This window comes from Cronobacter dublinensis subsp. dublinensis LMG 23823 (genome assembly GCF_001277235.1).
GTDB lineage: Bacteria > Pseudomonadota > Gammaproteobacteria > Enterobacterales > Enterobacteriaceae > Cronobacter > Cronobacter dublinensis.
The window spans coordinates 2,580,662-2,689,863 of sequence record NZ_CP012266.1 but is presented as its reverse complement, the minus strand read 5'-3'; the positions used below and the strand labels follow the sequence as shown (position 1 = coordinate 2,689,863).

The window sequence follows — 109,202 nt, the reverse complement described above, 5'->3', positions numbered from 1 at the left end:
CGCGTCTGCGCGCGGCTATCGATAAAGCGCTCTCCAACAACATGACGCGTGACACCTTAAACCGCGCTATCGCGCGCGGCGTGGGCGGTGACGAAGACGCGAACATGGAAACCATCATTTATGAAGGTTACGGCCCTGGCGGCACCGCGGTAATGGTCGAGTGCCTCTCTGACAACCGCAACCGTACCGTTGCCGAAGTGCGTCACGCGTTCAGCAAGTGCGGCGGCAACCTCGGCACCGACGGCTCCGTCGCTTACCTGTTCAGCAAGAAAGGGGTTATCTCTTTTGAAGCCGGTGACGAAGACACCATCATGGAAGCGGCGCTGGAAGCGGGCGCGGAAGATGTGGTGACCTATGACGATGGTGCAATCGACGTCTACACCGCCTGGGAAGAGATGGGCGCCGTGCGCGACGCGCTGGAAGCCGCTGGCCTGAAAGCAGATAACGCCGAAGTGTCCATGATCCCGTCCACCAAAGCGGACATGGACGCGGAAACCGCGCCGAAACTGCTGCGTCTTATCGACATGCTCGAAGACTGCGACGATGTGCAGGAGGTTTACCACAACGGCGAGATCTCTGACGAGGTGGCGGCGACGCTCTGATGAGCGTGGCTACATCATCCACGGGAGGCGCGTGATGTCGATTATCCTCGGGATTGACCCCGGCTCACGCGTCACCGGTTATGGCGTCATCCGCCAGACCGGGCGGCAGCTTACCTATCTCGGCAGCGGCTGTATTCGCACCAGCGTCACCGATCTGCCTTCGCGGCTCAAGCTTATCTACGCGGGCGTCAGTGAAATCATCACCCAGTTTCATCCTGACTATTTCGCCATTGAACAGGTGTTCATGGCGAAAAACGCCGATTCGGCCCTGAAACTCGGGCAGGCGCGCGGCGCGGCGATTGTCGCGGCGGTAAACCACGACCTGCCGGTGTTTGAGTACGCGGCGCGTCAGGTGAAGCAAACGGTGGTCGGCATCGGCAGCGCCGAGAAAAGCCAGGTGCAGCACATGGTGCGCACGCTGCTGAAACTCTCCGCGAACCCCCAGGCGGACGCGGCGGATGCGCTGGCTATCGCCATCACCCATTGCCACGTCAGCCAGAATGCGGCGCAGGTCAGCGAATCGCGTCTCAATCTGGCGCGCGGTCGTCTGCGTTAACGGTAAACGGATTTACCGTTCCTTTGCGAGGCGTCTCGCAACACGCACATCCTCTTCGCTGCGGCGATTTCTTGACTGGATATCTGTCCAGCTTTTTTTATATTATAACCAGCAACTTTCTTAAGCCCCACGCAGGAGCGCAACGTGATAGGCAGACTCAGAGGCATCGTACTGGAAAAACAGCCCCCGCTGGTGTTACTGGAGGCGGGCGGCGTCGGTTATGAAATCCATATGCCGATGACCTGCTTTTATGAATTGCCGGAAACCGGCAAAGAAGCGGTGGTGTTCACCCATTTTGTGGTGCGTGAAGACGCGCAGTTGCTGTTTGGCTTTAACAATAAACAAGAGCGCACGCTGTTTCGCGAGCTGATTAAAGTCAACGGCGTCGGGCCGAAGCTGGCGCTGGCTATCCTTTCCGGTATGTCGGCGCAGCAGTTTGTTAACGCCGTGGAGCGTGAAGAGCCCGCGGCGCTGGTGAAGCTACCCGGTATCGGTAAAAAAACCGCCGAGCGTCTGGTGGTCGAGATGAAAGACCGCTTTAAAGGTCTGCATGGCGATCTCTTCACGCCAGCGGCGGATCTGGTGCTGACGTCGCCGGCAAGCTCGGTGGTGGACGATGCCGAGGCGGAAGCCGTTGCCGCGCTGGTGTCGCTGGGTTATAAACCTCAGGAAGCCAGCCGTATGGTCAGTAAAGTCGCGAAGGCGGATGCGAGCAGCGAAATGCTGATTCGCGAAGCGCTGCGCGCGGCATTGTGAGGTAGAGGATGATTGAAGCAGACCGCCTGGTGGCGCCGGGCAGTATCGTGGCGGAAGAGGTGGCCGATCGCGCCATTCGCCCAAAATTACTCGAAGAGTATATCGGCCAGCCGCAGGTGCGTTCCCAGATGGAAATCTTTATCCAGGCGGCGAAGCTGCGTGGTGACGCGCTCGATCATCTGCTGATTTTCGGCCCGCCTGGGCTTGGGAAAACCACGCTTGCCAATATCGTCGCCAATGAGATGGGCGTAAACCTGCGCACCACTTCCGGGCCGGTGCTGGAAAAGGCGGGCGATCTGGCGGCGATGCTCACCAACCTTGAGCCGCACGACGTCCTGTTTATCGATGAAATTCACCGTCTCTCGCCGGTTGTGGAAGAAGTTCTCTATCCGGCGATGGAAGATTATCAGCTCGATATCATGATCGGCGAAGGCCCGGCGGCGCGCTCAATCAAAATCGATTTGCCGCCATTTACCCTGATTGGCGCCACCACGCGCGCGGGCTCGCTCACTTCGCCGCTGCGCGACCGCTTCGGTATCGTGCAGCGCCTGGAGTTTTATCAGGTGGCGGATCTGCAGCATATCGTCAGCCGCAGCGCGCGCCATATGGGCCTTGAGATGGATGATGAGGCGTCGTTTGAAGTGGCGAAGCGCTCGCGCGGCACGCCGCGTATCGCCAACCGCCTGCTGCGCCGGGTGCGCGATTTCGCCGAGGTGCGTCACGACGGCATCATCAATCAGCATGTGGCCTCCCAGGCGCTGGATATGCTGAATGTCGATACCGAAGGCTTTGACTATATGGACCGCAAACTGCTGCTGGCGGTTATCGATAAATTCTTCGGCGGCCCGGTGGGGCTCGACAACCTGGCCGCGGCCATCGGCGAAGAGCGTGAAACCATCGAAGACGTGCTGGAGCCGTTTCTCATCCAGCAGGGTTTTTTGCAGCGCACGCCGCGAGGACGTATGGCGACCACGCGCGCCTGGAGCCATTTCGGCATCACGCCGCCGCAGATGCCCTGAACCTGCTCAACAAAAAAGCGCCCGCGGGCGCTTTTTTTGTTGTCTGACGCCAGGCGGCGCAGGAAGGGTTACGCGGGTGGGCGTTTCGTCATGCTGAGAATAAACAGCAGCGCCGCGCACAGCACCACCGACGGCCCGGCGGGCGTGTCGTAAAAGGCAGAGAAGGTCAGGCCGCCAGTCACCGCCACCATGCCAAGCGCCACCGCGACACCGGCCATCTGCTCCGGGGTGCGGGCAAAGCGGCGGGCGGTTGCCGCCGGAATTATCAGCAGCGAGGTAATAATCAGCGCGCCGACGAATTTCATCGCCACGCCGATAGTCAGCGCCGTCACCATCATCAGCAGGATCTTGACGCGCTGTAAGCGCACGCCGTCGACAAAGGCGAGGTCCGGGCTGATGGTCATCGACAATAAATTGCGCCATTGCCAGAACAGCACGCCGAGCACCACCACCACGCCAAGCCCCACCGAGAGCAGGTCGACAGGCGTGACCGCCAGCAGATCGCCAAACAGATACGCCATCAGATCGACGCGGATATTGCCCATCAGGCTCACCACCACCAGACCCAGCGACAGCGCGCTGTGCGCCATAATGCCGAGCAGCGTGTCGATAGCGAGATGCGGGCGTTTCTCAAGCCATACCAGCCCGCCCGCCAGCAGCAGCGTCACGACGATCACCGCATAAAACGGGTTAACGTCCAGCAGCAGCCCAAACGCGACGCCCAGCAGCGAAGCGTGCGCCAGCGTATCGCCAAAATAGGACATCCGACGCCAGACCACGAACGAGCCCAGCGGGCCTGCGGCGCAGGCCAGCAGCATACCGGCCAGCCAGCCGGGAAGCAGAAGTTCAATCATAACGAGCCATTTCCCTTGCGCAGAATAATCCGTCCCTGCAAATCGTGACGGTGGTTATGGTGATGACGGTAAATCCCGAGCTGTTCTGCGCCACGCGGGCCAAACATAGAGATAAATTCCGGGTGGGTGGAGACCACTTCCGGCGCGCCGGAGCAGCAGATGTGATGATTCAGGCACAGCACTTCATCGGTTTTTGCCATCACCAGATGCAGATCGTGCGACACCATCAGCACGCCGCAGTTGAGCTCATGGCGCAGCTGGTTGATTAAGTCATACAGCGCCACCTGGCCGTTCACATCCACGCCCTGGGTCGGCTCGTCGAGCACCAATAGCTGCGGCTGGTTGAGCAGGGCGCGCGCCAGTAAAACGCGCTGGGTTTCACCGCCGGAGAGCTTCTGCATCGGCGCTTCAATAAGATGGCCGGCCTGTACGCGTTTCAGCGCGGGCAGAATATCTGCCTTACGGGTGCCGGGACGCAAGCGCAGAAAGCGGCTCACCGTCAGCGGCAGCGTGGCGTCGAGGTGCAGTTTTTGCGGCACATAGCCGATGCGCAGGCTGCGTTCACGCTTGATAACCCCTTCATCGGGTGCTACCAGCCCAAGAACCACCCTGACGAGCGTCGATTTTCCGGCGCCGTTCGGGCCGAGCAGCGTCAGGATCCGTCCACCCGTGAGCGTTAAAGAAATGTCAGATAAAACGCGGCGTTGCCCGAAGGAGACGCTGACGTTCTGAAGCGATACAAGATTAGTCATGGCAATTTTGTTATTGCAGAAGTTATCGAATGTTATAATATCACACTTCCAACATTCATAACGATGATAAGTCGCATTATGTTACATAAAAATACGCTTCTTTGCGCGGCACTTGGTGCCGCAATCCTGGGTGGCGCAACCACCTCCGCACAGGCCGCCGTGGTCGCTTCGCTTAAGCCAGTAGGCTTTATCGCTGCCGCTATCGCTGATGGCGTCACGCCAACCGAAGTACTGCTGCCGGACGGCGCGTCGGAACACGACTACGCGCTGCGTCCCTCCGATGTTAAACGCTTACAGAAAGCGGATTTAGTGGTCTGGATAGGCCCGGATATGGAAGCCTTCATGGATAAGTCCGTCAACGCGCTGCCGCCGCAAAAAAATCTGGCGCTGGCCGGGCTCGCTTCCGTGAAACCGCTGCTCATGAAAGGCGTCGATGATGACGACGACGATCATGACGAACACGCGCATCACGGTGCAGAAAGTGACGAACATCACCATCATGGCGATTATAACATGCACATCTGGCTGTCGCCGGAAATCGCCCGGGCCTCGGCGGTTGCAATCCACGAAAAATTAGTGGAACTTATGCCGCAAAGCAAAGCCAAACTGGACGCCAACCTCCAGCGCTTCGAGGCCGAACTGGCCCGGACAGACAAACAGGTGGCGAACGAGCTGGCACCGCTGAAAGGGAAAGGATACTTCGTTTTTCATGACGCCTACGGCTATTACGAAAAACATTACGGCCTGACATCGCTCGGCCATTTTACCGTGAATCCCGAAATCCAGCCCGGTGCGCAGCGTTTACATGAAATAAGAACACAGTTGGTTGAGCATAAAGCCGAGTGCGTTTTTGCTGAACCACAGTTCAGGCCAGCGGTGATTGAAGCCGTTGCCAGGGGTACGAAAGTTCGAATGGGAACACTCGACCCGCTGGGAACGGCCATCAGCCTGGGTAAGGACAGCTACATGCAGTTCCTGACTCAGTTATCTAACCAATATGCCAGCTGCCTGAAAGGAGATTAACGAGGAAGTGGATACGTGCAACAGATAGCCCGCTCTGTCGCCCTGGCATTTAACAACCTGCCACGACCCCATCGCGTTATGCTGGGGTCTCTTACAGTTCTCACACTCGCGGTCGCCGTCTGGCGGCCGTACATTTACCACCCCGACGCTGAATCAGCCCCTATCGTTAAAAACATCGAACTGCGCAAGAGCGAAATCCGTTCTCTGCTGCCTGAGGCGAGCGAGCCTATCGATCAGGCCGCGCCGGAAGATGACGAAGAAATCCCGCAGGATGAGCTTGACGATAAAACCGCTGGCGAAGCCGGGGTGCATGAATATGTAGTCTCAACCGGCGATACCTTAAGCAGCGTGCTGAATCAGTACGGTATCGACATGGGGGATATCAGCCAGCTCGCATCGGTCGATAAAGACCTGCGTAACCTGAAAATCGGCCAGCAGATCTCCTGGACGCTCACCGACAGCGGCGAATTACAGCGCCTGACCTGGGAGATGTCCCGCCGCGAAACCCGCACCTACGACCGCACGCCTGCCGGCGGCTTTAAAATGAGCAGCGAAGTACAGCAGGGCGACTGGGTCAATAATGTGATTAAAGGCACCGTCGGCGGAAGCTTTGTTGCAAGCGCCAAAGATGCCGGGCTCACCAGCTCCGAAATCAGCGCGGTCATTAAAGCGATGCAGTGGCAGATGGACTTCCGTAAGCTGAAAAAAGGCGATGCGTTTTCCGTGCTGATGTCGCGTGAAATGCTCGATGGTAAACGTGAACAGAGTCAGTTGCTGGGCGTGCGCCTGCGCTCCGCCGGTAAAGACTATTTCGCGATTCGTGCAGAAGACGGCAAATTCTACGACCGTAACGGCTCAGGGCTTGCGAAGGGGTTCCTGCGCTTCCCGACGTCGCGTCAGTTCCGCGTATCTTCTAACTTTAACCCGCGTCGCCTGAATCCGGTGACCGGGCGTGTCGCGCCGCATAAAGGCGTCGATTTCGCTATGCCGCAAGGTACGCCAGTACTGGCGGTGGGGGACGGCGAAGTGGTGATGGCGAAGCGTAGCGGGGCGGCGGGCTATTATGTCGCTATCCGCCACGGACGCACCTATACCACCCGCTACATGCACCTGAAAAAACTGCTGGTCAAACCGGGTCAGAAAGTGAAACGCGGCGATCGTATCGCACTTTCCGGCAACACCGGGCGCTCCACCGGCCCGCACCTGCACTATGAGATCTGGATTAACCAGCAGGCCGTTAACCCGCTGACCGCCAAACTGCCGCGCTCCGAGGGCCTGGCCGGTTCGGATCGCCGCGATTACCTCGCGCAGGTTAAAGAAGTGGTTCCGCAGCTGACGCTTGATTAAAAGCGCGGCAATTAACAGCCGGTGCCTTCGCGCGCCGGCTTTTTATTTTGTCTGGCGGCCTTCCCGCCGCTAAACTCCTTCATTATTTTCTCTTTTGAAAACCTGGCTCTGGCCCGAGAACCGTCATGGAAACTAAAAAAACAAACAGCGAATACATTCCTGAATTCGAGCGCGCTTTTCTGCATCCCCGCTACTGGGGATCCTGGCTGGGGATTGGCGCCTGCGCCGCGCTGGCGCTGACGCCGCCATCCTTTCGCGATCCGCTGCTCGGTAAAATCGGCCGTCTGGCGGGGCGGTTTGGCAAAAGCGCCCGCCGCCGCGCGCGCATCAACCTGTTCTACTGCTTCCCGGAACTCTCCGAGGCGCAGCGCGAAACCATTATCGACAACATGTTCGCGACCGCGCCGCAGTCGATGGTGTTTATGGCAGAGCTCGCGCTGCGCGGGCCGGAAAAAGTGCTGGGCCGCGTCGACTGGCACGGCGAGTCCATCATTAATGAGATGCTGGAAAGCAAAGAGAGCGTGATCCTGCTGGTGCCGCACGGCTGGGGTGTGGATATCCCGGCGATGCTGCTGGCCTCGCGCGGTGTTCACGTCGCGGCGATGTTCCACCATCAAGGCAACCGGCTGCTCGATTATGTCTGGAATAAAGTGCGTCTGCGCTTCGGCGGCCGCCTGCATGCCCGCCAGGACGGCATTAAGCCGTTTATTAAGTCGGTACGCGACGGCCACTGGGGCTACTACCTGCCGGATGAAGATCACGGCCCGGAGCAGAGCGAGTTTGTCGATTTCTTCGCGACCTATAAAGCGACGCTGCCGGCAGTTGGGCGTCTGATGAAAGTCTGTCGCGCGCGCGTGATCCCGCTTTTCCCGGTCTACGACGGCAAAACGCATCGTCTCGATGTGCTGGTCCGCCCGCCGATGGATGATCTGATGGACGCCGATGACGTGACGCTGGCGCGCCGCATGAACGAAGAAGTGGAGCATTTTGTCGGTCCGCATCCGGAGCAATACGCCTGGATCCTGAAGCTTCTGAAAACGCGCAAAGAGGGCGAAACCGAGCCGTATCGCCGCAAAGATATTTACCCCAAATAAAAAGCCGCTCGTGGCGAGCGGCTTATCTTTTCACATAAAGGGGCGCTGGCCCCTTTTTTATGCGCTTAGTCGACGGTCAGCACGCGGGTGGTGTTGGTGCTGCCGGTGGTGCCCATCATGTCGCCCTGGGTGACGATAACCAGATCGCCGGTCACCAGATAGCCTTTATCGCGCAGCAGATTAACCGCATCCTGCGCCGCCGCCACGCCGTCGTTGGCGCTGTCGAAATAGACCGGCGTCACGCCGCGATAGAGCGCGGTGAGGTTCAGGGTGCGCTCGTGGCGGGACATCGCGAAAATCGGCAGACCGGAGCTGATACGGGACGTCATCAGCGCGGTACGGCCTGATTCGGTCATGGTGATAATCGCGCTGACGCCTTTCAGGTGGTTGGCGGCATACATTGCGGACATCGCAATGGCTTCTTCGACGTTATCAAACTCGACGTCCAGACGGTGTTTGGAGACGTTAATGCTCGGGATCTTCTCCGCGCCGAGGCAGACGCGCGCCATCGCAGAAACGGTTTCCGCCGGGTACTGGCCCGCCGCCGTTTCAGCGGAAAGCATCACGGCGTCGGTGCCGTCCAGCACGGCGTTCGCCACGTCCATGACTTCCGCACGGGTCGGCATCGGGTTGGTAATCATCGACTCCATCATCTGGGTCGCGGTGATGACGGCACGATTCAGCTTACGGGCACGACGAATCAGGGTTTTCTGGATGCCTACCAGTTCCGGATCGCCGATTTCAACGCCCAGATCGCCGCGCGCCACCATCACGACGTCAGACGCCAGAATGATGTCATCCATCGCTTCATTGCTGCATACCGCTTCGGCGCGCTCGACTTTGGCGCAGATTTTCGCGTCGCAGCCCGCGTCGCGCGCCAGGCGGCGAGCGTAGTTGAGATCTTCGCCGCAGCGCGGGAAGGAGACGGCCAGATAATCCACGCCGATTTTCGCCGCGGTGATGATGTCCGCTTTGTCTTTTTCGGTCAGCGCTTCCGCAGAGAGACCGCCGCCCAGCTTGTTAATGCCTTTGTTGTTGGAAAGCGGGCCGCCCACGGTCACTTCGGTGAACACTTTCATGCCCTGAACGTCCAGCACTTTCAGCTGCACGCGGCCATCATCCAGCAGCAGGATGTCGCCTGGCACTACGTCCGCCGGCAGGCCTTTATAGTCGATACCGACTTTTTCTTTATCGCCTTCGCCTTTGCCGAGATTGGCGTCCAGCAGGAATTTATCGCCGATGTTTAAGAAAACTTTGCCTTCTTTAAAGGTAGAGACGCGGATCTTCGGCCCCTGAAGGTCGCCAAGGATAGCGACGTGACGTCCCAGTCTGGCCGCTATCTCGCGAACTTTATCCGCGCGAAGCTGGTGATCTTCCGGCGTCCCGTGCGAGAAGTTCATGCGTACAACGTTCGCGCCGGCGGCGATGATTTTTTCCAGGTTATTATCGCGGTCGGTAGCCGGGCCTAACGTGGTAACGATTTTGGTTCTGCGAAGCCGTCTGGACATGTATTACTCCGTTGACTGAAACAACTTTGGTGTTGCGTGAACAAAAATTCGGCGCGGTGGCCTGTTTCGAAAGAGACACAAACCATAACCGAATGGCTTTATAAGTTACAACTTTGTTATCAATATGCTTACTGGTCGTCAGAGATCAGCAAGCTCTTATCAAAACGCGATTCCTTGAGCGCTTCTTTGACTCGCTTCAAGTTATCCCGGAATTTTGCGCCGCGGCGCAGCGTAAAGCCGGTCGCCAGCACGTCGATGACGGTCAGCTGGGCGAGCCGCGACACCATCGGCATATAGATGTCGGTATCTTCCGGCACGTCCAGCAGAAGCGCGAGACTCGCCTCGCGGGCGAGCGGCGACCCGCGCGAGGTGATGGCGAGTACCAGCGCATCGTTGTCACGGGCGAGCCGCGCCAGCTCAACGAGGCTTTTGGTGCGCCCGGTATGGGAAATCAGTACCACCACGTCATCAGGGCCGCCGTTCATGCAGCTCATGCGCTGTACCACGATATCTTCGGAATAGACCACCGGCACGTTAAAGCGAAAAAACTTATTCATCGCGTCATGCGCCACGGCCGCCGACGAGCCCAGGCCGAAAAAGGCGATTTTCTTCGCCTGGGTAAGCATATCCACCGCGCGGTTCACCGTCGCCATATCAAGCGACTGACGTACGTGATCGAGGCTCGCCATCGCCGACTCGAAAATTTTGCTGGTGTAGGCTTCGACGCTGTCATCTTCATCGACATTGCGATTCACATATGGCGTGCCGTTGGCGAGACTCTGGGCGAGATGCAGTTTAAAATCAGGAAAGCCTTTGGTATCGAGGCTGCGGCAGAAACGATTGACGGTCGGCTCGCTCACGCCCGCCTCGCTTGCGAGCGTCGCGATACTGGAGTGAATCGCCTGTGAAGGCGATTCAAGGATCACTTCGGCGACTTTACGTTCAGATTTACTCAGATGTTCCAGTTGCGACTGGATCTTTTCCAGCATGTTCATTGCTAACATGTAACCTGCAGAGAAAGTCATTTCACACGATTGGGAAACAACGATTAGTTTTATCAAGAATATACTCCTGATAGTCACGGCACGTGCCCGCGCTGACAGACAATGTTGTTGTTTTTTTTCATAACATGATCGCTGTCTGATTTTGTTATGAGAGCTGTGGCGGAAAAAGCGCCAGTCGCGCGCAACCGCCCGGTTTGTCAGCGATAAACGCGGCAAATGGCGCGTTAGTAACCGGTGCCAGATGCACAGGAGTATCCTGAAAGACGTAAAAGCAGTAGAGTGCAGTGTAAGAAAATTACAATGATGACCTGTCCCTGAAGGGATTGCGAAACGAGGAGAAAGACATGGCGGTAACGCAAACAGCGCAGGCGTGCGACCTGGTAATTTTCGGCGCCAAAGGCGATCTGGCGCGCCGAAAACTGTTGCCTTCCCTTTATCAGCTCGAAAAAGCGGGGCAAATCCACCCTGACACCCGTATTCTGGGGGTGGGCCGTGCGGACTGGGATAAAAAAGCCTATACCAGCGTCGTCCGTGAAGCGCTTGAAACCTTCATGAAAGAGAAGATCGACGAAACCCTGTGGGAAACCTTAAGCGGCCGTCTCGATTTCTGTAATCTCGACGTGAACGATACTTCGGCGTTTACGCGTCTTGGCAAAATGCTTGACCAGAAAAACCGCGTCACCATCAATTATTTCGCGATGCCGCCAAGCACCTTCGGCGCCATCTGCGACGGGCTGGGTGCGGCGAAGCTCAACGCCAAACCGGCGCGTGTAGTGATGGAAAAACCGCTCGGCACGTCGCTTGAAACCTCCCGCGAAATCAACGACCAGGTCGGTAAATATTTCGAAGAGTGCCAGGTTTATCGTATCGACCACTATCTCGGTAAAGAGACGGTGCTGAACCTGCTGGCGCTGCGCTTTGCCAACTCCCTGTTCGTCAATAACTGGGACAACCGCACTATCGATCACGTGGAAATCACCGTGGCCGAAGAGGTGGGCATCGAAGGCCGCTGGGGGTATTTCGATCAGGCGGGCCAGATGCGCGACATGATCCAGAACCACCTGCTGCAAGTCCTCTGCATGATAGCGATGTCGCCGCCGTCTGATCTGACCGCCGACAGCATCCGCGATGAAAAAGTAAAAGTGCTGAAATCCCTGCGCCGCATCGATCGCACCAACGTGCGTGAGAAGACGGTGCGCGGCCAGTACACTGCCGGTTTCGCCCAGGGCAAAAAAGTGCCGGGCTACCTGGAAGAAGAGGGCGCGAACAAAACCAGCCATACCGAAACGTTTGTCGCTATCCGTGTTGATATCGATAACTGGCGCTGGGCGGGCGTGCCGTTCTACCTGCGTACCGGTAAACGTCTGCCGGCCAAGTGCTCTGAAGTCGTGGTCTATTTCAAAACCCCGGAACTCAACCTGTTTAAAGAGTCCTGGCAGGAGCTGCCGCAGAACAAGCTGACCATCCGCCTGCAGCCGGACGAGGGCGTGGATATCCAGGTGCTGAACAAAGTGCCGGGCCTTGATCACAAGCATAATCTGCAAACCACCAAGCTGGATCTGAGCTACTCGGAAACCTTCAACGAAAGCCATCTGGCGGACGCTTACGAGCGCCTGCTGCTGGAAACTATGCGCGGCATTCAGGCGCTGTTTGTACGTCGCGATGAAGTGGAAGAAGCCTGGAAATGGGTCGATTCCATCACCGAAGCGTGGGCGGCGGATAACGATGCGCCGAAGCCGTATCAGGCGGGCACCTGGGGGCCTGTCGCGTCCGTGGCGATGATCACCCGCGATGGCCGTTCCTGGAGCGAATTCGAGTAATCAACCACAACGGAGTGCTGTTACTTTACCGGTAACATGATCCGGAACAGTTGTTGTGTAAAAAATTCCATTTTCAAGCCCCGTCTGGATTCACCAGCGGGGCTTTTTTCATTACACTGCCTGAAGCGATTTTGCTCCTGAGAGGCGCGGCTGGCGCGTGTACGTGAAAACCCTGCGGTATTGCGCAACGCAAAACGGGCGGCCTCAGCAGATACCAGAGAGGAATTTTTATGCATCCAAAATTGTTACGGGTAACACAGCGCATCACCGAACGCTCCCGCGCCACGCGTGAAGCCTACGTGGCGCGCATCGGGCAGGCGAAAAGCCAGACCGTCCATCGCGCAAGCCTCGCCTGCGGCAACCTGGCCCACGGTTTCGCCGCCTGTCAGCCGGATGACAAAGCGGCGCTGAAAAGCCTGCTGCGTAACAATATCGGCATTATTACTTCCTATAACGACATGCTCTCCGCGCACCAGCCTTACGAAAACTACCCGCAGCAGATCCGCGAGGCGCTGCACAGCGTCGGTGCCGTGGCGCAGGTGGCGGGCGGCGTACCGGCGATGTGCGACGGCGTAACGCAGGGGCAGGACGGCATGGAGCTGTCGCTGCTGAGCCGCGAAGTTATCGCGATGTCGGCGGCAGTGGGGCTCTCGCACAATATGTTCGACGGCGCGCTCTATCTCGGCGTGTGCGATAAAATCGTGCCAGGGCTGGTGATGGCGGCGCTCTCGTTCGGGCATCTGCCCGCCGTGTTTATCCCGTCCGGCCCGATGTCGAGCGGCCTGCCGAATAAAGAGAAAGTGCGCATTCGCCAGCTCTACGCCGAAGGCAAGGTGGATCGCACGGCGCTGCTGGAATCCGAGGCGGCCTCTTATCATGAACCGGGCACCTGTACCTTCTATGGCACCGCCAACACCAACCAGATGGTGATTGAATTTATGGGGATGCAGCTGCCGGGCTCCTCGTTTGTCCACCCGGACGCGCCGCTGCGTCAGGCGCTGACCGCCGCCGCCGCGCGTCAGGTGACGCGCCTGACCGGCAACGGCAACGAGTGGATGCCGCTTGGCAAACTGGTAGATGAAAAAGTGGTGGTTAACGGCATCGTGGCGCTGCTCGCGACCGGCGGCTCCACGAACCACACCATGCATCTGGTGGCGATGGCGCGCGCGGCGGGCATTATCATTAACTGGGACGACTTCTCCGAGCTCTCCGAGGCGGTGCCGCTGCTGGCGCGTCTCTACCCGAACGGCCCGGCGGATATCAACCACTTCCAGGCCGCTGGCGGCGTGCCGGTGCTGATGCGCGAGCTGCTGAAAGGCGGCCTGCTGCATGAGGATGTCAACACTGTGGCGGGCTTTGGCCTTGCGCGCTATACCCAGGAGCCGTGGCTCGACAATGGCGAACTCGCCTGGCGCGACGGGGCGCAGGCCTCGCTTGATGACGCGATTATCGCCACGCTTGATAAACCGTTCTCGCAGCACGGCGGCACCAAAGTGCTGAGCGGCAACCTCGGCCGCGCGGTGATGAAAACCTCCGCCGTGCCGGTGGAAAACCAGGTGGTGGAAGCGCCTGCCGTGGTGTTTGAGAGCCAGCATGACGTCCTGCCTGCCTTTGAAGCCGGGCAGCTGGATCGCGACTGCGTCGTGGTGGTGCGCCATCAGGGGCCAAAAGCGAACGGGATGCCAGAATTACATAAACTTATGCCGCCGCTTGGTGTATTATTGGACCGCTGTTTCAAAATTGCATTGGTCACGGACGGTCGCCTTTCCGGCGCGTCGGGGAAAGTGCCTTCGGCCATCCACGTGACGCCTGAGGCTTACGACGGCGGTCTGCTCGCGAAAGTGCGCGACGGCGATATCATCCGCGTCAACGGCCAGACCGGCGAACTGACGCTGCTGGTGGATGACGCCGAGCTGGCGCGCCGCGAGCCGTACCACCCGGATCTCAGCGCCCAGCGCGTGGGAACGGGGCGCGAGCTGTTCGGCGCGCTGCGTGAAAAACTGTCCGGGGCGGAGCAGGGCGCGACCTGCATCGATTTTTAACTATCAGGTGCGCAGGCGCGCACCATACCCTCTTTAAAATGGCGGGAGAGATCCACAGATGAAAAACTGGAAAACGAGTGCCGAGCAGATCCTGAAAAGCGGTCCGGTCGTGCCGGTGATTGTGATTAACAAGCTGGAGCACGCGGTCCCGATGGCGAAGGCGCTGCTGGCAGGCGGTGTTCGCGTGCTGGAAGTGACGCTGCGCACCGCGTGTGCGATGGACGCTATCCGCGCGATTGCCAAAGAAGTGCCGGAAGCCATTATCGGCGCAGGCACCGTGCTGAACGCGCAGCAGCTTAAAGAGGTTACCGACGCGGGCGCGCAGTTCGCCATCAGTCCTGGCCTTACCGAGCCGCTGCTGAAAGCCGCGACCGAAGGCACTATCCCGCTGATCCCGGGCATCAGCACCGTGTCTGAGCTAATGCTGGGCATGGATTACGGCCTGAAAGAATTCAAATTTTTCCCGGCGGAAGCCAACGGCGGCACCAAAGCGTTGCAGGCCATCGCAGGCCCGTTCTCCCAGGTGCGTTTCTGCCCGACCGGCGGCATTTCGCCTGCCAACTACCGTGATTACCTGGCGCTGAAAAGCGTGCTGTGCATCGGCGGCTCCTGGCTGGTGCCGGCAGATGCGATGGAAGCGGGCGACTGGGATCGCATCACAAAACTGGCGCGCGAAGCCGTAGAAGGCGCGCAGTAAGTTTTCGCGCAAGCGAATACAAGCGCGCCGCCTGAGAGGGCGGCGCGTTTTTTTTAGCCTTTCACCGTCACACTCGCGGCAGAGGCGGTAGCGCGCGCGACGGCGTCGTCAATCGTCTCGCCGGTGGCGAGCGCCACGCCGAGGCGGCGTGAGCCGTCAATCTCCGGCTTCCCGAACAGACGCAGCTGCAACCCCGCGCCGAGCGCGCCGGACAGCGCGCCAAATTTCACGTCATCGCTTGTAAGCGTCGGCAGGATCACCGCTGACGCCGCCGGACCATACTGGCGAATGCCGCCTACCGGCAGACCGAGAAACGCGCGCACGTGTAGCGCGAATTCAGAGAGATCCTGCGAGATAAGCGTCACCATGCCGGTATCGTGCGGGCGCGGCGACACTTCGCTGAATACCACTTCGTCGCCGCAGACAAACAGCTCCACGCCGAACAGACCGTAGCCGCCGAGCGCCTCGACCACCTTCTGCGCAATCTCATGAGCGCGCGCGAGCGCCACGTCGCTCATCTGCTGCGGCTGCCAGGACTCGCGGTAGTCGCCATCTTCCTGACGATGACCGATGGGCGCGCAAAAATGGACGCCGTCCACGGCGCTGACGGTAAGCAGCGTGATTTCAAAATCAAACTTCACAACACCTTCGACAATGACTTCGCCCGCGCCTGCGCGGCCGCCCTGCTGGGCGTACTGCCAGGCGGCATCCAGCGCATCGGCGCTGCGGATATAGCTCTGGCCTTTGCCGGAGGAGCTCATCACCGGTTTGACGATGCAGGGCAGGCCAATCTGCGCCACCGCCTCGCGAAACTGCGTTTCGTTATCGGCGAAGCGGTAGGCGGAGGTCGGCAGGCCGAGTTCTTCTGCCGCGAGCCGACGAATGCCCTCGCGGTTCATGGTCAGACGCGCGGCGCGGGCAGTTGGCACCACGCGCTGGCCCTGCTGCTCAAGCTCGACCAGCATGTCGGTGGCGATCGCTTCGATTTCCGGCACGATAAAATCTGGCATCTCCTGCGCCACTAAATTTTTCAGCGCCGTGCCGTCGAGCATGTTGATAACGTGACTGCGGTGCGCCACCTGCATGGCGGGCGCATCGGCGTAGCGGTCAACCGCAATCACTTCAATGCCCAGACGCTGGCACTCAATAGCGACTTCTTTTCCCAGTTCCCCTGAACCGAGCAGCATCACGCGGGTTGCTGACGGGCGCAGAGCGGTTCCTAACATAGCCATGGCTGCTTTCCTGCTGTGTGAAATTCTCGCCGCAGTATATACGAAAACGTTTGCTTTGCGCAGCGCGCGCCGTTTGCATTTTATTTCCGACAGGGTTATACTGTATATAAATACAGTAACGGGAGTTGCATCATGGCGGTAGAAATCAAATACGTCGTAATCCGTGAGGGTGTGGAAAAAATGTCATTTGCCAGTAAAAAGGAAGCCGACGCCTGGGACAAAATGCTCGATTTAGCCGAAGCTCTGGAAGGCTGGCTGGGGCAGGCACCTGTCGGTTTTGCGGAAGGTCAGGTTGAACAGCTGGCGCTGTGGATGGCGGAACAGAAAGACAACCTCAGCACTATCGTGCGCACCGGTCGTCTGCCGCAGGAAACCAGCGAGCAGACCGACGATGCGCCACCGCCTGCTCAGGAAGACGCGGCTGAAGGCGAAGAGGGCGCCGTCGCGCTGCACAGCGCGCGCAAACGCACCAAAGCGGCCTGATTTTCCCCTGTGCTGTGCCGCTGCCCTTCACTGAGGCAGCGGTGCGGTGTCTGGCGCACGGGTACTGGCGTCAGTGCGGCGCATTCCTTAGCAGGGGGAGCGCGCCAGCGTTGCTGGTAAATCGGCGGAATATCCTGTGCTGTCTGCTGTCTGCTGTCTGCTGTCTGCTGTCTGCGGTCTGCTGCCCTCAACCTTTATCTTACTCACGCTAAAATCTCCCCACCTTTATCCCTTGATTTTGTAGGGTCCCCTTGCGCTTCGCTGTTTTTGTACCAGACTTTTTTCATCACCCGTCTTCGGAGAAGCACGATGAAAAAAACAGCAGGAGCCCTGATTTCTTTTGCCTTACTTGCCGCCGCGACGACGGCGCAGGCGGACGATCCGCGCAAAGTCCCGTTCCCGAAATGCGAAGGTATGACGGCGGAAGGCATTGCCGCGAGCGTCAAGCGCGACTATCTGCAAAACCGCATCGTCAAGTGGGCCGACGACCAGAAAACGCTGGGCCAGGCCGATCCGGTCGCCTGGATCAACACCAAAGACATCACCGGTAAAGACGACAAATGGACCGTACCGCTTACCGTGCGCGGTAAAAACGCCGATATCCATTATCAGGTGAGGGTCGACTGCGCCGCCGGTGAAGCGCACTACCAGCATTAAGCCTCTGCGGCCCGCGATGAGCGGGCCGCGTCTTTTCCCTTCCTTGCCGTTCCCGACACATCTTGACGTCCACTCGCTTACGCTTGGGTGATCACTCATCAGCGCAGAGGAATATTATGAGCAACTGGTTAACACAGCTTCAGTCAATGCTGGGGCAAAGCGGCGCGGGAACGTCATCCGGCACGTCGGGGATTCAGGACGCGCTGCGCTCGAAAGGGCTAAGCAAACTCCTTTCTCCCGGCGCGCTCGGCGGCCTGGCCGGGCTGCTGGTCGCGAGCAAATCATCGCGCAAGCTGCTGGCGAAATATGGCGGCGGCGCGCTGCTGGTGGGCGGCGGTGCCGTCGCCGGCACGGTGCTGTGGAATAAGTACAAGGACAAGATTCGCGCGGCGCACCAGGATGAGCCGCAGTATGGCCAGCAGCAGACCCCGCTCGACAGGCGCGCGGAGCGGTTAGTTCTCGCGCTGGTGTTCGCCGCGAAAAGCGACGGGCATATCGACGATCGCGAGCGCGCGGCGATTGAAAGCCAGCTGCGCGACGCGGGTATTGAGGAGCAAGGCCGCGTGCTGGTGGAGCAGGCTATTAACCAGCCGCTCGACCCGATGCGTCTCGCCGCCGACGTGAAAAATGAAGAAGAGGCGCTGGAGCTCTATTTCCTGAGCTGTGCGGCCATTGATGTCGACCATTTTATGGAGCGCAGCTATCTGCAGGCGCTTGGCGACGCACTTAAAATCCCGCAGGAGGTGCGAGAAGAGATCGAGCGCGACATCCAGCAGGAGAAAAAAGCGCTGCCGGGATAAGCAGATAATGCGATAAAACGGCATGTTTCGCTTGCAACGCGCGCGGGTTTTGCCACCCTTACAGTGTGTTAAACAAAAAGAACAGCGACATGCCACCGAAAGCGAAACCGATCCCTTACGCCATCACACAGCATGGCGATACCCGCATCGACAACTACTACTGGCTGCGTGACGATACGCGCTCGCAGCCGGAAGTACTGGATTATCTGCACCAGGAAAATGACTACGGGCGACGCGTGATGTCTACGCAAAGCGCGCTGGAAGAGCGGCTGCTCTCGGAGATGGTCAGCCGCATTCCGCCGCGCGACGTCTCGGCGCCGTACATCAAAAACGGGTATCGTTACCGGCAGATCTATGAAACTGGCTGCGAATATGCCATCTACCAGCGCCAGTCGGTGATCCACAGCGAATGGGAAGAATGGGATGTGCTGCTCGATGGCAACAAACGCGCCGCCCACAGCGAATTCTATACGCTCGGCGGGATGGACATTGCGCCGGACAACCGCGTGATGGCGGTGGCGGAAGACTTTCTGTCACGCCGCCAGTACGGGCTGCGCTTTTGCAATCTCGAAACCGGCCAGTGGTACCCGGAGGTACTGGAGAACGTCTCGGCGAGTTTTGTCTGGGCGAACGACTCCCGCACGCTCTATTACGTGCGCAAACATCCGGTGACGCTGCTGCCGTATCAGATCTGGCGTCACACGCTCGATACCGCCGCAGACCAGGATGAGCTGGTGTATGAAGAAAAAGACGAGACGTTCTACGTCAGCCTCTATAAAACTACCTCGCAGAATTTTATTCTGATTTTCCTCGGCAGCGCCACGACCACGGAAGTGCTGCTGGTGGACGCCGACCTGCCCGATGCGCCGCCGCTGAGCTTCTTGCCGCGCCGTAAGGATCACGAGTACAGCGTTGATCACTTCCAGCACATGTTTTATATCCGCTCCAACCGCGCCGGTAAAAACTTCGGGCTCTATCGCAGCCGGGTGCGCGATGAGGCGCGCTGGGAAGAGATTATTCCGGCGCGCGAGCACATCATGCTGGAGGGCTTTACGCTCTTCGCCGACTGGCTGGTAGTGGAGGAGCGCCAGCGCGGCCTCACCAGCCTGCGGCAAATCAACCGCAGCACCCACGAATCGCTCGGCATCGCCTTTGACGATCCGGCGTATGTCACCTGGGTTGCCTATAACCCGGAGCCGGAAACGTGCAAACTGCGCTACGGCTATTCGTCAATGACTATGCCGGATACGCTGTTTGAGCTGAACATGGAGACCGGCGAGCGCCGGGTACTGAAGCAGACTGAAGTAGCGGGCTTTGATGCCAGCAATTATCAAAGCGAACATGTGTGGATCACGGCGCGCGACGGCGTCGAGGTGCCGGTGTCGCTCGTCTGGCATAAAGATCATTTCCGTAAAGGGAAAAATCCGCTGCTGGTCTACGGCTATGGCTCCTACGGCACCTGTATCGACGCCGATTTCAGCGCCAGCCGCTTAAGCCTGCTCGATCGCGGTTTTGTCTACGCTATCGCCCACGTGCGCGGCGGCGGCGAACTCGGCCAGCAGTGGTACGAAGAAGGGAAGTTCCTCAAGAAGAAAAACACGTTTAACGATTATCTGGACGTCTGCGATGCGCTGCTGGCGCAGGGTTACGGCGACCCGGATTATCTCTTCGGCATGGGCGGCAGCGCGGGCGGCATGCTCATGGGCACGGCGATTAACGAGCGTCCTGAGCTGTTTCGCGGCGTCATCGCCCAGGTGCCGTTTGTCGATGTCGTCACCACAATGCTCGATGAATCGATCCCGCTCACGACGGGTGAGTTCGAAGAGTGGGGCAACCCGGCGGATGAGATTTACTATCACTATATGAAAAGCTATAGCCCCTACGACCAGGTGAGCGCGCAGCGTTATCCGCATCTGCTGGTGACGACCGGTCTGCACGATTCCCAGGTGCAGTACTGGGAGCCTGCGAAATGGGTGGCGAAGCTGCGCGAGCTGAAAACTGATAATAACCTGCTGTTGCTCTGTACCGATATGGATTCGGGGCACGGCGGGAAGTCTGGGCGCTTCAAGTCGTATGAAGGGGTGGCGATGGAGTACGCCTTTCTGATTGGGCTGGCCCAGGGCACGCTGCCGCCGGACCAGCTGGCGGATTAATCGTTATCCAGATAGTGCTTTAACGTCAGGCGTAGATCCGGGTTGAGTTGCTTGACGTTATTGAGCATCCAGCGCAGATAGCCCGGATCGCGCCCGGCGATGTCCGCCACCGGCTCGCCGCGGTATTTACCGAACGGTAGCGTGGCGATAAGCTGCGGGCGACCGGTAATGTTGACCATCTCTTCGGGCGTCCAGCCGGACACTTTCATTATCTCCAACAGCAGCGCCGCGGTGATGTAGCAGTCAAACAGCGCGCGGTGGTGGTGCAGCCCCGGCGGCGTCTCCACCTGCAACTTCAGCGACTTATAGAGCCCCATATTGCTGTAGCGGATACCCGGCCACAGGCGGCGCGCCAGCTTGACGGTGCAAATCCACTCGCCTGGCATTTCGGGCAGCACTTTGCGATCGAAGCTCGCGTTGTGCGCCACATACCATGGGCTGCCGTGGTAGCGCGGGATTACGTCCTCGATATAAGGCTTATCCGCGACCATTGCCTCGGTAATTTTGTGTATCGCCATTGCCTGATGGCTGATAGGGCGGTCCGGGCGCACCAGATCGCTCATCGGGTTCACGATGGCGCCGTCGATAATATCGACCGACGCCACTTCGACCACGCCGCCCTGCAGTCCGCAGGTTTCGGTATCAATAATTCGTAGCATAGACGCTCCGCCGGAAGGGAAAACGGACGCCCGCCGTGCGACTGCGCAGGCGCGGCGGGCGAGGCAGAAAGGGAATTATTTCACTTTCGGCTCGTAGGGCAGGCGAGAGAGGTTCACCGACGCGAGGCGATGCGCTATCAGGCGCTCGCGAAACCAGTCGCGCAAATGGGCAGGCTGTTCGCGCTCAACGGCTTCGGCGATGACCGGCATGTTGTAGCGCTCTTTAAAAGCCACGCCGGAGGCCGCCAGATCGACGTTCACTTTATCCATCTCTTCCTGCGGAAGTTGGGCAAGGTTCTGGTTCATGGTGTGCTCCTGTTAATCGCCGTGAAGGTACTGCGCTGCGCGCCGGATGACAAGTCTTATGTGGCGGGAAGTGCCCTCGCGGCTCGACTTGCCATCAGCGCAAGGGTATTCTTGCGCCTGATTTATAGTAAAAAGGAATGATTCATATGGCACTGTTCCCCGCACGTTTTTGTCGTGCGCTGGCGCTTGTCGCCGCCGTCATGACCGCGCCTGGCGTCTGGGCGCATGCTCACCTTAAACAGCAACAGCCCGCCGCGAACGCGACCGTCGCCACGTCGCCCGAGGCGCTGACGTTAACCTTTTCCGAAGGCATCGAACCGGCATTCAGCGGCGTGACGCTGACCGGCCCTGGGGGCAAAACGCTGAAAACCGGCGCGGTCAAACGCGCGCCGAACGACGATAAACAGCTGGTCGCGCCGCTTGCCGCACCGCTGGCGAGTGGTGAATACCAGGTCCAGTGGCATGTGGTGTCGGTGGACGGCCATAAAACCAAAGGCAGCTACCGCTTTAGCGTGAAGTAACGCCGTGCTGGAATGGAGTTATGTGGCGCTGCGCTTTACGCATGTCGCGGCGCTGATGCTCGGCGCGGGCGGGGCGCTCTACACCGCGTTGTTGACGCCGGGTGCGCTCGGGCAAGCGTTAGCGCCGCGCCTGCGCGGCCTGTGGCGGGTTACGGCGGTCATGGCGGCGTTCAGCGCCATCGCGATTTTCGCAGTGCAGGCGGGGCTGATGGGCGATGGCCCGGCGGATAGCCTGCGCCCGGCCATCTGGCAGGCGATGTTATCGACCCGCTTTGGCGCCGTCTGGCTGTGGCAGATTGTCCTCGCGCTGGTAACGCTGCCGTGCGCGTTTTTGCTGCCGCGGCGCGGTGGGCTGCTGCTCGCGGCGTTCTGCGCGCAGCTGGCGCTGCTTGCAGGCGTCGGGCACGGCGCGATGCACGAAGGGCTGACCGGCGCGCTCCAGCGGCTCTGCTACGCGCTGCATGTGCTGTGCGCGGCCTGGTGGTTCGGCGGTCTCTGGCCGCTGTTGCGGCTGATGCATATGGCGAAAGATGCCGCATGGCGCGCCGACGCCATTACCGCCATGATGCGCTTTTCGCGCTACGGGCATCTCGCGGTGGCGGGCGTTATCGCGACGGGCGTCGTGAACAGTGTGCTTATCCTCGGCACCGCGTGGCCTGCGGGCAGCGGCTATGTCCGGATGCTGGCGTTTAAAATCGCGCTGGTGGCGGTGATGGTGGCGATAGCCCTGGTTAACCGCTATGTGCTGGTGCCGAAATTTTCACGTCAGGCGATGGCGCAACGCCGTTTTATCCTGATGACAAAACTGGAGGTGGCGCTCGGAGCGCTGGTGCTGATAAGCGTCAGCCTGTTCGCCACCTGGGAACCTTTTTAACTGGTGAGAAAAAAATGAAGAAATCGCTGCTTGCGCTGCTGATGCTCTCCTGTTCCGGCATGGCCCTCGCCGCGCCGCAGATTATTACGGTCAGCCGCTATGAAATCGGCAAAGACAAATGGGCATTCAACCGTGAAGAAGTGATGCTTGCCTGCCGTCCGGGCGACGCGCTGTTTGCCATTAACCCGAGCACGCTGATGCAATATCCGCTGAATGATATTGCGGAAAAACAGCTGGCGCAGGGCAAAGTGACGGGGCAGCCGATTTCGGTTATCCAGATTGACGACCCGGCGCATCCGGGCCAGAAGATGAGCCTCGCGCCGTTTATCGAGCGTGCGCAAAAACTCTGCTGATTTCCCGCCTGGCATAAAAAAACCGCAGCGCTTCTTACCGAATGCTGCGGTTTTTCTTTTTTATTGACGTGTCAGGCGCTTTTTACCGCGACTTTCGGCGTGGACTGGAAAAGCTGCTGTCGTCATCTATTCTTAAATGGCAAGGCGACTGAGCCTGCATTAATGCCAACTTTTAGCGCACGGCTCTATCCCAAGAGCCATTTCCCTGGACCGAATACAGGAATCGTATTCGGTCTTTTTTTATATCATTATTTTATAAGGTTTTTTTCGCCACTAACACGAAAAACCCCGAAAATCACTCGAACATTCCATATCCTGTCTAAACCATAACATACTCTGCACCGCGTGCGTCCAGGTATTTTTTGGTCATTGATAAATTCTTATGGCCGAGCAATCGCTGTGCAAATTCCTCTCCATACTCTACCTCATATAGCCTGCCAGAGAGGCTCCTTATCTCATGGAAAGAAGGAGGGTTGGGGCCAAACCTCAGGCTGGTAGAATCGCGAGTGTCAGCAAATGCCTGCGTGAGTGCGTCAGGAGTTAGTTGTCCTGGCTTTCTTCCTCCCCGTCTCACCGGCGAATAGAGCATGAAAACAGAAGGGTTATTAACACGGCAGCGCTCGATCACCTCCTGTAACACCAGCCCGGCTGCGTTCAGTTTCAAATCAAGCGGGATAGCCAGTTTATGACCAGTTTTCTCCTGCGTTACAAATAGCCGTCCTTCTTTTACATCGCAGAACCGTAAAAGAGAAATGTCCTCTCGCCGTTGTCCGGTAACAAGCGCGAGATCACAGGCATTGGCTGCCCATTCGGAATGGGATGAAGCCGCCTGGCGGATTACGTTGAAGTGTTCAAGAAGAAGTCGCTCACGCTTAACCTTCGGGGTTGGCGTTCTTGTTGGCTCTGCCGGGTTCCTGTCAATATGACCTTCAACAATAGCCTCCCTGAAAATGTCCATCAAAACAGATCTGAAACCTGACGCCATGCTCTTTTTATGGCAGACAATGTAGGATTCCAGAAATGATGCGATGTCTTTTGTTGTGACAGAGGCGAGGGCGATTTTTCCAAACTCTGCCTTTATGGTGGCAATCTGGTTACGCCTGACCTTCATCGTGTTTGGTTTCAGTTCGCGCCGCGCCAAAATTACCGCGTAACGCTCCAGCCATGCAGTCACTGTGAATGTGGGCACGTCTTTGATGCGATCCAATAGAGATGAAGACAGATAATTCTGGTCGATGTAATTATTGGCTTCGATGGCTTGGGCGACGGCGTCCTTGCGGTCAATTCGCCCAAGGGAAATCTCTTGGCCCGTCATCGGATTGCGCCAGCTGAAAAGTCTGTCTCTTTTACGATAGGTCAGGTTACGGGGCAGGTTAGCGTCGTAACGAACTGGCCTTTTCGCCATGAGTAAGTCTCTCCAGTAAAGTACCGCCGCAAGGCAGATTTGGGGTTTTTGGTTTTATGCGGAGGTTCTTCTTGCGCGGGTCCACATAGATAGCGTCAGGCTGAACTTTGTATTCCTTCCCGTGCAGCTCCGGCGCCGGGTAAATGCGTCCTTCCCGTGTCCATCGACGCAGGGTAGAAAGCGAAGGGGGAGTCGTGTAGACCTCAGCAGCCCATTCCTGCAGGTTGAGAAGTTTTGCCATGAGAACTCCTTAGCCGCCAGGCATTATAAGCGTGGCCGCGTTTACGTGTTGATTATTCAGAATCAGGTAAAAATAAGCCCGACGCGAGGCCGGGCAAAAGGGATAACGGAGCGGTGTGTTTGCACCTAATAGACAGTCCATAAATGGCTTTCAGGTGTGTTATTCATAATGCTTAAGAGTGTTATTCCTGTGTGGTTCTACGCTCACTGTGAAAAACTGCTGATAGATCAATATTACTCCCCGCGTATCGAATGTTCTCTTTCCGGGCTTCTTGTCCATGATGAAAGTAAGTAAGAAAGTAATGGCCGAATCGAGGATTTCATTTCACTAATGTTAAGTTACTAACATGTTGCCATTGAGTTTGGTTACGATTTACAGTTTCACTTAAAACTGCATGACGGCATGAATTACTACCATATATGACAGTTGATTCAAAAAAATCAGTCATGCTATGCTTTAGTCGCGGTCATTAAGGAATGATAGAAAAATAAGAATAACGCAATAAGCATTAAAACGGTTTTCATAGCTCTAAGGGTTTTATCATGTCTCAAGAACCAACTGCTGGCCAAGTATTCTGTGGAATTCTTCTTTTCTTTATTGCAGCTCTTCCACTTGCAGGTATTGGCATTGCAATGCTAATAATGGCCCAAGGTATTGAAAGATGGTCAGGATTAGTATTCATAGCTTTTGCTTTTGGTATTTGCCAAAGCATTTGGGGTAAGTTATCTGCTAAATAGTAGATCATAATAAAAAGCAGGATAATAATCCTGCTTTTTACTACTTTAAATTCCCCCAGAGATTACGTCCGACTCCTTTTGCATCTTCTTTATTCAATGCTTCCTTGACAAGTGTTGCACGCTTTCTTTCCATAATCATTCGTTCCTCGTTCTTTTAAAGCATCCTCTTATACTTATTCCTCAGTTCGATAACACTGACAATCCACTCACGTCTGACAGCCTGAAACGGCAGCACGCCGCGGCGCCGGGATATCCTCGCCGCATTCCGCGCAATGCTCAGCTGATACGGCGTTGCGGTTGATGCGTACGTTCGCCAGCGCCACCTGCATATTTTGCTCTACTAGATCGTTGGCTTGATCAATGAGTTCTGCAATAACGTTCTTTCTCTTCTTTGGTCGCGTAGCGCCAGGTATAGCCACGATGGCTTTTAGCCCGTCCACTGATCGCTTCTTTGTTTAAAACCCGGAGCGTAATATGCCGATCTGAAGTAAATTTGGTGGCCTGTTTCAAGGCTGGTACCGATGACTGCCATCTGTTTCTTAGGGTTCTCGCACATGGCTAACGCTCCGTGAAAACGCCATTTATTACTCCGATCGCCCAGATAAAGACGCTGAACGAAACGGAAAGTGGCTTAACCTTGCCTTCAAAGTGCTTTAGCAGAACCTGCCGGCTGATCTCATCACGCTTGCCCTTAGGGCATTTTGCTATTTCAGCCTTGAGCTCTGAGTTGGCCTGTCTGGCGATAGCGCGCAGAGAGTTTCTTGTTTCAGGTGTCATGCGGCCTCCGTTCTCACAACGTCAATGACGCATTCCGGCAGAAGCTCTACCGCTGACGTAGCGCACTGGTTGCCCCAATGGTGCCAGCCAGGCGCAGCACTACGGCTAAACAGCTCAATGCGCGGAACGTCGCCGTAAAGCAATTCGAGACGGTGGCGAACTTCCCACGGCTTTTCGCTGTGCGCGCCGAGCGGGCTGTAGACGACCTGCTTAATCCCGGCGTTTTGGCGTTCAAGCCCGGCGCCGCAGGTAGCGATCAACAGGCCTTCGGTATTGGCCCGGGTGTGGTTGCCGCCGTTCATGCGCGTTTCCGCGTTGAGGAGGTCGAGGAAGTCGTAGAAGTCTGCGATTTCACCTTCAGCCAGCGCCTTGTTGATGCGCAGCTCGGCATTCTGATTCAGCTTCACCCAGGTAAAGCCTTTCATCGTGCGAACAGTAAAGCCCTAGGCCTCGGCCAGCTCGATCGCCTCCTGATTGTGGGTGCCGGTGTACCACATCGCCAGCACCGCGTTTTCGGTGGCAAGTTCCCACACAGGCAGCCGCTTGATGTCGATGAGCTTCATGGTGGGATAATGACCGGAAGCGGCGCCATTGCTGATTGTGTTGCCGTAAGACCAGGGCGGATCGACGTAAATTAGAGAATATTTTCCGGTCATGGTGTTACACCTCAAAAGCAAGTTGTGGCGTGAATCGATCGCGTTCTGCGTCGTAATTTAGCGAGCTTGCAGAGTTGAAAGCTTCAATCCGTTCTACCAGCACCGCAGCGCGGGTTTCTTTGCTTGCTGGCGCGTAGGGAGAACCATTCCACACTTTGTCTATACCGATATTGCGAGCTACGTTTGTGCTGTCAGCTGACGAGAGCGGAACGTGGGAGAAGATGTCTTTATTCAGCATGCGTAGGCCGTGAAGCTTCGTAATTGGATAGCCGTTTTTATCAACTACGTGACGTATCAGGTCGCGCAGTTTCGCCCGGCATGCTCTTGGTCGTTTGGCGTCATACTCACCCATGCTACCGATACAAACGCGCGGGAATTCATGACACAAACGAATAAAGCGCTCGTCTGGCTCATTAAAGTGATACACCGGCGCGCCTACGACTTTCCCGTGAGGCCATTCAGCAATAAGCTCGTCATTCTCTTCGCTGGTGCCGCCGATAACGTCAGGAATAACAGCGAACGCGAAACGAGGATGGTTACCCCAGCGTTCAACGAAGCGGTAATACTCGTTCCAGTCAACAACACGATTCTTTGTCCAGAAACTAAATGCGCCGTTATCCAGCGCGAAAGACTGGGTGACTTCACTGGCAAGGGATAATTGCCCGGGGTTAGCGAAGGAGATGAAAGCGTGCCTGCCTTTCCATGCCTTCAGCGCGCATGTGTCCGGCGTAATAGGGCCTCCATGAAAATGAATCATGCACCCTCCCGTTCAGGATCATTAAAATCCCATCCATTGCGCTCAATATTCGCCTGCAGCCGACGCTCACCGACTTCCTCTACGGTGCACCCGGTCAGTTCGGCTACCTGCTGGTTGTTGTGTCGCCATAACAGCGCTAGTTCTTCGGATGTCCAGTTAGTTGTCTTCATTGCTCGGCATTCCCCGCTTGGTGGGTCGCCGTATCGCTCTGGTAGTCGTCGATAACCGAATATTCGCCAGTGATGACCGAAGCATTGTCCTGAGGGATGTCCGATTCTGCTTTCTCGTCTATGTTCACTGCGCGCTGTAGCTCAATGCTAACCGGCAGATACTTGAACAGTCGGCGGATGGCGGTCTTCTTAGCCATCTCTTCGTAATGGTCAACCCATGGGCCTTTATCGCCGGATTTGCTGAGCGCGCGGACCTTATCGACTGCGGCCTTGCTCATTACTTCGAACTGAACACCACCATCTTTCAGGCGCGCCACGGCGTAAACGTGGGTGAGGGCGCCGGGGTTGCCGTCTTCGCATGGTACATGCTCCAGCTTTTCTTCAAGCCCGTAGGCGTAGCTGAACGTGTCGTTTTCATGCACGGCGCGCGCCGAAAGGCTGACTATTTGCCCGGATCGGCGGGCGAGGTCGATCATGCCGCGGTAGCCGATAATCAGTTGCGCTTCTGTGGCCACTGTCACCCACTGGTTGCCCTGTTTCTGACGGCGGTCAAAAGGAAGGAGGTAGGCATGGCCAAGCGCGCCGCCCGGTTCCAGTCCGAGCTGTGCGCACTGCATAATTGCACCGAGAAAAGACATCTGGTCGCACTGCATGAGCTTTGGCGTCTTACGAAGCTCGGTCATTGCAATGCGCGCCAGGCGGTCAGCGGTCATGTGTTTTGGCAGCGCCAGAGCGATCTGTGCTTTGGTGCGCGGATCGGCCATGAGCTGGGTAAGCGTGGTAGGCTTTTTGTCTTTTGCGTCCGCAACTTCGCCTCCGGTCGCTGCGGATTTAAGTGCTGATGATGACATTTGAGTTTCCTTATTTGAGACGGAAAACACGAGATTTCGTGGTTTTCTTGAAAGCGTCGTAGAGCTCGGGATGCGCCTGCTTAAAGGCTGCGATATCGAATCGTGAGGATTGTTGCGTTCGCCAGGTAGCGAGCTGTTTACCTTCAAGGCTGATATACGAGTTATCCTGCATAAAAAGTTTCAGCTTCTGTTCAGTGAACTCGATTTCATCACTCAGTTCTTTACGGCGTGCATGCATATCCCTGAGCTGCATCAGTGCGTCAAGCGCTTTGCTATCGGCTTCAATGCCTGTGCCTGCGTCGCGGTCGATGATGCGCATGATGTCGCTTAACGCTGTTACCGGCGGCGGGCGCAGAGTGGTTACCCGGCCCCAGAAGTGGATTTCTTTATCCCGTATTGCGGCTATCGTCTCGTCGTCGCGTTCAACCCGGTAAACCCGAAAGTCATCTGCGCCAATCAACACTCCAAATACGCAAATTTTTTTACCTGTCACCATCAGGCCGTGCATAGCCTGTGCCGTGTAGTGGACCGGTATTGCGTCGGTCTGTTGTTCACCCCATTCGCGAGCTTTGAATGGACTACACGTCTTGATCTCGATGTTTTCCCCACTTTCTGCCTCAGCATCTATTTCAGCGGCTATGAAGGGTAACTCGGGGTCAAGGTAGCGCTGACCGCGCCGGGCTATTACCAGGCCTGTTTCCTCTGAAAGCAGGTCGATAACGTAGGGTTCCATGCGCTGGCCACGGGAAAAAATCTTCTGTTTCGCAACGTCAGGCTCGCTTTTTCGTGGCTGCACCTTGTCCAGGTAAACGTCCAGCGGTGTTTTCCATGGCGATATGCCGAGGATACCGGCGACGTCGCTGCCGCCGATGTATTTGGTGCGGTCCATTGCGCCGACGCTAATCATGGCAGCACCGCCAGATCAGCAGACCAGCCGAAAGCTAATTCCCAGTCGTCCTCTGCCTGCTGCCATGCGAGAGTGTGGATCAGGACGTTGTATGCTTCGCCTGCTTTTGTTGTGTAAAAATGACTCCGAAGCTCGAACGGTAGTGAGTTGGTGCTTGCGAAACCTGTTAACAGAGCAGGATAGAGTTTGAGAAGCTCTTCGGCGCGGCTATCAACCCACGCCTGCTTTTCTACTTCGGCTTGATGCGCGGCTGCCCGTTGATGTTCGGCGCGGTCCTGCATGCGGTATGCTTGCATGCTGTCCTCCTGAAAAAGGTGAAAAAGAATGCCCGGCGCCTTAATGGCCGCCAGTTGACAAAAGGAAGAGAGATTAGTGGATTAGCATGCTTCGCCTGTTATGATTAGCGAAGCGGCTATTAAACAGGTGACCATAATGCTTATTGACAAATTGCTGTCCTCACCGATGTACCCAACCCCAGAAATGAGTAAGCAATCGAAAAAAAATAATTGGTATGTGAGGGAAAAGGGTAGCGATCAACCTTATGACCAATCATGGCGTACATGGTGGGAATCGAGATTACTTGGTGATGCCCATATTAAATGGCGTTCAACGTGCATAGCGCGTAATGCACCTGACCCTTTCAACCCACCAAGGGCTTTCGATGTGGACTTCAAAGCTCCTGACGAGAAGATTTATCATCTTGAGTTCACACTGGCACCCCACGGACCCAATAAATAACCTGTTAATGGATAAGAGGTTCACCGCGGTAGTTCAGACAGACTTCAACCTCCTCGGCAGTAATGCGTGTTTGCTCCAGTAAGGAAAATGCGTAGAGGCCCTTTGCGACGTTTGCAGAGGCAACCATTACCCGGCCCCCATGTTTTATCACGGTGCCGGGCTTCACTTCTTTCCGTGGTATTTGAGTTGTACCGAAGTGCTCAACCATCTTTACCCTCCACCACATGCGTTAGGTCAGCCAAAACCATTTGCTTGCGGCCCAGCACAGCTTTTTCACGTTCTTTACCAATAAGCGTGAGCTGCCATTCATCAGCTGTAAGCTGACGTACGGTGTAGCTTTTGCCGTTGTAGAAGACTATCTGATGTTCGCTGGTGGAGATCATTCTTCCTCCCGCACTTTCAGCATCGCATCAGTCATGTCATAAGCCCTTGCTGCGACATGCTTAGCTCCGTTTTGAACCCGAACCTCTGCATCCTCGGAGTTATTAGAAAGCAGGGCGCACAGCGCTTTTGCTGCGAAATAGTCACGAAGCGACATGCCCGTATGGAAATCACTCCATTCGGTTGCAGGGGCAGGGAATGCCATCCCGCCATCTTCTTTTTTAGCCATGGTTCTCTCCGCGCTTAAGGCCGCGCCGCCGAACGTTGAACATTGAACAGGTATTGCGTGTCGTTGTTGCTGATAACAATCTGACCTATGCCAGATGTGAAAATGATTTGGCGGTGAGGTGAAACACCATGGCACTACCCATGCTTATTTCCCGCCGCTCTGTTTATGTATTGGCTACCTTCGCCATAGCTCAGCCGATTTCCGGGTCTTTGCGTCGGCCGGCGCTGCATCTCGTTTGAGAACGCTTCACCACACCCCAAATCAATCTCGGTGTTGAGCAGCATTGCCGTTCGTCCTGAACCCGCCGCGCTCCCGACGCATGGTTTACTGTCGCGCCGTTCGACTGACCGAGACGATGTGTTGTCTCGATGATTAAAATATACAGATAAAACTGTATTTTCGTCAACAGACAAAACTGTATTAAACTGTGAAAAATACATATAGAGCTGTAATTAAACAGAATTAATTTTATTTGGGCGTAAAAAAACCGGCCGAAGCCGGTATAAAAGGTGGGGAGTGCCTTGGTTATCGTTTTCTGCGATAAATGCGGTGCTCTACCATGGTGCCTATGATTTTCAGGGGCACAATAGAGCTGTTAATGACGGGATAATCATTATTCAGGGGTACAAGTTCAAATTGCTGGCAACCGTTCGTATCTGTGAATGTGGGACGGTATTTCTTAAAAGTTGCCTCTTCCTCACCATTCTTAGCCACGACAAACTCGCCCGGTGTCGGTTCTACTTCCGGGTCGATGATTACCACGTCACCTTCCTTAAAATCAGGTTCCATTGAGTCCCCACGGATCTTAAGGGCGAAGCTGAACTGTGATAAGTCCATGTCTGTCATGACATATTCATAGGTACCATCGAAAGCCTCAATCGGGCTTTTGGTTGCGAGAGCGCCAGCTTGAACATAGCTAATCAACGGTATTTTCCTTGTATTCACTTCCGTCATAGGCATGAATGCCCCGCCATTCATTAGCCATGCTGGATCACATCGCAGGGCGGTTGCAATACCTACGATATTTCTTGGCTTCAACGTTTTCCCGTCTTCAATGCTGGCCCAAGACTGCTGCCTGATACCTGCTCGTTCTGCCGCTTCCGTTTGCGATAGCCCAAGGGCTAGGCGCTTTTCTTTAACTCGATCTGCAAGGCTCATAGATTCCCCTTCCAATAAGCCTCGATAGTCACAGTTTAAACTGTATTTGACAAACAGAAATAACTGTCAGAGAATACAGATAAAACTGTAGGAGGTTACATGGATACCATTTCGCAGCGCCTCAAAAACCGACGTGCTGAACTCAATTTGTCTCAGGCGCAGTTGGCAGAGAAAGCCGGAATGAAACAGCAGTCTCTGCAGGCTATTGAAGCCGGTCAAACCAAGCGCCCACGTTACTTGTTCGAGCTTGCACTGGCTCTTCAGTGTGATGCGCACTGGCTTATGTATGGCGACAGCAAAAACAACGCCGCTTAAATAACATTGCTCTTTTAAAACGTGGAACTCAAAACATCAAAATTAACTTTTTGGAGATTAACAATGCAATCAATCAGTTTGCGGAATGATACCAGGCTGGTATCCGCTCCGCTGATAAATCGGTTTCAAGATAAGCCTGAACCGAGCCATGACGATATTCGCGACGCTGTTCGCGCATGGGCGGGGGCTGCTGGTCAGGACGTCGTCACGCTCTACATCGTTGAGCAATGGCGAAACAGCGGTGGGGAAGGTATCGACTTTCCTGCTGACGTTAGCCGCGCTCGTCAGAAGCTCTTCCGCTTCCTCGATAACCGTTTTGACAGCGATGAATATCGCGAGCGTGTCCGGCAACTGGCGCCAGCAATCATCGCCGTTCTTCCACTCGAGTATCGTGGCCGCCTGGTGAAAACAGACTGCAAATTCACTCGTCTGGCTGCAGCTGAAAAAGAAATCGCTGAGGCGAAACAAGCCGTAATCCTCGACGCGCCGAAACACCAGAAACTGAAAGAAATGAGCGAGGGGGTTTTCTCAATGCTCAGGCTTGAACCTGATCTGGCTGGGCCGGTGATGGAGATGGTTACAAACATGCTGGGGGCGTTAGGAACGGTATCAAAAACGGCGAAAGCCGCACTGCGCGAACAGTAGCGGCCTTCTTTGCGAATTAACTGGATCAATTCACAGGGGTAATTATGAGCACTTTATCACTGCATTACAAGCAGAAGGACAAGAATGGCACCGAGACCACGGTTAAAAAAACCTACCTCGTGCCACTGGGCGAAATTTATGTCGAGCCAGGCTACAACGTCCGCGAAATCGATCAGCAGCATGTAGAAGAATTCCGTGATGCGTTCATTGCTGGCGAGTTTGTGCCTCCTTTAGCCGTTGAAGTCACGGCTCAGGGCGTGAAGGTGATTGATGGTCATCATCGTTATTACGGCGCAAAACTGGCGACAGAGGCCGGTCACGAAGTGCCCCGACTGGAGTGCAAAGACTTTGTCGGCACTGAAGCAGACCGCATCGCATTCATGATTACCAGTTCTCAAGGAAAACCATTATCGCCGTTGGAGCGCGCCGCAGCGTATCAACGACTGGTTAATCAGGGTTGGGAGATTGCTGAGATAGCGAAGAAGGTGAAGCGTTCTGTTGCTGATGTGGATCATCACATCCAGTTGCTCTCATGCGGCGATGACTTAATCGAGATGGTTCGCTCTGGCGAAGTGGCTGCAACTACTGCCGTTGCGCTGGCTCGGGAACATGGCGCTAAGGCCTCATCCGTGGCTGTCGAGCAGTTGAGTAAGGCTAAGGCCGCCGGTAAGAAGAAGCTCACTCGTAGCGCGGCATTGCCGCAACTCAGTGCAGCACGCGCTCGCCGCCTGGCTGAATTGTTGGCGAATGCAGACGTGAATGGCAACAACCTGACAGTGCCGGAGAAGGCATTTGCAGAGGTAAAAGCGATCATCAGTGAGCAACAAAATCTACTGCGCGCCAGCGGATGGGAGGAATCGTGAATACAGCTGAAATAATCAAATTCCCCGGACCGGAGCCGGGGCAATTCAGGAGCAACAGGATGGAGAACCAGAAGAACGGCTACATCCCGTTGTACCGGAGCGTACTGAAGCAGCCGTGGGCGAAAGATGTATATCTTCGCACCCTCTGGGAAAATCTGCTTCTGCTCGCTGCCAGACAGCCTTACACAGCCCGATTTAAGGGGCGTGAATGGTCTCTGCAAGCCGGTCAACTGGTGGTGACAGCGGCTGATTTAGGGCTGCAATTATGCGACCGAAAAGGGAACCCAACAAGCAGGGACGCTGTGGAGCGAATGCTCGCTGTTTTTGTGCGTGAAGGCATGATCTCTATCGACGGGGAGAAGCAAAAAGGTCGCGTTATAACTATCACAAATTACACCGAATATGCTCAAAAAATGGACGAGTTGCCCGCACATACAACCGCACATGGAGTCGCACATATCCCCGCACATGGCAAAGCCAGTAATGGCGCGGGTTTGAGTTGCATACCCGCACATGAGGCCGCACATGGAGCCGCACAAACAACCGCACAACATGAACAAGAAGGTAATAACAATAATAAAAACATTACGTCCGAGAATTCTGACGAATCCTCTGACTCACCTTCTGAAAATCTTACTGCGCTCAGGGCTGGGGCTGCTGTCCAGACACCGAAGGGTGACAAGTGGGGAACCGCTGACGACTTAAAAGCCGCTCAGTGGATGTTTAGCAAAATTCGGTTGGTTACACCTATAGCGCGGGACCCTAACTGGTCTGCATGGGCTAATGACGTTCGACTGATGCGCGGCGCACTGAAAGCCAGCCACCGGGAAATCTGCGAAGTGTTTGAGTGGGCCAATGCTGATCACTTCTGGCAGACCAATATCCTCAGTCCTGCCAAGCTCCGCGAGAAATGGCCGACGCTGAAAGCACAGATGGGCCAGCCGGGTCGTAACCGGCAACAGCAGGCGCCTCAGCAACCCGAATACCACTGGAACAGTCGCGAGGCATGGGAGAACGAATTCTTATGAGAAACCTGATTTCAGCAGTTCAGCATCGCGATGGCAGCGCGATGGCACGTATCGCGGGTGATGTGCCTCTGCCAGAAAGGCGAGGCGTCAATGAGGGGGTTGAGCGGCTGGTGGATATGCTCTTCGCCAACCTGAAACAGCTTTTCCCCGCATCGGTCAGCACCGCACTGAAAGACCCGCGCGACGAAGCCGCAGCAAAGCGCCAGTGGATCGCCGCCTTCGCGGAAAACGGCATCACAAACAGGGAGCAACTCGCCGCAGGTATGAAGCACGCCCGCGCCAGCCTCTCGCCTTTCTGGCCTTCACCAGGTCAGTTTATAGACTGGTGCAAGGAAGGGGAACTGAAGCTCGCAGGTTTACCTGATGCTGACGAGCTTGTGGCAATGGTTCACGCCTACTGCGCGCGCCGCGGCTTCTACGATGCGCCTGAAGCCTACCCGTGGGAGAAGCCCGCGCACTACTGGTTGGTTACAGCGCTCTACAGTGGCATGAGAGCCAACACCTGGACTGAGGCGGAATTGCTTAAACGCGCAGCCTCTGAGCTGGCAGCTATGGCCGCGCGTATCAGCCGTGGTGAAGAAATTCCAGAGCCTCGCGTCATGCTTCCGAAGCTTGGTAATAAGCCGCTAAGTCAGAAAGAAGGGCTCGCGAAAATCGCAGAGATTCGTAAGAAATTTGGCATCCGGGGAGGCCGGGCATGACAATCGACATAGCAGACCTTCAATCAGAGCTGAATGACGAAACACTGGCCGAGTTGATAGACTTTCGCCGGACAACTTACCGCCATCATGTAGAGCATGAAAATAAAGTTCAGGCCACTTTGCACGGTCTTGTTTTGGTGGCGCTAATGGAGCTCAAGGAGTGCCGGGAAGCCAGCGCGCTGAGGGAACTGGCGGAGTCGGTTTATCAATGTGAGTGAGAATTTTATAACCAAAATACTGGAACCACGGATTGGTACTGGTCTTATTGTAACGCAGGGTTTTATTCGCAGTACGCGGCAGCTCATCGCAGAATCCTTTACGCATACCGCCCGCGCCGGGCAAGGAGAGACAATAAAAAATTTTTCTAGAAAGGGTATTGAAGCTTAAGCGCTGACTTTTGGGGAACGACAAGTCAGCGCGTTTTATTTTATACGCTGAATTTATGTGATATCTCTGCAGCATAGAAATAAGGTGATTGAGGTTTTTCCTGTTTGTATCGATAACCACCTTTTACATTAAAACCGGATGTGACAGTCGCACCTATTCCAAACAGGAAAGAACTCAATTTACCCATTCCTGCATCTGAGCTTTCATTATAAACTTTTTTGAATGTTTCAATCATGTCTTGCGTTGAATAATCCAATGATAAATGGCTGAGATAAAAACCTCTTTTTGTTTCCTTAATTAATTTATTCATTGCCAGTAAATTGCTTTCAACTTCAAGTAATCCTTTAGTTAAAGCTTCACCTTTGTTCTCTGCTTGCATGACACTGAGACGCAGCCTGTCTATAGAGTTCATCAACTCCTTTCTTTCATCGTTTCTTTTCTGTCTGAATTCATACAGGTCTCCTAAAGGGAAGTCTTCATCAGGAACAGGAAGAGCATTAAGGAATGTTAAGCTTTCTCCACCGTAGTCGATGAATGGCACCCTATCATTTATTATCTTCAACTCTTTATTGAGGCACCAAGTTTCATTTTTCCTCTGATTTAGTTCTTCGAATGATTTTAAATATGCATTTAACATTGCACCAGCCATGTCAAACCCGTGACTGAATGTTGCTTTTGTAATCCGTTCAACAATGATTTTTTCTTTTTTTAGTTGCTCCATATCTTCTGGAAGGGCAGCGTTTATTACATTGGTCTTTGAAACGCATATTTCGTCAAGATATAAAACACCATAGCGCAGAGACTTTTGATTGAAGCCTGAATTATAGGTTATTTTATTGGTGCTAGCATCAATCTCAATATTACTCGTTATTATCATTCCTCTTTTCATAAATCCCCCAAGGCAGGCAGTGTTCTCGTGATTTTAATATAGACTTAAACCGAAACTGGAACTAGTGATGATGTTTTGATTTTTCATTATCAACAGACCATAATGTACTGGCAGCCTGAACAACTGCCAGGGGCCTGAACAACCCCGTCCGGCCTGAACAGCCAGAACAGACTTGCGTGTCATAGGTGAGAAATCATTTATGGCGCATAAAAACGCGAAACCCCACTCTTCACTGACGCCTCCCGGCGCCAGCGGATTTTTGTTTTCTGCGTCTGACCTCTGCGGAGGTCGCGTATGACATTCCCAGCCGAAGGCGTGCGCCTTCACAAAACCAATTTTACCGCTATCGGTCACCAACTTTTGCCTCTGCTTGAGTCCGGCGAATCCTATCGCCTCGTGGTTAAACCGTGGAAGGAAAAGCGCAGCCTTAGCCAGAATGCACTGGCCCATATGTGGTTCAGCGAGATAAGCCAGTACCTCATCAAGTCAGGTCGCGCCGACGCAACGCCGGAATGGGTTAAACGTAACCTCAAAAAGACCTACCTCGGCTGCGAGGAGGTCACCTACACCGACTTCATCACCGGCACCAAAGAAACCACATGGGAGCCCCGCCACACCTCATGCCTCGACACTGGTGAAATGCATCATTTCCTGTGTCAGGTTGAAGGCTGGTGCGCTCAGTTTGGTCTTGCCCTCACTATCCCTGTCGGCTGCGAATTCCTGCAGTTGCGCGATAAGCAGGAGGCGTGATGAATGATTTAAGCGTCGACATTCCTCATGGTCTTAAAATGGATGCATGCCCTTTCTGTGGAGGCGCCGCACGGCTTTACGTTGAATATGGTCGAGGTGGGCAGGACGCCTATTTTACCGGATGCTATGGCGGAAATTGTCATGTAATGCCTATCACACTCGTGTATGCAACCAAGCGTGATGCCATTCGCGCATGGAACCTCCGCGCTCCCCAAGACCCGGCTGACCCTGTCGTCCCCAAAGGTCGTCTTGTAGCGGTTAAAGGGGGTCACGATGTATAGCCCTCTCGCTAAAGTCATTGAGCTCGCAATCTTCCGTATGCCCGCGCGCCGCCGCAAGGCTGCTCCGGCGCCTTCCGAAATCCCAACCCTCAAGGGCTACACCGCCCGTCTCGTCGATCAGAAATGGCTGCGACTGGCGGCAAGGAGGAGTCATGGCTGATTTGCGTAAAGCGGCCCGCGGTCGCGAATGCCAGGTTCGAATCCCGGGCATCTGCAACGGCAATTCTGAAACGTCGGTTCTAGCTCATATCCGTTTGGCCGGACTTTGTGGAACGGGTATTAAACCGCCTGATCTTATCTCGACCATCGCCTGTACTGCCTGCCACGACGAAATCGATCGCCGCACGCGCCTGGTTGATGCCGATTACGCGAAACAGTGCGCACTGGAAGGTATGGCGCGAACGCAGGTCATCTGGCTGAAAGAGGGGCTCGTGAAAGCATGAACCAATACCGTATCTCATTACCGTGGCCTCCCAGCAATAACCGTTATTACCGGCACAATCGCGGGCGCACTCACATCAGCGCAGAAGGGCAGGCGTACCGCGACAGGGTCACCAGAATTATCAGAGACTCAATGCTGGATATTGGCCTGGCTGCACCAGTGAAAATTCGCATCGAATGCCACATGCCGGATCGCCGCCGCCGGGACCTGGACAACCTGCAAAAGGCTGCGTTCGATGCTCTGACAAAAGCAGGATTCTGGCTTGACGACCAGCAGGTTGATTACTACTGCGTGCAAAGAATGCCTGTTTTTAAGGGTGGAAAATTGGAGCTCATAATCACCGAAATGGAGGTCATGGCGTGACAAGGCACGAGACAGAGAAGTACGAGCGCGAATGCCTGTTTCGCTCAGGGTTTAGCTTTGAAAATCTCGGGAAACGCGAAGTTATAACAGCGCAGCAGCTGATCAGAAGTAGTGAACGCCGCCGCGCGACAATGAAGAGAATCACACAAGTAGGAGAGACAGCATGACGGCTCAATTTTTACAGTTCGTTCGAGAAGAATTAAAGACCGCCACTGCTGACCTCAGCGGCGCAACTAAAGGACAACTCGTCGCATTTGCAGAGAACGCTATGTTTTCAGCTACTGCACGAAGCCGTGGCCGCAAGAAAATTATCGACACCACAACCGGTCGCATGGTTAAGCCAGACGGCCCGCCGATGAATGGTAGCCAGTCACGCGCAAAAGGCTCATCCATCGCACTGGTGAGCCCGGTAGAGTTCGGTACCGCATCATGGCGGCGCGCTGTCCTGTCGCTGGCAGAACATCAAAAAGCCTGGCTACTCTGGAACTACAGCGAGAATATTCGATTTGAGTATCAGGTGGTGATAACGCAGTGGGCATGGGCTGAATTCCGGGGGCAGTTCGCTGCGAAAAAGATGGCCGGCAAGACGATGGAACGCCTGAAGACGTTGATATGGCTGGCAGCGCAGGACGTGAAAGCAGAGCTTGCCGGGCGAGATACTTATGAGTACAAGCAGCTTGCGGAGTTGATTGGTGTTACGCCTAAGAATTGGTCAGAGACTTTTACTGCACGCTGGGAACAGATGAAGGGCATTTTCAAAGGCATGGACAGCGATGCACTATTGCAGGTTACGAGATCACGTTCACTACAAAAAGCAGCTAATTTTGCACAAAGTCTTGCAAAACTGGATTAAATAAGCCATATTTCTAACTAATTTGATATGCTGCCAAAAATGTATAGGGCGGCATCTACTAAGCCTCGCATTCCTGCGGGGCTTTTTTATTTTTCCTCCTTACAGGTAAACAAAAACGTTGACTTAGTAAGCATAAATGTTTACTATGATCGCATGTTCAACAGAATGGAGGAGTGGTGAAGCAAAGCGAGTTCAGGCGGTGGCTTGAATCTCAGGGAGTTGAAGTTTCAAACGGTACCAACCACCTGAAACTGAAACACAACGGGAAGCGAAGCGTAATGCCGAGACACCCGAGCGATGAGATTAAAGAATCACTGAGAAAGGCAATACTCAAGCAGTTAGGCCTTAAATAACAAACCAGCCCTTCGGGGCTGGTTACTCGAAAAGCTTCATCAAGACGATATGCGATACCCCGTAAAACTTGAGCCGGATTCCGGCGGCTACTTTGTCTCTTTCCCGGATATCCCCGAAGCATTAACGCAGGGGGACAACCGCGAAGAGGCGCTGGCAATGGCGCTTGATGCGCTTGTGACATCTTTCGACTTTTATTTCGAGGATGGCCGGGCGGTGCCTGATCCGTCGGCAGTGACTGGTGATTTTGTTGAGGTACCTACCAGCGTGGCGGCAAAAGTGATACTGCTTAATACCTTTCTTGATTCCGGCTTAACTCAGGTTGAGCTGGCGGTGCGCATGGGTATTAAAAAGCAGGAAGTGACGCGTCTGTTTGACCTGCATCACTCAACAAAGATCGACACCATCCAGAAAGCGCTGGCGGCGCTCGGTAAGTCACTAGAGCTTCACGCCGCGTAATAAGATTTCATAACTACAAAGGCTCGCTTATGGCGGGCCTTTTTTATTTCCCCTCTTATCGAGAGGATGCACAGCAATAGAGGGGGCTACATGTCCGAACCGGTTACAGGAACTGTCGCAGCAGGTGCTGCGCTTACTGGCGCAAGTCTTTACGGGCTGCTGACCGGCACTGATTACGGTGTGATTTTTGGCGCGTTTGCCGGTGCGGTCTTTTATGTTGCCACCGCGGCAGACCTGACACTGATCCGGCGCGCCGCCTATTTTGTTGTTTCGTACATCGCTGGCGTTTACGGTGCCGGGATGGTGGGCTCCAAACTTGCCAGCTGGACGGAATACAGCGACAAGCCGCTTGATGCACTGGGGGCCGTTATCCTCTCTGCGCTGACGATTAAAATCCTGACGTTCGCCAGCCAGCAAGACCCCGCGCAGTGGTTCCAGCGGTGGAGAGGGGGAGCCAATGGTAATAAGTGATCCGCTGGTACTGACCAACGTGGCGACGTGCTCGGCCATTGTGTTGAGGCTGATGCTGTTCCGCAAGCCCGGTGCCCGTCACCGCTGGTGGGCATCGTGGCTGGCATACCTGATTATTCTGGCGTATGCCTCGGTACCGTTCCGCTACGCCTTCGACTTTTACGTCCACACACACTGGGCGTCGGTCATCATCAACTTAATCATCTGCGCCGCCGTGTTCCGTGCCCGGGGCAACGTGGCGCGCCTGTTTCAGGTACTGAGGCCCGAATGAACCAACAACAATTTCAGCAGGCGGCTGGTTTAAGCGCCAGCTTGGCTGCGCGCTGGTTTCCGCACATTGATGCGGCGATGTGCGAGTACGGCATCACTGCGCCGATTGATCAGGCAATGTTCATTGCGCAGGTAGGCCATGAAAGCACCGGCTTTACCAGGCTGGTGGAGAGCTTCAACTACAGCATCGCCGGGCTGAGCGATTTTGTCCGTGCTGGTCGGTTAACTCAGGATCAGGCCAACATGCTGGGCCGCCGCACGTATGAAAAGGTGCTCCCCCTTGAGCGTCAGCGCGCGATAGCCAATCTGGTTTACAGCAAGCGCCTCGGTAATAACGCCTCGGGTGATGGCTGGAAATATCGCGGACGCGGCTTAATCCAGATTACCGGGCTCGGGAATTACCGCGACTGCGGCGCCGCGCTGAAACTCGACCTTGTGAGCTCGCCGGAACTGCTTTCCGAAGACGCCAGCGCAGCGCGCTCTGCGGCATGGTTCTATATCAGCAAAGGCTGCCTTAAATATTCGGGCGATTTGCTGCGCGTCACGCAGATTATTAATGGCGGGCAGAACGGGCTGGAAGACAGACGGGTCCGCTATGCGGCAGCGCGCCGGGTGCTCTGATGGTGGCGCTATGGGGCTTTATCCGGGCATGGTGGAAGCCGCTACTCTTCCTGGCCGCTGTGGGATTTGCGCTTTATTACCGTGCCTCGCTCACAAAAGCCGAGGCATCTTTAACCGAAGTTAATCGTGAATTAAGTCTGGCTAAATCCACTATGAAAGACATGGAGACTCGCCAGCGCGATGTCGCCGCGCTCGACGCCAAATACACACAGGAACTAGCCGATGCACAGAGCACTATTAATCAGCTTGAGCGCGATGTTGCTACTGGCAAGCGCCGGTTGCAGCTCAACGCAACCTGCAAGAGTAACTCCACCGGAACCACCGGCATGGATGATGCTTCCACCGCCGAACTCACTCCAGACGCTCGACAAAATTATTTCCATCTCCGAGAGCAATTAGTCACGGCTGAAAAGCAAATCCTTGGCCTTCAGGAGTATATTCGCACGGTAGTCTTTGATGAAATGAGCAAAAGTAACCAATGAAAGTGGAGCGTATACTAGAGAGCGCCTAAAAAGGAAGAACTATGGGGGAAGCGAACCCATAAAAGGGCAGTACAATCAAAGGCTAGCCCTGCTGTGAAGTATTACAACACCGGAACTTTAAAATTTCCTTCACTAAGATTTATCCTGGAGGTAATGTGTATTTCCCATCATTTACGGAGGTTACACAATGTCTCAGAATGAATTGAATGAAGTTCTTGCTAATAAAATGAAAGATGTTGATTTACTGACTATTGCTGATTTGGCAAATGAATTTAACTCTGGAATCGGTATCACGCTTTTTGTCAAAGGGGCATTAGTCACTGGGGTTACAATTTCCGGCGCTAAGTATTACGAAACTAATATTGAAGCACTAAGTGAGATTAGTAGTACCACATCACAGCTTCTTTCTCGGCACTTCCGTGAAGGACTGAGTTTCTATCAGGCAGGAGAAAATGAGAACTTTGAATACCCACAAAACTTTCTCCACCTCAAAGATGTTTCATTCAATCTTGGTGAGGGTAAGCTAAGCCCCTTACCTGATGGTCTGCTCAGAATAAAAATTGAAGAAGTTGATGGGTTTATGCTGGGGAGTTTTATTAGTTAATCGAATATCTATAAGCCGCCTTAGGGCGGCTTTTTATTGGGGCGACTATGGAAGTTATGATTGATGGCATGCGCTACGCGCCTGTCACCGAACAGACAACGAGTATCGGCATCGCCATCAGCACCCATAACCGCCATGACGTTTTATCCCGTGCCATTGAGCATCAGTTAAAGTTTCTGCCAGCCGGTGCGCTGGTGATTATTATTGATGACGGCTCATCCCAGCCAGTGGCAGCGCCAGAAGGTGTCAGGGTCATACGGCATGATGTTTCTCGCGGGATTGTGGCTGCGAAGAATGCCAGTCTTGAAGCGCTAATGAATGCCGGTTGCGAACACCTGTTTCTGTGGGACGATGACGCGTGGCCGATTGCTGATGGCTGGCATCTGCCTTACATCGAATCACCGGAGCCGCATCTGGCTTATCAGTTTCTCGACCTGGCGGGCCCGCGCAAGCTGAATGACCTCTCCATCCTGTACCGCGATGATAACCACATAGCCTACACCGGACAGCGCGGTGTGATGCTCTACTACCACCGCAGCGCTATTGAAAAGGTTGGCGGGTTCGACCCGATTTACGGGCGCGGCATGTACGAGCACAGCGATTTAGCCCTGCGCATTCATAACGCGGGACTAACCACATGGGCTTATGCCGATATTGTTGGTTCTGAAAAGCTGATTCATTCCCTCGATGAACATGAAGCCATTGAGCGTTCGGTACCTAAGCCAGACCGGGTAGCGCTGGTGGAACGTAACGTGAAGATCCACAACGAGCGCCGTGATAACGGGTTTACGGGTTACGTTGAATACCGGCGACAGCGTGACGTGGTCATCACTACTCTGCTTACCAGCCAGCCAGATCCGCAGCGTGGTACCAAAATGGCTGCCTCGCCTGACATGCTGGTCAAATGGGCGGCCTCGCTTCGGGAATGTGTACGTATCGCGCTGGTGGATGAATTGCAGATTGCCCCGGCAGACGTTGAGCTGTGCCGTGTTCCTGACGTAAAGATGAATATCTACTTCCGGCGCTGGCTGCATATCTGGCATCACCTCCGCGATCATCCTGAATATCGGTTCGTCTGGTGTACAGATGGCACTGATGTGGAGATGCTTCGCGCACCGTGGGAAGAAATGCAACCCGGTAAGGTTTATGTCGGCTCAGAACCAAAGACATACGGTGACGCATGGGCAAAGCAGAATCATCCGGAGCGCATCTATCAGGAGTTCATTGAAGAGCACCGCAACGATGTGATGCTTAACGCTGGTCTGCTTGGCGGCACTCGTGCTGATGTAATGGCATTCGCGCATGGCATCATTCGCCTTTATTACCGCATCGAGAGTTATCGCTTCTGGAAGAAAGAACAGGCTGGCGCCGCAGTGGGTGACATGCTGGCGTTCGGGATTGTCGCGCAGTCATTCACTGAAAAGTTGATCACCGGGCCTCTGGTACATACCGTTTTCAAAACTGACGGTCTCGGGAAAGAGATTGCATGGTGGAAACATAAATAGGGGCAAAAGAGGGTTATGAAAATTTTCACTGCGGTAATGCATAAAAATAGCTTCTACATTCATGCCGATACAAGACAGGGATTCTGGGTCAAGCTAAGTGCTAGGTTGGGATGGGGCAGATTTGAATTAATCCGCCACTCAGATGAATTTAGCGCTACTGGAGGGCTGTTTGAATTAGTTGAAGTGCGCGCGGCACATTTTGAACCCCCTGTGTCAGTAGTTGAAGGGTCAAATGTTTTATGGCGTCTGCCGGAAGCTCTCGAAGTTTTGAAATCAATCCCTTCTTCTGATCTTCCGGCATATTTGCAACGCGGATGAGATCCTCAAGCGCTACGATGGTATCGCTATGTAAACGAATCGTTTGCACTTTTAGAATGGCGCTTAATCCTCCGTCATCTAGAAGGAAGTCAATACCTTTTTCGGTAATAAAACAGGAGTGTTGATTGAAGTGGTACTGATTTCCCTCACCAATCGACTGGCTTTTAATAAAAGGGGAGGCCACTAGGCCATGCATTTCAAGGTAAAGCATGCATGCGACAAAGTGGTCGTAGTCATCAAATTTACGAATGAGTTCCTGTTCTTTTTCATCATCTAAGGCGTTTGGCGCACAGTCTATCAAGGCATTCAATATTTCAAGCTGTAAAGCCCGATCATATTTCCTGGTCTTATCCATTTGTTTCCTCCACTCTGATTTATCAAAGCCTACCTTGGAAATAATTCGTTCAACAGCCTGATATACATACAGTGGCCGCTTTCGAGTGGTCTTTTTATTGGAGTTTCGCTCGTGGCTGAAAATATCAATTTTGTGGTGGTTGGCCACCATGCCAGGCGGCAACAGGCCGAGGCGCTGGCATTGAGTATTGGCGCACACCTGCTGATTGATGACGGTAACCACGGTGCGAACTGGAATCACCGTCGCGCAATTGAGTGGGCAACAAAACAACGTTGTCGTGTCGTTGTGCTGGAAGACGATGCGCAGCCGGTGCATGGATTCATCGAAAAGTTAAATGACTGGCTAGCGCGTTTCCCTGACGACATGCTGAGCTTTTATCTTGGTACCGGCCGACCACCGCAATATCAGCTGGAGATAGCCGCAAAGCTTATCGCCGCTGACCGCGAAAGGATTGACCACATCACCATGCAGCGCCTGGTGCATGGTGTGTGCTACAGCGTCCCCCCGAAGTTAATCCCGAAGGTGCTGGCGCGCTGGGATGCGAGCAAGCCTGCTGATTACGCGATCGGTGATGCCTGCGGCGGTCCGGTGATTTATCCGTGTAGTTCGCTGGTGGACCATGCTGATGGCCTGCCAGTAGAGAAGCACCCCGACAGACAACCGCGCCGCGAACGCCGCCGCGCATGGAGGCTTCATGGTTAAGCTGACCACGTTAAAGCCACGGCTGAAGGTTATCGATACGCGCCGGATAAAGCCCGTATACGGCGAACAACGGCGCATCAGCGGCAGCGCCCGCGTCGGCCTTAAGCGTCAAGTCTGGGCGCGAGACGGTGGGCACTGCTGCATGTGTTCACGCGCTGTAGACTTGCATGAAAGCGAACTCGATCACCGCATCGCCTTACAGTTCGGCGGCGATAACTCAGAGCGAAACCTGTGGACGCTCTGTACTGAATGCCACTCAGGTAAGTCGGCACGCGAAGCGAAAGCCGGTCAGCCTGATGAAGAAGCCATGAAGCATACCGTGCCTGATGGCAGTCAGGAGACGGGCTTCGTGGGCCTCTGACGACAGCCACCCCGGGGGGGTATGTTCGGAAGTAAACATCGAGCGCGCTGGACACCGCCCCCCCTCTCACGCACAGAAAAAATTCCCCTCTGGAGGGTATAAACATGTTAACAGCGCAAAAGCGTAAATTCGCTGTCGCGCTGATGTCCGGTATGTCTCAAAAAGATGCGGCGGTGAGGGCGGGATATTCTGAGAAATCCGCACGGTCCAAGGGGTCGCAGCTTGCAAAAGACCCGGAGGTCATCGCGTTTATTGAGCGTAAAAAAAAGGAAGTCATCGAGACAGATGACATACCGGCCTGCCGGAAAAATGTTTATAACCCAACGGTAAACACTACCGAGAAAAATGATGTGCCACTGGCGCCAGCCGCTGCTGGTGCTTACGACGATCCGCTTAAGTTTCTGATGGCCGTAATGAACGACGCGACCGAAGAAATTGACGTCAGAAAGGACGCGGCGAAGGCGATGCTTCCCTATATTCACCCCAAAAAAGGGGAAACAGGGAAAAAAGAGGCGCGCAACGCCGCGGCAAAAGCTGCTTCCGGTGCCAGCAAGTTTGGTGCGATGGCGCCGCCGAAGCTGGTCGTGAACAACAAGGGGTAATTTATGGCGCAGTGGTCTACAGCCTGTACGGACTGGGAATCGCGCCTGGTTGCCGGCGAGTCCATCATTCCGCCGCCTATATTTCCCGATCAGGCGGAACAGGCGCTGGGTATCTTCCGTGAACTGCGGGTTTCTGACCTGCCGGGCAAGCCTGCTTTCGGTGAATGCTCTGAAGAATGGGTGTTCGACTTCGTGAAAGCCATCTTCGGCGGATACGACGCCGAAACAGGCAACCAGCTCATCCGCGAATACGGACTGCTGATATCGAAAAAGAACACCAAGTCTACCATCGCAGCGGGCATCATGCTGACCGCGCTGATCCTCTGCTGGCGAGAGGACGAAGAGCATCTGATTCTGGCACCCACCAAAGAGGTTGCCGATAACAGCTTCAAGCCTGCCGCCGGCATGATACGCGCCGACGATGAGCTGTCTGATATGTTCCAGATCCAGGACCATATCCGCACGATTACGCACCGGGTGACGCGAAATACGCTCAAAGTGGTGGCCGCAGACACGGACACCGTATCAGGTAAGAAGTCGGGCCGTATTCTGGTTGACGAGCTCTGGCTGTTCGGCAAGCGCGCCAATGCAGAGGCGATGTTTATGGAAGCGCTCGGCGGGCAGGTTTCGCGTAATGAAGGCTGGGTGATATTTCTCACCACGCAGAGCGACGAGCCGCCGGCAGGCGTTTTCAAAGAACGGCTCGATTACTGGCGCAGTGTCCGTGATGGCAAGATAAACGACCCCAAAACGCTGGGCATCCTTTACGAGTTCCCGGAACGGATGGTGGAAAACAAGGCTTATCTCGATCCGAAAAACTTCTACATCACCAACCCGAACATCGGCCGCTCGGTCAGCGCGGAGTGGATAGCGGATCAGCTCCGCAAGAACCAGGCGAAAACGGACGGGACACTGCAGCAGTTCCTGGCGAAGCATCTCAATATTGAAATTGGCCTTAACCTGCGCAGCGACCGCTGGGCGGGCGTCGATTTATGGGAGCAGCAGGCGCAGCGCGTCAGTTTTGATGATTTGCTGCGGCGCGCCGAGGTGATCACCGTCGGCATCGATGGTGGTGGTCTTGATGACCTGCTGGGCTTCGCTGCAGTCGGGCGTGACGCTGAAACGCGGGAGTGGCTCTGCTGGTGCCATGCCTGGGCACATGAGATAGCCATCCGGCGGCGTAAGAGCGAGGAGTCCAGGTTCAATGACTTCGTGAGGGCAGGCGACCTGACCATCGTGAAGCGGATGGGGCAGGATACCGAAGAGGTGGCGGAATACGTCCGGCGCGTCCACGTTGCCGAACTGCTCGACAAGATAGGCATTGACCCTTCGGGTGTCGGGCAAATCCTTGATGCCCTGATTGAGGCTGACATTCCTGCTGATGCAGTAGTGGGTGTAAGCCAGGGCTGGCGCCTGGGCGGCGCGATTAAAACCACCGAACGCAAGCTTGCCGAGGGTGTGCTGATCCATGGCGGGCAACCGATGATGGCCTGGTGTGTGGGTAATGCCCGGGTGGAGCCGAAAGGTAACGCCATCCTCATTACCAAGCAGGCCAGCGGCAAGGGCAAGATTGACCCGCTGATGGCGCTGTTCAACAGCGTTTCGCTCATGGCGCTCAACCCTGAAGCGAAAAAGCAGGATTACCAGGTGCATTTCATATGACAGTTACGTCAGTTAACGACCCGCTCCGGCGGGTTTTTTCGTTTCAGGAGGCAGCTAAATGACGCTTAATCGCGCATGCACCCTTATGACGGTTAAGGCGGTGAACGAGGACGAGCGGATCATTACCGGCATCGCCTCCACGCCTTCGCCTGACCGTGACGGGGACATCATGGAGCCGGAGGGCGCGAAGTTCCGCAGCGACACGCCGTTCCTCTGGCAGCATGACCGCTCACAACCCATCGGCACCTGCACACCAAAAATGGTGAAGGGCGGGCTTGAGATCACAGCAAAACTGGTGAAACCCACCCCGGATATGCCGTCCCAGCTGGCCGCCCGCCTCGATGAGGCCTGGGCATCCATTAAGGCGGGGCTGGTTCGCGGTCTCTCTATCGGCTTCCGGCCGATTGAGTATTCCTTCCTGGATGAAGGCGGTATCCGCTTTTTGTCCTGGGACCTTCTTGAAGTCTCGGCAGTGACCATTCCGGCAAACGCTGAATGTTCCATTAACACCGTGAAATCCTTCGATCGCCAGTTACTCGCCGCGGCAGGCAAAGAGAAACCGGTGGTTAAAGCAACACAGTCCGCTGGCGCTACAGCACCCAAAATCAATACCAATAAAGGAAACAGTTCGATGAATATCGCAGAACAAATCAAAAGCTTTGAAGCAAAGCGTTCGGCGCTGGCGGCGTCTCTCTCCGACATTATGGCGAAAGCCGCCGAAGCCGGGCGTACGCTTGATATGGAAGAAGAGGAGAGCTACGACAACACCTCCGCCGAAATCAAATCCGTGGATGCGCACCTGAAGCGTCTGCGCGACATGGAAAGTAACCTCGCTGCGACTGCCAAACCGGTAAGCAAAGCGGCGGGCGGCGATGTGAATGTCGTAACGACCAGCGCGCCGGGCATCATTCGCGTAGAGCAGAAGCTGGAAAAAGGCATCGCCTTTGCCCGCTTCGCCAAGGCGCTGGCCGCTGCGAACGGCAGCCGCTCAGAGGCGCTGGAGATTGCGCGTAAGCAGTATCCGGACGATGCGAAACTGCATCATGTCCTGAAGGCGGCTGTCGGCGCAGGCACCACCACCGACCCGAAATGGGCGGGCGCGCTGGTTGAATACCAGGAGTACGCCCAGGATTTCGTGGAGTTCCTGCGACCGAAGACCATTATCGGACGCTTCGGGCAGGGTGGCATCCCTGCACTGCGCGAGGTGCCTTTCAATGTCCGCATCCCGGCGCAGACCTCCGGTGGTTCAGCGAACTGGGTAGGTCAGGGCAAGGCGAAGCCGCTGACCAAGTTCGACTTTGAGTCGATCACTTTCAGCTTCGCCAAAGTAGCCGCAATAGCGGTGCTGACCGATGAACTGATCCGCTTCTCCAACCCCGCAGCCGATGCGCTGGTGCGTAACGCGCTGGCCGAGGCGGTTATTGCCCGTCTGGACACCGACTTTATCAACCCGTCCAAAGCTGAAGTTACTAACGTCTCTCCGGCTTCAGTTACTAACGGCATTACGGCGATCCCGTCTACCGGTAATCCGGACGATGATGCAGCAGCTGCGTTCGGCGTATTCGTTGATGCCAACCTGGAGCCGAACGGTGCGGTCTGGCTGATGTCCAGCACCACCGCACTGGCGCTGTCAATGCGCAAGAACGCGCTGGGCCAGAAAGAGTATCCGGAAATGACGCTGCTGGGTGGCACCTTCCAGGGCCTGCCGGTTATCGTCTCCCAGTATGTCGGCAGCCAGCTGGTGCTGGTTAACGCGCCGGATATCTACCTGGCTGACGACGGCGGCGTTGCCGTGGACATGTCCCGCGAAGCCTCGCTCGAAATGCAAAGCGAGCCAACCGGCGACAGCGTAAATGGTACTGGCACCGAGCTGGTTTCCATGTTCCAGACCAACAGCGTGGCTATCCGCGCCGAACGCTGGATTAACTGGAAGCGCCGCCGTACCTCTGCCGTCGCCGTGATTTCCGGCGTGAACTACGGCACCACCCAGACCAGCTAACCAGGACAGGAGGGCGGGGGAACCCCCGCCATTTTGCATGGCAAAAATCCGATATCTCCAGCGCACTCATGACTCTAAGCCCGGCGATGAAAAAACCGTGGATGACCAGTGCGCGAGGGTGCTGGTGCTGCTGGGCAAGGCTGAGTACACCGGCGCAAAGCGTGCTGGTGGCGGGAAAAAGAAAAATAATGCGGGGAATGGCTGATGTGGAATCCTTTCCGGAGAAAAGAAAAGGCGCTGCAGCAACCCGCAGGCCGTGGCCTCTGGACCTCACTGCTAAGTTTTGTCCGTGAGCCCTTTGCCGGCGCATGGCAGCGTAACCTGGAAATAAACGAGAAAACCGTCCTTTCCTTCCACGCCGTGTTTTCCTGCATATCGCTGATTGCGAGTGATATTGCAAAGATGCCTGTGCGGCTGATGCGCCGCGATTCAAACGGCATCTGGAAAGAAAACAATAATGGCAAGGTTGCCGCAATTTACAGGCGCCCGAATGCGTTCCAAAACCGGATGCAGTTTTTCGAATGCTGGCTTAACTCCAAGCTTTGCTACGGGAATACAGTTGTCCTGAAGATCCGTAATACCCGCGGGGAAATCACGGAGCTGCGCATTCTGGACTGGAACAAGGTCACTCCGCTGGTGGCAGATGACGGTTCCGTTTTTTACCAGATTAACCCGGATAATATGGCCGGTATTGAATCCGGGGTGACAGTCCCGGCACGAGAGATTATCCACGACCGGTTTAACTGCCTCTTTCATCCGCTTATCGGTCTTTCACCAATTTATGCTGCTGGCCTGGCAGCGATGCAGGGGCACCATATTCAGGAAAATGCGGCCTTCTTCTTCCGCAACGGCGGCAAGCCCAGCGGGGTTATTGAAGTGCCGGGTAGTATCAGCGAGGAAAATGCCCGCATCCTGAAAAACAACTGGGATACGGGATATACGGGTGAAAACGCAGGGAAAACAGCCCTCCTGAGTAATGGCGCCAAATACAACCCAACGGCTATGACGGCAGCTGATGCTCAGATGGTTGAACAGCTTCAGATGACCGCGAAAATCAGCTGTTCGGTTTTCCATGTCCCGGCTTACAAAGCCGGAATAGGCGAGCTTCCCTCCTACGACAATATCGAGGCGCTGGAGCAGCAGTATTACTCGCAGTGCCTGCAGACGCTTATCGAGTCGATTGAACTGTTGCTGGATGAAGCGTTTGAGCTGGAAGGTGATACCGGTACCGAGTTCGATGTGAGTGCGCTGCTGCGTATGGACAGCGAACGCCGCATAAAAACGCTGGGCGAAGGCGTTAAAAATACCATCCTGACGCCTAATGAGGCGCGACGCAGTGAAAACCTGCCGCCCGTTACTGGTGGTGATGAGCTTTACCTTCAGCAGCAGAACTTCAGCCTTGGCGCGCTGGCCCGCCGCGATGCCTCGGATGATCCATTCGGCAAAAGTAGTTCTTCTGCACCATCGCAACCCGCCAGTGAGGAAGGAAAGGCTTTATCTGCCGCTGAGCAATCAGCGGCCAAAGCCATGCTCAGAGGATTGCTTACCAAATGAATGAACGCGAATTAACGCTGATAAAAGTGCTTGGTGAAGAGTTCGGTCATGCTCTCGCTGAAATGCGTGAAGGGTTTCGTAAAAGCCTTGATCTGCAGCGTCAGGAATACGATGGAAAGCTGAGCCTGCTTTCCAGGCAACTGGAAGAAATAAAAAGCGTCCCGGCACCCGACTTTGCCGCCATGGTGGAAGAGGCTGTGGCAGCGCTGCCCGCGCCTGAGGTTCTTCAACTGCCTGATATCGCCTCCATGGTCACTGATGCGGTTGCCGCAATTCCGGCTCCGCAGGACGGCAAAAGCCTGACGCCCGAAGACGTACAGCCGATGCTGCAGGAGATGGTGGACAAGGCATTCGGCGGCTTACCAACACCGAAAGACGGTAAGGATTACGATCCGGCGGTACTGAAGCAGGCAGTGGAAGAGGCCGTAAGCAGTGCTGTCGCTGGCATTCCGGTACCGCAGGACGGCAAAAGCCTTACGCCCGAAGACGTACAGCCGATGCTGCAGGAGATGGTGGACAAGGCATTTGGCGGCTTACCAACGCCGAAAGACGGTAAGGATTACGATCCGGTGGCACTGAAGCAGGCGGTGGAAGAGGCCGTGAATAGTGCGTTCGCTGGCATTCCGGTACCGCAGGACGGCAAAAGCCTTACGCCCGAAGACGTGCAACCGATGCTGGAGCAACTCGTCGCATCGTCAATGCCTGTTCTTCCGGATGTGAAAACGCTGGTTAGCGAAGCCGTGGCCGCATTGCCGACAGCTGAACCGGGCAGGGATGGTGAAGATGGCCGCGATGCGCTGGCGCTGGAAATTCTGCCATTCATTGATGAAGAGAAAAACTACCCTCGCGGCTCTTATGCAACCCATAACGGCGGTTTGTGGCGTGCTTATGAGAAAACGCACGGCATGCGCGGATGGGAATGTGTGGTTGACGGTGTGGCGGGCGTGGAGGTTGAGCGTTCCGGGCAACGGCGTTTCACCCTAACGGTTAACCGTTCCAGCGGTAGCAGTGAAACCAAATCGTTTGACGTTCCGGTCATGATTTATAAAGGCGTGTTCAAATCCGGCCAGGACTACCTGCCAGGCGACACGGTAACGTGGGGCGGCTCGCTCTGGCACTGCGACGAGCAGACGCAGGACAAGCCAGGCGAAACGGGATCGAAAGGCTGGACGCTTGCGACCAAGCGCGGGCGCGACGGGAGGGATAAAACGTGATTGAGCTGGTTACTCTCCTGCAGGCAAAAGAGCACCTGCGCATAGATGATGATGCCGGAGATGCTGATCTGACCCTGAAAATTCAGGCCGGCAGCGCCGCTATTCTCGCTTATGTCCAGGGAAGCCGTGACCTTATTGTCAACAGTGATGGCGCGCTTATCGAAGGTGAACCGTTACGACGCACGCAGACGGCGCTGCTTATGCTACTGGGCTGGCTGGATCGCAATCGGGGTGGTGAAGAGGAAGAAAAGCTTCAGCAAGGTGAGTTGCCGCTCTCCGTCACGATGCTTATCTACGATCTCCGTCGGCCAACCATTATTTAAGGGGGAGTTATGCCGTGTGCCGGATGTGAACGCAGGAGAGAATGGCTGAAAAACTGGATGAAAATAGCCTATGAACGAACAACAGGTAAGCCTGCTGATAGCAGCAATGTCCGAGCAGACGAAGGCGATGCAGGAGCAGACCGTCGCACTGAATCGCCTGGTGGACTCAAATGAAGCGCTGGTAGCGTTGCTTTATCAGTCACTGGCTGAGGACATCGAAACGACAACGCTTGATTTCCCTGTACCGACCTACCTAAGCGGCAAACTCCGGGGGTGAGCATGCAGGCCGGAAAGCTGAACAAACGTATATTGCTACAAAAGCCTGTAAAAACACAAAACCCAACCTCCGGCGCGATCGAAAGTGGCTGGGTGGATGTGGTTCAAGTATGGGCTAACGTTACAGACCTCTCCGCGCGGGATTTTGTGGCTGCGAAAGCAGGTCAGAACGAGGTAACGACGCGGATCACCATCCGCTGGCGTGATGACGTCACGGATAAGCACCGCATTCTTTACCGTGGACGCATTTATGACATTCAGGGCGTGCTGGAAGACGATAAAACCGGGCGAGAATATCTGACGCTGCCATGCTCCCGGGGGGTTAACGATGGCTGATGGCATTGATTTCAGCATAATCGGGATCGATTCGCTGCTGGGGAAGCTGGACAGTATAAATGATGACCTGCGGCGGCGCGGCGGGCGGGCGGCGCTCCGTCGCGCCGGCAACGTGATTGTCGATAAGGCAAAAGAGAACGCCAGCCGCATTGACGACCCTGAAACCGGGCGTAGCATCGCCGCGAACGTGGCGATGCGCTGGAACGGCAGGCTTTTCAAAACAACCGGCAATCTGGGCTTTCGCATTGGGGTGCTGCACGGCGCCGTACTGAAAAATCATCCTGACTTCAGCGAGAACGCGCCGACCCCACACTGGCGCCTGGTTGAGTTCGGTACCGAGAAAATGCGCGCTCAGCCTTTCATGCGCCCGGCGGCGGAAAGCAGCGTTGGCGAAGTGGTTAACGTGTTCGCCACCGAATACGAAAAGTCTATAGACCGGGCCATTAAGCGCGCGCAAAAGAAAGGAGTGCCAACATGATCGCGCCCATCTTTTCCGTCTGCGCTGCCAGCCCGACGGTAACGGCGTTACTGGGAACCGACCCGGTGCGCCTCTATCCCTTCGGCCGCCAGGATGATGCTGTTGTTTACCCCTACGTTGTCTGGCAGAACGTCAGCGGCTCGCCGGAGAATTACCTCAAGCAAAGGCCCGATGTCGACTCGTTCACCCTGCAGGTAGATGCCTACGCCGACACGGTGGATGAGGTGATCGCCGTGGCCGCCGCGCTGCGGGACGCCATTGAGCCACATGCTTACATAACGCGCCTGGGAGGACAGGAAAAAGACCCTGAAACTAGGCGCTACCGCTACTCCTTCGATGTTGACTGGATAGTCAGGCGATAACCCACAAGCACCGGCCCTGAGCCGGTTTTTTTATATCCGGAGATTCCCATGTCTGTATTGACACAAGGCACTCAGCTCTTCGTGCTGGCTAAAGGCGCGGTGAGCGAAATTGAATGCATCACCAGTTTTACCCCGGGGAGTAACCCTGCCGACCAGATCGAGGATACCTGTCTTTCTGAAAAGTTTGACCGCACCTACAAACGCGGCTTACGCACGCCCGGCCAGGCAACGGCGACACTAAACGCTGACCCCAAAAACGCCAGTCACATCATGCTTTATAACCTGTCAATTTCTGACGATGAAGAAGATCAGGCGCTGACTTTCGCCATTGGTTGGTCTGACGGTGACTCAGTACCAACGGCGGCCGCCTCTGGTGCAACGGGAACGGTAGACGGTCTGGCACTGCCGGATGACCGTACCTGGTTCGTATTTAAGGGGTACGTAGCCGATTTCCCTTTCGACTTCGCAGCTAACACCGTCGTTTCCACTTCAGCCTCCATCCAGCGTTCCGGCTCTGCCGTCTGGATCCCAAAAGCGCAGGCAGGCAGTTAATTTGCGGGGCTGCGGCCCCGTAATATTTCACTAATATTGGGAACAGCTATGAAACTTACCCTCGACTCACTAAAACAAGCTGGCGCGTTTACCGGGCGCCCGGTTGAAAAAGAAATTACCTGGAAACAGGGCGGCCAGGAGCTTACCGCAACAGTCTATATTCGGCCGATGGGCTATTACACTGCCATGACAGATGTAATGGCGGCGCAGGGGCATATTGACGGGGTTGCTGGCCGAATTGCCGCTTCCATCTGTGACGAAGAAGGAAAGCCGGTATTCACCCCCGCCGATATCACGGGTGAAGCAGATCCCGAGCGGGGCGCGCTGGACGGGCAGCTCACAATCGCGCTACTGCTGGCAATCCAGGAAGTTAACGACCTGGGAAAGACGAGCTTACCGGAGAAGACGAAATCTGGTGTGAACTCGTCCTCAACGGCATCGGTGGGAGGACAATCGCCGAAGCGCAAGAAGCTCTCAGCTTCCGCGAGTTTCAGCTCTGGGTCAAATACCGCAACCAGTACGGAAGCCTGAACCCGATGATGCGAACAGAGTGGGGTGCCGCGCTGGTGGCGTCGGTGCTGGCTAACGTAAATCGTGACAAAGATGACCCAGCTTTCAGGCTATGTGATTTTGCTCCGCATATTCGTGAACAACCCATTTCCCTTGAGCAGGCTATGAATGCCTGGAATTGATAATTCAGGTTGATGTTTTGCCATTGTTCAATTCCCTGTTATTCTCTCAAAATCTGAATGAGGAGGTGAAATGGCACTCATTAAATGTAAAGAATGTGGCGCGGAAGTATCAAGCAAGGCTGATGTTTGTCCAAAGTGTGGCGCCCCTTTCAAATTAAGGGTGAAAGGTCCTTCAGGATGCATGATGATATTGTTAGTTATAATAGGGGTTTTATTTACTATATTTTTTATAGCAAAAATGAGCTGAATTAATTGTTATGTTGGTTTTTATTTGCATAAATTAGCAATTTACCATGTTATTTTAATATAACCCGCTTCGGCGGGTTTTTATTTTAGGATGTTATATGGCTGGCAAATCACTCGGCACATTGACAATCGACCTCATCGCCAAGGTTGGTGGTTTTGTCTCAGGTATGGACAAAGCCGAACGCGCTTCAACAAAATGGCGAAAACAGGTTGAGTCGGATGTTAAAGCCGCTGGTGCTGCCATTGCTGCTATGGGCGCAGCGGCGACCGGTGCTGCAGTTGCCGCTTCCTCTGCAGGTATTGCTTTGCTCAAATCTACATCTGAGCAAATTACAGAAATAGATCGTTGGGCAAAGTCTCTCCGCCTATCAACTCAGGAATTGATAGCCTGGCGGTTCGCCGCAGAAAAGGCCGGCGTTTCTGGAGATCAGATAGCAGATATTTTCAAAGATATCGGGGACAAAATTGGCGATGCTGTTCTGAATAAATCAGGTGAAGCAGTCGATGCTCTGAATGCATTAGGTCTTTCTGCGGAAAAACTCTCAAAAGTTACTCCTGATAAGCAGCTATTAGCTATTGGTGAAGCACTCGGGAAAATAAATACAAACGCTGAAAAGACTAATATTCTTGAAAGTCTAGGTAACGACTTATCGAAGTTATTACCTCTCTTTGATAATAACAACCAGAAATTAACGCAATTTATTCAGCTCGCTAAAGATTATGGGATTGCACCAGATTCGAAATCCATTGATGACTTACTGAAAGTAAGCCAAATATTTCAGGATATGGAGGCGCAGGCGAATGGCCTGAAGGTTGAGATTGCTTCAGGTCTGGCGAAGGTTGACCTATCGCCACTCCAGAATGGTCTTGATGATCTTAAAAAAACTTTTACCGATCCGGCAGTCTTGCAGGGGTTATCAGATCTGGTTGGTGGTGTTGCTTCTCTTGTGGGCTGGCTTGGCAAGGCAGCATCAGAACTTGGCAGGTTGGTAGAAAATTTCCAAGGTGGGCAGCAGCTTGCGACCAATGCATCCCGTGTTGAAATATCCCGGCGTATAAAGAACCTTGAGGCGGATCTGAACGATAAGGGTGTTCTTGCAGATATAAACCGGATCGGAATGGATACAGACTCTCGTCGAAAAGAGCTCGATGAATTACGTAAACGGCTCGGCGATATGAAGGATTTTCAGACAACCCTACCTGTCAACGCTGCTGGTGTGCTGGGCACAGCAAGTTCTGGCTTTAAACTTGGTTCAGGGGAAGTCAACGGCAAGCCTGTAACCGACAATTCTGGCAAGAAACTTGAAAATACCTTCAAGGCGACGGAGCAGAATTATCTTCGCCAAATAGCGCTGATTGATACTATCGGCAAAAAATCTTTTGAAGTGACCGAGCAGCAGAAAATTCAGTTTGATATTGCTGATGGAAAACTTTCAGGACTAAATGAGACGCAGCGACAGCGGCTCGAGCAGTTAGCTACCGAAGTTGACCGCCTAAATGCTGTCAAAAAGGCTAACGAGGAAAATCTAAAACTGGCTGAGTATGTCGCCAACCTTCAGCGCGAAAATGCTAACGCCTCAGCCTCTCTTAACGCTGATATTATCGGTGCTGGACAGGGTGACAAATTTCGTGAGCGGATGCGTGAACAGCTAGATATTGAGCGCGAGTTCAATGAAAAGCGCTCCGATTTACAGCAAAGATATCAGCGCGGAGACATTAAAAGCGAGGCGGATTATGACCGTTATAATGCTGAGCTTGATAAAGCACTGTCACAACGCCTCGGGGATTACCAAAATTATTATCAGCAAATTGACCAATTGAACGCCGACTGGATGAGCGGTGCGCGGGACGGGCTGGCTAATTGGGTTGATGATGCATCGAATTATTCGCAGCAGGCGGCCAGTGGTGTTCAGAATGCCCTGTCCGGCATCACAAATAACCTTGTCGATATGCTGAACGATAATAAAGCCAGTTGGAAAGACTGGGGTGTAAGCGTTCTGAAGACGATCGAAAAGGTTGCATTAAATATGGCGTTGGTAAACGGCGTCAGTGCTATCGGTTCGTTGTTCAGCTTCGGTGCGTCTACGGCAGTTGGTTCAACGCCTTCTGGTGCATATAACTCTGCGGCTGCGGGCATTCAGCTTAACGCCAAAGGCGGCGTTTATGAATCTGCAGATCTGAGTAAATTCAGCAGCAGCATAGTTAGTAGCCCCACGATGTTTGCCTTTGCCAAAGGTGCTGGGCTGATGGGCGAGGCCGGACCGGAAGCCATTATGCCGCTGACCCGCGACGCCACCGGCAGGCTGGGCGTAAAAGCGCTGGGCAACGGCACGCAGGGCGGCACGGGCGTCAGCGTCAGCATCGGGGCTATTAATTTCACAGGCGGCACAGGTGGTGCGCAGGGCAACACTAACGCCGCCGGCGCGGTGGCTAACCAGCTCACCGGCGCCATTCTCGATACCATCAACTCGCAGCTGCGCAAGCCCGGCACTCCGTTGTGGAACGCCACACAGGGCAAGCGCTAAAAATCAATTTACCACCCGCTACGGCGGGTTTTTTTATGGGTGAAACATGGCAACCGAAACCTTTACCTGGTGCCCGCGCATTAATGCCGGCGGCGAGGTCACTCACCGCGTCCGCCGCGCGCAGTTCGGCGACGGGTATGCCCAGGCGTCGGGAGACGGCATCAACGCCCGCGGTCAGAAATGGGATCTGGAATTCGTCGGGGATGAAAGCTACATCACCGCGATTATGGATTTCCTGGACAGGCATGGCGGCAGCCGTTCATTCATCTGGCAGGCACCGCTGAAAGGCGCGGGGCTTTACCGCTGTGACGCCTACCGCCCGTCGGCGCCGGGCGGTGGCATTTTCTCTCTCACCGCAACCTTCACACAGGCATTCGCTCCGTAGGTACTTATGGCAATCAGTAATGACGTCCAGAAGCTTGAGCCCGGCGACAGTGTCCGCCTGGTGACCGTCGATGGCTCGGCGTTCGGCGCGGGCGTGCTGCGCTTTCACGCCTGCACCATTCCCCACTCGCCGGAAGAAATCGCGGCAAGCGGCGGTGACACCCCGAAGCTTGCCGCTAAATCCATCTGGTTTGATGACGAGGAATACGGTGCCTGGCCGTTTAAAATTACCGGGCTGGCGTCGTCGAGTGACGGCCAGAGTGCGGAGCCGGTGCTGCGCATCGCCAACCTTGATGGCGTGGTGACCGCGCTCTGTCTGCGCTTTGATGACATGGTGCAGGCGAAGGTCACGATTCTGGATACGTTCGGGCAGTATCTTGATGCGCGCACCTTTCATGACGGCAACCCGTCGGCGGATCCGGGGCAGTATTTCCGCCAGGTATTTTACATCGACAGCAAGGCGGCAGAGGACAACGAGGTGGTGGAGTTTCGCCTCTCCAGCCCGATGGACCTGCAGGGGCTGCTGATCCCGACGCGCCAAATCACGGCGGTCTGCACCTGGGCCTGCCGCAATAAATACCGCAGCGGTGACGGCTGTACCTACAACGGCCCGCGCATGTTTGATCTGAAAGGTAACCCGGTGACCGACCCGGCACAGGATAAATGCTCAGGCCTGCTGACCGACTGTAAAAAACGCTTTGGCGCGGATGCCCAGCTCGATTTCGGCGGCTTTCCCGGCGCCAGCCTGATCCGGAGGTAACCATGCGCGATAAAACCATTGCCGATATCCTGGCCCATGCTGAGGCGGAATACCCGCGCGAGTGCTGCGGCGTGGTGGCGCAGAAAAGCCGCGTCGAACGGTATTTCCCGTGCCGGAACATCACCGGCGTGCCGGAGGAGCAGTTTGAGCTGTCGCCGGAGGATTACGCTGCGGCGGAAGACTGGGGCACCGTCACCGCCATTGTGCATTCCCACCCGGGCGACGGCGCCACCACCCAGCCGAGCGAGCTCGACCAGCTGCAGTGCGACGCCCACGGCATACCCTGGGGAATCGTCTCGTGGCCGGAAGCCGACGTGCGCACCATTGCGCCCCGCGGCGAACGGCCGCTGGAAGGGCGCGCCTTTGAACTGGGCTATGCCGACTGCTGGTCGCTGGTGATGGACTGGCACCGCCGGCAGGGCGTGACGCTTCGCAACTACAGCGTGGATTACCCGTGGTGGGAGCGGGGCGAAAATCTCTACATGGATAACTGGTATGCCGAGGGATTTCGCGAGGTCACAGAGCCGCGGCCCGGCGACATGGTGCTGATGCAGGTGTCCGCGCCGGTGGTGAATCACGCCGGTATTCTGCTGGAAGGTAACCAGCTGCTGCATCACCTCTACGGCCAGCTCTCCTGCACCACACCATACGGCGGCTACCTGCGCGAGCGCACCATTAAAATAGTCAGACACAAGGATCTGCCATGAACCAACTGAAAACGGTGCGGCTTTACGGCGCGCTGGGTGCGCGGTTCGGTCGCGAGCACCGGCTGGTGATAGCCAGCCCGGCGGAAGCCTGCCGCGCGCTGTCAGTCATTATCCCCGGCTTTGAGCAGTACATGCAGACGGCGCACCTGCGCGGCCTGCGCTTTGCCGTGTTCAGGGGGAAAAAGAACATCGGCCAGGATGAGCTGAAGCACAACAGCGGCGAAGCGGATATCCGCATTGCGCCGGTGATTGCCGGCAGCAAGCGGGCGGGCGTGCTGCAGACAATACTGGGCGCGGTGCTGGTGGTGGTCGGTGCCATTGGCATGACCATCGGGCAGGCCTGGGGCGGGGCGACGTGGGGCCCGTATGCCTTACAGGCCGGTATCGGGCTGATGGCCGGTGGCGTGGTGCAGATGCTGTCACCCCAGCCCGGCGGGCTGGCATCGCGGCAGGACCCCGATAACGCGCCGAGCTATGCCTTTGGCGGGCCCGTGAATACCACGGCAATGGGCAATCCCGTCGGGCTCCTGTATGGCGAGCGCGAAATCGGCGGCGCGATTGTCTCCGCCGGCATCTACACCAACGACCAGTGAAAACCGGTCTGATAACAGCGCCTGCGGGCGCTTTTTTTATGGGCGCAGTATGGAAAAAATAACCGGTAAAAAGGGTGGCGGTGATAAACCCCGCACGCCGCATGAATCCCCTGATTCACTCCAGTCCATTGCGACCGCCAAAATCCTGCTTGCGCTGGGCGAGGGGGAGTTCGCCGGCGGCCTCACGGATAAAGATATCTTCCTCGACGGCACCCCGATCCGCAGCGCTGACGGCACGCTTAACTTTCCGGGTGTGAAATGGGAGTTCCGGTCCGGCACCCAGGCGCAGACTTACATCCCCGGCGTGCCGTCGGTGGAAAATGAAATCACCATTAACACCCAGCTTAAAGCGACGCAGCCGTGGACGCGTGCCATCAGTAACACGCAGCTCTCTGCCGTCCGGGTTCGCCTCGGCGTGCCTTCGCTGCAGCGCATGAAAGACAACGGGGATGTGGTCGGTTACCGCGTCGACTACAAAATTGAGCTGTCCACCGACGGCGGCGGGTATGTCACGGTGCTGAACGGCGCGTTCGACGGTAAGACCACCTCGCTGTATGAGCGCAGCCACCGCATCGATCTCCCGCCCGCCCGGACCGGCTGGCAGCTTCGCGTACGGCGGACGACGGTGGACAGCACCTCCAGCCGCATCGTCGACACCACAAACATCGAGGCCTATTCGGAAATCATTGATGCAAAGCTGCGCTACCCGAACACCGCGCTGCTCTTTGTGTCGTTCAACGCGAAGCAGTTCAGCAATATCCCGCAGATTAGCCTCCGCGCCCGCGGGCGGCAAATCCGTGTGCCCACCACTTACGATCCGGTGACCCGCACCTATTCCGGCACCTGGGACGGCTCGTTTAAATGGGCCTGGAGCAATAACCCCGCCTGGGTCTTTTACGATCTGGTGCTGAGCGACCGTTTCGGAACCGGTGACCGGCTGGATGCGACCCAGGTGGACAAGTGGGAGCTCTACCGCATCGCGCAGTACTGCGACCAGCCCGTGCCCGACGGTACCGGCGGCAGCGGTACCGAACCGCGATTTCTCTGCGACGTGTATATCCAGAGCCAGAACGAGGCGTTTACGGTGCTGCGCGACCTCGCGAGCATCTTTCGCGGCATGACCTACTGGGCCGGTAACCAGCTCTCCGCGCTGGCGGACATGCCGCGCGACATGACGTATGTCTACACCCGCGCCAACGTCATCGACGGCAAATTCTCCTACGCCAGCGGCAGCGAGAAGAACCGTTATTCAACAGCGATGGTGAGCTGGTCAAACCCGGAGAACCATTACACCGATGAAGTGGAAGCGGTGATGGAGCCTGACCTGGTGCGGCGCTACGGCGTGCGCCAGACGCAGATCTCCGCCATCGGCTGCACGCGGCGCACCGAGGCCAACCGCCGCGGCCGCTGGGCGCTGCTGACAAATGCTAAAGACCGGATGGTGAGTTTCGCCACCGGGCTCGAGGGCATGATCCCGCTGCCGGGTCATATCATCGGCGTGGCGGATCAGTATCTGTCCGGGCGGGTGATGGGCGGGCGTATCAGTCAGGTGAACGGTCGCGCGCTGACGCTCGACCGGGCGCCGGATGCAAAAGCGGGCGACAGGCTTATCGTCAACCTGCCGTCCGGCAAATCACAGGCCCGTACCCTTCAGGCGGTCAGCGGCCGCAACGTCACGGTGTCTGCGGTATTCAGCGAAACGCCGGAGCGCGAGGCGGTCTGGTCGGTTGATGCGCAGGATGTGGCAATCCAGCAGTACCGGGTCACGTCTGTGGAAGACAACAACGACGGCACATGGATCATCAGCGCGGTGCAGCACAACCCGGATAAGTATGCCGCCATCGATTCCGGCGCCAGGCTCGATGAACGCCCGGTATCGGCCATTCCTCCCGGTGCGCAGGTGCCGCCGGCCTCCGTGACGCTCAGCAGTTACAGCCGCGTGGTGCAGGGCCTCAGCGTGGAAACCCTGCGTGTCGCCTGGCCCGCCGCGCCCGGTGCCGTGGCGTATGAATGCCAGTGGCGCAAGGATAACGGCGACTGGGTGAATGTACCGCGCACGAGCTCGCTCGGCTTTGAGGTGCAGGGAATCTATGCAGGGCGGTATATGGCGCGCGTCAGCGCCGTGAACGCCAGCGATGTTGCTTCGGTCTGGCAGACCAGCGACGAGGTGACGCTGACCGGCAAGGTGGGGCAGCCGCCGGTGCCGCTGAACTTCCGCACCACGGCGATTAACTGGGGGATCCAGCTCGACTGGAACTTCCCGGACGGCGCGGACGACACGCTGATGACCGAAATTCAGTATGCCGCTGCGCCCGACGGCAGCGACGCGCTGCTGCTCTCAGATGTGCCCTATCCGGCGCGCAGCTACACGCAGCTCGGTCTGCGCGCCGGTCAAATCTTCTGGTACCGAGCGCGGCTGGTGGACCGCATCGGGAACCAGTCGGCGTGGACGACGTGGGTACGCGGCATGGCGAACGACAACGCGGAGGATTACCTGGGCGATATCGCGGGCGACTTCATGACGAAGGAAGACGGTGAGGCGCTGCTCAGCCAGATAACTCTCGATCCCGAAGCCATTCTGCAGAATGCCCTGGGCGGCCACGACACGGTGAACCAGCAGTGGAAGCTCTATGGCAATAACCGCGCGGGCATCATTGAGGCCCGGACGCTGGCCTCCGATGCCGGTAAGTCCGTCGCGGCGCTTGAGACAACGGTGAACGCGAAATTTGAGGATTTCAACGCCACCGCCAGTCGTCTTGAGAAAGCCACGGCGGATAACACATCGGCCATCAGTGAGATAAACGACACGGTGGTGGCGCGGTTTGAGGATGTGGCGGCCGCGGTAGAAGGCAAAATGGATGCGTATGTCGATGCAAACGGCGGCTCTGCCATCTATACCATGAAAACCGGCGTGCAGTATAAGGGGCAGTATTACGATGCCGGGCTGTCCGTGGCGGTCACCATTAACGGCACCGCTGTCGATACCCGCTTTGCGGTGAATGCGAATCAGTTTGTGGTGATGAGCGGCAGCGGAAACAACCGTTACTCACCGTTTGCAGTGGTAAACGGCCAGGTGTTTATGAACTCGGCCTTTATCCAGGACGGCACGATTACAAACGCCAAAATTGGCGCCTTTATTCAGTCAAATAACTATGTGGCGGGTAAAACCGGCTGGATGATTAATAAGGCGGGCGCCGCGGAGTTTAATGACGTGACGGTGCGGGGGGCCATTATCGCAACGGAGGGAAGATTCTCCCTGGCCGGTAGCGGAAATGGTGTGGTCATCAACGGTAACGGTGTGACGGTAAATCTGGCGAATGGCGGGCGTATTATTCTGGGGGAATGGAATTAATGCCGAGTGGGCTGTATATCGATCTCAATGACGGCGGTCCGGCGATGACCATCACCGCGGGGCTGCGGTGCCCGTCCTATTGCGGGTATGCCAGCGGCAGCGGGAATCAGTACGCGATACCGGGCTATGTGGCGGGGGCGTCAGCCGTCTTCGCACCGCATGTCACCGCCGGGATTTATCTTGGCGGCAGCACAAGCCTGATCCCGGATATGGACGTGTTAACCGGCGTATCACAGAGCGGAAATGTGCTGACCTTCTCCGCCTGGTCAAACTACAAAATGAGCAACGGGAAAATATACCCCGGCACGGTCTGGCAGATCCTGCCCGCCAGTCAGTCGGGCAATCGCGGGCTTTATATTTCTGACAGTACTGATTTCACCCTTATCACGGACGGGGCCGCGGTCGGTCAGTGTGTGTATCGGGGGCGGGTGACGTTTACCGGCTCCTGGTCACCGCCCCCGACCGGCTATACCCGGCAGTCCTACGCCGTATTTGCCAGGTGGAGCGCCAGTGGGGTGGTGGTGGAATACGACGGTAACGTGGTCCGGGCCGTGGCCGAGCGTAACGGGGCGAACGTCAGCGCGACCGTAACGATGGACGTGGTGATTTTTGCGACCGGCACCGCGCCGGTTCCGGGGCCTGGACTGAACTTCTTCAACAGCAGAGGGCAGTGCACCTTTTCCACAACAAAGCGCCCGTTCCTCTACAGCAATGCCTTCTACAGGCCGTCAGGGGCTGCCACTGATATCGGGAACCGGTACATCATGCTCGGTCGTTACGGCGCGCAAACCGACATCTCCGGCGGCTGGTGTTATGCAAAATATCAGGGGCTGGTCCGGGCGGGTAATGCCGTCCGGGTGGGGCGCGGCTATGTGGCTGCGGTATGGACGTCTGACTATTCGCTGGACGTAAACAGAACGACCGGCATGAATATCCTGTTACTCGACAGTATGTACTGACCGCTTATTGACTGAATGACCCGCTACGGCGGGTTTTTTATTTTAAGGAGCAGGCCTGATGGCTAAAGGCACGATAAGCATCAAAAACGGCGCAACGACCATCAACGGCGACGGCACCACATTTACCAGCGAACTGGTCGCGGGGGATTACGTCGTCTTCACGGCGGGTCAGGTTGTCTACACGCAGGCCGTTAAAACGGTCAGCAGCGACACGGCGCTGACGCTCACCAGAACGTATACCGGGCCCGATGCGGCGGGGCTGGCATGGTCAGCGGTGCCGCGCGGTACCATGAGCCAGGTAACGATGGAAGTGGTGAATCAGGTTACCGAAGCCTTACGCGGGCTCAACCTCGACAAAGCCAACTGGCAGCAGGTTTTTTCCGCAGGTGAAAATATCACCGTTACGCTGCCTGATGGCAGCCAGTTTAAAGGGCCGAGCTGGCCGTCACTGGTGAGCCTGCTCGAAGACCTCGATCCGGGCAGTCTTCAGAAAATCGTGGACGATATTAAGCAGGCGCAGGCCAGCGTCAGCGCGGACCGGCAGGCTGCCGAGACGGCCAGCAGCGGGGCAAAGGCTTCCGCCGATAATGCCGCTGCGGCTAAAAAGGCGGCAGAAGACGCTAAGGCCCTTGCCAGCAGAGGAGCCAGCGATGCCGCAGCCAGCGCCAGCTCGGCGGCGCAGGCCGTGAGCACTGCCAGCCAGGCCGCTACTGACGCACGCACTCAGGCCGATCGTGCGCAGTCGCTTGCCGATAAATTTGACGCCGAAAAAGTCCTTACGAAAGACGCGAACCTGTCCGACGTCACAGACAGGGCGGCTTCGCTGCAAAACCTGCTGAACGGGAAGCCGTTGCCGCTGCCTGCGGAAGCGGTATCTGATTATGATGCGGTGACCCTGCGTCAGCTCAAAGCGTCGTCTGGTGGGGGCGGGGGGGCAAGCATGAACGGCGTGATGAATGACTTCATCGGCGCGGTTCAGTGGTTCAACGGCTCGCGGGCGGCGCTGCCTGCCGGTTATATCGCGGCAGACGGCCAGCTTGTGAGCCGTACCGATGCAAAAACCGCCGATTTATGGGCTGCCGTAAACGCCGGTATTCTGACGGCGACGCAGACGGATGCGGTCTGGCTGACGTCCAGCAACGCTGGCGCACCGGCCATGAACCGTGGCATGTATTCACCAGGAAACGGAACGACTACGTTCCGCGTGCCGGACCTCAATGGCATTCAGGACGGCAGTATCAAATCGCCGTTCCTTCGCGGCGCGGCGTCCGGTGACGTGGTCGGGCGAATCTTGCAGGACAGCGCACCTAACATTTCCGGGCAGTTGTTCGCCTACAACTACGATCAGTCAACCAGCGGTAAAAACGGGTTTGTCAGCTGGACCAACGGCGGAAATAACGTCTTCCAGCTTGACGGTACCACCACCAGTTCCACCCGATATGAACGTTACGTTCTTGATGCCAGCACTCAAAGCGCAAATTATGGCCGTGACGGAAGCGGTGAGATCCACCCGAACGAGGTTTTTGGGATCTGGATTATCCGCGCGTCCGGCGCATTTCAGGCCGCCGGCACATCCTTCGACGTGGTTAACTCATACGCAACGCAGCCGGGCAGCGGCGTGCTGATGCGTGGTGGTGATGTTAAGTCAACGATGAAGGTTGCAGGCGATATTAAATCGTCCGCCTCGCTGGTCGCGCTACAGCGGGTTGGGGCGCGACCGTTCTCTGCCATCACTGTAAACGACGGGGCCATTACCAGGGTATACAGCATTCCGGCCTCGGATGTTGACGTTGAACTGCTTGCCACCAATTCGCCCCAGGGCGCGGTGGCGTGGTGTCGTTTCAGTGGTGACACGATAGTCGCGGCTTTTAACATTTCCTCTGTCACTAAGGAGGCGGCAGGTGCTTACCGGCTCGTTTACCAGAACCCACCGGCAGATGAAATCAATCAGTCCATTATGGTAACGGCAATTCAGGGCTCTAATGATGTTAACGCGATCAGCGGCAGCGTTTATTCAATCAGCAAAACCTCTTTTGCTGTTGCGACAAGGAATAACACGGGCCGGATTGACGCCTCCGTGATGGTTACGGTTCACAGGAAATAAAGTTATGGAAAAGCGAATTATCTATAAATCAGAGTCTGGTGTGTCGCTCGTGATCCCTTATCTCCCATGCGGCCTGACCGTTCTGGAAATCGGGCAGAAAGATGTTCCCGACGGCGTCCCATTCTGGATCGTTGATTCTGCCGAGGTGCCTGACGATATTCCGCAGGAGGCGTGGGAAATTAACGAAAGTGCCATGCCTGCGCCGGACGGGTATGGCGGAACCTATGAGGCTGGACGCGATGATTAAAATTAACCATGAGAAGTTAGAGGCTATAAGGGCCGCAGAGGTGCGCGCCGAGCGCGATCGACTTATTGCCGCTTCTGACTGGGCAATGATGCCTGACGCGCCGACCGACAAAGAAGCATGGGGCGCTTACCGGAAGGCATTACGTGAGGTTCCACAACAAGAAGGTTTTCCCGAAAAAGCTGTCTGGCCGGTGCCCCCGGTCACCGTAAGCGGCGAATAATTAGCCGGCGCGTTGTCCTGGCAGAGCAGCTGTTAAAACTGCTCTGCCGTTACGATTAATAGGCCGCTTCGTCTTGATTTCGTTACCTCCTGAAACTACTGTATAAATACACAGTAATTTTTACAGGAGGTACATAATGAAAATACACCCCCTCGTCTTGCCGGTTAAGCCGGTCAGCATCCCATTCTATGCAGACCTGATTTCTGCTGGTTTCCCGAGCCCTGCCGCTGATTATATCGACAGTGGCATTGATCTTGTTTCCCACCTTATTGCACACCCCTCATCCACCTATGTTTTGCGGGTCGCAGGAGACTCGATGCGAGATGCTGGTATTCTCGATGGCTCCCTTCTGCTGGTGGACTTCAGCCTTCATGCGAAGCATAACGATATCGTGGTCGCCAATATCGGCGGGGAGTTCACCGTTAAAAGGCTGGTGACGTATCCGGTGGCGCAGCTGCGCGCCGAGAACCCGGCTTACCCGCCTATAGCTGTTTATGACGCCGACGACCTCGAAATCATCGGCGTTGTCATTTGCGTGATAAATACCCTGCACCGCAATGTTCGCGCTGGTTGATATGAACTCGTTTTACACGAGCTGCGAGACGGCATTCCGTCCCGATCTTGTCGGTCAGCCGATCGTGGCGCTCTCGAATAACGATGGCTGTGTGATAGCGCGCAGCCGCGAAGCAAAAGCGCTTGGCATAAAAATGGGCATGCCCTGGTTCCAGCTGCGCGAGATGCAGTTTCCGCAGCGGATCATTGCCTTTTCCAGCAACTATGAGCTTTACGGTGACATGAGCCAGCGGGTGATGACGACGCTTGAGGAAATGTGCCCGCGCGTCGAGGTCTACAGCATCGATGAGGCTTTCTGCGACCTGACGGGCGTGCGGAACTGCAGGGACCTGGCTGATTTTGGCCGGGAGATACGCGACACTGTCCGGCGCAACACCCGGATCCATTGTGGTGTCGGTATCGCCCAGACGAAGACGCTGGCGAAGCTCGCCAATCGCGCGGCGAAGGAGTGGCCGCAGACGGGCGGGGTTGTGGACCTGTCGAACCAGGCGCGCCAGCGGCGGCTGATGGCGCTGATGCCGGTAGAGGAAGTGTGGGGCATCGGTCGGCGTATCGCCAGAAAGCTGGATACAATGGGCATTAAAAACGCAGTGCAGCTATGCGATACCGATATCCGCTTTATCCGCAAACACTTTAACGTCGTGCTGGAGCGCACCGTGCGCGAGCTGCGCGGCGAGCCCTGTCTGGAGATCGAGGAGTTTGCCCCGGCGAAACAGGAAATCGTCTGCAGCCGGTCATTCGGGGAGCGTATCACCGACTATGAAGCGATGCGCCAGGCTATCTGCAGCTATGCAGCGCGTGCGGCGGAAAAGCTCCGCGGCGAGCATCAGTTCTGCCGGTACATTTCGGTGTTCGTGAAAACGTCGCCGTTCTCTGCTGAACCGTATTACGGCAACCACGCCGGGACTAAGCTACTGACGCCCACACAGGACACGCGCGACATAATTGCCGCGGCGACGCGCTGCCTCGATGCGGTCTGGCGCGACGGCCACCGGTATCAAAAAGCGGGGGTCATGCTGGGGGACTTTTTCAGCCAGGGCGTGGCGCAACTGAATCTGTTTGACGAGAACGCGCCGCGCGCGAACAGTGAGGCGCTGATGTCACTGATGGACAAACTCAACCAACAGGGACGGGGAACCCTATATTTTGCGGGGCAGGGCATACAGCAGGCGTGGCAGATGAAGCGCGAGATGCTGTCGCCCTGTTACACGACGCGACTTGCTGATGTACCAACCGTACGGGCATAGTAAAAGGGATATTATTCAGGCAATAAAGAAAAGTGAAGGTCCGCTTTGAGCGAAAAGCGGACCTTCATAAAAAGGCGGTTGAAGGTATAACGCCAGGAGGGCGCTGTAGTAAGGCTTCCAGCGACAGCAGGCGGTTAAGGGGCGTATAACCTATTCGGTTTGCAGACCTGATGCGACCCACTCCGGGTAACCTTCATCAAAACGACGAATGCGATAGCCCTGCCGGCGAAGATATTCCACAGCTTCCACAGACAGAATGCAGTGCGGGCCGCGACAGTAAGCCACTATCTCACTGTCTTTCGGCAGTTCAGCCAGTCTGGACTCAAGTTCTTTAAGCGGGATATTCAATGCCCCGGGCAAGTGTCCACCCATATATTCATCTTCCGGGCGTACATCCAGGAGGGTCACGCTACCGGCCTCAAGACGACTCAGCAACTCTTCCCGGCTGACGGCTTCCAGACAATGATGATTACTGTGGTAGTCCGCAGTGATATTGCGAATGACATCATTGTTGAACTCAGCAAAGCATCGCAGGCTGGCAATAACGCTTCTTACCGGGCCGTCACCCAGACGATAGATAATGTGCTTTCCTTCCCGGCGGGACATGACAAAGCTGCCTCTGCGGAGGTTTTGCAGGTGCTGCGAAGTGCTTGCGGCCGACATGCCCGTCAGTGCAGAAAGCATCTCAACCGACAGTTCCCCCCCAGCCAGATGTTCAAGTATTTCAATCCTTGAACCGTGTCCCAGCAGTTTTGCCAGCTCACCCAGGTGCGTAAACAAAAATTTTTCAGGCTGATTCATTGACTCTTTGACCGGTTAACGGGAACATTCAATCATTCAATTGAATGTTTTAATGATACTGATTTCCGGCAGTGGCACAACTACGGAAAGGGATGTGGCCTGCCGGCCGGATTAACTCACTGTTATACAGGAAACCAGATGTCGAATAAAAATATGTACCGGCAGGTGCTCATACTGGCAAGCGCTCAGGCCATCTTTCAGACCGTTTCTGTACTTGTAATGACCATTGGCGGCCTGGCGGGAGGGCTTCTTGCTCCGTCCCCGGGATTAGCGACAGCGCCTATAGCTGCCATGTTTCTCGGAACGGCCTCGGCCACTTTCCCAGCTTCAATGTGGATGACCAGAGTAGGGCGTAAAACGGGATTTTGTGCCGGAGCTGTAGCTGGCATAGCAGGTGGTGCTATTGCCGGCACAGGGATTATTACTTCTTCATTCGTTCTGCTCTGTATCGGGACGTTTATGGTCGGGGTTTACCAGTCTTTTGCGCAGTTTTACCGCTTTGCTGCCAGCGAAGTCTCCAGCGATGCATTTCGGCCCCGGGCCATCTCGCTTGTCATGGCGGGCGGGATCGTCGCCGCACTGGCCGGCCCGTTACTGGCCCGGGTGGGCAGCAACCTACTGACGCCTCAGTATCTGGGTTCGTTCATCATCCTTGCTGCAATATCAGCAGTTGCTGTATTCATTCTTTCCCGACTTCGCGTGCCGGCCAGTGTTGAGAAAGCGGTTGAACAGGTTCCTGCCCGTCCTTGGCAAAAGGTCATCACTCAGTCTGCTTACCTGACCGCCCTGTTTGGCGCTGCCACTGGTTATGGCATTATGATCCTCGCCATGACGGCCACGCCACTCGCAATGTCCCATCATGCTCACTCCCTTTCAGAGACGTCCACCGTTATTCAGCTGCACGTTCTGGGGATGTTCCTGCCGTCCTTCTTTACGGGAAAGCTCATTGAACGCTTTGGCAGTATCCGGATAATGCTGACGGGCATTGTCCTATACATATGTCATATCGGTCTGGCCCTGACCGGCACCGGTTTCTACTCTTTTGCCGGTGCGCTCATTTTCGTTGGCCTGGGCTGGAACTTCCTCTATATCGGCGGGACTGCACTGGTCACAACAACGTTTCGCCCTTCAGAAAAGGGCGCGGCTCAGGCCATCAATGATATGACCATCTTTGCGGTAGGGCTGGCCTGTTCGCTAAGCGCGGGCGCGCTGCTTGAACTACTGGGGTGGGAAAAGCTTAATGAGATGCTTATTCCTTGGCTTGCAGTCGCTGCCCTGGCGCTGCTATGGCTTGCCTTCCGTAACCGATCTATGGAAGGTAAAAGGGCAAATGCGACTGATGGATAAATACTGAGACTGACTGTCAGAATAAACCCGCTATTAAAGGCGGGTTTTTAATTTCTAGATCGACAGTAGTTATTGTGCCGCGAAAAATAATTGAAAACGAAGTATCACAGTTAGTGAGAGCTTCCCGTGAATGAATATCTCAATGTTATTACGTCCGCTTCTGGCACGCAGCGGACAGGCTTCGTGACCATCATGTCTGCTGTGAGCGAAAAACGGACGCTCCTTGGCCAGACTTATGGCTGCTTTTAAACAGGATGAAAACTGTTTAGCCGGTATAGGTAGCTAACGTATACGACTCTTTTTCTCCCCGAGCTCCGAAGCTACCCAGCCAACGACTGCATCGATAAAAGCACGGACCTGTGGCAATAAAAAGTGACGATCCGGGTATACTACTGCAACCTGCATTTCAGTCCCTATGATATCTCTCAATACCGGGACAAGTGCGCCATGCTGCAGGTGTTCACGAATCAACTCTTCAGGCAAAAGTGCAATACCACGGCTATTTATGGCAGCCTCACAAAGCAGGGAAATATCGTCAGAAAAAAACGCGCCGTCCACCTTTATCCGGTCTCCGGAAAGTAGAGGCCAGTACATCTCCGGCAACTCCCCACGGGCGAATCCCATCAGGCATTGATGGCTGCTGAGGTCATTCAGGACGACAGGGACACCCATCTCTGAGAGATAGTCTGGCGAGGCGACGGCAATGACCGGGTCGCGAAACAGCGTGCGTGCAATCAACCCTGGCTGCATTTGGCTACTGGCTCTCAGCGCAACGTCGAATCCTCCATTTCGGAAATCGATATGATGACTGGAAGTGTGAATATGGACGCGCAGCAAAGGATGCTGCGCGATAAATTCACACAGCATTTCCCGGAAGCTTTTTTTCATACCGGGAGGAAGCGATACGCGTAAGTCGCCCCGTAAACCACCTTCGATTCTGGACACGCTCTGCTCTGCCTGCCTTATCGCCTCAAGCGCGATGATGGCCTCTTTATAAAAGATGATGCCCAGATCCGTCAGCGCCAGACTCCGCGTTGTCCGCAGGAGCAGACGTGCATCCAGCTTTTTTTCAAGCTGCGCAATCCGACGGCTCAGCGTTGCACGGGGAACGCCCAGTTCCGCTGCGGCACGGGAAAGCGATTTCGCGTCGACAGTTTTCATAAACGCAATGAGTTCGGAGGTTTCTGCAGTAAGCGCCATATGGATCATTTTCGGTCAGATGATGACAGTTTAAAGAGTATTGTCACGAATTCCGCTCAGCGGCAAGCTTTGCCTGCGACATCCGGGCACAGATCTGATGCCTGGCTACTTATCCAAAACGTTATCCAGAAGGTGTGAAATGGCAGAAGAAAAGAAACTTGTTGCTGTGTTTGGCGCAACCGGTCATCAGGGAAAAGGTGTGGTGCAGGCGCTTAAAACCGCCAGTCAGTTCAGGGTACGGGCGCTGTCCCGTACCCCGCAGAACTATACCGGCGAGGCTGATGAAGCCCTGTATGTGGATCTTGAAAAGCCTGAAACGCTCAACGACGCATTGAAAGGTGTATATGGCGTATTTCTGTTAACTGATTACTGGCAACAGGGCACAAATGAGAAGAAGCAGGCAACATCAGCGATCGAAGCCGCAAAATCGGCTGGAGTGAAACATTTTATTTGGTCCACGCTTCCCGATGTGGAATCTGTTACTCAGGGCGAATTTAGCCTCCCGCAGTTTACCAATAAAGCCAGAATCGACAGTCTGGTAAAAGCGGCGGATTTTACTTATTACACCTTTGTCGTACCGCCTGCTTATTATCAAAACTTCACAGGCCCCTTTGGCCCACAAAAACAACAAGATGGTAGCTATGGATGGATTCTGCCGATTAACCCTGACGTTCGCTGCATTCATATGGGCGACATAAACGAGCTTGGAAATATTGTGACCGGCGCGTTTGCATATCCTGATATCGCCGGACGGGGTGCTTACCTGCCGCTTGTCGGAGATTTCTTGAGCTTCCGTGAGATTGTAGAAACGTTAAATCAGCTTGGGCATCACGTAACCTTTAAACAGGTTCCACGGGACGTATATGCCGGTTTTTTCCCTGGCGCGGAGGCGCTGGGCGATACGCTGGCCTATTACGAGAAATATACCTATCTGGGGCCGGGTTCGCACCAGGCTGCCATTGCACTTGCCAATAAGATCGCGGGGGTTCATCCGGCTTCTTTTGAATCCTGGGCCAGGGCCAATTTCGCACTTGATATGAAGTAAGCCGTTTCAGGTTGCCGCAGTTAGCCATGGATGTGATGAATCGTTTTGCGGCGAATCTGGTTTGTCACCTCTTCCTGGCCTGGCGGTTCAAAGCGATGGTTAAACGTCCGCTTTTGGCACTAAGCGGACATACGTGCTGCAAGGTCCGCGATGAGCGAGGAGCGGACGTTGGCAGCTATTGTTGATCTCGCGATGTTTTTTTAAAAATAGCATGCCGAAGGTATGCCGAATAAAATCAGCTCTTTCCAGGCGGCCAAATTCATTGTGCCACTTTAGTTCAATGAAAAGGAACTTCCGTATACTCTTTAAGAAGTTAATGCATCATGGCGCAATCGTTCAGAAGGAAAAACGGAGAAACGTTGTTTTCTTTATTCTTGGGCAAATGGCACTGAAAACGATTACCGTCGTTACATTCGAGTATTTGATGAATGTTAAAAAATCTAATTGAATTAGTAAGTTAAGAAAGGAAATGACATTAACTAATTAACGCCCATAAAATAAGCGCCTCAACGGGCGCTTTCCTTTGTGAGGGAGGTACTTAATTTATCACCCCCGGAGGATCCTGTTCAGGAAATACCTTTTAACTTCGGGTTTAAGGAGAGAACTGAACTCCCACGCAAGTGCATAGCCTCCATCACCGCCTGCTTCATTTTCGAAACCACAGGTCTGGAAATAGCTGACGTGATTATCCAACAGGTAGTCATGCACCTCGACAAAAAAATCCTCGAAATTTACATCGTAATAACACTCTGACAGACGTTGTGACTCCATGTGACGCGCCCGCTTTGTCTGACCGTTTTCGGCGCAGAACACACCATCGAGATAGCTTATAGCGCTTTTTTCAATGCTTTTGAGCTGAGCTTCCGTTGTGCTTTGCTGGCACTGAAAGGCGCAGAACAGGTAGAAATTAGGGTTGTTGGTGCCGTATGAGCGGGATGTTAAATCGCCCATCGTAATTCCTACTTTCGCAAAGCGGAGGTCTCGGCTGTCAGCACCCACGTAAAACCATTTGTTGGGAGACTCAAAGTTCAACTTATCACGTTCCATGACTTCTGCCATTTTATAGTCGTCATCAGGAATTTGCAGGTCGTACATCTGTTGTGGCTTTTTCATGGTTCCCTCTATGCATTGTTGTTTGAAGTCTAATCAAAGTAAAAAACTGCCTGATATAACAAAATTTAAACCGGCGCAGGAAGTTGCCAACGATTACCAGATCGTCACCGGGTTTGCGCGCCAGCCAGATGTAACCTTGGCGGTTGAAGCGCTCCCAGATTTGCTCAAAGGTCTGGCCAGGTGCCTGGGCACACTGGTTATGTCAAACCGACGGGCCATGAACTGGCCCGGGAAGTCTATGGGATTATCGTAGACCGTCCAGAGTTCAAGATTTGTCGATGTGTCAGTTACCATTCTGCTTCAAACTCGCCTTCGCGCAGTTCGCACTTGCCCTCAATAATTTCCCACGCATGAGTCATGCCCATATTCATCAACTCAATGGTACGCTCGCGGTCATCGGAATAAGCGCCAACAAATATGACGTATTCCAGTTTAGGTTCTCCAAATTCAGGCGAGCAGCCGAAATCATGGAAAGCAGCTTGCCATTGAGTACCTTCCTCATCTGGCATATGGAAAAGTTGCATAGGGCGTTCACCTGGTTCGAACTCAATAAAGCTCGCTGAACCAGCCGGAGAAGTGAGCACCCGAACATGGCCATCAAAAAAATAATTGCGGGCGTTTCTCAATCCTTCCACATAAAACAACCGGCCATCTGATAGTTGTTTCAAGACCAGATACACCTCACGTCGCTGAATACTCATTATTATTCCTGTGGTTATGGGCATTGAAGGATATTAAGTATGCCCATGCGAAAACCTGGGAGAAAGCAAAAGAGGTATAGCCTGCAGAAGAAATTTTCATTTATTTGACCGATGCCCCGATCTCGTTCATTTTGGCCACAACCTTTTCCAGTTTCTCGTTACCCAGCGTCAACGTCGCCAAGCATTGGCGCCAGGGCTATCACATCCACGTCATTATTGCGGGTAGGCAAGAGTGTTTACTTGAGCCGTCCGGCAGGTCGTGTCGTGGAGTGACACTACAAAATGCATTGATGCGGAAACATCTGACAGAACAATCGAAAACTTGACCTGCTCCCTTATTGTTTGATTCAAGGTAAATTAAGAAACTTCCGCTCCCGGCAAAGAGCGAGCGAACTCATCGAGCATAAAGTCCGCTGCGAGCGAAAATCGGACGTTTTCCTTCGACAGTGATCCTTAGTCAATCAATCATGATAAATAAGAATCATGTACCACACGAAGAAGCCCACTCCAGGGTGGGCTTAACCGTACAAACGGTGGCCTGCGTTATGCAATTAATCAAGTATACCGGAGGGGCAGTAATTGCCTTCCCATCGTACTATCTTAGCGCTTGGATCCAGATCTCTCACCGATACGCTATCCCCTCCAAATTCTGAACCAGTAACGACGATATCGTAATCATGATTTGGCTGAGGAATAAAATTATCGGAGGCGGCTCGTTCTGTATTTTGGTAGTAGCCCGCTTGAGTCCAGTAATGAATTACATTTACCAGTTGTCCTGGCTTGATAGTGAACTCATTTATGAAACTTCCCTTGTTGTTACTTGATTCTGGCATTCCGATTTTTTTATTTCCTGTTACAGGAATACCAAGAATAGCCAGACCAGCCGTAACCCGGCGCTCTAAAACTTTTTTATAACAGCCACTCGGCTGTTTTTCGTAAAATTGCAGAGCTGTATTGCCATCAGATGCAGCACGAATCCTGGCTGCATCTGAACTTTTATAGTCTTCCAGCGAAGGCCTAAACCCCGCCGTACATCCACTTAACAACGTTACTATTATTCCTGTAATGACAAGTTTTCCATACATGCGCATATCCTTACGTTTCTGTCGCTCCTGTTTTTATCGGCCTGTAGGGGTAAAATCTTTAACGAATATTAAGCCAACCCTGCGGGGATAAACTGTCTCTGGTCTACCTGTCTGATACTTGAACAACTTCCGCTTCTGGCACTGAGCGGGCATACGTGCTGCAAGGTCCGCTATGAGCGAGGAGCGGAAGCTGGCTGCCGAAGCCGTGGCGATTCATGATGTGCAATAAGATGGTAGAATCACTTTTTAGTATCTGAATCTGGTTGGACCGTATATATTTATCCCGCAACTCTATTGTTCGTAATTTACCTGTAAAAGCCAAAGCTGGAAAACTCACCTTTCTATTTTTTTGAATTCACAATCACTGGCTGTTCACTAAAAACATTCCTATTTAAAGTAAACCTATAGCACTCATTGTTGTTTCTTCTTAGATACATCACCCCCCATTGCTTTACTCCGCAATCAGATACAAATGACGCATCCGACAAGATAGCTATCTTTGCGACATAATCTGAAGATATAGCGGCAAGTAAGAACGGTATTGCTACAACAATCACAAGAGATTGAAGTATGGTAACAAACCTGACAAAGATTGATTGCTCATAATAAACTTTTGCCCGTTCGGGGAGGAAGCCAACAACGTTACCAGTAATCATGCCTACTGCGCTGGATATGCTGGCGACAAGCACCAAGAAGAAGTACAGAATACAAACAGAAATAGGGATAGCAACAATGGCAGGGGAATATTTCAAATACTCCTCATCAACACCATAAATCACACTAAGCATTTTTAGCGTCAATACATATGAAATAAACCATATCACTACATTATAAAACTTAATAGCAAATGTGCTTTTTATTATTTTTGCCAGCATATATCTTTCTGGGTATAGATTATATAAGCTGTAGATGAACAAAACTGAAAATGCGATAAAAACATGCTTGAACTTCAGAAGCAGCAACCCAGTCGCGACAACTCCTAACGATAGCAAAAAAGCCTTTGTTTTCTCTCTCATGACCTCATCCTTATCATTCATAGTAAATTTCCATCAGGATTTTATGAACAGCAGACATGTAAAATTAAAAAATACGCTTCCAATTGTATATCTTCCCATTTTATTGTTTGGTTTTAAATTATTACGTGGCAAAGAGTTTGGTTTGAAGTGTTCACCGAACAATTCTACCGTTGTATAGGAATGTTAACAACGTCCGCTTCTGGCACATAGCGGAACGTAACAATTCAATACAAGTCTTTGTGATCTGCGCATAGTCAGGAATGACGAGCTGCTTGGCGTGATGACCACCGGTACCAAAAGACGGGCGTTATGCTGTGTAACTTTTTCAGCCACGGCTTGGCGCAGCTGAATCTGTTTGACGAGAACGCGCCGCGCGCGAACAGCGAGGCTCTGATGTCACTGATAGACAAACTGAACCAGCAGGGCCGGGGAACACTCTATTTTGCGGGGCAGGGCATCCAGCAGGCATGGCAGATGAAACGTGAGATGCTGTCGCCGTGTTACACGACGCGATTTGGGGATGTGCCGGTTGTTATTGCGAAATAATGTTCGGAAGAGGCATATATGGATATAACAAAGTCAGGAATATTTGAGATTTTGTGATCGTAGCGATCTCGAAGTTTACTCGTCGCTTACTCGAAAAAGATGGCAACGGTTTGATCTTGAATGGACGTATTGGTAAGTATTGAAATCAATAATGAGAGGGGTTTCCGTGGGTAACTTCTTGAATTACATATTTAATATGACGATGAGGTGGAAACAGGAATCGTATTCGGTCTTTTTTTATCCTGAGAAAGGGTAGCGCGTCTATCCATAACTTCCGCTTTACCTTTCTGCTTCAACCATAACACAGGCTGCAGTATAAACGTCCAGGCTTTTTTATCGCCAATGTTAAAAGCCTCACGCGCGGCGCGTGCTCCTGTCAGCGAAACGCAAAAAGTGGTGGCGACTTTCCCACCAATTCTGGTGGATTTGTGTAAACGAACCGGTAGCAGGCTAAGGAGTGAGTTATATTGGAAGAAGGAAAACAAGGAGTTAATCCCAATGAATCCTTTTATCTATGTATTTGGCCTGCTCCTGACGCTTGATGCGCTGCGTGAAATGGCCGGTGCCGCTTCCATGCTGGGACTGTGGTAAACCGGCCAGGCGCGTTTCGGCTATTTGTCGTGTTTGCGGCTGAAGAACCAGATCATAAAGATGGCCGCGATAACACAGCCGATAAAACTGACGATAGCTTCGTGAGTAAATAGGGTCACAGGCACCTCCCGACGTTGCTTACCTTAAGCATAGAACATCCTTAGCAGAATAAGCATCCCGACCCATATTAATGGGGTAAACCTCTCGCAACGCCTATTTAGTTACAACATACTTATTAGTGTTAACGCGGTTGCCGGGAAGGCGTTGCAAAGGGTAAACGCCGCTGGATGCAGCGCTATACTTGCCTGATACACAGAGGAGCAAGCGATGTATCAGCGAATCGACGGCGCGGCGTGGCGGCACATCTTTATCGTGGGCGATGTACATGGCTGCCTGGCGCTGCTGGTGAGCGCGCTAAAGGCGCAGCGGTTCGACCCGCGCGTCGATGCGCTGATTTCCGTGGGCGATCTCATCGATCGCGGTCCCGACAGTCCGGGCTGTTTGCGGCTTATCGGCAAGCGCTGGTTTTTCGCGGTGCGCGGCAATCACGAAGCGCTGGCGCTGGAGGCGCTCGAAACCGGCGATGGCGCGTTGTGGGCGATGAACGGGGGTCAGTGGTATTTTGCGCTCGACGAGGGCGCCCAGCGTGAAGTGAACGCGCAGCTGGCGCGGGCGCGTGAGCTACCGCTGGTGATAGAAGTGCGCAGCGGCGCACGCACGCTGGTGGTCGCGCACGCGGATTATCCGGCGTTGCGCTATGCGTGGCAGCAGCCGCTGGATGCGCATGCGGTGGTCTGGAGCCGGGCGCGAGTCAGCCGCGTGCAGGCGGGAGGGTTGGAGCGTATCGACGGCGCGGACGCGTTTTATTTCGGCCACACGCCGCTTCGCGAGCCGCTCATCAGCGGTAATCTGCATTACATCGATACCGGGGCCGTCTTCGGCAACCCGTTGACGCTGATTCGGGTGCAGTGATTAAAAATCGCTGTACTCCTGCGCCGGACGCCAGAAACCGTCGATAAAATCTTCGACCGGGTAGCAGCCGCCGTGACGCATCCGCTGCTCGTCCATCGCTTTCAGGCACTGCTGTTCAGAATTGTACACATCCACGACGATGTCATCGCAACCGCCATCCAGATAACAAACAAATAAAACCAGCGCGAACATGGCGTCCTCTGCGTGACAACGTTTGTTATAAGTGTAGGGGAAGCAGGCGGGAAGGGAAAACCGAAGGTTCTTAATAAATAACCCGCCTTCAGCGACGGGTTCTTTTTGAATCAGGCAAGGCGCATGATCCAGGCATCAGCTTGTTGGTCGTAATGTTCGCGGTATAGCACGGAGTGTTCGCCGTTGAGCACGGCCGGAATACTGGTTTCGGCATCCCAGGCATCAAGCTGCATGCACAGATCCGGGTCTGATTTGCAGGGAATGCTCAGCTTGCGCTCGCCGGGCGCGTTGCCGTGCAGCTCTGCATCATCAATCTCGAAAGTACCGATTTTTACGCTGGTTTTTGACATAACGCTCTCCCTCAGACAGTACACAGGTGGTATGACCAGTCAGGCCCCACCTTTTAGCGTAGTCAAAAGCGCAAAAAATGCCAAAAACCAGCGGTGATTTTTTACACGCCTTACAACGGCGCGCTAAACAGTACCCCATCGCGTACCAGTTCACGCGGATAACTGTTCTTGAGCCGGCTGCCGACTTTTTTCGCAAGCCCCAGCGGCTGATGCTGGAACGTGACGATGACGTCGTCAGAGTCCGGCGGCGTCTGCGGCCAGACATCGCGACCGCGATACCACTCTTGCGCCTCTTCGGCGGTGAGCTCAAACGCGAGCGGGTTATCGCTGCCGGCCAGCGCCACCACGGCCTCATGCTGCCAGCGGTACCCTTTATTATGGACCTCAGCCAGCCGAACGCCAGTGCGTGAGAATCGCACCTTGCCGATAAACGGCGTGAAGGCCTGTGGGAACAGCCAGATCTCTTTATCGCGCTGCCACAGGGCCAGCGTGTCGTCCCACGCCAGGCCCACCTTGCCTGCCGCGGCCGTGACCGCCTGCGCTTCGCGGGTTTTCATCGGTGCAAACGGGAAGGCGCCGACTTTATACGTCGGCGCAGGCAGTGGCGCGATCGGGGCGGTTTTACGCAGCCGCGCGACAAAAAATCCTTCGCAGTCGTAAATCTGCGGGAAGACATGCAGAAAGCCCTCTTCGGTCAGCGCCGCTTCCGCGCCAGGGAATAGACCCTCAAGCGAGAGCGTCTCCACCGCCTGCGGATAGCGCGCCAGCAGCCAGCGCACCGTCTGCTGGTTTTCTTCCAGGTTCAGCGTGCAGGTGGAATAGACCAGCGTGCCGCCGGGTGCCAGCGCGTGGAAGGCGCTGTCGATAAGCTCGCGCTGGGTGGCGGCAATCTCCTGATTACTTTGTACCGACCAGTTACGCAGCGCATCCGGATCTTTTCGCACCACGCCTTCGCCGGAGCAGGGCGCGTCCAGCAGAATGGCGTCGAACTGTTCAGGGAGCGCGGCGCCGAAAACGCGGCCGTCGAAGTGGGTGAGGCCAACATTGCGGATGCCGCAGCGGCTGATATTGGCGTGCAGCACTTTGACCCGGCTGGCGGAATACTCATTGGCGAGAATAAAGCCCTGGTTTTGCATCAGCGCAGCGATCTGGGTGGTTTTCGAGCCCGGCGCGGCGGCGACATCCATCACCCGTTCGGGCGCGTTGCCATCGGCAAAAAGCGCCGTGACCGGCAGCATGGAGCTCGCCTCCTGAATATAAAACAGGCCGCTTAAGTGCTCGGCGGTGCTGCCGAGCGGCAGCGCCTCGTCGTCGCGCGCTATCCAGAAACCTTCAGCGCACCACGGCACGGGGGTCAGCTGCCAGCCGTAAGACTCAACCTGTGCGAGAAAGGCTTCGACGCTGATTTTCAGCGTGTTGACGCGAATACTGCGGCGCAGCGGACGCTGACAGGCGGCGATGAAATCGTCCATCGCAAGCCCTGCGGGCATCGCCTCTCGCATAACATCAAGAAAAGCCTCAGGAAGGCAGACAGAACCGAATTGCGCCACAGCTCACCTCAGCGGGCAGAAAAAGAGGGCGCGAAGTGTAGCATAAACGCCCCGGCGTGACACCGGGGCGCTGACGTTAACGGGGAAGGGCGGTGCCCCACTGACGCCACTCTTTCGGCTCGCTGTCCTGCAACAGGAAGTGCTTACCGGCCTGCGCTTTGGGGGCTATCGGCGTCTGTGGCGGCGTGGCGAACGCGATGCCGCCGCGAATGAACTGGTTAAACGTGCCGGTTTTCACCACGCCGCCCACCAGACCGAAGTTCAGGCTGTAGCCAGAGGCGAGCCAGAACACCGAGTTTTCCCGCACCAGATGCTGATAGCGTTTGCTGATGCGCATCGACACCATGACGCGGTCAGAGAGGCTGCCGAGCGACATCCCGGTGACCGTACCCACTTCGATGCCGCGGAACAGCACCGGCGTACCGATATTCAGCGAACCGGCTTCCGGCGCTTCCACCACGATGCTCAGCCCGTCGAGATAGCGGGAGTCGGTGATGGTCGCTTCCTGCAGCTCAAAACTCCGGCGGCCCGGACCGCGGCCCGGCTCGACGTTAATATAGGGCTGCAGAATGGTGTCGAGGTTTTCAACGCCGGCGGCGGAGATCTGCGGCGTCACGACCGAGAAGCGCGAACCGGCGCGGGCGAAGGTGTTGACGTATTCGGGATAGAGTACCGCCGTCGCCTGGACCTCGTTGCGCTCGGTGATGAGCTTCAGCGACTCAATCTGGCCGATGTTGATACCGAGATAGCGAATCGGCATACCCGCCGCGATTTTCCCGGCGTCAAACGCGTGCAGGGTAATCTGGCTACCCACGGCGCGGGCGGCGGTTTCCGACGGATAGAGCGTGCGCTTGTCTTTTTCGCCAAGCCCTGCGCCTGCGCCATTGAGGTTATCAAAGCTGATAGCCCCTTTCAGCGCGCGTGAAAGCGGCGAGGCCTGTACCGTCAGCCCGCTGCCGTTCAGCTGCACTTTCGCGCCGCCCTCGGCCCAGAACACGCTGTTCGGGGTCAGCAGCTTGCGGTATTCCGGTTTGATATGCACTTCGATGTCAAACGCATTGGCGCGCGGGCGCACGGTGATGATTTCGCCCACTTCAAACTTACGATACAGCACGACCGACCCGGCCTGTACGTCCGGCAGGCTCTCCGCGGTAAGGGTCAGCGTCGTGGTCGGCATATCGCTCAGGCTGTTCTCTACCGCTTTTTCCAGATTGGCGTAGAGCGGATAGTCATCTTTCATCTCGCCCTTATCGCCCGGCAGCACGCGGATGCCGCCGCTGACCCATTCGCTGGCGCTGGCGCCCAGGAACTCGACGCCGTCGAGGCCCACTTTGACATCCACGCGGCTGTTAACCACAAATTTGCTGTCACCCTTCACCAGCGCGCGATATTGCGGATCGATAGCGACGGAAAAGCTGACGCCTTTGGCATTCAGCGAGCGCTCCAGCACCTGGCCTATCTGGATGCCATGCAGGATAACCGGCTGCCCGGCGTCAATGCCGTAGCTCTCCGGCGCATGCAGCGTCAGGGTCAGCACGCCCGGCTTTTGCAGCGGGGTTTTGTCATCCGGCAGCACCACAAAATGGCTGCGCGGCTGGCCTTCGCCCGGCACCAGCTCCAGCGTGCTGCCGGTCAGCAGCGTGCTGATTTCCGGGTTATTAAGCGAGAGTTTCGGGCTGTGCATCTCAATGCGCGTCCCGTCGCGCAGCAGATTGACGACGCTCGGGTCGACGGTCAGCTCACCGGTGACCGCGCCGCCGGGGTTGAGATTGAGCTTAGTGAGCGTGCCCACTTCGAGGCCCTGATACATCAGCGGCGTGGAATTCTCCTTCAGCCCCTGACCGCCGGGTAAATCAAGTTTGACCAGGACGCCGCGCTGGCTGTGGGCGAGATCTTCATACAGCCCGAACGTGTCGTTCTGGTCGGCGTGCGCAGAATCCGCGGGCGAGTCAAAGGCGATAGCCCCGTTAACCAGCGCCGCCAGGCTCTCCAGCTCCACTTTGGCGCCGCTCAGCCCGATATTGGTTTTTACGCCCGAGACGTTCCAGAAGCGGCTGCCTTTTTTCACCAGATTGGTAAAACGCCGCTCGATAATCACGTCGATGGTCACGCCCTGTTTGTCGGTGTTGATCGAGTAGTCATAGACCCGTCCGACCGGAATTTTGCGGTAATAGACCAGCGAGCCGCTGTTGAGCGAGCCGAGATCCGGCGCGTGCAGATGAATCATCAGCTCGCCGGTGTTGAGCCGGTATTTCGGCTGGGTATCGAGCGCGCGGAAGTGGTCGCGCGGCTCGCCTTCGCCCGGCATCATGCCGATGTAGTTGCCGCCAACCAGCGCGTCCAGCCCCGACACACCGGCGAGTGACGCTTTCGGCGTCACCAGCCAGAACTGCGTCTGGTCGCGCAGGGCGTCTTTCATATCGCTTTTAATGCTGACCGTGACTTCGATTTTATTGAGGTCATCGCTCAGACGGATATCCTGAACGGTGCCTACCTCGACGCCCTGATAGCGCACCGGCGTGCGTCCGGCGACGATGCCGTCGGCGGACATGAAATCGATAGTGACGGTGGTGCCTCGCTCTTCATACGTGCTCCAGATGAGCCAGCCCGCAATCAGCAAAGCGATAACGGGCAGTAACCAGAACGGAGAGATGCGACGTTTTGTTTTAATTCGCGCTTCAGTCTGTGAAGCGGGCGTTTCCTGACTCATGTGCGTCCCAAAGTAAGCGGCTGTCCAGCCATTCAACAGCAAGAATAGTCAAAATCACCGCTGCGCCGAAATAAAACGCAGCCGGCCCCATGACAAACGACAACAGCTGATCGCGATTGACCAGCGACATCGTAAGAGAAATCACAAACAGGTCGAGCATCGACCAGCGGCCAATCCAGGCGACCAGTCGCAGCATCAGAACGCGGGCGCGCAGTCCCTGCTGGCATTTGAAATGAATGCTCACCAGCAGCGTCAGCAGCACCAGCACTTTGGTAAAGGGCACCAGAATACTGGCGATAAACACCACGCCCGCCACCAGAATATTGCTCTGCGCCAGCGAGACGATGCCTGACATGATCGTATCTTCCTGGCGCGCGCCGTTAATATAGATAATCGAAATAGGCAGCAGGTTGGCGGGCAGCAGAAATACCATCGAGGCAATCAGCGCCGCCCAGCATTTTTGCAGGCTCTGACGGCGTCGGCGGCGCAGCGGAATATGGCAGCGCGAACAGCGACCGCGTTTATCCGGCACGCCGGTGTAGTGGCAGCCGAGGCAGACGCGCAGATCCTCGTGGTAGCGCGTGGCGGGGCGCTGCGGATAGAAGCGCTCCCAGAGTTGCTCCACATTCAGATGGATAAGCGTCATGACGCTCAGCACCACCAGCGCGACAAACGCCAGCAGCCCGATGCCCGGCTCAAGCCAGGCGTATTCGCGCACCTTGATAGACGCAACGCCAATGCCCACCAGATAGATATCGAGCATCACCCATTCGCGCAACCGCTCCAGCATCAAAAGCACGGGCCGCAGATTCATGCCGAGAATATTGCCAAACCAGAGATAGGCGATGGCGGCCACCAGCGTGGCGGGCGCGCCGACCGCGCAAAACAGCACCATCGCGGCGGTGATCGTGTCGCCCTGGCGCGTCATCTGCCAGATACCCTGGAAGAGATTGGCGTCAATACGCGTGCCGAGCAGATAGAGGCGTAGCAGCGGCTCGCTGTACGCAAATGGCATTAACAGCAGCATGGTTATCGCCATCGCCGCCAGCCGGGTGAGCGACCAGTCGCGCCCGTCGCGGATTTTCGCATCGCAGCGCGGGCAGTGCGCCGTCTGGTTGGACTTGACCACTGGCAGCATAAAAAGGATATCGCATTGCGGACAACGCTGATAATGTGCCACCGGCAATGGCTCGCCGATGGCGTGAATGGTCAGTTTTTTGCCAGGAGAAAGCTGTTGGGTTTTGAGTGCCATGTGCGAAGCATTATTTTATATGATTCTGTTATCGTAACTCATGAAATGATTAATCTTGAGCATGAGCGCATTTAATGCTTATTTTAGTAGGCTGGCAAAGTAAGTAAGACAACAAAGCGATCGGATTAATGAACAAAACACAATTTTACGCGGAACTCAATCGCGATTTTCAGTCCCTCATGGCAGGGGAAACCAGTTTTCTGGCGACGCTTGCGAATACCAGCGCGTTACTGTTCGAACGTCTTGAAGGCGTGAACTGGGCAGGTTTCTATCTGCTGGAAGACAAAACGCTGGTGCTCGGGCCATTCCAGGGCAAAATCGCCTGCGTGCGTATTCCGTACGGTCGCGGCGTGTGCGGCACCGCGGTCGCCACCGGCGAGGTGCAGCGCGTGGATGATGTGCACGCGTTTGACGGTCATATCGCCTGCGACGCGTCCAGCAATGCCGAAATCGTACTGCCGCTGCGCGCGAACGGTCAGGTTTTCGGCGTGCTGGATATCGATAGCACCGTCTTTAACCGCTTCGATGCCGATGACGAACAAGGCCTGCGTACCCTGGTGGAGCAGCTTGAAGCCGTTATCGCGGGTACCGACTTTAAAAAATTCTTTGCGCCAGTCGCATGATAAGCAACGGATAACGTGGCATTTACCGATGGCGTCATTATAATGACGCCTGTTCATGCCTGCGGCTTGTTGGCAACATCCGTTGTAATCAGGAAATTTCATGGAAAATCAACCTAAGTTGAATAGCAGTAAAGAAGTTATCGCCTTTCTGGCCGAACGTTTTCCGCAGTGTTTCAGTGCTGAAGGCGAAGCGCGTCCTCTGAAGATCGGCATTTTTCAGGATCTGGTGGAGCGCGTTGAGGGCGAAATGAACCTCAGCAAAACGCAACTGCGTTCCGCATTACGTCTTTATACGTCGAGCTGGCGCTACCTTTACGGTATCAAAGCGGGCGCGACGCGTGTCGATCTCGACGGCAACCCGTGCGGCGTTCTGGAAGAGCAGCACGTAGAGCACGCCCGCAAGCAGCTTGAAGAAGCGAAAGCCCGTGTTCAGGCGCAGCGCGCCGAGCAGCAGGCCAAAAAACGCGAAGCAGCGGGCGCTGAAGGCGAAGAGAACGGCGGAGAGCGTCGTGAACGCAAGCCGCGTCCTGCGCCGCGTCGTAAGGAAAACGCCGAGCGTAAACCGCGTCCGGCCAAACCCGCCGCCGCTAAAACGCCGCGCCCTGCGCGCGAAGAGCGTCACACCCCGGTGTCTGACATTACGGCGCTCAGCGTCGGCCAGGCTATAAAGGTGAAAGCAGGCAACAACGCGATGGACGCCACCGTGCAGGAAATTACCAAAGATGGCGTCCGTGTACAGCTGACTTCTGGTATGTCGATGATTGTACGCGCAGAACATTTATTGTTCTGAAACGGAGGTCAACCAGGGCATGAACACTTTTTTTAAGCTTACCGCCGTCGCCGGCCTGCTGCTGATGGCGGGCCAGGCGTTGGCCGTGGATGACATTACCCGTCCTGACCAGATCCCGGTTCTTAAAGAAGAACCGCAGCATGCCACCGTAAGCGAGCGCGTGACCTCACGGTTCACCCGCTCTCACTACCGCCAGTTCGATCTTAACGAAGCCTTCTCCGCCAAAATCTTCGATCGCTACCTTAACCTCCTCGACTACAGCCACAATGTGCTACTGGCGGGCGACGTTGAGCAGTTCGCGAAGAAAAAGGGCCTGATCGGCGACGAACTGCGCAGCGGCAAGCTCGATGTGTTTTACGATCTTTATAATCTGGCACAGCAGCGCCGTTTTGAGCGTTATCAGTACGCGCTGAAAGTGCTGGAAAGACCTATGGATTTTACCGGCAACGATACGTTTGATATCGATCGCAGCAAGGCGCCCTGGCCTGCCAGCGAAGCGGAGCTGAACAAGCTGTGGGATGGCAAAGTCAAATATGACGAGCTGAGCCTGAAGCTGACCGGTAAAACCGATGCGGAAATTCGCGAAACGCTGACCAAGCGTTACAAGTTCGCTATCCGTCGCCTGGCGCAAACCAACAGCGAAGACGTGTTCTCGCTGGCGATGACCGCCTTTGCGCACGAGATTGACCCGCATACCAATTATCTCTCCCCGCGCAGCACCGAGCAGTTCAACACCGAAATGAGCCTCTCGCTTGAGGGCATTGGCGCGGTACTGCAGATGGATGACGATTACACCGTGATCAACTCCATGGTCGCAGGCGGCCCGGCAGCGAAAAGCAAAGCGATAAGCGTTGGCGATCGCATTGTCGGCGTCGGTCAGGTCGGCCAGCAGATGCAGGATGTGATCGGCTGGCGTCTTGATGATGTTGTAGCGCTGATCAAAGGACCGAAGGGCAGCAAAGTACGCCTCGAGATCCTGCCTGCCGGTAAAGGGACCAAAACCCGCATTATCACGCTGACGCGCGAGCGCATTCGTCTTGAAGACCGCGCCGTGAAGATGTCCGTGAAAAATGTCGGTAAAGAAAAAATCGGCGTGCTCGATATTCCTGGCTTCTACGTTGGTCTCACCGATGATGTGAAAGTGCAGCTCCAGAAACTGGAGAAACAGAACGTCAGCGGCGTGATTATTGACCTGCGCTCCAACGGCGGCGGGGCGCTGACCGAGGCGGTGTCGCTCTCCGGTCTGTTTATTCCGTCCGGCCCGGTGGTGCAGGTGCGTGATAACAACGGCAAGGTGCGTGAAGATCGCGACACCGACGGCGTGGTCTATTACAAAGGCCCGCTGGTGGTAATGGTCGATCGTTTCAGCGCCTCGGCGTCGGAAATTTTCGCCGCCGCAATGCAGGATTATGGCCGCGCGCTGATTGTCGGCGAGCCGACCTTCGGGAAAGGCACCGTGCAGCAGTACCGTTCGCTGAACCGCATTTACGATCAGATGCTGCGCCCGGAATGGCCAGCGCTGGGTTCCGTGCAGTACACCATCCAGAAATTCTACCGCGTTAATGGCGGCAGTACCCAGCGTAAAGGGGTAACGCCGGACATCATCATGCCGACCGGCAATGAAGCGACCGAAACCGGGGAGAAATTCGAGGATAACGCGCTGCCGTGGGACAGCATCAATGCCGCCTCGTATGATAAATCGGGCGATCTGAAGCCGCTTGGCCCGCAGTTGCTGAAAGACCATAACGACCGCATCGCCAAAGATCCGGAGTTCCAGTACATCATCAAGGACATTGCTCGTTTCAACGCGATGAAAGATAAGCGCAATATCGTTTCGCTTAATCTGGCGCAGCGTGAAAAAGAGAACCGTGAAGATGACGCAACCCGACTGGCGCGCATTAACGATCGCCTGAAACGCGCCGGTAAACCGCCGCTGGCGAAGCTCGAGGATCTGCCGAAGGATTATCAGGAGCCCGATCCGTATCTTGATGAAACGGTTCATATCGCTCTCGACCTCGCGAATATGACCAAAGAGAATACGACGCCGCCCGCAGCGGCGACGAAGTAAAACTCCCCAACCGGCGCAGATGATGCGCCGGTTTTTTTAGTGCCGTGTGATCCCCCGTCAGCGAAATGCTACAAAATGTAAAGTTTCGTATTTTTAGAGACTTGCCAGCCTGTGACGCTTGAAAACGGCGTGCGCGCCCCTACGATGTGTGTAATCGCATAAGGCGTATTGTTAAACCGAGGTAAAAAGAAAATTATGATGCGAATTGCGCTTTTCCTGTTGACTAACCTGGCCGTCATGGTGGTGTTCGGTCTGGTGCTCAGCCTGACAGGGATCCAGTCAAGCAGCGTGACGGGCCTTCTGATCATGGCGCTGCTGTTTGGCTTCGGCGGCTCGATCGTTTCGCTGCTGATGTCCAAATGGATGGCGCTGAAATCAGTAGGCGGCGAGGTTATCGAAGCGCCGCGTAACGAGACCGAACGCTGGCTGATGGATACCGTGGCGCAGCAGTCGCGCCAGGCGGGCATCGCAATGCCGCAGGTGGCGATTTATCACGCGCCGGATATCAACGCGTTTGCCACCGGCGCGCGCCGTGATGCGTCGCTGGTGGCCGTGAGCACCGGGTTGTTGCAGAACATGAGCCGTGATGAAGCGGAAGCGGTTATCGCGCACGAGATTAGCCATATCGCCAACGGCGACATGGTGACCATGACCCTGATTCAGGGCGTGGTGAACACTTTCGTTATCTTTATCTCGCGCATCATCGCGCAGGTCGCGGCAGGATTTCTCGGCAATCGCGACGAGGGCGAAGAGAGCAACGGCAACCCGCTTATCTACTTCGCGGTCGCCACCGTGCTGGAGCTGGTGTTCGGTATTCTGGCGAGCATCATCACCATGTGGTTCTCGCGCTATCGTGAATTCCACGCTGACGCGGGCTCTGCGAAACTCGTGGGCCGCGAGAAAATGATTGCCGCGCTTCAGCGCCTTAAAACCAGCTATGAGCCGCAGGAAGCGAGCAGCATGATGGCGTTCTGCATCAACGGTAAATCGAAATCGCTGAGCGAGCTGTTCCTGACGCACCCGCCGCTGGATAAGCGTATCGAAGCGCTGCGTAGCGGTGAATATCTCAAGTAATCGTACCTGTGAATCAAAAAGCGTGCCCGCGGGCACGCTTTTTTTTATGCCTGCGCGGCGTCATTCACCGCTCGTCTGCACGTTCTAAGTCGTTGATCTGCCGCTGACGATATATCCTTCCTGCATAATCAGGCTTAATGTCGCAGATTTATCACCCTCGGCCACAGATTCATTGCGGTGCCGACGCCCCGAATTTATAATAAAAACCGGTTCTGATTTTTATAAAACAAATGCGATCGAGGTGATCAATGGCAATCGCAGAATTAGATAAACAGCCTGACTCCGTCTCTTCGGTGCTCAAGGTCTTTGGTATTTTGCAGGCGTTGGGTGAAGAGCGGGAAATTGGTATCACCGAATTGTCGCAGCGCGTCATGATGTCGAAAAGCACCGTTTACCGCTTTTTGCAGACCATGAAATCCCTGGGCTATGTCGCGCAGGAAGGGGAGTCGGAAAAATATTCGCTGACCCTCAAGCTCTTTGAGCTGGGCGCGCGCGCGTTACAGAATGTCGATCTTATCCGCAGCGCGGACATTCAGATGCGCGAGCTGTCGCGGCTGACGAAAGAAACCATTCACCTGGGCGCGCTGGATGAAGACAGCATTGTCTACATCCATAAAATTGATTCCATGTATAACCTGCGCATGTATTCGCGCATCGGTCGCCGCAACCCTCTGTACAGCACGGCTATCGGTAAAGTGCTGCTGGCCTGGCGTGACCGCGACGAGGTTCGCCAGATCCTCGAAGGCGTTGAGTATAAGCGCAGCACCGATCGCACGATTGTCTCCACCGACGCGCTGCTACCGGTGCTGGACCAGGTACGCGAGCACGGTTACGGCGAAGATAACGAAGAGCAGGAAGAAGGGCTGCGCTGCATCGCGGTGCCGGTGTTCGACCGCTTTGGTGTGGTGATCGCAGGGCTCAGTATCTCGTTCCCGACGCTGCGTTTCTCGGAAGAGCGCCTGCACGAGTATGTGGAAATTCTGCATACCGCCGCGCGGAAAATCTCCGAGCAGATGGGTTACAACAGCTATCCGTTCTGACGCCAGCCCCTCTGTTGAAAAAGCCGCAGCTCGCCTGCGGCTTTTTACTGGGCTGCGAGTTAGCCGTTATCGACCACGGTTTCGCTTTTACGCAGCACCGGGCAGGCGGTCATACCGATAAGCCCGCTGTCAGAATGGATAAACTGCGCGTTGACTACCTGTCTTGCCGTCAGATAACGGCACTGTAACCCTAACCCTGCGGCGTTCTCATGGCTGCCAATTAAAATGCCATAGCCGCTGAAAAGCAGTACGCCCCAGGCGACGACCAGCAATGCGGCGATACGAATCAAATAACGCATAACGGCTCCGTTTGTTCACGTTCAGGCGTACAGCCTGCCGGGCGTGCCGCCTCGTCGCAAGGAGAGGATTCCGGATCGCGTGACTTAACGTTACAGTGATATTTGGTTTAAGGTTTCCGTGATAATTTGGCCCCGTAAATGCCGTAACGGAGAACGTAGTGAAAAAATTGAGATGGGCTATTTTGCTGGCCGTGCTGGTGGCCTGTTTATTGCTGTGGACGCAGACTATCAACGTAATGTGCGATCAGGACGTTCAATTTTTCAGCGGCATTTGCACCATCAATAAGTTCATCCCCTGGTAACGCCTCATGCCGTGACGGTGGTAAGATAGCGCGTTACTTTGAGGTGGTTAGCATGAATGACATTGTAAATTCTGGTGCATTAAATTTCGCCTCCCTGGCGATTTCTCTGGTGGGCGTCGTTGTGGCGCTGGTGGCCTGGTTCTTTATCAACCGCGCGAGCGTTCGCGCCAGTCAACAGGTGGCTCTGCTCGAAGCGCTGCTTGAGCAGGAAAAACGGCAAACGGCGCTGCTGCGTCGCCTCTGCAACGCGAATGAGCCGCAGGACGAGACGCCGGCCGCCGCACCCGCCGCCACTCAGGATGACGACGACGGTTTTGTCCGCCTGGTGGCTGAACGTTAATTGCCAACGCCAGCGAGGTGATGGGCATGGTCTGGAAAAATCCCTGGTACGATCCCACAAAAGCGCATCACCGTCCTGACGGCTTCTGCAACACGCACGACGTCGGGCATCAGCCCGGCGATTTGCGCCGCTGGCAGGATGAACGTAAAGCTCAGGGGCTGCCTCATCCGCCTGCGGACGGTTACGAGGCGTTCATCCGCCAGTGGTGGCAACCCGCCGTTATTGAAGGCGAGGACGACGGCGTCTGGTGGCTTGGCCACGCCACGCTGTTGATTCGCCTTAATGGCCGTTATCTGCTCACCGATCCGCTTTTCTCGCGCCGCGCCTCGCCCGTCAGCTTTTATGGACCTGCCCGCAAAACGCCGCTGCCGCTTGAGCTTGCCGGCCTTCCGCGCCTCGACGCGGTGCTGATTTCGCACAATCACTACGATCATCTGGACAACAGCACGATACGGCGGCTGGCAAAACGCTATCCAGACGCAGCATACTTTGTGCCGCTGGGCCTCAAAGGGTGGTTTACGAAGCGCGGCATCACGAACGTGACGGAGCTTGACTGGTGGGAAAGCAGAGCCTGGGAAGGGCTGCAAATAACCGCCGTCCCCGCGCAGCACTGGAGCATGCGAACGCCGTGGGACCGAAATCGATCGCTTTGGTGCGGCTGGGTAACAGAAAGCGCGTCGCAGCGCTTCTGGTTTAGCGGCGACAGCGGGTATACGCCGGAACTGTTGGAGATCCCGCGCCGTCTGGGGCCACTCACCGGCGCGGCCATTCCCATTGGCGCCTATGCGCCGCGCTGGTTTATGGCGCCGCATCACATGGATCCGCAGCACGCCGTCGAACTGTGGCAGCATGTGGGCAGGCCGCTTGCCATCCCCATTCACTGGGGCGTTTTCGAACTGGCGGATGAATCTCTGGATACGCCGCCGCAGGAGCTGCTAAGCGCACTTGCTGAACGTAACGAAAAAGCAGAAACGTTCGCGCCGCGCCGTATTGGGCAATATTTATCCCTGAGTGCTAATAAACGTTAAGCAAGAATATATCGGGCTGGTTAAATTTAATTCTGCCTGGCCTATTTATTAGTCAGACTGTCTTATTCCGTGTGCCTCTTTTTGAGGCAATTTCATTAAACTGTCATTATTTTGGTGCAGAAAGTAAATTGCTTGTACAAACTTTTTTGATTTGTACATTGTTTACTGCCCTCAGGCTGTAATAAAGCCTCATTAAAATGGAGTTTAACGACATTAATGAATAAGCTTTTGCAAAAATAATAACAGGGCGGTAATGACAACTTGCGCGCTTTCGTGTTGCCTGGACGAAATGAAGTTATTGAGCTAAGTTTAAAAAGTGCATTCAGGCATGATGCCGGACCCGGGCGACGAAACCCCTTTTGCAGGGCTTTGTTTGCCTCTTCTGTGCTTTATTGTCAGGCACATAGCGATTTGTTGAGGAATCTGTGCGACAGATCGTGCAGTGTATAAAAATGGCTTGCCATTGTTTACGTTGTATGTGATAACAAGTTTTGGGTTAAACGAGGTACAGTTCTGTTTATGTGTGGCATTTTCAGTAAAGAAGTCCTGAGTAAACACGTTGTCGTTGAATACCGCTTCTCTGCCGAACCTTATTTCAGTGCCTCAAGCAGTAATGTCTCTGTTTTATCTAAGTCAGCGCCTGCGGGCGAACAAAACAATTGAAGGAATTTGCAAAATGGCAAAGATTAAAGGTCAAGTTAAGTGGTTCAACGAATCTAAAGGTTTTGGTTTCATTACTCCGGCTGACGGCAGCAAAGATGTGTTTGTACACTTCTCTGCCATCCAGGGTAATGGCTTCAAAACTCTGGCTGAAGGCCAGAACGTTGAGTTCGAGATTCAGGACGGTCAGAAAGGTCCGGCAGCTGTTAACGTAGTTGCTATCTAATCGCACTTAAACTGACCCGGTGCCTTGTTTCACCGGCCAGCTATTTTAAAGCCTCGCCTCTGGCGGGGCTTTTTCGTCGATAACGCGCGCCAGCGTTTCCCCGTCTGCCGAATCACGCTACACTTCGCGCTTTGCGCTGTTTCGGAGTCGTCATGTCTTTTCTCTGCCCCCTTTGCCATTTGCCGCTGCAGGCGCAAGCCAAAAGCTTTCGCTGCGCCAGTCATCACCAGTTTGATATCGCGAAGGAAGGGTACGTTAATCTGCTGCCGGTTCAGCACAAACGATCGCGCGATCCGGGCGACAGCAGTGAAATGATGCAGGCTCGTCGCGCGTTTCTCGACGCCGGGCACTACGCGCCGCTGCGTGACGCCGCTGCCCGGATGCTGGCTATAACCCTGCCTGAGCGCGGCGCGACGCTACTCGATATTGGCTGCGGAGAAGGGTACTACACCCACGCGTTTGCGGCGCTCACCACCGCCCGCAGCGGGCACAGCTGGGGGCTTGATGTGTCGCGAAGCGCGATTCGCGCGGCCGCGAAGCGTTATGACGACATCGCCTTCTGTGTGGCATCAAGCCATCGTCTGCCGTTCCCCGATGCCTTTTTCGACGCGGTGGTGCGTATTTACGCGCCCTGCAAAGCCCAGGAGCTGGCGCGTGTGGTGAAACCCGGCGCGGTGGTACTGACCGTCACGCCAGGCCCGCGACATTTAGTTCAGCTGAAAGGGCTTATTTATGATGAGGTGCGGTTACATGCGCCGAATCAGGAAGCGCTGCCGGGCTTTACGCTCGCAGGCGAAGAGGCGTTGGGTTATGAAATGTGCCTGAATGGCGAAGAGGCGACGACGCTACTGCAGATGACGCCGTTTGCCTGGCGCGCGCGCCCCGAGGTGTGGCAGACGCTGCGGGAAGAAACATCATTTACCTGCGAAACCGATTTTTGCCTGCGCGTGTGGCGGCGCGACGCTTAACCCGCGAAATGGCTCCAGAGGATCTGGCAGCCAATGCCAATCAGCACGACGCCGCCCAGGATCTCCGCCCGTTTGCCAAGCAGCGGGCCAATGAAGCGGCCAATCATCATGCCGAGCGTGGACATGATCAGCGTCGCGCAGCCGATAGCGAGCGCGGTTTTGAGGATATCCACCTGAAGAAAGGCGAGGCCTACGCCGACCGCCATCGCATCAAGACTGGTGGCGAACGCGGTCGTGACCAGTAGCCAGAAGCTGTGGCGGCGGATTTTTTCCGGCTCGTCATCGCCGCCGCCTCGCACGCCTTCGAGGATCATTCGCCCGCCGAGGAACACCAGCAGCACAAACGCAATCCAGTGGTTCCAGGTCAGTACAAACTGCGTAGCCAGCAGCCCCAGCAGCCAGCCGACCAGCGGCGTAATGGCTTCGATAACGCCGAAGATCAGACCCGTGCGCAGGGCGTCGGAAAATTTGGGTTTATGCAGCGTGGCGCCTTTGCCAATAGAAGCCGCGAAAGCGTCCATTGACATGCCGAAAGCGAGAAGCAGGGTTGCGGAAAGATTCATACACAGGTCCTGACCGGGATCTCCATATACACGCCAACCGCCCCCAGTAAACAGCAGCAGCGTGCAATGGTCTCGCCTGACTGAAAGGGCTTCAGTCCGTACGCGCCACGTTTTGCAACGAGTATGTTGACGCGTACATTTCCTGTACGAAAATTGGCTACTCCCCAATGACGGGCGCAACCTTACCATATTCCAGACGGCAAAGACAATAATCAGGTAATACGCTTTTAGTTATAAATGAGAATGGTTTTCGATTAACGGCAGGACGTGAAGAACTTGTTAAGAATTAAAGTAAGGAGACCGTGGGGAATATAGCACGGGCTATAAGTGCGGTTATTTTTTACGCGTAAAAATAGCCTGTGCTATATTTATAGTTTATTGATTATTAAGCATAAACTGGTAAATCTTCTCCAGGTCGTCAATATTCTTTACCCGCACGAGTAAACGCAGCTTCGGTAATTGGACTACCAGCACGCCATCCTCCGATAAATTCATTGTCTTAATATGATTATATTTCACCCAGCCCGCGCCAAAGAAAAAGCCTTCGCGCTTAAAGCGTATTTGCGGCTCGCGGATCCAGAAGAGATAAATTGCCACCAGTCCCAGCGCGCACAGCAGCCAGGTGGTGAGCGGCGCGCCATGCGTCGTCACGTTCTGCCAGAGCAGGATGGCGACCAGGCCGGTGAAGATGAGACCGTCAACGCGACCGCGTCGCAGCAGCGCCACCCGCAGCAGCGTCTTGCCGTGACGCCGTTCCATGCCCCACTGGTCGTAAATGGCCCAGCCCAGCAGCGCGATAATAAAAGTGACCAGAACCCCGTCCGTCAGCGTCATGCCGTCTCCCTTAAATAAAAAAGCCGGGAGCCATAGGCCCCCGGCGAACACACTGCGCCGTTACTGGCCGAGCAGGCCGACCGCGTAACCGGCGATACCAATCACGAAGAACCCGACGATTATCCACAGCGGATTCACTTTTTTACGCAGTAACCACATACAGGCGAACGTCAACAGCAGCGGCACCAGGCCCGGCATCAGCTGGTCCAGAATGGTTTGTACCGTGGTGACTTTTTGGGCGCCCGTCTGGTCGGTGATGCGCGATACGACCAGCGGGATATTCACGTGCGTCCACTTATTAACGAGCGCCCCCATGACAAACAGGCCGAGAATGGACGCCCCCTCGGTCAGTTTTTGCAGGAAGCCGCCGCCCATATCCTTGACGATATCGACGCCTTTGCGATAGCCATAAGCCACGCCATAGTAGCGGGTGGCTAGGCGCACCAGGTTAAACAGCACAAAGAACAGCAGCGGGCCGAGCAGGCTGCCGCTCATCGCGATACCCGCGCCGAGCGCCGCGAACACCGGACGCACCGTACCCCAGAAAATCGGGTCGCCGACGCCTGCGAGCGGTCCCATCAGCCCCACTTTAATGCCGTTAATCGCGCCGTCGTCGATGGCCGCGCCGTTCGCGCGCTGCTCTTCCATCGCCAGCGTCACGCCGAGCACCGGCGCCGCGACATACGGATGGGTGTTGAAAAACTCCAGATGGCGCTTAATCGCCTGGCGGCGCGCTTCATTATTCTCAGGATAAAGGCGACGAATCGCCGGGATCATTGAGAAGCAGAAGCCGAGCGCCTGCATACGTTCAAAGTTCCACGATCCCTGGAAGAGGTTAGAGCGAATAAATACGCCGCGCACATCGCCCGGGGTCAGCTTTTTCTCACCCGTTGTTTTAGTCATATCAACCATGTCGCTCACCTGTTAATCCAGTTCGTTATCAAGATCGTTCGCGCCTGCAGACTGCGCGGGAGCCGCTGCCGAGCGGTTATATTTCGGGCTCAGCTGGATATAGAGCACCGCCATAACGGTGCCAATCACGCCCAGCGCCACGAGGTTGAAATCGGTAAAGGCCGCGGTCACGAAGCCAAGATAGAAGAACGGCATCAGGTAGCCCGCGCGCATCATGTTGATGACCATCGCGTAACCTACCACCACAATCATGCCGCCTGCGATATTCAGGCCGCCGGTTACCACTTGCGGGATGGCGCTCAGCATCTGCTGTACTTCGCTGGTGCCGACAGAAATCGCCACGATAACCGCCGGGATCGCGATACGCATCGCCTGTAAGAACAGAGACGAGACGTGGATCCAGGAGAGCGCGGTGAGGTTGCCGTTCTCGGCCGCCTTATCAGCCGCGTGCTGGAAGCCGACAGTAATAGTACGCACGATGATGGTCAGCACCTGGCCTGCCGCCGCCAGCGGAATGGCCAGCGCAATACCGGCGCCGATGCTCTGATGCCCGGCGATAACCAGAATGGTGGAAATGATCGACGCGAGCGCGGCGTCAGGCGCCACGGCGGCCCCGATATTCATCCAGCCGAGCGCTATCATCTCCAGCGTACCGCCGATGATAATGCCGGTTTTCATGTCGCCCAGCACGGCCCCGACCAGGGTACAGGCCACCAGCGGACGGTGAAACTGAAATTCATCAAGCACCGATTCCATACCGGCGATACAGGCGACGATGAACACCAGCACAATCTGAAGAGTGGTAATCTCCATTGTACTTCTCCTGTGATATCAAACTGACGTGTAAAAACTGAGTAATTGTTAACCGTGCAAAGCCGTCAATGCGCTGCTTTGCTGATTAAATCCATCATTTTCAGTCGGGGATCGTTTGAGACTTTACGCACTTCCAGCTCAATGCCGCGCGCGTTGAGTTTCTTAAAGGCCTCGATATCTTTCTCATCGACGGAGACGGCGTTGTTTACCTGCGTTTTGCCCTGCCGATACGCTATCCCGCCGATATTCACGGAGGTGATGTTAACGCCGCCTTCCACAACACGCTCGACGTCGGTCGGGTTGGTGAACAGCAGCATCACGCGCTCGCCCGCGTATTTCGGGTTGTTATAGACGCGGATCATTTTGGCCACATCCACCACGTGCGCGGTCACGCCCGGCGGGGCGACCTGGGTGAGCAGCGTTTTACGCACGTTGTCAGCGGCGACTTCATCGCTCACAACAATAATGCGCGTGACGTTGGTCTCTTTGGTCCAGCGGGTGGCGACCTGGCCGTGGATCAGACGGTCGTCGATACGGGCGAGGCCGATGACCATATAATCTTTCGGGCCCATCGGTTTTGCCGGTGCCGCCGCTTTCGGGGCAGGGGCTGCGGGTGCGGCTTTTACTGCGGGTTTAGCTTTCAGCGCTTTGACGCCTTCGCGGCCGGTTTCCACCGCAAGCGCTACCAGCTCATCGAACGTCGGGTCGTCATCGCGCGCCATTAAGGTTTCGACGAGCATCGGGATATTTACCCCGGCGACGACTTCATGGTTGGGCTGGTCTACGACAATGCGGCTTGCCGCGTTGAACGGACTGCCACCCCAGGTATCGACCAGAAAGATGACGCCTTTGCTGGTGTCCAGTTTTTCGAGCTGCGCGCGGTATTTTTCGATCAAGGTTTCCGCATTTTCGCCGGGCACGAAATCGATCCAGCCAACATTTTCCTGCTCGCCTAACAGCATTTCCGCTGTTTTAAGCAGTTGTTCAGCCGCCCAGCCATGCGTGCCTATGACAATAGCAATGGTCACTTGCTACCTCCGTGGTTATCGTCAGTACCCTTACAGGCACCGCTAACAATGATTCGCTTATCGAATCGATTCAGATAAGGATTTGTAAGCATTCAGAACCCAAGCACGAATTATTTTAGAACGCGAAAAAATAATGTTTGTGATGAAGCTCCGTAATTTCGTTAGCAAAACAAGGCATTCGGCGTACGCGGAAAAATATGCGCGTATTTTGTGTCATGGCGATTGCAAATTCTGGTAAATCTTTGCCAAATGCTACAACCCTTTGTTAAGGTAGATTTCCGATTAATTCACAGGAGTAGCGGGCAGCAGCCCACCGTATGGACCGTCACCGACGTCTTTTCTTTTCCAGGCTTTCATCAGCCGTCATATCACAAGGCTTTCGCCTTAACTCACTGATAAACCCTATTAAAGCGCCCAACACCGTTGGGGTGCCGTTTAGTCATTCCTTGCGCAGGAGCCTGTTATGGAATTCTTAATGGACCCCTCCATCTGGGTCGGCTTATTAACGCTGGTCGTGCTGGAGATCGTGCTCGGCATCGACAACCTCGTCTTTATCGCCATTCTCGCGGATAAACTGCCGCCGAAGCAGCGCGATAAAGCGCGTTTGATTGGTTTATCCCTGGCGCTGGTGATGCGCTTAGGTTTGCTGTCGCTGATCTCCTGGATGGTGACGCTCACCCGTCCGTTGTTCAGCGTCTGGGACCTGAGCTTCTCCGGCCGTGATTTGATTATGCTTCTTGGGGGGCTGTTCCTGCTGTTTAAGGCCACAACCGAGCTGCATGAACGTCTGGAAAACCGTCAGCACAACGACAGCCACGGCAAAGGCTACGCCAGCTTCTGGGTCGTGGTATTGCAGATTGTGGTGCTTGATGCCGTCTTCTCGCTGGATGCGGTGATAACGGCGGTCGGTATGGTGAATCATCTGCCGGTGATGATGGCTGCGGTGGTGATTGCGATGGGCGTGATGCTGCTCGCCTCGAAACCGTTGACGAACTTTGTTAACGCGCATCCGACAGTGGTGGTGCTCTGCCTGAGCTTCCTGCTGATGATTGGTCTGAGCCTGGTGGCGGAAGGCTTCGGTTTCCATATTCCGAAGGGCTATCTCTACGCGGCCATCGGTTTTTCTATCATCATCGAGTTTTTCAATCAGGTGGCGCGCCGCAACTTTCTCAAGCATCAGTCGAACCTGCCGCTGCGCGCGCGTACCGCTGAAGCTATCCTGCGCCTGATGGGCAACCGTCGTCGCCCGGCGCCGGTCAGCGAAACCGAACATCACGCCGTGGTGCCGGTGCACGCCGAAGCATTTGCCGAAGAAGAGCGCTATATGATTAACGGCGTACTGACGCTGGCTTCTCGTTCGCTACGCAGCATCATGACGCCGCGCGGCGAAATCAGCTGGGTGGACGCCAGCCGCAGCGTTGATGAAATCCGCGAGCAGTTACTGTCATCGCCGCACAGCCTGTTCCCGGTGTGTCGCGGCGAGCTCGATGAAATCATCGGCGTGGTGCGCGCCAAAGAGCTGCTGGTGGCGCTGGAAGAGGGTGTCGACGTCGCGGCCATCGCCTCGGCGACCCCGGTCATCGTGGTGCCGGAGACGCTGGATCCGATCAACCTGCTGGGCGTGCTGCGTCGCGCGCGGGGCAGCTTTGTTATCGTCAACAACGAGTTTGGCGTAGTGCAGGGCCTGGTCACGCCGCTGGACGTGCTGGAGGCCATCGCGGGCGAATTCCCGGACGCCGATGAAACGCCGGAAATCATCCACGACGGCGACGGCTGGCTGGTGAAAGGCTCAACCGACCTGCACGCATTGCAGCAGACGCTGGATCTCCCGTCGTTAGTCAGTGACGAAGAAGATATCGCGACGGTGGCTGGCCTGGTTATCGCCATTAACGGGCAGATCCCGCGCGTGGGCGACGAACTGGCGATGCCGCCGCTGCGTATCACCATCGTTGAGGCGAATGACTACCGCATCGATCTGGTGCGCGTGGTAAAAGACGCGCCGCTGCACGACGACGAAGAAGAATAACCGTTAAATTATTGGTGCCGGCAAGCGTCGGCGCCAGAACGGCGTGCCCGGATGGGCGCGCCGTTGTTCCAGCCACTGCGGCAACGCCTCAAGCGGCATCGGATGCGCGAATAAATACCCCTGCAACACCGGCACGCCGAGGCGGCACAAATACGCGGCCTGCTCTTCGGTTTCCACGCCTTCCGCCACCAGTTCAATCTTCAGCCGTCTTGCCATCGCGATAATAATGTCCGTCACGGTCGAGTTCACGGCATCGGTGCCGATGGCCGCCGTAAAGCGTTTATCCATTTTAAGCACGTCGGGGCTTAACGTTTCCAGATACGAGAGCGAACTCTGGCCGGTGCCGAAATCGTCGATCGCAAGCTTCACGCCGAGCTGGCGCAGATCGTGCGCCACGCGGTAGTCCACTTCGGGCAGCGCGTCGCGCTCGGTCAGCTCCAGAAACAGCGGCTGCACCGGGCGGGACGGATACCAGTAGCGCTTCAGATCGTCAATGATCACGCCCTGATGAAAGTGGCTGGCGGCGATATTCACTCCGATGTGGAAATCGGCGGAGGCCGGGAAAAAGTGGCGCTGTTCGACCGTTTTAATCAGCACATAACGTGTCAGCGCGTTAATCAGCCTGAGCTGCTCGGCAAGGGGGATAAACACATCCGGCGCGATGGGCCCCAGGCGTGGATTATTCCAGCGCAGGAGCAGCTCCACGCCCGTGCATTCGCCGGTTTTACCGCTCACCAGCGGCTGGCAGTAAACCTCAAACTCATTGTTGGCGATGCCAAGATTGATCTCCCAGGAAAAACTCATGCGACGGGCGGTCGCAAGCCAGGCGATGTAGCCGATCAGCAGGCTTAACAATACCGCGAGCGGCAGCTGGCTCGGCAGGTTTTTCAGCGCCAGCGCGCCCGGCGACGGGCCATACAGCGTGACCGAGAATGGGTAGCGGCTGGAGGATTTTTCATAACGCGTCAGGTTGTCGCCGGTGGGCAGCGCCTCCACGAGGCCGCGCCCATATTCCAGATGCGAGCCCGCCACATCGAACAACACGTGTTCGATGCCCGGTGGATCCGGGTTAAGCAGCAGGCCTGAAATAAACTCGATATTCACCGACTGCAACACGCCTGACATGCCGTTATCAATGGCGGGCGTCCAGACGATCAACACCGGGCTGCCTTTGAGCAGCGAGCGGTCGCGCGAGAGGCGCATCAGCGGCGTGGGGGCGGGCAGATGCGGCTGCAACTGGTGAACCGGCACGTTGCGCTCGCCGAAAATGCTGGAGCAGTAGAGCGTACCGTCATTGATAAGCGCGATAGAGCGCACCGTCTGCAGGCTCGCCGCCATCTCGCGCAGCTGGCGATGCACCTGCTGGCACGGCATTCCGACCAGCGGCAGCAGCGCGGCGCGCGCGGCGTCCAGCGGCACCAGCAGTTCGTCGAGCGTCGCAACCGCATGCGCGGCGTAGCGCGTGGTGTCGCGCTGATACTGTTTGCGGTCAGAGAAATAGCGTATGCCCAGCGTCAGAATCAACGCCAGCAGGGCGAGGACGACACAGAGGATCAACCGCCGACGGCGGTAAGCCCGAATAATACGCTGCGCTTTTTGCATAGGCTTCATCTCTCAGGCTCAGCTGAGTAATAAAAGGCTGAATGTTAAGAGTGTAGTGGGGGTTGACGCGACGGGAGGAATAAAAGGCGGACGGTGATAAAAAAGCGCCGCAAGCGCGGCGCTGTGAGGTGTTAATCACACTGAACTTTGATGGCCAGGCCGCCGCGTGAGGTTTCACGGTATTTGGCGTTCATATCCTTGCCGGTTTCGTACATGGTCTCGATAACCTTGTCGAGCGAGACGCGCGGCTCGCTGGTGCGGCGCATCGCCATGCGCGAGGCGTTGATCGCCTTCACCGAGGCAATCGCGTTACGCTCGATGCACGGCACCTGTACCTGGCCCGCGACCGGGTCACAGGTCAGCCCCAGGTTATGCTCCATGCCGATTTCCGCGGCCACGCACACCTGTTCCGGGCTTGCGCCCAGCAGTTCAGCAAGACCCGCCGCCGCCATCGAACAGGCGACGCCCACCTCGCCCTGGCAGCCCACTTCGGCGCCGGAGATAGAGGCGTTCATCTTATACAGCGTGCCGATAGCGCCCGACGCCAAAAAATAGCGGATGTAAATATCGGGGCTTACCGACTCGATAAAGTGATCGTAATAGGCCAGCACCGCCGGGACGATGCCGCAGGCGCCGTTGGTCGGCGCCGTCACCACGCGACCACCCGCGGCGTTCTCTTCGTTCACGGCGAGCGCGAACATGTTTACCCAGTCCACCACGTTCATCGGATCGCTGGAGAGCTTATCGCTCGCCACCAGCAGACGGCGCAGCGCGGAGGCGCGACGCGGCACGCGCAGCGGCCCCGGGAGCACGCCTTCGGTGTTCATCCCGCGATCGATACAGGCGCGCATGGTCTGCCAGACATCCGCGAAATAGTCTTCAATCTCTTTTTTGCTGTGCAGCGCCAGCTCGTTTTTCATCACCAGGCCGGAGAGCGACAGGCCGGTTTCTTTGCAGTGCGCCAGCAGCTCTTTGGCGGAGTGGAACGGATACGGCACGTTCACCTCATTGCTGGCGGTTTTGCCGAAATGTTCTTCGTCGACGATAAAACCGCCGCCGATGGAGTAATAGGTTTTGCTGTAGATTTCTTTGTCGCCGCTGTAGGCGTGAATGGTCATCCCGTTCTCATGCAGCGGCAGGTTGTCGCTCTGAAAACGCATGCCGTTATCTTTCGGGAAATCCACTTCGTGGCTGCCCTGAGCAAGCAGCAGACGGCCGCGCGTTTCCACATCCCGGATAAACGCCGGTATGGCATCGATATCCACCGTGGCGGGTTCATTGCCAGCCAGACCCATAATAATCGCGATATCGGTATGGTGGCCTTTGCCGGTCAATGAGAGCGAGCCGTAGACGTCCACCGCGACGCGGGTGACGTCCTGCAATAATCCTTTTTCGACCAGGTCATCGACGAACTGCTTCCCGGCCTTCATCGGCCCTACGGTATGGGAAGAGGAGGGACCAATGCCCACCTTAAACATGTCGAATATACTAATCACGTGGTAACTCCTGACAGAGTCATCTGCCCCGCAGATGACGGTGTGAAAACAGCGCATAGTGTAAGAGGTTATTGTGCTGCGCAGTTAACTATTCACATGAATTATACTAATGGATACGGCAAGGCCGCCTAATAAAGTGCTGCAGATCGCACTTTTCACCCTTAATAATAGTCAGGGCTTATGGCCGATTTGTAGCGCCAGCTCACGAATAATGCCTGCGGTCATCCCCCAGACAAAATAGTGCTCATACCAGGAGAGCCAGACGCGATGGCTGTTGCCGCGCCGGTGAATGTCGAGCGGGTGATAACGCCCGAGCCGCAGCGCCTCGGCGAGCGGCATCTCAAACACCGCCGCCACTTCTTCTTCGCTGGCGTGATAAGGCAGATCCGGCGGGATAATCCCCACCACCGGCGTTACCTGAAAACCGGTCACGCTGTCGACCGGCGGCAGCACGCCTATCACCTCGACCGATTCCGGCGGGATAGCCACTTCTTCCTGGGCCTCGCGCAGCGCCGCGGCAATCAGCGAGGTATCGGTGTCATCCACCGCGCCGCCGGGAAAGGCCACCTGGCCCGCGTGTTTTCGCAGCGTCGCGGCGCGCTGCGTCAGCAGCAGGCCCGGCTCCGGGCGGCGGACCACCGGCACCAGCACCGCTGCCTGACGCTGATTCAGGCTATGGCGGGTTGTTTGTGGGCGCAGCAGCTGAAAACGCGATAAAAACCGGTCGAGCGTCAGCGGGCTGTTTTCCATGTCTACCTCTCTAATGCGTGCAGGATACGGTTAACTTTATCAAAAGTTTCCTGATATTCCGCCGCTTCCTCGCTGTCCGCCACGATGCCGCCGCCGGCGGAGCAGTACAGCATGCCGCTTTCGGCCGTCAGCGTGCGAATGGTGATGCTGGTGTCCATCGCGCCGCAAAAGCTGAGGTAGCCGATGCTGCCGCACCAGGCGTTGCGCCGCTGCGGCTCCAGTTCTTCGATGATTTCCATTGCCCGCACCTTCGGCGCGCCGGTTATCGAGCCGCCGGGAAAACTGGCGCGCAGCAGGTCAGTCGCGTGCAGTGGCGATGGCAGCGTCGCGGTTATCGTGCTCACCAGATGGTGCACCGCCGGGAACGGCTCGACCACGAACAGCTCGGGCACCTTCACGCTGCCGGGCGTCGCCACGCGGCCAATGTCGTTACGCAACAGATCGACAATCATCAGGTTTTCGGCGCGATCTTTCGGCGACTGCGACAGCCGCGCGGCCTGTTTCGCGTCTTCCTGCGGATCGCGAAGGCGCGGGAGCGTGCCTTTAATCGGCCGCGTCTCGATATGACCGTCATGCAGGCGGATAAACCGCTCCGGCGACAGACTTAATATCGCCTGGTCCGGCAGGCGTAAAAAGGCGCTGAACGGGGCGCGGTTAGCGGCGTTGAGCGTTAAAAACGCCTGCCATTCGTCGCCTTCATACGCGGCGCTAAAGCGCTGCGCCAGGTTCACCTGGTAGCAATCGCCGCTGCGCAGATACGCCTGTACCCGGCGGAACTTCTCGCCATATTGCTCGCGCGTCATATTCGAGCGCCAGGGCGTGGTTAAACGAAAGGGCGCGGTCTTTACGGGCTGCTGCGCCTCAAGCCAGGCGAGACGGGCGCGCGCGTCGCCATAGCAGAGCAGAGTGAGCCGCTGACGCTGGTGGTCGGCTATCAGCGCCCAGTCATAAATACCGACCGCCATATCCGGCGCGTTGACATCGGCGGCGGCCTTAACGGGCAGCCGTTCGAAGCGCCGTCCGAGATCGTACCCGAACAGCCCCAGCGCGCCGCCCTGAAACGGCAAATCGGCGTCCGGGCGCGGAGCGAACGCGAACCGCGCCAGCGCCGCCTGCAACAGACGCAGCGGGTCTTCTTCGCTCTGCTGGCAACCGTGCGCGTCTTGCGTCATAGTGAGCGCCCCCCGCGTGGTGAGCGTGACGCGCGGCTCGGCCACCAGAATATCAAAGCGGTTATGCGGATGGTCGGCAAACCCCGAATGCAGCAGCATCGCCCAGGGGCGGTCGTGCAACGCGCTGAAAATGTCTTGCAGCGCATCGGCGCGCCAGGGCAGGGAGATCAGTTCAGGAGTCAGGTTCGTATTCATCAGGACGACAGATAAACAGTGCGCGGGCGGCGTCTGGCGCTGGCTCGCGCGGCATGAAATAATTGAACTCAGCAATGTAACAGGAGTCAGCGATGTTTGCAGGTTTACCTTCTCTCACCCATGAACAACAACAGCAAGCGGTCGAACGTATTCAGGAGCTGATGTCACAGGGCATGAGCAGCGGCGAGGCCATCGCGCAGGTGGCGCAGGAAATTCGCGCCACGCACAAGGGCGATCGCATTGTCGCGCGTTTCGAAGATGAAGACGACGAAGACCAGTAAGCCCACCATTTCTGGCAAGCGCCGCGATATTTGTTTGTCCCTGCTGACGTGATATCGTCGCGCCACTGACAACAACGCCAGACACCATTTCAAATCACGTCCCCGCCCGCGGGGACGTTCAGCTCAGGGACCGCGCCTCATGGTATTCACACCTCACGCCCCGCCAGCCTCACGGCTCAGGATCATCGCGACCGGTAAGGCGCTTCCCGAACAGATAATCACCTCGGACGAACTCGACCGCCGCCTCGGCAAGCCTGCGGGCTATGTTGAACGCCGCTCCGGCATTCTGCGTCGCCACCACGCCACTCACGACGCCAGCCAGGCGGCGCTCGCCGCCGCCGCGCTCCACGATGCCTGCGCCCGCTATGCTATCCCTCTGGCTTCCATCGATCTGCTCATCTCCGCCTCGGCTATTGCCGTTCAGGCGCTGCCCTGTTCGGCGGTGCATGTGATGAAAGCGGCAGGCTTACCGGCTGGCACGGCGGGGTTTGATGTCAATAGCAGTTGCGTGAGCTTTATTACCGCGATGCAGGTAGCCTCGGCGCTGCTGACGAGCGGCAGCTATCGCCGCATCGCCATAGTGGCGGCGGATATCGCCTCGCGCGGCATCGACTGGCAGCATGAAGAGTCGTCGCTGATTTTCGGCGACGGCGCGGCCTGCGCGATTGTGGAGGCGGGCGACGGGCGCGCCGGGATCCTGGCGATGAAATCAGAAACCTATCCGCAGGGCAGCGAGCTGTGTGAGATCCGTGCGGGCGGGACGCGCAAAAACCCCCGCGCCGGGATGGACGAGAGCGATTTTCTGTTCCATATGCAGGGCAAAGCGCTGTTCCGCCAGGCCTCCTCGCTGATAGACGGCTTCTGGCAGCGGCTGCTGGATGCCGCCGGACTGACGCTGAATGACATTGCGACCGTCGTGCCCCACCAGGCGAGCCATCTGTCGCTGGAACATATGCGCAAGCGCCTGAAAGTAAAGCCGGAGGTGCTGGTGGATATCTACCGTCTGCACGGCAACCAGGTTGCCGCGTCGGTGCCTACCGCGCTGCACGAGGCGTTTACCACCGGCCGCGTGAATCCTGGCGAGCCGGTGATGCTGGTCGGCACCGCCGCAGGCTTAACGCTCGCCGGTATGGTGCTGCTGCCATGAAATATCTGGTGACGGGCGCGACCAGCGGGCTTGGACGCAATGCGGTCGAGGCGCTGCTGGCGCAAGGGTGTGCGGTGCGCGCCACCGGGCGCGACGCGAAAGCGGGCGCGGCGCTTGCCGCGCAGGGCGCGGAGTTCGTGCCGCTGGAGCTTGCGCAGGCCGATGACGCCCGCGTTGACGCGCTGCTGCGCGGCTGCGACGTGGTATGGCACTGCGCGGCGAAATCCTCGCCCTGGGGCAGCGCGCAGGCGTTTCACGCGGTCAACGTCGCCGCGACTGAGCGCCTTGCCCACGCGGCGGCGCGCGCAGGCGTCACGCGCTTTATCCATATCTCCACGCCCGCTATCTATTTCGATTTCCGTCATCATCACAATGTGAATGAACGCTACCGG

Annotated in this window: 126 protein-coding genes, 3 pseudogenes and 1 riboswitch (2 of these 130 running past the window's edge); of the genes and pseudogenes, 87 read left to right on the top strand and 42 right to left on the bottom strand. The window is 55.8% G+C overall.

What is annotated here, in order from left to right:
* From AFK67_RS12290 to ruvB, 4 genes are all read left to right on the top strand, one after another.
* On the top strand, positions 1–602 hold the 3' portion of the coding sequence (locus AFK67_RS12290) for a YebC/PmpR family DNA-binding transcriptional regulator (RefSeq protein WP_007719323.1). The gene continues 139 nt to the left of window position 1, outside the view; only the last 602 of its 741 coding nucleotides appear in the window; the start codon falls outside the window, past its left edge; its stop codon occupies positions 600–602.
* Positions 603–636: 34 nt separating this feature from the next.
* The gene (gene ruvC / locus AFK67_RS12285; protein WP_032967022.1) at positions 637–1,158 is read left to right on the top strand and encodes a crossover junction endodeoxyribonuclease RuvC; all 522 of its coding nucleotides are present in this window, start codon (positions 637–639) and stop codon (positions 1,156–1,158) included.
* Between the two features lie 144 nt (positions 1,159–1,302).
* Positions 1,303–1,914: a Holliday junction branch migration protein RuvA gene (gene ruvA, locus AFK67_RS12280; protein ID WP_007719318.1), complete on the top strand. Its 612-nt coding sequence runs from the start codon at positions 1,303–1,305 to the stop codon at positions 1,912–1,914.
* A gap of 8 nt (positions 1,915–1,922) precedes the next feature.
* Complete coding sequence (gene ruvB, locus AFK67_RS12275) at positions 1,923–2,933, top strand: Holliday junction branch migration DNA helicase RuvB (RefSeq protein ID WP_007719316.1); 1,011 nt, start codon at positions 1,923–1,925, stop codon at positions 2,931–2,933.
* Positions 2,934–3,001: 68 nt separating this feature from the next.
* On the opposite strand, the gene znuB is transcribed toward ruvB, so the two are convergent.
* Positions 3,002–3,787 (bottom strand): zinc ABC transporter permease subunit ZnuB, encoded by a 786-nt coding sequence (gene znuB / locus AFK67_RS12270; RefSeq protein WP_007719313.1) that lies wholly within the window; start codon positions 3,785–3,787, stop codon positions 3,002–3,004.
* Positions 3,784–4,539 carry a zinc ABC transporter ATP-binding protein ZnuC gene (znuC, locus tag AFK67_RS12265; protein WP_038883309.1) on the bottom strand — a complete coding sequence of 252 codons (756 nt, stop codon included), beginning with the start codon at positions 4,537–4,539 and terminating at the stop codon, positions 3,784–3,786. The genes znuB and znuC overlap by 4 nt, the downstream gene beginning before the upstream one ends.
* Before the next feature lie 78 nt (positions 4,540–4,617).
* Between znuC and znuA the strand changes: the two genes are divergently transcribed.
* The 3 genes from znuA to lpxM all read left to right on the top strand — a co-directional run bounded on the left by znuA (position 4,618) and on the right by lpxM (position 8,003).
* Positions 4,618–5,562: a zinc ABC transporter substrate-binding protein ZnuA gene (gene znuA, locus AFK67_RS12260; protein ID WP_038871504.1), complete on the top strand. Its 945-nt coding sequence runs from the start codon at positions 4,618–4,620 to the stop codon at positions 5,560–5,562.
* A 15-nt stretch (positions 5,563–5,577) separates the two neighbouring features.
* Positions 5,578–6,909 (top strand): murein DD-endopeptidase MepM, encoded by a 1,332-nt coding sequence (mepM, locus tag AFK67_RS12255; RefSeq protein WP_007734184.1) that lies wholly within the window; start codon positions 5,578–5,580, stop codon positions 6,907–6,909.
* A gap of 125 nt (positions 6,910–7,034) precedes the next feature.
* Positions 7,035–8,003 carry a lauroyl-Kdo(2)-lipid IV(A) myristoyltransferase gene (gene lpxM, locus AFK67_RS12250; RefSeq protein ID WP_038883311.1) on the top strand — a complete coding sequence of 323 codons (969 nt, stop codon included), beginning with the start codon at positions 7,035–7,037 and terminating at the stop codon, positions 8,001–8,003.
* Positions 8,004–8,068: 65 nt separating this feature from the next.
* On the opposite strand, the gene pyk is transcribed toward lpxM, so the two are convergent.
* Together pyk and AFK67_RS12240 are read right to left on the bottom strand one after the other, a co-directional pair.
* Complete coding sequence (pyk, locus tag AFK67_RS12245; protein ID WP_007734187.1) at positions 8,069–9,511, bottom strand: pyruvate kinase; 1,443 nt, start codon at positions 9,509–9,511, stop codon at positions 8,069–8,071.
* A 128-nt stretch (positions 9,512–9,639) separates the two neighbouring features.
* The gene (locus AFK67_RS12240; RefSeq protein ID WP_007734190.1) at positions 9,640–10,506 is read right to left on the bottom strand and encodes a MurR/RpiR family transcriptional regulator; all 867 of its coding nucleotides are present in this window, start codon (positions 10,504–10,506) and stop codon (positions 9,640–9,642) included.
* Between the two features lie 353 nt (positions 10,507–10,859).
* Here AFK67_RS12240 and zwf point away from each other — a divergent pair, with 353 nt between their 5' ends.
* From zwf to AFK67_RS12225, 3 genes are all read left to right on the top strand, one after another.
* Positions 10,860–12,335 carry a glucose-6-phosphate dehydrogenase gene (gene zwf, locus AFK67_RS12235; protein ID WP_038871240.1) on the top strand — a complete coding sequence of 492 codons (1,476 nt, stop codon included), beginning with the start codon at positions 10,860–10,862 and terminating at the stop codon, positions 12,333–12,335.
* A gap of 230 nt (positions 12,336–12,565) precedes the next feature.
* Complete coding sequence (gene edd, locus AFK67_RS12230) at positions 12,566–14,377, top strand: phosphogluconate dehydratase (protein ID WP_032967686.1); 1,812 nt, start codon at positions 12,566–12,568, stop codon at positions 14,375–14,377.
* 58 nt (positions 14,378–14,435) lie between these two features.
* Positions 14,436–15,074 carry a bifunctional 4-hydroxy-2-oxoglutarate aldolase/2-dehydro-3-deoxy-phosphogluconate aldolase gene (locus tag AFK67_RS12225; protein WP_007734195.1) on the top strand — a complete coding sequence of 213 codons (639 nt, stop codon included), beginning with the start codon at positions 14,436–14,438 and terminating at the stop codon, positions 15,072–15,074.
* 53 nt (positions 15,075–15,127) lie between these two features.
* Here AFK67_RS12225 and purT read toward each other — a convergent pair whose 3' ends face one another.
* Complete coding sequence (purT, locus tag AFK67_RS12220) at positions 15,128–16,306, bottom strand: formate-dependent phosphoribosylglycinamide formyltransferase (RefSeq protein WP_007734197.1); 1,179 nt, start codon at positions 16,304–16,306, stop codon at positions 15,128–15,130.
* A gap of 132 nt (positions 16,307–16,438) precedes the next feature.
* Between purT and AFK67_RS12215 the strand changes: the two genes are divergently transcribed.
* From AFK67_RS12215 to ptrB, 4 genes are all read left to right on the top strand, one after another.
* Positions 16,439–16,789, top strand: a complete 351-nt coding sequence (locus AFK67_RS12215) for a YebG family protein (RefSeq protein ID WP_007734199.1) — start codon at positions 16,439–16,441, stop codon at positions 16,787–16,789.
* Positions 16,790–17,098: 309 nt separating this feature from the next.
* Positions 17,099–17,446, top strand: coding sequence for a protein YebF (yebF, locus tag AFK67_RS12210; protein ID WP_007734200.1), 348 nt, complete (start codon positions 17,099–17,101; stop codon positions 17,444–17,446).
* 116 nt (positions 17,447–17,562) lie between these two features.
* Entirely contained in the window at positions 17,563–18,246 is a 684-nt protein-coding gene (locus AFK67_RS12205; RefSeq protein ID WP_007734203.1) for a tellurite resistance TerB family protein, read from the top strand.
* Positions 18,247–18,335: 89 nt separating this feature from the next.
* Positions 18,336–20,399 carry an oligopeptidase B gene (gene ptrB / locus AFK67_RS12200; RefSeq protein WP_032967687.1) on the top strand — a complete coding sequence of 688 codons (2,064 nt, stop codon included), beginning with the start codon at positions 18,336–18,338 and terminating at the stop codon, positions 20,397–20,399.
* Here the strand turns inward: ptrB and exoX are convergent.
* Both exoX and AFK67_RS12190 read right to left on the bottom strand, forming a co-directional pair.
* Positions 20,396–21,058, bottom strand: a complete 663-nt coding sequence (gene exoX, locus AFK67_RS12195) for an exodeoxyribonuclease X (RefSeq protein ID WP_007734207.1) — start codon at positions 21,056–21,058, stop codon at positions 20,396–20,398. The two genes, ptrB and exoX, sit on opposite strands and share 4 nt — an antisense overlap.
* 75 nt (positions 21,059–21,133) lie before the next feature.
* Positions 21,134–21,364, bottom strand: coding sequence for a DNA polymerase III subunit theta (locus tag AFK67_RS12190; protein WP_007734209.1), 231 nt, complete (start codon positions 21,362–21,364; stop codon positions 21,134–21,136).
* A 146-nt stretch (positions 21,365–21,510) separates the two neighbouring features.
* Here AFK67_RS12190 and yobA point away from each other — a divergent pair, with 146 nt between their 5' ends.
* From yobA to AFK67_RS12175, 3 genes are read left to right on the top strand one after another with little or no spacing between them, the layout of a single operon-like run.
* Complete coding sequence (gene yobA, locus AFK67_RS12185) at positions 21,511–21,885, top strand: CopC domain-containing protein YobA (protein ID WP_007734211.1); 375 nt, start codon at positions 21,511–21,513, stop codon at positions 21,883–21,885.
* A 4-nt stretch (positions 21,886–21,889) separates the two neighbouring features.
* Positions 21,890–22,759, top strand: a complete 870-nt coding sequence (gene copD / locus AFK67_RS12180) for a copper homeostasis membrane protein CopD (RefSeq protein ID WP_032967688.1) — start codon at positions 21,890–21,892, stop codon at positions 22,757–22,759.
* 14 nt (positions 22,760–22,773) lie between these two features.
* Entirely contained in the window at positions 22,774–23,112 is a 339-nt protein-coding gene (locus AFK67_RS12175) for a YebY family protein (RefSeq protein WP_007698868.1), read from the top strand.
* Between the two features lie 319 nt (positions 23,113–23,431).
* On the opposite strand, the gene AFK67_RS12170 is transcribed toward AFK67_RS12175, so the two are convergent.
* Both AFK67_RS12170 and AFK67_RS12165 read right to left on the bottom strand, forming a co-directional pair.
* The gene (locus AFK67_RS12170; RefSeq protein ID WP_038883315.1) at positions 23,432–24,517 is read right to left on the bottom strand and encodes a tyrosine-type recombinase/integrase; all 1,086 of its coding nucleotides are present in this window, start codon (positions 24,515–24,517) and stop codon (positions 23,432–23,434) included.
* Positions 24,486–24,758: an excisionase gene (locus tag AFK67_RS12165; protein WP_032967689.1), complete on the bottom strand. Its 273-nt coding sequence runs from the start codon at positions 24,756–24,758 to the stop codon at positions 24,486–24,488. The genes AFK67_RS12170 and AFK67_RS12165 overlap by 32 nt, the downstream gene beginning before the upstream one ends.
* A gap of 542 nt (positions 24,759–25,300) precedes the next feature.
* Here AFK67_RS12165 and AFK67_RS22875 point away from each other — a divergent pair.
* Entirely contained in the window at positions 25,301–25,495 is a 195-nt protein-coding gene (locus AFK67_RS22875; protein WP_134792954.1) for a hypothetical protein, read from the top strand.
* Positions 25,496–26,053: 558 nt separating this feature from the next.
* On the opposite strand, the gene AFK67_RS12155 is transcribed toward AFK67_RS22875, so the two are convergent.
* The 7 genes and pseudogenes from AFK67_RS12155 to gamL form a co-directional block, all read right to left on the bottom strand.
* The gene (locus AFK67_RS12155) at positions 26,054–26,272 is read right to left on the bottom strand and encodes a hypothetical protein (protein ID WP_032967691.1); all 219 of its coding nucleotides are present in this window, start codon (positions 26,270–26,272) and stop codon (positions 26,054–26,056) included.
* A pseudogene (locus tag AFK67_RS12150) lies at positions 26,269–26,928 on the bottom strand (MT-A70 family methyltransferase). Before AFK67_RS12150 ends, AFK67_RS12155 begins: the two are co-directional and overlap by 4 nt.
* Before the next feature lie 4 nt (positions 26,929–26,932).
* Complete coding sequence (locus AFK67_RS12145) at positions 26,933–27,685, bottom strand: hypothetical protein (RefSeq protein WP_007734232.1); 753 nt, start codon at positions 27,683–27,685, stop codon at positions 26,933–26,935.
* A complete protein-coding gene (locus AFK67_RS23440) occupies positions 27,682–27,855 on the bottom strand; it encodes a hypothetical protein (RefSeq protein WP_164474023.1) in 174 nt (57 codons plus the stop codon). The genes AFK67_RS12145 and AFK67_RS23440 overlap by 4 nt, the downstream gene beginning before the upstream one ends.
* Positions 27,852–28,706, bottom strand: a complete 855-nt coding sequence (gene recT, locus AFK67_RS12140) for a recombination protein RecT (protein ID WP_007734236.1) — start codon at positions 28,704–28,706, stop codon at positions 27,852–27,854. The genes AFK67_RS23440 and recT overlap by 4 nt, the downstream gene beginning before the upstream one ends.
* A gap of 10 nt (positions 28,707–28,716) precedes the next feature.
* On the bottom strand, positions 28,717–29,613 hold the full coding sequence (locus tag AFK67_RS12135; protein WP_032967692.1) for a YqaJ viral recombinase family nuclease: 897 nt from the start codon (positions 29,611–29,613) through the stop codon (positions 28,717–28,719).
* Positions 29,610–29,909 (bottom strand): host nuclease inhibitor GamL, encoded by a 300-nt coding sequence (gamL, locus tag AFK67_RS12130; RefSeq protein ID WP_032967693.1) that lies wholly within the window; start codon positions 29,907–29,909, stop codon positions 29,610–29,612. The genes AFK67_RS12135 and gamL overlap by 4 nt, the downstream gene beginning before the upstream one ends.
* A 136-nt stretch (positions 29,910–30,045) precedes the next feature.
* Here gamL and AFK67_RS12125 point away from each other — a divergent pair, with 136 nt between their 5' ends.
* A complete protein-coding gene (locus AFK67_RS12125) occupies positions 30,046–30,351 on the top strand; it encodes a hypothetical protein (protein ID WP_032967704.1) in 306 nt (101 codons plus the stop codon).
* A 200-nt stretch (positions 30,352–30,551) separates the two neighbouring features.
* Here AFK67_RS12125 and AFK67_RS12115 read toward each other — a convergent pair whose 3' ends face one another.
* From AFK67_RS12115 to AFK67_RS12105, 3 genes are all read right to left on the bottom strand, one after another.
* Entirely contained in the window at positions 30,552–30,734 is a 183-nt protein-coding gene (locus AFK67_RS12115; protein ID WP_007734241.1) for a hypothetical protein, read from the bottom strand.
* A complete protein-coding gene (locus AFK67_RS12110) occupies positions 30,731–30,961 on the bottom strand; it encodes a hypothetical protein (RefSeq protein WP_007734243.1) in 231 nt (76 codons plus the stop codon). The genes AFK67_RS12115 and AFK67_RS12110 overlap by 4 nt, the downstream gene beginning before the upstream one ends.
* 525 nt (positions 30,962–31,486) lie before the next feature.
* Positions 31,487–32,119 carry a LexA family protein gene (locus tag AFK67_RS12105; protein ID WP_032967695.1) on the bottom strand — a complete coding sequence of 211 codons (633 nt, stop codon included), beginning with the start codon at positions 32,117–32,119 and terminating at the stop codon, positions 31,487–31,489.
* Between the two features lie 99 nt (positions 32,120–32,218).
* Here AFK67_RS12105 and AFK67_RS12100 point away from each other — a divergent pair, with 99 nt between their 5' ends.
* The 6 genes from AFK67_RS12100 (at position 32,219) to AFK67_RS12075 (ending at position 35,889) form a co-directional block, all read left to right on the top strand.
* Positions 32,219–32,434, top strand: a complete 216-nt coding sequence (locus AFK67_RS12100; RefSeq protein WP_007734250.1) for a helix-turn-helix domain-containing protein — start codon at positions 32,219–32,221, stop codon at positions 32,432–32,434.
* Positions 32,435–32,497: 63 nt separating this feature from the next.
* Positions 32,498–33,079, top strand: coding sequence for a toxin YdaT family protein (locus AFK67_RS12095; protein WP_050555394.1), 582 nt, complete (start codon positions 32,498–32,500; stop codon positions 33,077–33,079).
* Positions 33,080–33,123: 44 nt separating this feature from the next.
* Complete coding sequence (locus AFK67_RS12090) at positions 33,124–33,942, top strand: ParB/RepB/Spo0J family partition protein (RefSeq protein ID WP_032967696.1); 819 nt, start codon at positions 33,124–33,126, stop codon at positions 33,940–33,942.
* A gap of 59 nt (positions 33,943–34,001) precedes the next feature.
* Positions 34,002–34,970, top strand: coding sequence for a phage replication protein O (locus tag AFK67_RS12085; protein WP_007734252.1), 969 nt, complete (start codon positions 34,002–34,004; stop codon positions 34,968–34,970).
* Complete coding sequence (locus AFK67_RS12080; protein WP_007734253.1) at positions 34,967–35,671, top strand: replication protein P; 705 nt, start codon at positions 34,967–34,969, stop codon at positions 35,669–35,671. Before AFK67_RS12085 ends, AFK67_RS12080 begins: the two co-directional genes overlap by 4 nt.
* Positions 35,668–35,889, top strand: a complete 222-nt coding sequence (locus tag AFK67_RS12075; RefSeq protein ID WP_032967697.1) for a hypothetical protein — start codon at positions 35,668–35,670, stop codon at positions 35,887–35,889. Before AFK67_RS12080 ends, AFK67_RS12075 begins: the two co-directional genes overlap by 4 nt.
* Positions 35,890–36,098: 209 nt before the next feature.
* On the opposite strand, the gene AFK67_RS12070 is transcribed toward AFK67_RS12075, so the two are convergent.
* Positions 36,099–36,947 carry a DUF6236 family protein gene (locus AFK67_RS12070; protein ID WP_134792955.1) on the bottom strand — a complete coding sequence of 283 codons (849 nt, stop codon included), beginning with the start codon at positions 36,945–36,947 and terminating at the stop codon, positions 36,099–36,101.
* A 294-nt stretch (positions 36,948–37,241) separates the two neighbouring features.
* Here AFK67_RS12070 and AFK67_RS12065 point away from each other — a divergent pair, with 294 nt between their 5' ends.
* The 13 genes from AFK67_RS12065 (at position 37,242) to AFK67_RS12015 (ending at position 44,399) form a co-directional block, all read left to right on the top strand.
* A complete protein-coding gene (locus AFK67_RS12065) occupies positions 37,242–37,697 on the top strand; it encodes a YbcN family protein (RefSeq protein ID WP_007734254.1) in 456 nt (151 codons plus the stop codon).
* Positions 37,698–37,970: 273 nt separating this feature from the next.
* Positions 37,971–38,138, top strand: a complete 168-nt coding sequence (locus AFK67_RS22865; RefSeq protein WP_032967699.1) for a NinE family protein — start codon at positions 37,971–37,973, stop codon at positions 38,136–38,138.
* Positions 38,131–38,421, top strand: coding sequence for a DUF1364 domain-containing protein (locus AFK67_RS12060; RefSeq protein WP_032967700.1), 291 nt, complete (start codon positions 38,131–38,133; stop codon positions 38,419–38,421). The genes AFK67_RS22865 and AFK67_RS12060 overlap by 8 nt, the downstream gene beginning before the upstream one ends.
* Positions 38,418–38,783, top strand: coding sequence for a crossover junction endodeoxyribonuclease RusA (rusA, locus tag AFK67_RS12055; protein ID WP_032967701.1), 366 nt, complete (start codon positions 38,418–38,420; stop codon positions 38,781–38,783). The genes AFK67_RS12060 and rusA overlap by 4 nt, the downstream gene beginning before the upstream one ends.
* Positions 38,784–38,946: 163 nt before the next feature.
* Positions 38,947–39,636: a bacteriophage antitermination protein Q gene (locus AFK67_RS12050; RefSeq protein ID WP_007734259.1), complete on the top strand. Its 690-nt coding sequence runs from the start codon at positions 38,947–38,949 to the stop codon at positions 39,634–39,636.
* A gap of 176 nt (positions 39,637–39,812) precedes the next feature.
* Complete coding sequence (locus AFK67_RS22030; RefSeq protein WP_032967702.1) at positions 39,813–39,989, top strand: type II toxin-antitoxin system HicA family toxin; 177 nt, start codon at positions 39,813–39,815, stop codon at positions 39,987–39,989.
* 49 nt (positions 39,990–40,038) lie between these two features.
* Positions 40,039–40,446, top strand: coding sequence for a type II toxin-antitoxin system HicB family antitoxin (locus tag AFK67_RS12045; RefSeq protein ID WP_007734261.1), 408 nt, complete (start codon positions 40,039–40,041; stop codon positions 40,444–40,446).
* A gap of 90 nt (positions 40,447–40,536) precedes the next feature.
* On the top strand, positions 40,537–40,917 hold the full coding sequence (locus AFK67_RS12040; RefSeq protein WP_007734264.1) for a phage holin family protein: 381 nt from the start codon (positions 40,537–40,539) through the stop codon (positions 40,915–40,917).
* Complete coding sequence (locus tag AFK67_RS12035) at positions 40,904–41,188, top strand: phage holin family protein (protein WP_007709085.1); 285 nt, start codon at positions 40,904–40,906, stop codon at positions 41,186–41,188. The genes AFK67_RS12040 and AFK67_RS12035 overlap by 14 nt, the downstream gene beginning before the upstream one ends.
* Positions 41,185–41,808 (top strand): glycoside hydrolase family 19 protein, encoded by a 624-nt coding sequence (locus AFK67_RS12030; protein ID WP_053532898.1) that lies wholly within the window; start codon positions 41,185–41,187, stop codon positions 41,806–41,808. The genes AFK67_RS12035 and AFK67_RS12030 overlap by 4 nt, the downstream gene beginning before the upstream one ends.
* Positions 41,808–42,290, top strand: a complete 483-nt coding sequence (locus tag AFK67_RS12025) for a lysis protein (RefSeq protein ID WP_050555353.1) — start codon at positions 41,808–41,810, stop codon at positions 42,288–42,290. Before AFK67_RS12030 ends, AFK67_RS12025 begins: the two co-directional genes overlap by 1 nt.
* Positions 42,291–42,477: 187 nt before the next feature.
* On the top strand, positions 42,478–42,894 hold the full coding sequence (locus AFK67_RS12020; RefSeq protein ID WP_032967286.1) for a GvpU-like protein: 417 nt from the start codon (positions 42,478–42,480) through the stop codon (positions 42,892–42,894).
* Positions 42,895–42,941: 47 nt separating this feature from the next.
* Positions 42,942–44,399, top strand: coding sequence for a glycosyltransferase family 2 protein (locus tag AFK67_RS12015; protein ID WP_038883348.1), 1,458 nt, complete (start codon positions 42,942–42,944; stop codon positions 44,397–44,399).
* A gap of 154 nt (positions 44,400–44,553) precedes the next feature.
* On the opposite strand, the gene AFK67_RS12010 is transcribed toward AFK67_RS12015, so the two are convergent.
* On the bottom strand, positions 44,554–45,072 hold the full coding sequence (locus AFK67_RS12010; RefSeq protein WP_032967287.1) for a hypothetical protein: 519 nt from the start codon (positions 45,070–45,072) through the stop codon (positions 44,554–44,556).
* 111 nt (positions 45,073–45,183) lie between these two features.
* On the opposite strand from AFK67_RS12010, the gene AFK67_RS12005 reads away from it, so the two are divergent.
* From AFK67_RS12005 to AFK67_RS11880, 29 genes are all read left to right on the top strand, one after another.
* Positions 45,184–45,774, top strand: a complete 591-nt coding sequence (locus tag AFK67_RS12005; RefSeq protein WP_007723109.1) for a hypothetical protein — start codon at positions 45,184–45,186, stop codon at positions 45,772–45,774.
* Positions 45,767–46,135: an HNH endonuclease gene (locus AFK67_RS12000; protein WP_032967289.1), complete on the top strand. Its 369-nt coding sequence runs from the start codon at positions 45,767–45,769 to the stop codon at positions 46,133–46,135. Before AFK67_RS12005 ends, AFK67_RS12000 begins: the two co-directional genes overlap by 8 nt.
* Positions 46,136–46,239: 104 nt before the next feature.
* Complete coding sequence (locus tag AFK67_RS11995) at positions 46,240–46,737, top strand: terminase small subunit (RefSeq protein WP_038883350.1); 498 nt, start codon at positions 46,240–46,242, stop codon at positions 46,735–46,737.
* Between the two features lie 3 nt (positions 46,738–46,740).
* Positions 46,741–48,399 carry a terminase large subunit gene (locus tag AFK67_RS11990; RefSeq protein ID WP_007732655.1) on the top strand — a complete coding sequence of 553 codons (1,659 nt, stop codon included), beginning with the start codon at positions 46,741–46,743 and terminating at the stop codon, positions 48,397–48,399.
* A gap of 58 nt (positions 48,400–48,457) precedes the next feature.
* A complete protein-coding gene (locus AFK67_RS11985; RefSeq protein WP_007732656.1) occupies positions 48,458–50,398 on the top strand; it encodes a phage major capsid protein in 1,941 nt (646 codons plus the stop codon).
* A gap of 37 nt (positions 50,399–50,435) precedes the next feature.
* Positions 50,436–50,603, top strand: a complete 168-nt coding sequence (locus tag AFK67_RS23250) for a hypothetical protein (protein WP_007889812.1) — start codon at positions 50,436–50,438, stop codon at positions 50,601–50,603.
* Positions 50,603–51,952 carry a phage portal protein gene (locus tag AFK67_RS23435; RefSeq protein WP_032967655.1) on the top strand — a complete coding sequence of 450 codons (1,350 nt, stop codon included), beginning with the start codon at positions 50,603–50,605 and terminating at the stop codon, positions 51,950–51,952. Before AFK67_RS23250 ends, AFK67_RS23435 begins: the two co-directional genes overlap by 1 nt.
* The gene (locus AFK67_RS23430) at positions 51,949–53,166 is read left to right on the top strand and encodes a hypothetical protein (protein ID WP_007732660.1); all 1,218 of its coding nucleotides are present in this window, start codon (positions 51,949–51,951) and stop codon (positions 53,164–53,166) included. Before AFK67_RS23435 ends, AFK67_RS23430 begins: the two co-directional genes overlap by 4 nt.
* On the top strand, positions 53,163–53,489 hold the full coding sequence (locus AFK67_RS11970; protein ID WP_007732662.1) for a head-tail connector protein: 327 nt from the start codon (positions 53,163–53,165) through the stop codon (positions 53,487–53,489). Before AFK67_RS23430 ends, AFK67_RS11970 begins: the two co-directional genes overlap by 4 nt.
* Positions 53,490–53,559: 70 nt before the next feature.
* On the top strand, positions 53,560–53,766 hold the full coding sequence (locus tag AFK67_RS11965; protein WP_007732664.1) for a hypothetical protein: 207 nt from the start codon (positions 53,560–53,562) through the stop codon (positions 53,764–53,766).
* A 2-nt stretch (positions 53,767–53,768) separates the two neighbouring features.
* Entirely contained in the window at positions 53,769–54,101 is a 333-nt protein-coding gene (locus tag AFK67_RS11960) for a phage head closure protein (RefSeq protein ID WP_032967656.1), read from the top strand.
* Complete coding sequence (locus AFK67_RS11955) at positions 54,094–54,579, top strand: HK97-gp10 family putative phage morphogenesis protein (RefSeq protein WP_007732679.1); 486 nt, start codon at positions 54,094–54,096, stop codon at positions 54,577–54,579. The genes AFK67_RS11960 and AFK67_RS11955 overlap by 8 nt, the downstream gene beginning before the upstream one ends.
* Complete coding sequence (locus AFK67_RS11950) at positions 54,576–54,941, top strand: DUF3168 domain-containing protein (protein ID WP_007732682.1); 366 nt, start codon at positions 54,576–54,578, stop codon at positions 54,939–54,941. Before AFK67_RS11955 ends, AFK67_RS11950 begins: the two co-directional genes overlap by 4 nt.
* Positions 54,942–54,989: 48 nt before the next feature.
* Positions 54,990–55,493: a phage tail tube protein gene (locus AFK67_RS11945; RefSeq protein WP_007732685.1), complete on the top strand. Its 504-nt coding sequence runs from the start codon at positions 54,990–54,992 to the stop codon at positions 55,491–55,493.
* Between the two features lie 48 nt (positions 55,494–55,541).
* On the top strand, positions 55,542–56,024 hold the full coding sequence (locus AFK67_RS11940; protein ID WP_007732687.1) for a phage tail assembly chaperone family protein, TAC: 483 nt from the start codon (positions 55,542–55,544) through the stop codon (positions 56,022–56,024).
* Positions 56,025–56,029: 5 nt separating this feature from the next.
* On the top strand, positions 56,030–56,185 hold the full coding sequence (locus AFK67_RS23710) for a phage tail assembly protein T (protein ID WP_428830483.1): 156 nt from the start codon (positions 56,030–56,032) through the stop codon (positions 56,183–56,185).
* Between the two features lie 70 nt (positions 56,186–56,255).
* Positions 56,256–56,432, top strand: coding sequence for a zinc-ribbon domain-containing protein (locus AFK67_RS23655; RefSeq protein ID WP_081225690.1), 177 nt, complete (start codon positions 56,256–56,258; stop codon positions 56,430–56,432).
* A 97-nt stretch (positions 56,433–56,529) separates the two neighbouring features.
* The gene (locus AFK67_RS11935) at positions 56,530–58,956 is read left to right on the top strand and encodes a phage tail tape measure protein (RefSeq protein ID WP_235047909.1); all 2,427 of its coding nucleotides are present in this window, start codon (positions 56,530–56,532) and stop codon (positions 58,954–58,956) included.
* Positions 58,957–59,002: 46 nt separating this feature from the next.
* On the top strand, positions 59,003–59,341 hold the full coding sequence (locus AFK67_RS11930; protein WP_007728442.1) for a phage tail protein: 339 nt from the start codon (positions 59,003–59,005) through the stop codon (positions 59,339–59,341).
* A 6-nt stretch (positions 59,342–59,347) separates the two neighbouring features.
* Positions 59,348–60,100: a phage minor tail protein L gene (locus tag AFK67_RS11925; RefSeq protein WP_053532896.1), complete on the top strand. Its 753-nt coding sequence runs from the start codon at positions 59,348–59,350 to the stop codon at positions 60,098–60,100.
* 2 nt (positions 60,101–60,102) lie between these two features.
* Positions 60,103–60,807 (top strand): C40 family peptidase, encoded by a 705-nt coding sequence (locus tag AFK67_RS11920; protein ID WP_007709645.1) that lies wholly within the window; start codon positions 60,103–60,105, stop codon positions 60,805–60,807.
* On the top strand, positions 60,804–61,400 hold the full coding sequence (locus AFK67_RS11915; protein WP_053532894.1) for a tail assembly protein: 597 nt from the start codon (positions 60,804–60,806) through the stop codon (positions 61,398–61,400). The genes AFK67_RS11920 and AFK67_RS11915 overlap by 4 nt, the downstream gene beginning before the upstream one ends.
* 49 nt (positions 61,401–61,449) lie before the next feature.
* Positions 61,450–64,752, top strand: coding sequence for a TipJ family phage tail tip protein (locus AFK67_RS11910; protein WP_038883370.1), 3,303 nt, complete (start codon positions 61,450–61,452; stop codon positions 64,750–64,752).
* The gene (locus AFK67_RS11905; protein WP_053532892.1) at positions 64,752–65,711 is read left to right on the top strand and encodes a DUF6453 family protein; all 960 of its coding nucleotides are present in this window, start codon (positions 64,752–64,754) and stop codon (positions 65,709–65,711) included. The genes AFK67_RS11910 and AFK67_RS11905 overlap by 1 nt, the downstream gene beginning before the upstream one ends.
* A 58-nt stretch (positions 65,712–65,769) precedes the next feature.
* A complete protein-coding gene (locus tag AFK67_RS23285; RefSeq protein WP_200907774.1) occupies positions 65,770–67,815 on the top strand; it encodes a hypothetical protein in 2,046 nt (681 codons plus the stop codon).
* Between the two features lie 4 nt (positions 67,816–67,819).
* Complete coding sequence (locus tag AFK67_RS23075) at positions 67,820–68,062, top strand: hypothetical protein (RefSeq protein ID WP_050569274.1); 243 nt, start codon at positions 67,820–67,822, stop codon at positions 68,060–68,062.
* Positions 68,055–68,282, top strand: coding sequence for a tail fiber assembly protein (locus AFK67_RS23070; protein WP_050569275.1), 228 nt, complete (start codon positions 68,055–68,057; stop codon positions 68,280–68,282). Before AFK67_RS23075 ends, AFK67_RS23070 begins: the two co-directional genes overlap by 8 nt.
* A gap of 136 nt (positions 68,283–68,418) precedes the next feature.
* Positions 68,419–68,856 (top strand): translesion error-prone DNA polymerase V autoproteolytic subunit, encoded by a 438-nt coding sequence (gene umuD / locus AFK67_RS11885; protein ID WP_032966629.1) that lies wholly within the window; start codon positions 68,419–68,421, stop codon positions 68,854–68,856.
* Complete coding sequence (locus AFK67_RS11880) at positions 68,840–70,102, top strand: Y-family DNA polymerase (protein WP_038883377.1); 1,263 nt, start codon at positions 68,840–68,842, stop codon at positions 70,100–70,102. Before umuD ends, AFK67_RS11880 begins: the two co-directional genes overlap by 17 nt.
* Positions 70,103–70,252: 150 nt before the next feature.
* Here the strand turns inward: AFK67_RS11880 and AFK67_RS22010 are convergent, their stop codons facing one another.
* Positions 70,253–70,903, bottom strand: coding sequence for an ArsR/SmtB family transcription factor (locus AFK67_RS22010; protein ID WP_071602714.1), 651 nt, complete (start codon positions 70,901–70,903; stop codon positions 70,253–70,255).
* 138 nt (positions 70,904–71,041) lie between these two features.
* Between AFK67_RS22010 and AFK67_RS11870 the strand changes: the two genes are divergently transcribed.
* Positions 71,042–72,250 carry an MFS transporter gene (locus AFK67_RS11870; RefSeq protein WP_038883378.1) on the top strand — a complete coding sequence of 403 codons (1,209 nt, stop codon included), beginning with the start codon at positions 71,042–71,044 and terminating at the stop codon, positions 72,248–72,250.
* Positions 72,251–72,532: 282 nt separating this feature from the next.
* On the opposite strand, the gene AFK67_RS11865 is transcribed toward AFK67_RS11870, so the two are convergent.
* On the bottom strand, positions 72,533–73,450 hold the full coding sequence (locus tag AFK67_RS11865) for a LysR family transcriptional regulator (protein WP_007732006.1): 918 nt from the start codon (positions 73,448–73,450) through the stop codon (positions 72,533–72,535).
* A gap of 139 nt (positions 73,451–73,589) precedes the next feature.
* Between AFK67_RS11865 and AFK67_RS11860 the strand changes: the two genes are divergently transcribed.
* Positions 73,590–74,495, top strand: coding sequence for an NmrA/HSCARG family protein (locus tag AFK67_RS11860; RefSeq protein ID WP_007732003.1), 906 nt, complete (start codon positions 73,590–73,592; stop codon positions 74,493–74,495).
* Positions 74,496–75,041: 546 nt separating this feature from the next.
* Here AFK67_RS11860 and AFK67_RS11855 read toward each other — a convergent pair.
* The 4 genes from AFK67_RS11855 to AFK67_RS11840 form a co-directional block, all read right to left on the bottom strand.
* Positions 75,042–75,608, bottom strand: coding sequence for a hypothetical protein (locus AFK67_RS11855; RefSeq protein ID WP_032967638.1), 567 nt, complete (start codon positions 75,606–75,608; stop codon positions 75,042–75,044).
* Positions 75,609–75,895: 287 nt separating this feature from the next.
* Positions 75,896–76,309 carry a hypothetical protein gene (locus tag AFK67_RS11845; RefSeq protein WP_032967636.1) on the bottom strand — a complete coding sequence of 138 codons (414 nt, stop codon included), beginning with the start codon at positions 76,307–76,309 and terminating at the stop codon, positions 75,896–75,898.
* Positions 76,310–76,860: 551 nt separating this feature from the next.
* Complete coding sequence (locus tag AFK67_RS22005; protein ID WP_071602715.1) at positions 76,861–77,394, bottom strand: hypothetical protein; 534 nt, start codon at positions 77,392–77,394, stop codon at positions 76,861–76,863.
* 341 nt (positions 77,395–77,735) lie between these two features.
* Positions 77,736–78,431, bottom strand: a complete 696-nt coding sequence (locus AFK67_RS11840) for a hypothetical protein (RefSeq protein WP_032967635.1) — start codon at positions 78,429–78,431, stop codon at positions 77,736–77,738.
* Between the two features lie 246 nt (positions 78,432–78,677).
* Here AFK67_RS11840 and AFK67_RS11835 point away from each other — a divergent pair.
* From AFK67_RS11835 to AFK67_RS11830, 3 genes and pseudogenes are all read left to right on the top strand, one after another.
* Positions 78,678–78,956: pseudogene (locus AFK67_RS11835) on the top strand (DUF4113 domain-containing protein); the annotation flags it as partial.
* 498 nt (positions 78,957–79,454) lie between these two features.
* Positions 79,455–79,547, top strand: a complete 93-nt coding sequence (locus tag AFK67_RS23425) for a KPN_01571 family protein (RefSeq protein WP_234012861.1) — start codon at positions 79,455–79,457, stop codon at positions 79,545–79,547.
* 327 nt (positions 79,548–79,874) lie between these two features.
* Positions 79,875–80,519: a metallophosphoesterase gene (locus tag AFK67_RS11830; protein WP_007714093.1), complete on the top strand. Its 645-nt coding sequence runs from the start codon at positions 79,875–79,877 to the stop codon at positions 80,517–80,519.
* Here AFK67_RS11830 and AFK67_RS11825 read toward each other — a convergent pair whose 3' ends face one another.
* The 5 genes from AFK67_RS11825 to yebS all read right to left on the bottom strand — a co-directional run bounded on the left by AFK67_RS11825 (position 80,520) and on the right by yebS (position 86,573).
* Positions 80,520–80,711 (bottom strand): YdfD/YebW family protein, encoded by a 192-nt coding sequence (locus AFK67_RS11825; RefSeq protein WP_007714097.1) that lies wholly within the window; start codon positions 80,709–80,711, stop codon positions 80,520–80,522.
* A 110-nt stretch (positions 80,712–80,821) separates the two neighbouring features.
* Positions 80,822–81,061: a YebV family protein gene (locus tag AFK67_RS11820; RefSeq protein WP_007698851.1), complete on the bottom strand. Its 240-nt coding sequence runs from the start codon at positions 81,059–81,061 to the stop codon at positions 80,822–80,824.
* 110 nt (positions 81,062–81,171) lie between these two features.
* A complete protein-coding gene (rsmF, locus tag AFK67_RS11815; RefSeq protein ID WP_407639127.1) occupies positions 81,172–82,563 on the bottom strand; it encodes a 16S rRNA (cytosine(1407)-C(5))-methyltransferase RsmF in 1,392 nt (463 codons plus the stop codon).
* Positions 82,564–82,687: 124 nt separating this feature from the next.
* The gene (locus tag AFK67_RS11810) at positions 82,688–85,321 is read right to left on the bottom strand and encodes a PqiB family protein (protein ID WP_007714104.1); all 2,634 of its coding nucleotides are present in this window, start codon (positions 85,319–85,321) and stop codon (positions 82,688–82,690) included.
* Positions 85,290–86,573 (bottom strand): membrane integrity lipid transport subunit YebS, encoded by a 1,284-nt coding sequence (yebS, locus tag AFK67_RS11805; protein ID WP_007714107.1) that lies wholly within the window; start codon positions 86,571–86,573, stop codon positions 85,290–85,292. Before yebS ends, AFK67_RS11810 begins: the two co-directional genes overlap by 32 nt.
* Positions 86,574–86,701: 128 nt before the next feature.
* Here yebS and AFK67_RS11800 point away from each other — a divergent pair, with 128 nt between their 5' ends.
* The 5 genes from AFK67_RS11800 to kdgR all read left to right on the top strand — a co-directional run bounded on the left by AFK67_RS11800 (position 86,702) and on the right by kdgR (position 92,168).
* Positions 86,702–87,196: a GAF domain-containing protein gene (locus tag AFK67_RS11800; RefSeq protein ID WP_032966636.1), complete on the top strand. Its 495-nt coding sequence runs from the start codon at positions 86,702–86,704 to the stop codon at positions 87,194–87,196.
* Between the two features lie 100 nt (positions 87,197–87,296).
* The gene (proQ, locus tag AFK67_RS11795) at positions 87,297–87,986 is read left to right on the top strand and encodes an RNA chaperone ProQ (protein ID WP_038883386.1); all 690 of its coding nucleotides are present in this window, start codon (positions 87,297–87,299) and stop codon (positions 87,984–87,986) included.
* 19 nt (positions 87,987–88,005) lie between these two features.
* Complete coding sequence (gene prc / locus AFK67_RS11790; protein ID WP_032966637.1) at positions 88,006–90,054, top strand: carboxy terminal-processing peptidase; 2,049 nt, start codon at positions 88,006–88,008, stop codon at positions 90,052–90,054.
* Positions 90,055–90,249: 195 nt separating this feature from the next.
* Positions 90,250–91,128, top strand: coding sequence for a protease HtpX (gene htpX, locus AFK67_RS11785; RefSeq protein WP_007714117.1), 879 nt, complete (start codon positions 90,250–90,252; stop codon positions 91,126–91,128).
* Between the two features lie 248 nt (positions 91,129–91,376).
* Positions 91,377–92,168, top strand: a complete 792-nt coding sequence (gene kdgR / locus AFK67_RS11780) for a DNA-binding transcriptional regulator KdgR (protein WP_007714118.1) — start codon at positions 91,377–91,379, stop codon at positions 92,166–92,168.
* A gap of 59 nt (positions 92,169–92,227) precedes the next feature.
* On the opposite strand, the gene AFK67_RS11775 is transcribed toward kdgR, so the two are convergent.
* Positions 92,228–92,467: a YobH family protein gene (locus AFK67_RS11775; protein WP_007714124.1), complete on the bottom strand. Its 240-nt coding sequence runs from the start codon at positions 92,465–92,467 to the stop codon at positions 92,228–92,230.
* A 158-nt stretch (positions 92,468–92,625) separates the two neighbouring features.
* Here AFK67_RS11775 and mgrB point away from each other — a divergent pair, with 158 nt between their 5' ends.
* The 6 genes and pseudogenes from mgrB to rlmA all read left to right on the top strand — a co-directional run bounded on the left by mgrB (position 92,626) and on the right by rlmA (position 95,991).
* Complete coding sequence (gene mgrB, locus AFK67_RS11770) at positions 92,626–92,769, top strand: PhoP/PhoQ regulatory lipoprotein MgrB (protein WP_007714125.1); 144 nt, start codon at positions 92,626–92,628, stop codon at positions 92,767–92,769.
* A 52-nt stretch (positions 92,770–92,821) separates the two neighbouring features.
* On the top strand, positions 92,822–93,109 hold the full coding sequence (locus tag AFK67_RS11765; RefSeq protein ID WP_007714128.1) for a YebO family protein: 288 nt from the start codon (positions 92,822–92,824) through the stop codon (positions 93,107–93,109).
* Positions 93,110–93,129: 20 nt separating this feature from the next.
* On the top strand, positions 93,130–94,137 hold the full coding sequence (locus AFK67_RS11760) for an MBL fold metallo-hydrolase (RefSeq protein ID WP_032966640.1): 1,008 nt from the start codon (positions 93,130–93,132) through the stop codon (positions 94,135–94,137).
* A gap of 519 nt (positions 94,138–94,656) precedes the next feature.
* Positions 94,657–94,798: pseudogene (locus tag AFK67_RS21990) on the top strand (DUF2627 domain-containing protein); the annotation flags it as partial.
* 15 nt (positions 94,799–94,813) lie between these two features.
* The gene (cspE, locus tag AFK67_RS11755; protein WP_004386688.1) at positions 94,814–95,023 is read left to right on the top strand and encodes a transcription antiterminator/RNA stability regulator CspE; all 210 of its coding nucleotides are present in this window, start codon (positions 94,814–94,816) and stop codon (positions 95,021–95,023) included.
* Positions 95,024–95,175: 152 nt separating this feature from the next.
* Positions 95,176–95,991, top strand: coding sequence for a 23S rRNA (guanine(745)-N(1))-methyltransferase (rlmA, locus tag AFK67_RS11750; protein ID WP_007714135.1), 816 nt, complete (start codon positions 95,176–95,178; stop codon positions 95,989–95,991).
* Here the strand turns inward: rlmA and mntP are convergent.
* The 5 genes from mntP to manX all read right to left on the bottom strand — a co-directional run bounded on the left by mntP (position 95,988) and on the right by manX (position 100,141).
* On the bottom strand, positions 95,988–96,554 hold the full coding sequence (mntP, locus tag AFK67_RS11745) for a manganese efflux pump MntP (protein ID WP_007714139.1): 567 nt from the start codon (positions 96,552–96,554) through the stop codon (positions 95,988–95,990). The genes rlmA and mntP overlap by 4 nt on opposite strands.
* A gap of 5 nt (positions 96,555–96,559) precedes the next feature.
* A riboswitch (yybP-ykoY riboswitch) is annotated at positions 96,560–96,732 on the bottom strand.
* 197 nt (positions 96,733–96,929) lie between these two features.
* The gene (locus AFK67_RS11740) at positions 96,930–97,388 is read right to left on the bottom strand and encodes a DUF986 family protein (protein ID WP_007714142.1); all 459 of its coding nucleotides are present in this window, start codon (positions 97,386–97,388) and stop codon (positions 96,930–96,932) included.
* A gap of 60 nt (positions 97,389–97,448) precedes the next feature.
* Positions 97,449–98,300 (bottom strand): PTS mannose transporter subunit IID, encoded by an 852-nt coding sequence (locus tag AFK67_RS11735; RefSeq protein WP_007749946.1) that lies wholly within the window; start codon positions 98,298–98,300, stop codon positions 97,449–97,451.
* Between the two features lie 12 nt (positions 98,301–98,312).
* A complete protein-coding gene (locus tag AFK67_RS11730; RefSeq protein WP_007714149.1) occupies positions 98,313–99,113 on the bottom strand; it encodes a PTS mannose/fructose/sorbose transporter subunit IIC in 801 nt (266 codons plus the stop codon).
* A 65-nt stretch (positions 99,114–99,178) separates the two neighbouring features.
* Entirely contained in the window at positions 99,179–100,141 is a 963-nt protein-coding gene (gene manX / locus AFK67_RS11725; RefSeq protein WP_007714152.1) for a PTS mannose transporter subunit IIAB, read from the bottom strand.
* Between the two features lie 463 nt (positions 100,142–100,604).
* Here manX and yoaE point away from each other — a divergent pair, with 463 nt between their 5' ends.
* A complete protein-coding gene (gene yoaE / locus AFK67_RS11720; protein WP_007714155.1) occupies positions 100,605–102,167 on the top strand; it encodes a CNNM family cation transport protein YoaE in 1,563 nt (520 codons plus the stop codon).
* A gap of 3 nt (positions 102,168–102,170) precedes the next feature.
* On the opposite strand, the gene AFK67_RS11715 is transcribed toward yoaE, so the two are convergent.
* The 4 genes from AFK67_RS11715 to pabB all read right to left on the bottom strand — a co-directional run bounded on the left by AFK67_RS11715 (position 102,171) and on the right by pabB (position 107,382).
* On the bottom strand, positions 102,171–103,769 hold the full coding sequence (locus tag AFK67_RS11715; RefSeq protein WP_007714158.1) for a cyclic di-3',5'-guanosine monophosphate phosphodiesterase PdeD: 1,599 nt from the start codon (positions 103,767–103,769) through the stop codon (positions 102,171–102,173).
* A gap of 131 nt (positions 103,770–103,900) precedes the next feature.
* On the bottom strand, positions 103,901–105,265 hold the full coding sequence (gene sdaA / locus AFK67_RS11710) for an L-serine ammonia-lyase (protein WP_032966643.1): 1,365 nt from the start codon (positions 105,263–105,265) through the stop codon (positions 103,901–103,903).
* Between the two features lie 171 nt (positions 105,266–105,436).
* On the bottom strand, positions 105,437–106,015 hold the full coding sequence (locus tag AFK67_RS11705; protein WP_007714165.1) for a CoA pyrophosphatase: 579 nt from the start codon (positions 106,013–106,015) through the stop codon (positions 105,437–105,439).
* 2 nt (positions 106,016–106,017) lie between these two features.
* Positions 106,018–107,382 (bottom strand): aminodeoxychorismate synthase component 1, encoded by a 1,365-nt coding sequence (pabB, locus tag AFK67_RS11700; protein WP_032966645.1) that lies wholly within the window; start codon positions 107,380–107,382, stop codon positions 106,018–106,020.
* Between the two features lie 92 nt (positions 107,383–107,474).
* Here pabB and AFK67_RS11695 point away from each other — a divergent pair, with 92 nt between their 5' ends.
* The 3 genes from AFK67_RS11695 to AFK67_RS11685 form a co-directional block, all read left to right on the top strand.
* Complete coding sequence (locus AFK67_RS11695; RefSeq protein WP_007714172.1) at positions 107,475–107,663, top strand: YoaH family protein; 189 nt, start codon at positions 107,475–107,477, stop codon at positions 107,661–107,663.
* Between the two features lie 139 nt (positions 107,664–107,802).
* Positions 107,803–108,810: a 3-oxoacyl-[acyl-carrier-protein] synthase III C-terminal domain-containing protein gene (locus AFK67_RS11690; RefSeq protein ID WP_007714174.1), complete on the top strand. Its 1,008-nt coding sequence runs from the start codon at positions 107,803–107,805 to the stop codon at positions 108,808–108,810.
* Positions 108,807–109,202, top strand: the start of a protein-coding gene (locus tag AFK67_RS11685; RefSeq protein WP_007714176.1) for an NAD-dependent epimerase/dehydratase family protein. 609 nt of this gene lie beyond the right edge of the window; 396 of the gene's 1,005 nt are visible here — the first part of the coding sequence; its start codon is at positions 108,807–108,809; its stop codon lies beyond the right edge, outside the window. The genes AFK67_RS11690 and AFK67_RS11685 overlap by 4 nt, the downstream gene beginning before the upstream one ends.

What these genes read in the sequence shown, in the direction of transcription:
- AFK67_RS12075 (WP_032967697.1), top strand. Translation starts at nt 35,668, where the DNA reads ATGACAATCGACATAGCAGACCTTCAATCAGAGCTGAATGACGAAACA.
- AFK67_RS12085 (WP_007734252.1), top strand. Translation starts at nt 34,002, where the DNA reads ATGGAGAACCAGAAGAACGGCTACATCCCGTTGTACCGGAGCGTACTG.
- AFK67_RS11830 (WP_007714093.1), top strand. Translation starts at nt 79,875, where the DNA reads ATGTATCAGCGAATCGACGGCGCGGCGTGGCGGCACATCTTTATCGTG.
- AFK67_RS11865 (WP_007732006.1), bottom strand. Translation starts at nt 73,450, where the DNA reads ATGGCGCTTACTGCAGAAACCTCCGAACTCATTGCGTTTATGAAAACT.
- AFK67_RS12015 (WP_038883348.1), top strand. Translation starts at nt 42,942, where the DNA reads ATGGAAGTTATGATTGATGGCATGCGCTACGCGCCTGTCACCGAACAG.
- AFK67_RS12000 (WP_032967289.1), top strand. Translation starts at nt 45,767, where the DNA reads ATGGTTAAGCTGACCACGTTAAAGCCACGGCTGAAGGTTATCGATACG.
- rsmF (WP_407639127.1), bottom strand. Translation starts at nt 82,563, where the DNA reads ATGCGAGAGGCGATGCCCGCAGGGCTTGCGATGGACGATTTCATCGCC.
- AFK67_RS22865 (WP_032967699.1), top strand. Translation starts at nt 37,971, where the DNA reads ATGTATAGCCCTCTCGCTAAAGTCATTGAGCTCGCAATCTTCCGTATG.
- AFK67_RS23070 (WP_050569275.1), top strand. Translation starts at nt 68,055, where the DNA reads ATGATTAAAATTAACCATGAGAAGTTAGAGGCTATAAGGGCCGCAGAG.
- AFK67_RS11995 (WP_038883350.1), top strand. Translation starts at nt 46,240, where the DNA reads ATGTTAACAGCGCAAAAGCGTAAATTCGCTGTCGCGCTGATGTCCGGT.
- AFK67_RS11855 (WP_032967638.1), bottom strand. Translation starts at nt 75,608, where the DNA reads ATGAAAAAGCCACAACAGATGTACGACCTGCAAATTCCTGATGACGAC.
- AFK67_RS12080 (WP_007734253.1), top strand. Translation starts at nt 34,967, where the DNA reads ATGAGAAACCTGATTTCAGCAGTTCAGCATCGCGATGGCAGCGCGATG.
- AFK67_RS23655 (WP_081225690.1), top strand. Translation starts at nt 56,256, where the DNA reads ATGGCACTCATTAAATGTAAAGAATGTGGCGCGGAAGTATCAAGCAAG.
- AFK67_RS11915 (WP_053532894.1), top strand. Translation starts at nt 60,804, where the DNA reads ATGAACCAACTGAAAACGGTGCGGCTTTACGGCGCGCTGGGTGCGCGG.
- znuB (WP_007719313.1), bottom strand. Translation starts at nt 3,787, where the DNA reads ATGATTGAACTTCTGCTTCCCGGCTGGCTGGCCGGTATGCTGCTGGCC.
- ptrB (WP_032967687.1), top strand. Translation starts at nt 18,336, where the DNA reads ATGCCACCGAAAGCGAAACCGATCCCTTACGCCATCACACAGCATGGC.
- AFK67_RS12225 (WP_007734195.1), top strand. Translation starts at nt 14,436, where the DNA reads ATGAAAAACTGGAAAACGAGTGCCGAGCAGATCCTGAAAAGCGGTCCG.
- umuD (WP_032966629.1), top strand. Translation starts at nt 68,419, where the DNA reads ATGAAAATACACCCCCTCGTCTTGCCGGTTAAGCCGGTCAGCATCCCA.
- purT (WP_007734197.1), bottom strand. Translation starts at nt 16,306, where the DNA reads ATGGCTATGTTAGGAACCGCTCTGCGCCCGTCAGCAACCCGCGTGATG.
- AFK67_RS11965 (WP_007732664.1), top strand. Translation starts at nt 53,560, where the DNA reads ATGAACGAACAACAGGTAAGCCTGCTGATAGCAGCAATGTCCGAGCAG.
- AFK67_RS11730 (WP_007714149.1), bottom strand. Translation starts at nt 99,113, where the DNA reads ATGGAGATTACCACTCTTCAGATTGTGCTGGTGTTCATCGTCGCCTGT.
- AFK67_RS11735 (WP_007749946.1), bottom strand. Translation starts at nt 98,300, where the DNA reads ATGGTTGATATGACTAAAACAACGGGTGAGAAAAAGCTGACCCCGGGC.
- AFK67_RS11985 (WP_007732656.1), top strand. Translation starts at nt 48,458, where the DNA reads ATGACGCTTAATCGCGCATGCACCCTTATGACGGTTAAGGCGGTGAAC.
- AFK67_RS11870 (WP_038883378.1), top strand. Translation starts at nt 71,042, where the DNA reads ATGTCGAATAAAAATATGTACCGGCAGGTGCTCATACTGGCAAGCGCT.
- AFK67_RS12045 (WP_007734261.1), top strand. Translation starts at nt 40,039, where the DNA reads ATGCGATACCCCGTAAAACTTGAGCCGGATTCCGGCGGCTACTTTGTC.
- AFK67_RS12095 (WP_050555394.1), top strand. Translation starts at nt 32,498, where the DNA reads ATGCAATCAATCAGTTTGCGGAATGATACCAGGCTGGTATCCGCTCCG.
- AFK67_RS12105 (WP_032967695.1), bottom strand. Translation starts at nt 32,119, where the DNA reads ATGAGCCTTGCAGATCGAGTTAAAGAAAAGCGCCTAGCCCTTGGGCTA.
- AFK67_RS12190 (WP_007734209.1), bottom strand. Translation starts at nt 21,364, where the DNA reads ATGAACCAGAACCTTGCCCAACTTCCGCAGGAAGAGATGGATAAAGTG.
- AFK67_RS11940 (WP_007732687.1), top strand. Translation starts at nt 55,542, where the DNA reads ATGAAACTTACCCTCGACTCACTAAAACAAGCTGGCGCGTTTACCGGG.
- AFK67_RS22010 (WP_071602714.1), bottom strand. Translation starts at nt 70,903, where the DNA reads ATGAATCAGCCTGAAAAATTTTTGTTTACGCACCTGGGTGAGCTGGCA.
- AFK67_RS12110 (WP_007734243.1), bottom strand. Translation starts at nt 30,961, where the DNA reads ATGGCTAAAAAAGAAGATGGCGGGATGGCATTCCCTGCCCCTGCAACC.
- AFK67_RS12100 (WP_007734250.1), top strand. Translation starts at nt 32,219, where the DNA reads ATGGATACCATTTCGCAGCGCCTCAAAAACCGACGTGCTGAACTCAAT.
- recT (WP_007734236.1), bottom strand. Translation starts at nt 28,706, where the DNA reads ATGTCATCATCAGCACTTAAATCCGCAGCGACCGGAGGCGAAGTTGCG.
- AFK67_RS23710 (WP_428830483.1), top strand. Translation starts at nt 56,030, where the DNA reads ATGATGCGAACAGAGTGGGGTGCCGCGCTGGTGGCGTCGGTGCTGGCT.
- AFK67_RS11810 (WP_007714104.1), bottom strand. Translation starts at nt 85,321, where the DNA reads ATGAGTCAGGAAACGCCCGCTTCACAGACTGAAGCGCGAATTAAAACA.
- AFK67_RS11930 (WP_007728442.1), top strand. Translation starts at nt 59,003, where the DNA reads ATGGCAACCGAAACCTTTACCTGGTGCCCGCGCATTAATGCCGGCGGC.
- AFK67_RS12065 (WP_007734254.1), top strand. Translation starts at nt 37,242, where the DNA reads ATGACATTCCCAGCCGAAGGCGTGCGCCTTCACAAAACCAATTTTACC.
- AFK67_RS12115 (WP_007734241.1), bottom strand. Translation starts at nt 30,734, where the DNA reads ATGATCTCCACCAGCGAACATCAGATAGTCTTCTACAACGGCAAAAGC.
- exoX (WP_007734207.1), bottom strand. Translation starts at nt 21,058, where the DNA reads ATGCTACGAATTATTGATACCGAAACCTGCGGACTGCAGGGCGGCGTG.
- znuA (WP_038871504.1), top strand. Translation starts at nt 4,618, where the DNA reads ATGTTACATAAAAATACGCTTCTTTGCGCGGCACTTGGTGCCGCAATC.
- AFK67_RS22875 (WP_134792954.1), top strand. Translation starts at nt 25,301, where the DNA reads ATGTCTCAAGAACCAACTGCTGGCCAAGTATTCTGTGGAATTCTTCTT.
- AFK67_RS11860 (WP_007732003.1), top strand. Translation starts at nt 73,590, where the DNA reads ATGGCAGAAGAAAAGAAACTTGTTGCTGTGTTTGGCGCAACCGGTCAT.
- proQ (WP_038883386.1), top strand. Translation starts at nt 87,297, where the DNA reads ATGGAAAATCAACCTAAGTTGAATAGCAGTAAAGAAGTTATCGCCTTT.
- mntP (WP_007714139.1), bottom strand. Translation starts at nt 96,554, where the DNA reads ATGAATCTTTCCGCAACCCTGCTTCTCGCTTTCGGCATGTCAATGGAC.
- yobA (WP_007734211.1), top strand. Translation starts at nt 21,511, where the DNA reads ATGGCACTGTTCCCCGCACGTTTTTGTCGTGCGCTGGCGCTTGTCGCC.
- AFK67_RS22005 (WP_071602715.1), bottom strand. Translation starts at nt 77,394, where the DNA reads ATGTATGGAAAACTTGTCATTACAGGAATAATAGTAACGTTGTTAAGT.
- AFK67_RS12050 (WP_007734259.1), top strand. Translation starts at nt 38,947, where the DNA reads ATGACGGCTCAATTTTTACAGTTCGTTCGAGAAGAATTAAAGACCGCC.
- znuC (WP_038883309.1), bottom strand. Translation starts at nt 4,539, where the DNA reads ATGACTAATCTTGTATCGCTTCAGAACGTCAGCGTCTCCTTCGGGCAA.
- AFK67_RS12025 (WP_050555353.1), top strand. Translation starts at nt 41,808, where the DNA reads ATGGTGGCGCTATGGGGCTTTATCCGGGCATGGTGGAAGCCGCTACTC.
- AFK67_RS11695 (WP_007714172.1), top strand. Translation starts at nt 107,475, where the DNA reads ATGTTTGCAGGTTTACCTTCTCTCACCCATGAACAACAACAGCAAGCG.
- AFK67_RS11705 (WP_007714165.1), bottom strand. Translation starts at nt 106,015, where the DNA reads ATGGAAAACAGCCCGCTGACGCTCGACCGGTTTTTATCGCGTTTTCAG.
- AFK67_RS11715 (WP_007714158.1), bottom strand. Translation starts at nt 103,769, where the DNA reads ATGCAAAAAGCGCAGCGTATTATTCGGGCTTACCGCCGTCGGCGGTTG.
- AFK67_RS11775 (WP_007714124.1), bottom strand. Translation starts at nt 92,467, where the DNA reads ATGCGTTATTTGATTCGTATCGCCGCATTGCTGGTCGTCGCCTGGGGC.
- zwf (WP_038871240.1), top strand. Translation starts at nt 10,860, where the DNA reads ATGGCGGTAACGCAAACAGCGCAGGCGTGCGACCTGGTAATTTTCGGC.
- AFK67_RS12070 (WP_134792955.1), bottom strand. Translation starts at nt 36,947, where the DNA reads ATGAAAAGAGGAATGATAATAACGAGTAATATTGAGATTGATGCTAGC.
- AFK67_RS12205 (WP_007734203.1), top strand. Translation starts at nt 17,563, where the DNA reads ATGAGCAACTGGTTAACACAGCTTCAGTCAATGCTGGGGCAAAGCGGC.
- AFK67_RS11910 (WP_038883370.1), top strand. Translation starts at nt 61,450, where the DNA reads ATGGAAAAAATAACCGGTAAAAAGGGTGGCGGTGATAAACCCCGCACG.
- AFK67_RS11920 (WP_007709645.1), top strand. Translation starts at nt 60,103, where the DNA reads ATGCGCGATAAAACCATTGCCGATATCCTGGCCCATGCTGAGGCGGAA.
- AFK67_RS11840 (WP_032967635.1), bottom strand. Translation starts at nt 78,431, where the DNA reads ATGAATGATAAGGATGAGGTCATGAGAGAGAAAACAAAGGCTTTTTTG.
- AFK67_RS12170 (WP_038883315.1), bottom strand. Translation starts at nt 24,517, where the DNA reads ATGGCGAAAAGGCCAGTTCGTTACGACGCTAACCTGCCCCGTAACCTG.
- AFK67_RS11740 (WP_007714142.1), bottom strand. Translation starts at nt 97,388, where the DNA reads ATGACGCTGACGGACGGGGTTCTGGTCACTTTTATTATCGCGCTGCTG.
- lpxM (WP_038883311.1), top strand. Translation starts at nt 7,035, where the DNA reads ATGGAAACTAAAAAAACAAACAGCGAATACATTCCTGAATTCGAGCGC.
- yoaE (WP_007714155.1), top strand. Translation starts at nt 100,605, where the DNA reads ATGGAATTCTTAATGGACCCCTCCATCTGGGTCGGCTTATTAACGCTG.
- AFK67_RS12125 (WP_032967704.1), top strand. Translation starts at nt 30,046, where the DNA reads ATGCTTATTGACAAATTGCTGTCCTCACCGATGTACCCAACCCCAGAA.
- yebF (WP_007734200.1), top strand. Translation starts at nt 17,099, where the DNA reads ATGAAAAAAACAGCAGGAGCCCTGATTTCTTTTGCCTTACTTGCCGCC.
- AFK67_RS23250 (WP_007889812.1), top strand. Translation starts at nt 50,436, where the DNA reads ATGGCAAAAATCCGATATCTCCAGCGCACTCATGACTCTAAGCCCGGC.
- AFK67_RS23075 (WP_050569274.1), top strand. Translation starts at nt 67,820, where the DNA reads ATGGAAAAGCGAATTATCTATAAATCAGAGTCTGGTGTGTCGCTCGTG.
- AFK67_RS11825 (WP_007714097.1), bottom strand. Translation starts at nt 80,711, where the DNA reads ATGTTCGCGCTGGTTTTATTTGTTTGTTATCTGGATGGCGGTTGCGAT.
- AFK67_RS23430 (WP_007732660.1), top strand. Translation starts at nt 51,949, where the DNA reads ATGAATGAACGCGAATTAACGCTGATAAAAGTGCTTGGTGAAGAGTTC.
- ruvB (WP_007719316.1), top strand. Translation starts at nt 1,923, where the DNA reads ATGATTGAAGCAGACCGCCTGGTGGCGCCGGGCAGTATCGTGGCGGAA.
- AFK67_RS12175 (WP_007698868.1), top strand. Translation starts at nt 22,774, where the DNA reads ATGAAGAAATCGCTGCTTGCGCTGCTGATGCTCTCCTGTTCCGGCATG.
- AFK67_RS12010 (WP_032967287.1), bottom strand. Translation starts at nt 45,072, where the DNA reads ATGGATAAGACCAGGAAATATGATCGGGCTTTACAGCTTGAAATATTG.
- htpX (WP_007714117.1), top strand. Translation starts at nt 90,250, where the DNA reads ATGATGCGAATTGCGCTTTTCCTGTTGACTAACCTGGCCGTCATGGTG.
- AFK67_RS11800 (WP_032966636.1), top strand. Translation starts at nt 86,702, where the DNA reads ATGAACAAAACACAATTTTACGCGGAACTCAATCGCGATTTTCAGTCC.
- pyk (WP_007734187.1), bottom strand. Translation starts at nt 9,511, where the DNA reads ATGTCCAGACGGCTTCGCAGAACCAAAATCGTTACCACGTTAGGCCCG.
- prc (WP_032966637.1), top strand. Translation starts at nt 88,006, where the DNA reads ATGAACACTTTTTTTAAGCTTACCGCCGTCGCCGGCCTGCTGCTGATG.
- AFK67_RS11765 (WP_007714128.1), top strand. Translation starts at nt 92,822, where the DNA reads ATGAATGACATTGTAAATTCTGGTGCATTAAATTTCGCCTCCCTGGCG.
- AFK67_RS12215 (WP_007734199.1), top strand. Translation starts at nt 16,439, where the DNA reads ATGGCGGTAGAAATCAAATACGTCGTAATCCGTGAGGGTGTGGAAAAA.
- AFK67_RS11960 (WP_032967656.1), top strand. Translation starts at nt 53,769, where the DNA reads ATGCAGGCCGGAAAGCTGAACAAACGTATATTGCTACAAAAGCCTGTA.
- cspE (WP_004386688.1), top strand. Translation starts at nt 94,814, where the DNA reads ATGGCAAAGATTAAAGGTCAAGTTAAGTGGTTCAACGAATCTAAAGGT.
- AFK67_RS12240 (WP_007734190.1), bottom strand. Translation starts at nt 10,506, where the DNA reads ATGAACATGCTGGAAAAGATCCAGTCGCAACTGGAACATCTGAGTAAA.
- AFK67_RS23440 (WP_164474023.1), bottom strand. Translation starts at nt 27,855, where the DNA reads ATGAAGACAACTAACTGGACATCCGAAGAACTAGCGCTGTTATGGCGA.
- AFK67_RS11760 (WP_032966640.1), top strand. Translation starts at nt 93,130, where the DNA reads ATGGGCATGGTCTGGAAAAATCCCTGGTACGATCCCACAAAAGCGCAT.
- AFK67_RS11935 (WP_235047909.1), top strand. Translation starts at nt 56,530, where the DNA reads ATGGCTGGCAAATCACTCGGCACATTGACAATCGACCTCATCGCCAAG.
- AFK67_RS11945 (WP_007732685.1), top strand. Translation starts at nt 54,990, where the DNA reads ATGTCTGTATTGACACAAGGCACTCAGCTCTTCGTGCTGGCTAAAGGC.
- gamL (WP_032967693.1), bottom strand. Translation starts at nt 29,909, where the DNA reads ATGCAAGCATACCGCATGCAGGACCGCGCCGAACATCAACGGGCAGCC.
- AFK67_RS11880 (WP_038883377.1), top strand. Translation starts at nt 68,840, where the DNA reads ATGTTCGCGCTGGTTGATATGAACTCGTTTTACACGAGCTGCGAGACG.
- AFK67_RS12155 (WP_032967691.1), bottom strand. Translation starts at nt 26,272, where the DNA reads ATGACACCTGAAACAAGAAACTCTCTGCGCGCTATCGCCAGACAGGCC.
- AFK67_RS12165 (WP_032967689.1), bottom strand. Translation starts at nt 24,758, where the DNA reads ATGGCAAAACTTCTCAACCTGCAGGAATGGGCTGCTGAGGTCTACACG.
- kdgR (WP_007714118.1), top strand. Translation starts at nt 91,377, where the DNA reads ATGGCAATCGCAGAATTAGATAAACAGCCTGACTCCGTCTCTTCGGTG.
- AFK67_RS12135 (WP_032967692.1), bottom strand. Translation starts at nt 29,613, where the DNA reads ATGATTAGCGTCGGCGCAATGGACCGCACCAAATACATCGGCGGCAGC.
- AFK67_RS12090 (WP_032967696.1), top strand. Translation starts at nt 33,124, where the DNA reads ATGAGCACTTTATCACTGCATTACAAGCAGAAGGACAAGAATGGCACC.
- AFK67_RS12145 (WP_007734232.1), bottom strand. Translation starts at nt 27,685, where the DNA reads ATGATTCATTTTCATGGAGGCCCTATTACGCCGGACACATGCGCGCTG.
- AFK67_RS11955 (WP_007732679.1), top strand. Translation starts at nt 54,094, where the DNA reads ATGGCTGATGGCATTGATTTCAGCATAATCGGGATCGATTCGCTGCTG.
- AFK67_RS11990 (WP_007732655.1), top strand. Translation starts at nt 46,741, where the DNA reads ATGGCGCAGTGGTCTACAGCCTGTACGGACTGGGAATCGCGCCTGGTT.
- rlmA (WP_007714135.1), top strand. Translation starts at nt 95,176, where the DNA reads ATGTCTTTTCTCTGCCCCCTTTGCCATTTGCCGCTGCAGGCGCAAGCC.
- yebS (WP_007714107.1), bottom strand. Translation starts at nt 86,573, where the DNA reads ATGGCACTCAAAACCCAACAGCTTTCTCCTGGCAAAAAACTGACCATT.
- AFK67_RS12060 (WP_032967700.1), top strand. Translation starts at nt 38,131, where the DNA reads ATGGCTGATTTGCGTAAAGCGGCCCGCGGTCGCGAATGCCAGGTTCGA.
- AFK67_RS12040 (WP_007734264.1), top strand. Translation starts at nt 40,537, where the DNA reads ATGTCCGAACCGGTTACAGGAACTGTCGCAGCAGGTGCTGCGCTTACT.
- AFK67_RS12020 (WP_032967286.1), top strand. Translation starts at nt 42,478, where the DNA reads ATGTCTCAGAATGAATTGAATGAAGTTCTTGCTAATAAAATGAAAGAT.
- edd (WP_032967686.1), top strand. Translation starts at nt 12,566, where the DNA reads ATGCATCCAAAATTGTTACGGGTAACACAGCGCATCACCGAACGCTCC.
- AFK67_RS12035 (WP_007709085.1), top strand. Translation starts at nt 40,904, where the DNA reads ATGGTAATAAGTGATCCGCTGGTACTGACCAACGTGGCGACGTGCTCG.
- AFK67_RS11690 (WP_007714174.1), top strand. Translation starts at nt 107,803, where the DNA reads ATGGTATTCACACCTCACGCCCCGCCAGCCTCACGGCTCAGGATCATC.
- ruvC (WP_032967022.1), top strand. Translation starts at nt 637, where the DNA reads ATGTCGATTATCCTCGGGATTGACCCCGGCTCACGCGTCACCGGTTAT.
- AFK67_RS23435 (WP_032967655.1), top strand. Translation starts at nt 50,603, where the DNA reads ATGTGGAATCCTTTCCGGAGAAAAGAAAAGGCGCTGCAGCAACCCGCA.
- AFK67_RS12030 (WP_053532898.1), top strand. Translation starts at nt 41,185, where the DNA reads ATGAACCAACAACAATTTCAGCAGGCGGCTGGTTTAAGCGCCAGCTTG.
- AFK67_RS11820 (WP_007698851.1), bottom strand. Translation starts at nt 81,061, where the DNA reads ATGTCAAAAACCAGCGTAAAAATCGGTACTTTCGAGATTGATGATGCA.
- rusA (WP_032967701.1), top strand. Translation starts at nt 38,418, where the DNA reads ATGAACCAATACCGTATCTCATTACCGTGGCCTCCCAGCAATAACCGT.
- pabB (WP_032966645.1), bottom strand. Translation starts at nt 107,382, where the DNA reads ATGAATACGAACCTGACTCCTGAACTGATCTCCCTGCCCTGGCGCGCC.
- AFK67_RS23425 (WP_234012861.1), top strand. Translation starts at nt 79,455, where the DNA reads ATGAATCCTTTTATCTATGTATTTGGCCTGCTCCTGACGCTTGATGCG.
- AFK67_RS11950 (WP_007732682.1), top strand. Translation starts at nt 54,576, where the DNA reads ATGATCGCGCCCATCTTTTCCGTCTGCGCTGCCAGCCCGACGGTAACG.
- AFK67_RS23285 (WP_200907774.1), top strand. Translation starts at nt 65,770, where the DNA reads ATGGCTAAAGGCACGATAAGCATCAAAAACGGCGCAACGACCATCAAC.
- AFK67_RS11845 (WP_032967636.1), bottom strand. Translation starts at nt 76,309, where the DNA reads ATGAGTATTCAGCGACGTGAGGTGTATCTGGTCTTGAAACAACTATCA.
- AFK67_RS11905 (WP_053532892.1), top strand. Translation starts at nt 64,752, where the DNA reads ATGCCGAGTGGGCTGTATATCGATCTCAATGACGGCGGTCCGGCGATG.
- AFK67_RS11925 (WP_053532896.1), top strand. Translation starts at nt 59,348, where the DNA reads ATGGCAATCAGTAATGACGTCCAGAAGCTTGAGCCCGGCGACAGTGTC.